Origin of the sequence: Actinoplanes sp. NPDC000266 (assembly GCF_042899005.1) — a bacterium.
Taxonomy (GTDB): domain Bacteria; phylum Actinomycetota; class Actinomycetes; order Mycobacteriales; family Micromonosporaceae; genus Actinoplanes.
Genome location: NZ_JBIAZI010000003.1, coordinates 123979 through 237486, shown reverse-complemented (window position 1 = coordinate 237486; position 113508 = coordinate 123979). Strand labels below are relative to the sequence as shown.

Sequence of the window (113508 nt, the reverse complement as noted above, 5' to 3'; positions counted from 1 at the left end):
CACGCAGTACGGCCAGCCGGTGGAGATCCAGGAGACCGACGATCCGGCGGCGTTCACCACCGCCAACCTCGCCGCCCGGGACACCGTGGTCTTCGCGCAGACCGGCGGCGTGCTGTTCAACGCCTCCCAGCGCTCCGCGCTCGAGTCCTACATCCGCGGCGGCGGCGGCTTCATGGGCCTGCACTACACCGGCTGGTCGGTCGGCGAGAGCGAGCACGACGTCAACCCGTTCTACGCCCGCCTGGTCGGCGCGGTCTCCGAGGGACATCCGGAGAATCCCGGCGTACGCCCGGGCCGGGTCGTCGTGAAGAACGCGAGCCACCCGCTCACCCAGGGCGTGCCGGCCACGATCACCCGCAGCGACGAATGGTACGACTGGGTCGTCAACCCGGCCCCCAACGTCCGCACCCTGATCGAGGCCGACGAGGCGTCGTACGGCGGGGGCCGCCAGGGCACCTCCCATCCGGTCACCTGGTGCCAGCGGATCGACAGCGGCCGGTCCTGGTACACGGCGATGGGGCACGAGGGCACCGCCTACGCCGAGCCCTACATGCGGGCCCAGATGAGGAACGGACTGGCGTACGCCGCCGGGCTGCTGACCGCCGACTGCTCACCGCCCACGAAGGACCGCGAGGGCGCCTGGAGCGGCGTCACACCGTGGCCGCTGATGCCGATCAACATGGCGCTGACGTCGGACGGCAAGGTGCAGTCGTTCGGCAGCGTGGGCGGCTGGGGCACCGACACCACGCCGTACGACTGGACCGGCGACACCTCGATCACCCAGGGCGGCCACATGGAGGTCGACGTCTGGGATCCGGCCGAGGCGCGCACCCTGGCCAACGTGCGGGCGGGCATCCTGCCCAACCTCACCTACACCGACCTGTTCTGCTCCATGCAGGTGCAGAGCCCGCACGACCACTCCACGATGACGGTCGGCGGCGACGACGGCCTGGGCGGCAACAGCCCCAACGACGGCGCCATCGGCGTCACCAGCTACACCACGAACAACGGGCTGCAGAACGAGGCGCCCATGAACTATCCGCGGTGGTACCCGACCGGCACCACCATGCCCAACGGCGACGTCGTCGTGCAGGGCGGCAGCCTGCGCGGCGGGCCGGGCGGTCCCGGCGTGCTGACCCCGGAGATCTACACCCCGACCTCGGGCTCGGGCTGGAAGACGCTCGACGGCGCGCGAAGCCCGGAGGCGTACGGCGACGGCGGATCCGACCACGCCGGCGCGGACGAGAACCGGTGGTGGTACCCCCGCGCGTTCGTGGCCCCGGGCACCGGAACCTTGTTCAATATCAGCGGCACCCAGATGTTCGAGCTCGACCCGCAGGGCAACAACGGCACCGGCCGCCTGGTGCTGCGGGGCACCCTGCCCAGCGGCATCGCCAACCAGGGCGCCAACGGCAACCCGGTCGGCGCCACCTCCACGGCCACCATGTACCGCCCCGGCAAGATCCTCCAGGTCGGCGGCGGCTGGTGGGGCAACGGCGGCGGCCCGGACGGCGCCCGCGCCGGCTTCACGGTCGACATCACCCAGGGCACCGCCACCCCGGTCATCGCGGCCACCGACCCGATGAAGTACCAGCGGCACTGGGCGACCTCGACCGTCCTGCCCGACGGCGACGTGCTCGTGACCGGCGGCGGACGGGAGAACAACGGCAACGGCGGGTACGTCACGAACGCCGAGATCTGGGATCCGGACTCCGGGGACTGGAGCGAGGTCGCCGTGCCCTACCAGCACGCCCGGCTCTACCACTCGGCGGCGCTGCTGCTGCCCGACGGCCGCGTGATGATGGGCGGCGGTGGCGCTCCCGGCCCGCGCAACTACACGGACGTGGAGTACTACTCGCCGTCGTACCTGTTCGACGGCGACCAGCCCGCCACCCGGCCGGTGATCAGCGCCGCGCCCAAGAAGATCGGCTACAACGGCAACTTCGCGATCACCGCGTCCGGCGGCGTCTCCCGCGTCACGCTGGTCCGCAACGGGTCGGTGACGCACGGCTTCAACAACGACCAGAACTTCCAGGACCTGGCGTTCAGCCAGTCCGGCGGCACGGTCACCGTGGCGGCGCCGGCCAACGGCACGTACGCGCCTCCCGGCTCCTACATGCTGTTCGTCTTCGACGCCAACGGCACCCCGTCGATCGCGAAGATCGTCCAGATCGACCCGGCGGTGAAACTGGCGCAGCTGAACCCGCGGGTCGTCGACGAGTTCGAATATCCGCGCGTGCCCGCCGAGTGGCGCGCCGGCAACCCGCCCACCGTGGTCGACGTCGCCGCCGGCAGCAGCCGGATGACACCGTGGACGGTGATCGGCCCGGTCCAGCTCGTGCGCGGCGCCGCCGCCGGGCAGGGCGGCCTCGGCCTCACCGGCTATCAGCTCGGCCTGGGCACCGCCGGCGAGATCCGCCGCACGATCAGCGATCTCACTCCCGGCACCACGTACCGGGTGTCGCTGCGCTACGCCCGCGACACCCGATCGGCCGGGTCCGGCGCGGCCACGGCCGTCCTGACCGCCGGCAACCTGAACGCCACCCTCACCGCCACGACCGCCCTGCCCTCGTCGGCCGCCTTCGGCACGTACGCCGGCACGTTCACGGCGGCGACGGCCTCGCAGACGCTGACCCTGAAAGCCCCGGGCAGCGGAGCCGCGCTGATGATCGACGACCTGGTGGTCGTGGGCGACGACGCCCCGGCGACGTCCGGCGTCCCGATCCGCTACGAGTTCGAGGAGGGACAGGGCACCTCGGCCGCCAACACCGGCGGCACGGGCGGGGTGGGGCCCGCCGTGCTGACCGGGACCACCGGCTGGTCGGGCAACGGCGTCATCGGCAAGGCGGTCAACCTGCCCGGTGGCAGCACCGCCAACGCGGTCGACCTGCCGGACAACCTGCTCCAGGGCGCGGCCAACTTCACCGCCGGATTCTGGGTGCGCCCGGACACGAAGAGCAACTGGACCGGCCTGTTCCACATCGGTGACGGGCTCGGCTCGGCCGGCAGCTACTTCCAGATCCAGATGCAGACCCAGGCCGCCGGCAGCACCGGGCTCGCGGCCACGTTCAAGGCGAAGAACAGCGCCACCGAGGAGCGGGTCTATGCCAGTCCGGCCCGGGACGTGACCGCTGGGCAGTGGAACCACGTGGCCTTCACCCGGCAGGGCACGGCCGGCACGCTCTATCTCAACGGCGAGGCGATCGCGACCCGGACCGACCTGACCATCGACATGAGCGCCATCGGCCCGACCGCCAACAACTGGCTGGGCCGCAACGGGTACGGCGACGCGGCGTTCGACGGCCTGATGGACGACGTCCGGGTGTTCCCGTCCACGCTGAGCGCGTCCGACGTGGCGGCCATGTACAACGAGGGCGCCCCGGTCCGTTACACCTTCGACGAGGGTCAGGGCACCTCCGCCGCCAACTCGGGAACGAAGACCTCGATCGGTGCCGCGACCTTGCAGGGTACGACTTCCTGGGGGACCGGCGGCACGGTGTCGCTGCCGGGCGGTGCCCCCGATTCGGGCAACCAGATCCGGCTGCCGGACAACATCGACGCCGGGCTCGACCAGAGCTTCACCGTGTCCTTCCGGGCCCGTCCGGACACCCTGCCGAACTGGGTGCCGCTGGTGCAGATCGGCAGCAGCACCGACACGTTCTTCCTGCTCCAGTCGTCCACCAACGGCGGGACCACCGGCTTCGGGGCGACGTTCAAGGCGCCCGGGGCGCCGGCGCAGGAGCGGCTCACTCTCGGCGCCGGCCGGGATCTGCCGCTCAACGAGTGGACGCACGTGGCGTTCACCATGAACGGCACGGTCGGGAAGATCTACTTCAACGGCGTCCTTCAGGCCGTACGCACCGACTTCCCCCTCGAGCTGGGCGACGTGGGCGTGGGTGGCAGCACCACGGCCAACCTCATCGGCGGGACGAGCTGGGGCGATCCGCGTTTCGACGGGCTGATCGACGATTTCCGGATGTACGCCTACGAGCTCAGCGCCGAGCAGGTGGCCCAGGTGAGCACGGGCCGCCGCTGACGGCACGGTCCCGTGAGTCAGCCGCTCACGGGGCCTTCCCGCCGGCTCACGGTGATCCAACGGGTGAGGGTCGCGCGGGCCGCCCCGGTGTCGATGGCGCCGGCACACCGGGCGACGGCGGCGCCGAACTGATCGAGCAGAGGCGCGTCCCGTCCGGCGCGAGCGACCAGGGCCGCGGCCGCGTTGAGGATCACGACGTCACGGACCGGGCCGCGCTCGCCGCTCACCACGGCCCGGAGGACGTCCGCGTTGCCGGCCGCGTCACCACCGCGCAGCTCGCCGGTCCGTGCCCGGGGGAGACCGAGGTCCCGGGCATCGAGCCGGGTGGCCGTCACGGTGCCGCCGCACCGTCCAGACCTGCGACGGGGCCGAGGTGGTCAGCTTGTCCAGCCCGTCGTCCCCGCGGACGACCAGGGCGGAACGCCCGCGCGCGGCCAGCACGCCGGCGACGACCGGCGCCATCCGCGCGTCCGCGACACCGACCACCTGAGACGGCGGACGGACGGGTTGATCAACGGTCCGAGCTGTAACTTCGGCGCGAACAGGAAGGTGATTCCCGCCTCCGCCGCTATCCGGGCGGCCTGATGCGGCGTCAGGTCCAGCGGTATCCCGAGATGTTCGGCCAGATCGGCGGCAACCGCGGTCGCGTTGGCGCGCAGAGCGGTGACCAGGTGTCTCGTCCTTGGCCCGCAGAGCGGCCAGGAAACCAGCGGTCCGCGCGGGCGTCGCCGCCCCGGAGATGATCTGTTCCATCACCCACGCCGTCTGGGCGCTGGTCAGATCCCCGTGGGCGAGCAGACGGGAGAGAACGACCGTCCAGGATCGCGGGCCGGTTGGCATGGGACTCCTCGCGGAAAGGGCCCGTCGAGGCTGCGAGTCTCCCCATGAGAACGCTCGCGTCAGAGGCCGAAGACGTGGCCCAGGCCGGTGACCTCGATCGCCTTCTGCACCGGCGGGGAGGGCTTGGCCAGGGTGAACGTGACGCCGTGGGCGGCGGCCGTGTTGCGGGCGCTGACCAGGGCGCCCAGGCCGTACGAGTCGATGAAGTCGAGGCCGGCGACGTCGACGCGCAGGTAGCGGCAGGCGGGATCGGCGGCGATCGTGGCCAGGGCGTCGCGGACGTCGTCGGCGCGGTCGAGGTCGAGCTCACCGGCGAGGGAGGCTACGACCAGGCCGTCGGGATCGGCTGGTTCGTGGAGAATCGTGGCTTCCATCGGCATCCGCCACATGCTACCCGGCCGTCAGGCCAGGTGGGCCAAGGCCTGGTGGACACTACGGACGGCGCTGGCCCCCTCACCGACGGCCGCCGCCACGCGTTTCATGGAGTCGGTGCGGACGTCGCCGGCGGCGAAGACGCCGGGGATGCTCGTCTCGAACGGGAGCGCGGGGCGGCCGCGGCCGGTCCAGCGGCCGCCCAGCTGGACGTCGGTGGGGACGAAGCCGTTCTCGTCCAGGGCCACATCGGTCAGCCAGCCCGTCGCCGGCTCGGCCCCGATGAAGCAGAACAGGCCGAAGCAGCCGCAGGCGTCGCCGGCGCCCGAGGACCGCCCGGTCAGGGTGATCTCCTCGAGGCGGTGGCCGCCGGCCAGGGAGGTGACCTCGGTCGCGGTGCGCACGGTGATGCGCGGGTCGGCCAGGATCCGCTCGACGAGATAGTTCGACATGTCCTTGGTGAGGCTGTCACCGCGTACGGCCAAAGTGACCTGCCCGGCGTGCCGGGCCAGATAGATCGCCGCCTGGCCGGCGCTGTTGGCCCCGCCGACCACCGTGACCGGCAGTCCCGAGACCGCCTTGGCCTCCAGATCGGTGGCGGCGTAGTAGATGCCCGCGCCCACGAAGTCGGCCCAGCGGCCCAGCGGCAGGTTGCGATAGGCGGCGCCGGTGGCGATCAGGACCGTGCGGGTCGGTATCTCGGTGCCGTCGACCAGGGTGATCAGGTGGGAGCCGTCGGGGCGCTGGGCCAGGGAGGTGACACCGCAGGGGCTGCCGAGGTGGGCGCCGAACTTCAGCGCCTGCACCACGGCCCGAGCGGCGAGGGCCTCGCCGCTGAGCCCGAACGGGAAGCCCAGATAGTTCTCGATGCGGGAGCTGGCGGCGGCCTGCCCGCCGGTGGCCACGGCGTCGAGCAGCACCGTCTCCAGGCCCTCGGACGCGCCGTAGACGGCGGCGGCCAGTCCCGCCGGTCCGGCGCCGACGATCGTCAGATCGGCGATTCCTTCGGGTGTACGCCGGTAGGTGAGCCCCAGCGAATGACTCAGCGTCCCGGGGTTCACGTTGCGCAGCGTCAGCTTCGGCATGATCGCCGCCGGGAGGTCGCCGGGGGTGAGGCCGGCGCCGGCGGTCACCTCGCGGGCCTCGGCGGTGCCGGCCTGGAGCCAGCGGTACGGAAGGTCCTGCCGCACCAGGAAGGTCCGCAGCGCCAGCCCTTCGGCGGTGGCGTCGTCGGCGACCACGTCGAGGCCGCGGGCCGAGCGGGAGACGAGCAGCTGGCGCCGGGCCAGGAAGGCGCGCAGCAGGATGTCGCTGAGCTCGGTGTCCTGTGCCATCAGGCGGCGGAACGCGGCCGGGGAGACGCGGTGCACGACCCCGTCGGCGGTGACGTGGGCGGTCAGGATGCGGGTCTGGCCGGTCAGCAGGTTCAGCTCGCCGACGAACTGGCGCGGGCCGGCGTGCAGGATCGCGTCCGCGCTGTCGCTGTGCACGACGTCGGCCCCGCCCGACTCGATCAGGATGAGGTCGCCGTTGTCGTCCCCGGCGTCGAACAGCACGTCACCGGCCCGCACCGGCTGCGACCGGCCGTACGTGACGGCGCGGGCGAACTGCTCCTCGCCGAGCGCCACGAAAGCGGCGGCCGCGAGCTCCTCGAACTGCTCACCGAGCTCCGGGAAAGGCGTCACCATCGGCGAATGTTCGCAGAGTGGGGCCGTCCGCTCAAGGTCACGCCCGACACAGGGGACCCGGTGCCGATGCCCCTGGACGGCATCCGGTACTGTTCTCCTCAGCGCGGACGTAGCGCAGCTGGTAGCGCATCACCTTGCCAAGGTGAGGGTCGCGAGTTCGAATCTCGTCGTCCGCTCGTGTCAAAGGGGCCCTTCGGGGCCCCTTTCGCGCTTTTCCGACACCCTCCACCAGCGCCGATGCGACTAACGTCGGAGTGCATGGATCCAGTGGCGGGTCGTGGTGGTCCGGCGCGTGTGATCGTCTGGGCCGCGCACCTGGCCGCCCCGATGGTGGGCCTCTGGCTGCTGATCGCCCGGCCCGCCCTGGACGGGCGCTGGCACCACGACGCCGCCCACTTCTGGCTGGTGCTGGCCGTGGCCGCGGTCAGCCTCACGCTGGCCGTGCTGGTCAACGAGGCGGCCCGGCGCCGGGCCGACATCCGGCTCTTCCTGGTCGGCCTGTCGTTCCTGGTGGCCGCGGCCTTCCTGGCGCTGCACGCGCTGGCCACCCCGCACATGCTGCTCGACGGGCCCAACGAGTTGTTCGCGTCGGCGTCACCGGTCGGCCTGACCGCGGCCGCGGTGCTCGCGGCGGCGTCGGCCGTCGACCTGCCGTCCGGGCTGATGCGCTGGTCGGTGTGGTTGCGGGTGGGCGCGTTCGCGCTGGCCGGGGCGCTGGCCGTGGTCGCGCCGTCGACCGAGGCCCTGTCGCTGGTCGCGTTCGCGCTGTTCACGGCGGCGGCGGTCCGCTACTACGCGCTCTACCGGGAGCGCCGCGCGGTCATGCTGCTGTCGGTGATGACGGCGTTCGCGCTGCTGGCCGAGTCGGCGGTGGCGATGGCGGCCGGCCGCAACTGGCAGGCCTCCTGGTGGGAGTGGCATCTGCTGATGGCGGCCGGGTTCGGGTACGTCGCGTACAGCGCCTGGGTCCAATACCGCAACGAGGGCGCGGCGGCCGGGCTGTTCACCGCGGTCGGCACCGAGTTCACCGTCCGCAAGCTCAAGGCGGAGTACGGGGCGGCGCTCGAGGCGCTGGTCGAGGCCATGCGGGGCGGCCCGCGGACCTCGGCCATGGCCGTCGTGGCGCGGCGCTTCGAGCTGACCGAGGGGCAGACGGCGGTGCTGAGCCGGGCCGCCGACGCCCTCGCGAGCGAACGTGATCAGATCCATAAGCTGGACGCGCTGGTCGCCGTAGGCCGGGACGCGCGGGTGCTGATGTCCGATCTCGATCTGCTGGAGGGCGCGGTGCGCCGGATCGCGGCCGCCTTCGAGGGCTACGCGGTCCACATCGGGCTGGTCGAGGACAACCGGCTGGTCTTCCGGCCGTCGCTCGCTTGCGGTTCGGCCCGTTTCGATCCCGTACGCCCGGGGCAGGCGGCCCTGCGAAGCCGGGAGCCGCTCGTGGACGCGTACGGAAACCTGGTCCTGCCCTTGATCGTCAAAGGGCACCCGGCCGGCGTGCTGGTCGCGGGGCGCGGCGCCGAGGTGCCGGAACGGGACGCGGCGCTGCTGCGGTCGCTGGCCGCGCAGCTGTCGATCGCTCTCGAGAACGCGCGGCTCTACCGGCAGCTCGACGTGCTGTTCCGGCAGTACATGTCGCCGGACGTGGCGACCGCGCTGGTCGCCGACCCGTCGCAGGCGGCGCTCGGCGGGGCGGTGGTCGAGGTGACGTCGCTGTTCGCCGATCTGCGCGGCTTCACGACGTTCTCGGAGGAGTCGACGCCGGGACAGATCGTGACGATGCTCAACGAATACTTCGACGTGGCAACGAAGGCGGTGCTCGGGCAGTGCGGCACGGTCGTGCAGTTCCAGGGCGACGCGCTGATGGCGCTGTTCAACGCGCCGGCCCGGCAGCCCGACCACGCCCTGCGGGCGGCTCGGGCGGCGCTGAGGATGCAGTGCGCGGTCGACCGGATCGCGGCGGACCGGCCCGGCTGGCCACGATTCCGGGTGGGCGTCAACACCGGCGAGGCGCTGGTCGGCAACATCGGCGGCTCGGAGCTGCGCAACTTCAACGCGATGGGCGACGCGGTGAACGTGGCGGCCCGGCTCGAGACGCAGGCGGCGCCGGGCCAGGTGGTCATCGGCGGGGCGACGCTCGACCGGATCGGATCATCGGCGCTGGTGACCCCGCTCGGCGATCTGATGGTGAAGGGACGGCGCCGGCCGGTGCCGGCGTACGTCCTCAACGGTCTCCGGGAGGAGGACTCGTGGCACTCGTGACCGACCCGGGGGAGTTCCTGGGCGAGCTGGCCGTCAAAGAGGTCGAGCATCTGTTCGGCTGCGGGCGCCGGCGGCTCTGGCCGTGCGGAGCGACGCTGTTCAGCGAGGGCGACCAGTCGACGACGGTCGTGTTCGTGCTGTCCGGGCGGGCCAAGGTGTTCTCCCTGACCGCGCAGGGCGGGGAGGTGCTGCTGGCCATCCGCGGCCCGGGTGCGCTGCTGGGGGAGATGTCGGCCCTGGACGGGGCGCCCCGGTCGGCGTCGGTGGCGGCGCTGGAGCCCCTGGAGACGCTCGTGGTGCCGGTCAGCTCGTTCCTGAAGTTCCTCCAGGACCATCCGCCGGCGGCCATGCGGATCGTCCGGATGATCGTGGCCCGGCTGCGCGACTCCGACCGCAAGCGGGTGGAGTTCGGCACGTACGACACCCTGGGCCGGGTGGCCCTGCGGCTGGTGGAGCTGGCCGAGCGGTTCGGCGCCTCGGGCTCCGACGGCGTCCAGATCACCGTGCCGCTGAGCCAGGACGAGCTGGCCGCGTGGACCGGCTCGTCCCGGGAATCGGTGACGAAGGCCTTACGCACCTTGCGGCGCCACGGGGTCATCACCACGCAGCGCCGCTCGGTCTCGGTTATCGACTTGAATCTGTTGAGAGCTCGCGCTCGTTGATCACAGCTCGCAGCTGATCTTGACGTCCAGCAGGTCGGCCACGCACCGGTCGACGTTCACGCCGCCGTCGTTGCGGTCGTTGCCGCGCACGCCGTCGACGCTGTTGAGGGTGTCGTTGCCGGCCTGGCCGAACATCCGGTCGCCGCCGGCTCCGCCGACGAGGGTGTCGTTGCCCGCGCCGCCGAAGATGAAGTCGGCGCCGCCCAGACCGAACATGCGGTTGGCCGCGGCGCTGCCGACCAGGTTGTCGGAGCCACGCCCGCCGATGACGTTCTCGACGTCGGTCAGGTTGTTGTCGAACTCCGGCGCCGAACCGTCGTTGGCGATGTTGTTGAGAGTGACGTTGACGGGAAGCGCGCGAGCGGCGTAGTTGGTCGTGTCCACGCCCGGACCGCCACTGAAGACGTCCCGGCCGTCGCGCACGCTCAGCGCCACGGCGGTGTCGTTGCCGAGCCCGCCGAGCGAGGTGTCGTTGCCGGCCAGGCCGGTCATCACGTCGTTGCCGGCCAGACCGGAGATCCGGTTGGCGGCGCCGTTGCCGGTCAGCGAGTCGTTGCCCCGGCCGCCGACGATGTTCTCGACGTCGGTCAGGTTGTTGTCGAGCTCGCCGGGAGCGCCGTCGTTGGCGGCCCCGTTGAGGGTGACGACGACCCGCGCGACGCGGTTGCCGTAGTTGGTGGTGTCCACGCCGGCCCCGCCGCTGTACAGGTCACGCCCGTCGTTGACGGTCAGCGCGGCGGCGTTGTCATTGCCGGCCCGGCCGAACAGGTTGTCGGTGCCGAAGCCGCCGACCAGCGCGTCGGGACCCGTGCCGCCGAACAGGTTGTCGTTGCCGAGCCCGCCGTTCTGCAGCGAGGCGGTGCTGGTCAGGTTGTTGACGCGGTCGTTGAAGTTCCCGGTGTTGACGACCAGCCGGGCCACGCCGGCGGCGGAACACCGCACGGTCCGCACGCCCGACACCACACAACCGGCCCCCGCGGCCGGGGTGTCACCGAGATCGGTGATGAAGAAGTTGGCCCCCGCCCGGGTGATCGTGATGTTGTTGGCCCGGTTGTTGGCCGCGTTCACCTGGATGGTGTTGCCGACCTTGGCCGTACCCGTGGCGGCGTAGGCGGGCGCCGAGAGCACCAGGACGGGCACCGTCCCGAGCGCCGCCAACACCCCGGCGCGCAGAAGTACCCGTCGATTTCGGATCGCTCCGAGAGTCATGCTTGTTCCCCCCTGTTTCGTGTCGGCGGATGTTTCCGCCGCTCAGAACTTTCGCAGCTCACAGGGGCCGAATAGGAGGAAGAATTACGCGCCTGAACTGGTAAATATGCTCATTGAATTTGTCCGGAAGGCGATTGAGGGGCGCTTTCGGCGATCGTTTCTTGCCTTCGCTCGCTATCCTGCGCGGGCGAATATCTGAACTCGATCAGATCGTCGTCGATCGTCCACGTCATCAGAGGATCGAGCCGAGCCGCCCGGCCGAAGTCCGCCTCGGCGTCGAGGTGCCGGCCGCGGTCGCGTTTCACCAGACCACGCAGGACAAGGTATTCGGCGTCGTCGGCGTCCAGCCCGATGGCGTGGTCAAGATCGGCGAGCGCCGCGTCGTACTGCTTGAGCTGGCGCCGCAGCTCCCCGCGCTGCGCGAAGGCCCAGTCGCCGGCCGGATCGAGCTCGATCGCACGGTCGAAGTCGGCGAGGGCTTCGCCGTAACGCTTCATGTGGCGGTGTATCTCGCCGCGCTCGGCGAGGACCTGGGCCGGCGGAGGCTCCTGCTCCAAGCGGGACGCGAGACTGGCGAGCGCCTCGTCGAAGCGCTTCATCTCCCGCAAGGTCTGAGCGCGCTGACCGAACGCCCAGTCGTACTCCGGATCGAGTTCGATGGCGCGGGTGAAATCGGCGAGCGCCTCGTCGAAGCGTCTCATCAATCGATACGTCTCCCCGCGTTCGGCCACGGCCCAGGTGTACGAGGGCTCGAGCTCGATGGCGCGGTCGAGGTCGGCGACCGCCTCGTCGTAGTGCCTCGACGCGGCGTAGGCCTGACCGCGACTGCCGATGGCCCACGCGTATCCCGGGTCGAGTTCGATGGCACGAGTGAAGTCGGCGATGGCCTCGTCGTACCGCTTCAGCACGCGAAATTGCTCGCCGCGTTCGGCGAGGGCCCAGGCGTAGGCGGGGTCGAGCTCGATCGTGCGGGTGAAGTCGGCGATCGCGTCATCGTGCCGATCGGCTGCCTTGTACGTCTCGGCCCGCCGGTCGAGCGCCCACTGGAAGGCCGGCTCCATCTCGATCGCGCGGGTGAGGTCGGCGAGCGCCTCGTCGACGAGTTCCATGCTCCGGTACGTCTCGCCGCGTTCGGCGATCACCCAACTCGACGCCGGGTCGCCGGCGACGGCCTGGTCGAGGTCGGCGAGTGCCTCGTCGTATCTCCCGGCCAGGCGATAGGTGGCGCCGCGGTAGCCGAGCGCCCATGTGTAATCCGGACTGATCTCGATGGCGCGGTCGAAATCGGCGAGCGCTGCCTCGTAACGGCCCATCTGGGCGTGAACGAGGCCCCGGCCGGCGATGAGCCATGAGTTGGTGGGATCACTCGCGATGGCCAGGCCGAGATTGCTCAGTGCCTCCTCGTGGCGGCCCATCAACCGGAACACCTCACCGCGCTGGCCCGCTGTCGAGTCGCCGTCCGCACCCCTGGCCACCGCCTCCTCGAGGTCGGCCAGCGCCTCCTCGAACTCGCCGAGATACCCCCGAGCCGAGCCGCGCAACGCATAGGCTTTCGCCAGGCCGGGATCGTACCGGATCGCTTCGGTCGCGTCGTGGACAGCCTCAGCCGGCCGGTCGGCCCAATAACGGATCCGTGCCCTTTCCGCGAAGGCGGACGCCATGCCAGACTGGCCCAGCGCGTCGCAGCTCAGCAAGACCGTCAGGAACTGGGCGCAGTCGTCCGCGTCGGTGTCGGCCGCTTCGAGCAGCGCGGTGCCGGCGGCCCGAAGGGCCGGCCATTCGGCATCCCGGCCCGCATCGGCGAGCGCCTCCGCGTAGCGGCGTGCGACCGATATCCCGGCGACGGCGGCGTTCACCCCGTCGGCCAGCGCGGATTCCAAAGAGGCCGACTGGGCGCACAGCTCGTGGTAGGTGAGCTCAGCGTGGCATTCCTGCCAGGCGCTGCTCAGCCATTCGGGCTCGCTGTCCACCCGCGTGCGCCGGTCGCGGTAGACGTCGGCCAGGCGGACGTGGGCCTCGCGCCAACGCTGCGGGGAGCGCTGGCGCTGCCAGCGGATCATCGGGTGGCGTACGACGTCGTGATAGCGGTAGCGGTCGGTGTGCAGGCGGACGAAGGCCTGGTCGGCCAGCCAGTCGAAGAGGCCCGGCACGCCGGCGTCGTCCATGGCCGCCGCGAGCAGGTCGTCGTCGATCAGGCGGGGCAGCGCGCCGGCCAGGGCGGCGCCGCGCCGGGCCGGGTCGGTCTCCCACTTGAGGAAGCGCTCCACCGCGGTGCCGGTGGGGTCGCCGACGTCGGCCGAGCTCGCCGGGCGCCCCTTGGCGAGCATGTCGGTCAGCAGGGGAAGGCCGCCGGAGAGCGCGAGGATGGTTTCGATCGTGTGCGGATCGGTGATGCCCTGCGCCCCCAGCAACTGGCGGGCCTCGGCGTCGGTGAACGGGTTGAGGGGCACCGCAGCGACCAGGTCGAGCAGCTCCGACCAGGCATTGGCGTCGAGGGGATGCCGTCCGGCTATCACGAGCGTGACGGTGCTGGGTAGGTCGCCGTGCGCTCCCAGCATGACGTCCAGCAACCAGTCCTCGAGGAAGACGCCGGTCTGCTCGAAAGTGTCGAAGAAGAGGACGACCCGCCGCTGGATGGCGATGCGGCCGAGAGCCTCCATGAAGGTGGGGCTCAGCTCCTGCGCGGGGGACAGGAGGAGCTTGGCCTCTCGGAAGTCGCGGATCTTGCCGACGACGTACTGGCGGGCGCGGTCCACGGCGTCGGCGGCGCTCTCGCCGTCGACCAGGTCGACGATGGGTGCGGCACCGGGGAGAGCCTTCGAGGCGTGCAGACCGGCCTTGACACCGGTGCGGACGACCTGGCTCCACAGTTCCCGCGGGGCCTGGGGGTCGCTTTCCAGGCGTTCGCGGCTCTTGAGGAAGTCCGCGTACTTGGCGCGAAAGTCCTTCGTCTCGGTGGGGGACGAGAGCTGGTCCATGATGGCGGACATCGCCTCAGGAGTGTCGAAAACGTGTTCGTCGACCAACGCCACGACGGCGCCCAGATCGCGAGCCATCTGGCGCCAGCGCTCGATCAGAGTGGACTTGCCGACGCCGCCCTCGCCATGGACGTTGAAAACGAAGTATTTGCCGGGGTCGGTCTCCGGGAGCTCCAAGTTCGTGCGGAAGTGGGCGAGCTGAGCGCCGCGGCCCACAAAGGCAGCGCCGCGGCGACGGCGGCGGATCGACTGGATCGACTCCGGCACGACGTCATTCTGTCAAGGGAACCCCACTCAAAGTAAGGGACAGAATGAGCTCGTCGTGGATCTCGATGCCGTAGTCGCCGGTCAGGGAGATGGACGGCTTGAGGCGGCGCGCCTCGTCGGCGGCGCCGGGGGAGACGCCGGTGATGCGCAGGCCCCGGCGCTGGTAGAAGCGCAACGCGTCCAGGTTGTCGTTCGTGGTGATCAGCCAGACGCGTGTGGCGTGATGGTCGCGGGCCAGCTCGACCACGGCGTCCAGCAGGGCGGTGCCCACTCCCTGGTGACGGGTGAGAGCGTCGAAGGTGACGATCTCCAGGCCGTCGGGGCCGAGGCGGTAGGTGAGCAGGCCGGCCGGTTCGCCGTCACGCCACGCGATCAGGGCGGGCAGGGCCGACGCGTCGTAGCGGACGCCGTGCGCCACCACGATCGGTGTGCCCCAGGAACGGGTGAGCAGGCCGGTGACGAGGTCGCGGTCGTCCGGGCCGGCCGGTCGCACGGTGACGGTCATACGCACCATGGTTCCAGCTCGTTTACCTGTCAGGGAATTGGTTCGGCTCGGCCGGGGCGGCAGTCTCGGCGACATGACGACATTTCCGATCCACACAGTCGAGACGGCGCCCGAAGGGTCGCGGGCGGCCCTGGAGACGCTGAAGGGGGCGCTCGGCCTCGTTCCGAACCTGGCGGCCACCATGGCCGGATCGCCCTCGCTGATCTCCGCGTTCGTCGTGGCGTTCGGGCAGTTCGCCGGCACCGGTTTCACCGGGGTGGAACGGCAGGTTCTGCTGCTGACCAACGCTGTCACCAACCGCTGCGCCTGGGCGGTCGCCTTCCACTCCACGGCGGCGCTGGCCGAGGGCGCTTCTCCAACAGCGATTGCGGCCGTACGCCGCGGCGAGCTCCCGGACGATCCACGACTGGCCGCCCTCTCGGCGACGACACGGGCGCTGATCGACAAGCGCGGGCACCTCGACGAGGCCGACGTCAAAACCTTCACGGCCGGCGGCTTCGACCAGGGGCGCCTGCTCGACGTGGTCACCGGCCTGGCCGTGTCCACGATGGCCAACTACACCGGCAACATCGCCGACCCACCGCTGGACTCGCCGTTCCAGGCGCAGGCCTGGAACGGCGGATACTGACCGGATGAGCGGTGACATCGGCGCCCTCGTCCAACGGTGGCGCAAGGCCCGGCGGCTGAGTCAACTGGGGCTCGCCGCCGAGGCCGCCGTCTCCATCCGGCACCTGTGCTTCATCGAGACCGGCCGGTCCCGGCCCAGCCGCACCATGGTGCTGCGGCTGGCCGAGGTCCTCGACGTGCCCCTGCGCGAACGGAACACCCTGCTGCTCGCGGCCGGCTTCGCCCCGGAATATCGGGAGTCCGTCCTCGACGCGCCCACGCTGACCGCCGTGCGAGGCGCGATCGACGCGATACTGGCGCAGCAGGAACCCCATCCGGCCGTGGTTCTGGACCGCGACTGGGCCGTCCGGAACACCAACCGGGCCGCCGAGCGCTTCTTCGGATTGCTCCTGGCCGGGCACGAGCCGATCCCCGGCCCGCCCAACGTGCTGCGCCTGATGTTCCACCCCGACGGGGTGCGGCGCCACGTCACCAACTGGCCCGAGGTGGCCCGGGCGCTGATACGGCGCGTGCGCCGGGAGGCCGTCGGCGGCGCGGCCGACGAGCGCGCCCAGCGGATCCTGACCGAGGTGCTCGCCTATCCCGGCGTCCCCGACTCGCTCACGGACACCGACCCGCTGGTTCCGCTGCTGCCCGTCGTGCCCGTCCGTTTCGCCCGCGACAGCCGCCGGTGGAGCTACTTCTCCACCGTGACCACACTCGGCACGCCGCAGGACGTGACCGCCCAGGAGCTCCGCGTCGAGTGCTTCTTCCCCGCCGGGGACTGACGGGCCGGCGACACGGGCCGCAAGCCCAGGGAGTTCCCCGGCGCGGGCCGCGGGCCCGTCCCCCGACCGTGTGATGAGCGCTCGACTGTCGACGCGCTGTCACGTCCACGGCGGAGGGGTCGGCGGATGTCATCGGATCTCGTCCGGAACGGACCGCCACCGGCGCTCATGCCGGTCGTAGTGCAGCGGGCCCTCCCGGTAATCGGCGAGCCGCAGCTCCACCAGCTCGCGATACGCCTCTGCGGGCAGGTCCGCCGACAGCACGATCCGCAGGCCGGTCTCCTCGTCCTGCAGCACCATCGGGCGCCCGGCCCCGGCCGGATCGCCCGGTGGGCGGCCGAGGACCCGGCCGATCGCCCGCCGCAGGCCGGCGTAGGCGTCCCGGGCGGCTGTCTCCCCGGCCGTGGTCAGGAACGCCTGCAACGGCAGGGCCAGCAGCACCAGCCAGCCGAGCTGCTCGCCGGCGCGCCGGGGCGACAGCACCTTCGCCCGCGCGGCCACGCCGCAGGCGGCCAGCGCGTCCGACAGCAGATCGGCGTCGGCCGCCGGCACGCCCGGATCGACCAGCAGGTCGGCCGGCAGTTCCCGTTCCCCTCGCATCGCGATCACCTCACTGAAGGAGAAATCCGATGACCATGTCCCGTCCATTATCGGCGCTCGCGGCGTCCGCGGTTCTGCTCGCCACGGCCGTGCCCGCGGCCGGCGCGCCCTCCCCGCCCGGCCCGGGCGGCCCGCTGCCGCCGGTGACACCGCAACTGCGGGCTATCGAGCTGGTGCAGCCGGCCACCGTCATGGTCCGCTCCGACTGGGACCTCGACGTGCATCTTTTCGACTGGACGGTCCCGGTGTCGTACACCGGAGCCTGCTCCGGGTTCATCGTCAACAGCACCGGATACGTGGTGACCGCGGGCCACTGCACGAGCCCGGAGGATGCCCGGGACTATGCCATCGAGAGCGCCGTCGACGTGCTGATCGAGCAGGACGAGCTCGCCGCCTCGTTGCGGGACCTGGCGATCGAGAGGGCGGCGAACGGCAGCGCCCGGATCACGGAGCACGACTCCTCGGCCGAGCCGGTGCCCGAGGTGCAGGTTCAGGTGGGCGGCGGCATCGCCACCTGGCCGGCGGAGCGGGACCCGAAGGGCGGCGCCGACGCGCGGGTGCTCGAGTCGCTTCCGTTCGCCAAGGGCGACGTCGCACTGCTCAAGCTGGAGCCGTCCACCCTGCCGGTGGCCCAGCTGGCCGCGGACCAGCAGGTCCAGCCCGGCCAGGAGGTGCTGGTCATCGGCTATCCGTTCTCCATGGCCAGGGGTGAGAAGATTTCGCTCTCCAGCCGTAGCGGCGAGATCAGCAGCATCGACTCCCGGGGCATACAGGGACCGGGCAACCGTTTCTACGAGGTCAGCGCGAAGGTGACCCAGGGGCAGAGCGGCGGCCCGGCGACGAACCTGGACGGACAGGTCGTCGGCACGGCGAGCTTCGAGGTCGTGGGTGAGTCCAACTTCATCGTGGCCGCCGACGTGATCCGCGACCTGCTCGCGAAGCATCAGGTCCGCGGTGAACTCGGTCCGCTCGACGTCACGTACCGGCAGGGGCTGGACGACTTCTACCGCGGCTACTACACCGACGCGATCGCCAAGTTCGACCAGGTGCTCGCGATGATGCCGGCGCACTCGCTGGCGTCGCAGAAGCGCAAGCAGGCGATCGACTACCGGCAGCGCAACGGCGATCAGCCGAAGCCCGCGGCCGCCGCCGCGGAGCCGCCCGGCCGATCCCGCATGTTGATCATCGGAGGCGCCGCCGCGGCGCTGCTGGCCGCCGCCGTGGTCGCGACGCTGCTCCTGCTGCGGCGCCGCCGGGCCGGCCGGCACCGCGGCCCGCAGATCTACCGCGGCGCCCTGCCGGCGGACACGGCGGTCATCGGGCGCGTGGTGATCCCGGACCGGGGACGGTGCCCGCGCTGCGGCAGCCCGCACGGGCCGGAAGCTCTTTTCTGCTCCTCCTGCGGTGCCGGCCTCACCGGCGCCGAGCCCGCCGACCCGGCCACCGGCGGCGTCACGCCGGCGCCCTTCCACTGACGGACGACGGTCATGACTGAACCGAGCATCGAACTGGAAGTGGACGTCGACGCCATCGCCGGCGGCTTCCGGATCCTGGGACGTTCCGGTGTCGGCGGCGAGTGTGCCGTCGACATCGGGTGGGACCCGCAGGACCGCGCCCTGGAACGCCGGCTGGGCCGGCTGCACGTGGCGCTGCTGTCGTCGGCCGCCTCGACCCGCCGGGTCGCGGCCCGGGACGAGAAGGCGGCGCAGGAGCTGGGCACGGCGCTGTTCGACCTGCTGTTCACCGGCGACGTGCGGACACTGTTCGACACCACCCGCCAGCAGGCGGCGCTGCGCGGCAGCCGGGTCCGGCTGGTGCTCCGCCTGCGGCCGCCGGAGCTGGCCGCGCTGCCCTGGGAGTTCCTGTACGACCAGCGCCGCGACGACTACCTCGGGCTGAGCATGCCGCTGGTGCGGTATCCCGAGATCATGGACCCGGTGCGGCCGTTGCGGGTCGAGCCGCCGTTGCGGGTGGTCGCGCTCAGCGCCCGCCCGCGCACCCTCGACGAGATCGACGCCGCGGCGGAACGGGCCAACCTGGAGGCGGCGATCAGCGGGCTGGGCCGCCGCGGCCGGGTCACGCTGGACTGGGCGACCGGGGAGACCTGGCGCGACCTGCTGAACGCGCTCGGACGGCGGCAGTGGCACGTTCTGCACCTGGTCGGGCACGGTGCGTACGACGAGGGACACGGCGAGGGCGTGTTCTTCCTGGCCACCGAGAGCGGCGCCAGCTATCCGCTGCGGGCCAGCCGGCTCGCGCAGATCGCCGCGCTGCACCCGTCGCTGGGCCTGATCGTGCTCAACTCGTGCGAGTCGGCCACGGGCAGCTCGGACGACCCGTTCTCCAGCACCGCCACGACCCTGATCCGGCGCGGTGTGCCCGCGGTGCTGGCGATGCAGTTCGACATCTCCGACCGCGCGGCGGTCGAGTTCACGCGGTCCTTCTACGCCGGGGTCGCGTCCGGTCTGCCGCTCGACGTGGCCGTGCGCAACGCCCGGCTGGAGCTGAGCCTGGCCTTCCCGGACACCCTGGAGTGGGGCACGCCGGTGCTCTTCCTGCGGCAGCGGGACGGGCAGGTGTTCGAGGTCCCGGCCAGTGCCGAGGCGCCGGCCCGGCCCGGACCGTCACCCGCGCCCGCGCGGCCGGCCCCGTCACCCGCGCCGCCGCGGCGGGCACCGGCGCCGGCACCCCCGTCCGCGCCCACGCCCGCCCGCCGTAAGCCCGCTCGCCGCTGGTGGGCGCTCGCCTGCGGCGGTCTCGCGGTGGCGGTGGCCGGCGTCGCGTTCGCCCTTCCCTCCGGGCCCGGCGGCACCGGCCGGTCGGTGGCGGTGCCGGCCAACGTCACCTGGACGGAGACCGGTGTCGTGCTCCAGCCCGGCCAGCGCTTCCGGATCACCGCCTCCGGCCGGATCAGCCCGCGGCCCGGCATCGGCGCGGGGCCGGAGGGGCTGGCCGGCGAGGCGTACCCCGGTCTGCGGTTGTTGTCCTCGTCGAACTACGGCGCGCTGATCGGCCGGATCGGTGCCGCGGCGCCCTTCGAGATCGGCGCCGGCGCCGAGCTGCGTGCCCCCGGCGGGGGCGAGCTCTACCTCGGCGCGAACGACCTCGACGCCCGGGACAGCACGGGCGAGTTCACCACGGAGGTCAGGGCGGACTGATGGGCGGCATGCGTGTCGAGATCCTGGGCGAAGTGCGCGTCCGTGACGACGCGGGATCGGCCTCGGCCGTGCGCGGCAAGCCGGGTGAGCTGCTGCGCCTGCTCGCCGCCGGGCAGGGCCGGCCGGTCGGCGTCGACACGATCATCGACGTGTTGTGGGGCGAGAGGCCGCCGCGGTCCGTGACGGCGAACCTTCAGACGTACGCGTCACGGGTCCGCGCCGTACTGACGCGGGCCACCCGTCATGGCGAGGAGCTTCTGCGGTACGCCGGCGGGACGTACCGCCTCGCCGTCGGCGCGGACGAGTGCGACCTGACCCGCTTCGCGGACCTCGCGGCACACGGCCGGGCGTTGCGGGCCGGGCGGGAACGGCCGGCCGATCCGGAGCGGGCGGTGCGGGTGCTGCGGGCCGCCATGGAACTCTGGCTGGGCCCGCCCCTCACGGCGGCGATGCGGGACCGGTCGGTCGTGGCCGAGGGGATCGCCTGCCGGTTCGAGGAGATCCGGCTCCGCGCCTACGCCGATCTGGTCGGCGCGGCCTGCGCGGCCGGGGAACCGGAGAGCGTCGTGGCCGACCTTCGCCAGCTCGTCGTCGAGCATCCGCGCCGGGAGGGAGTGCACGGGCTGCTGCTGCGGGCACTGTACGAGGCGGGCGAGCCAGCGGACGCCCTGCACGCCTACCACCGGCTGCGGCACACGCTCGGCGCCGAGCTCGGTGTCGAGCCCGGCGCCGAGGTGCGCCGCCTGTACGAGGCCATCCTGCGCGGCGAGCCGGTTCGTTCGGCCTGAGAGATCCCGGGTCAGACGGTGGTCGGGACGAAGACGCCCGGCGCGAACCAGCTCATGCTCACGTAGATGCCGTTGCCGTGGTCCAGGGAGCGGAGCCCGTCGTGCAGGGCCGCGACGAACGGCGCCAGCATCTTGATCCACGGCGCGGCCGGGCTCGGAATGTTGCCTCCGATCACCGCCACCGTCGTGTTCACCATGTCGGCCGAGTCGAGGATCGTGACCAGATCCTCATGGCTGAACTGCACGTGGAACCCCCACCAGTAGGCGCGGACCACGGTGCCGCCGCGGGCCTGCGCCGACAGGCCGCGGTCGCCGGCCGCGACGTCCGGGGCCACGCCGAAGAACGCGGTGGCGGACGCGGTCGAGTTGGCCAGCGCGGCCGTGCTCAGGAAGGCCGGGTCGGCGACGGCGCCGCCGACCCGCGTCTCCAGCTCCTTGGCGACCGACTCCCAGTTGCCCATGAGGTCGATCTCCGCCGCGGCCGCCCGGCGTTCCGGCCGGGCGATGACGCGGCCACCGTCGGTGGCCGGGAACAGCATCCGTTCGGTGCCCCCAGGCTCGTCCGCGGCCAGCCAGGCGTGCACGGGGAACACCCATTGCGTGATCGGCGGCGTCTGCTTGGTCACCACGATCTGGTCGACGAACCAGCCGGGCCGGCTACCACTGTTGTCGTGCTGCAGCCGGGCGGCCCGCAGGTTGCCGATGTCCTCGAGCTCGGGGTAGAACCGGTCGATCGCGCCGGCCTCGAAGTTGTCGTTCTCGTCGCCGAGCTGGACCTGGTGTGCGATACCCCGCTCCCCGTACAGGGTCAGGAAAACATCCGCGTCCGTTCCGGCGCCACTCTCGGTGCCGGTACGCACCACGATCTCGTAGCTGGTCATGTCGTGTCTCCTCGCTCGCCGGAACTTCCGGCGGTCGAGAATCAGCGTTCGGGGAAGCGCCACATCCGGGCCACATGGCCGCCACACGAGACGGCCCGGCGGTGGGTGGCCGCGGCGACGCCGGGCACGAGGCGGACCAGGCCGCCGGCGCCGGCGGGTCGACGTCGCTCCATGGGAGCAGCCGGAATTCCGTCAGAGCGATGAGGCCGAGGCGATCGCTTCCAGGCGGGCCCGGCACTCGGCGACGAAGTCAGGGTAGGTGTCCCAGTAGTACGGGATGCCGCTGGCGCCGATGAAAACGGCCCAGGCCCGCGCTCGCCGCCACGTCGCGTCGTCCAGATCGGCGGCGTTCCAGTAGGCCTCGCGGGCGGACGGCGGCAGGTCCCAGACCGGGGCGTGTTCGGCGTCCGGGAAGCCGATCGTCAGCCCGCCGAAGTCGATGACCGCCGACAGGCGCCCGTTCTGTACGAGAAGGTTCGAGGGTTTGAGGTCGGTGTGCAGCCAGACCTCGGACGAACTGGCCCGGGGAAGGGGCAGCGCGGCCGACCACAACTCTTCCAGCAGGTCGACGTCGACGGTGTCGCCGATCAGCGGGCGGCAGGCGGCGAGGGCCTTGCGGGCGTCCTCGTCGCACGGGGCCAGCTCGCCGCCCCGGTACCACCGCGGGACCGTGGCGCCTCCGGGATCGATGCTCTGCAGAGCCGCCACGAATCCGAACAGGTCACGGCCCAGAGCCGGCCCATCGGTGTCGCCGGACGGCGGGGAGCCGTCGATCCAGCGCAGCACGGACCACGCGGCCGGATAGGCGGCGGAGGGCCGGCCCGCGAACAAGGGCGCCGGGATGGGCAGCGGCAGCAGCGGGGCCAGCCGCGGCAGCCACTGTTGCTCGGTCAGCAGGGGCGCGGCCCGGGAGACGCTGCGCGGCAGGCGCACCAGGAGCTCGTCACCCAGGCGGTACATCGTGTTCTCGGTGCCGCCGCCGGCGGGGGACAGCGGCAGGGAAGCCCACCGCGGACACTGTTCCCGCAGGAGCGTACGGACGATCTCCGCGTCGATCACGATCTCGTCCGCGTGCAGTGGCATCCGAAGATCTTCTCCGCCGGCGGGGGAGGACGGCTACCTAATTTTCCGTCTCGTCGGTGATCGCCCGGTCCAGGATCTCCAGGCCGAGATCGAGCTCGCCCGTCGTCGCGGTCAGCGCGGGCGCGATCCGGAACACGCCGCCCATGCCGGGCAGCTGCACCACGTTCATGTGCAGGCCCAGCTCGAGGCAGCGCCGCGTCACGGCCTGGCCCAGCTCGTCCGCCGGCTTCTTCGTCTCCCGGTCGGCGACCAGTTCGAGGCCGGCGAGCAGGCCGCGCCCGCGCACGTCGCCGATGACCTCGTGGCGTTCCTTCAATTCGTTCAAACCCTTGCTGAGGTACGTCCCCAGCTCCGCCGCCCGGCGATCGAGAGCCTCACTCCTCAGCACGTCCAGGACCGTGGTGCCCACGGCGGCGACGAGCGGATCCGAGACGTGCGTGGTGAAGAACAGGAACCCGCGCTCGTGGGCGGTCCCCTCGATCTCGTCGGTGGTCACGACGGCGGCCAGCGGCAGGCCGGCGCCGAGCGTCTTGGACAGGGTCAGGATGTCCGGGACGACGCCGTCGCGCTCGAACGCGTACCAGTCGCCGGTGCGGCACAGCCCGGTCTGCGCCTCGTCCAGGATGAGCAGGCCGCCCCGCTCGTGGACCTTGTCGCGCAGCGCGGCCAGATAGCCCGGCGGCAGGTCGATGACGCCGCCGGAGCTCAGGATCGGCTCGACGATGCAGGCGGCCAGGCTGCCCACCGACTGCGCGTCGAACATCTCGAAGGAGAACTCCAGCTGCCGGCGCCAGTCCAGCTCGCCGTCCGGTGTCGTGAAGTCGGGGCGGTACGCGTTGGGCGTGGGGATGGCGAAGTTGCCGGGCGCGGCCGGGCCGTACCCCTTGCGGCCCGAACTGTAGGTGGCGGCGGCGGCCGCGTGGGTCATGCCGTGCCAGGACCGGGCGAACGAGATGATCTCGTGGCGGCCGGTGACCAGCTTGGCCATCCGGATCGCGGCCTCGTTCGACTCGGCCCCGGTGGTCAGCAGCAGCACCTTGCGCAGCGGATCGGGCAGCGTGGCGGCCAGCTCGCGGGCCAGGTCGACCACCGGGCGGCTGAGCATGCCGCTGAACAGGTGGTCGAGCGTGGCCGCCTGACGCTGGACGGTGGCGACCACGGCCGGGTGGGAATGGCCGAGGATGGCGCTCATCTGCCCCGAGGTGAAATCGAGCAGCCGCCGGCCCTCGGCGGTGTACACGAAGCTGCCTTCGGCCCGCTCGATGATCTCCGGCACGAACCGTCCCGCGCCGTTGTAGCGGATCAGATGCCGCTCGGCGTCTCCCCAGAAGTCGTCCATGTCCCCGACGCTGCCATCCCGCGGTGGCCGCGTCCATTTCACATTTTCGCCGTCGCTGTTAAGCACAGCCGTACAGTGACCGGTTGTGACGCTCAACCCCTGGAGGCTGCGCCTCCTGACCGAGCTTTCGGTGTACGGCACGGTGCGCGCCGTGGCGCAGCGAGGCAACCTGAGTCCGTCCGCGGTCTCGCAGCAGCTGGCGACCCTGGAACGGGAGACCGGCACCGCCCTCATCGAGCGCACCGGCCGGCGGGTGCGGCTCACCGCGGCCGGGGTGCTGCTGGCCGGCCGGGCCCGGGAGATCCTGGCCCTGATGGACGGGGCCGAGGCCGAGTTGCGCGGCCTGGCCGACGAGCCGGCCGGCACGGTGACGCTGGCCGCGTTCCAGAGCGCGGTCCACGCCCTGGCCTCCCCGGCCGTCGAGCTGCTGGCCGCGCGCCACCCCGACGTGACGGTGGTGCTGCTCGAGCTGGAACCGCACGAGAGCATGCCCGCCCTGCGCCGGGGCGACGCCGACGTCATCATCACGACCACCGACTTCGTCGGCCATTCCCTGGACCCGGCCATCGACCTGGTCCCGATCGGCGCCGACGAGGTGGTGCTGGTGCTGCCCGCGTCGCACCCGCTGGCCGCACACGACGCGGTCCCGCTGACCGCGTGCGCCGACCAGCGCTGGACGTTCGACGTGTCCGGCTCCTACATGTCCGAACTGGCCACCCGCCTGTGCCGCGAGGCCGGCTTCGAGCCCACGGTGATCTGCCGCTTCAACAACTACATGCTGGCGCTGCACCACGTGGAGAACGGCGGCTCGATCGCCCTGCTGCCCCGCCTGGCGATCGACCCCCGCTACCGGGTGGCCACCCGGCCGCTGTCCCCGCCGGTCACCCGCCGGATCACGGCCGCGGTCCGCCGCCCGGCCGCCCCGCGCCCCGAGATCACGGCGGTCCTGACGGCACTGCGCACCACCCGGGCCTGATCTCAGCCGCCGGCCGCGAAGATCCGCGCGAAGATCTCGTCGATGACGTCGCTCTTGGCCATCGTGTAGTCCCGGCGGCCCGCACCGGTCTCGCGGGCCAGACGGCGCTTGGTCGAGGCGTAGAGATCCCGGTCCTCGGGATGGGTGCGCAGCCAGTCGCGGAAGAGCCGGTGCCGGACCGTCTCGGGCGCCCCGGGCGGCCACACGTGCAGGTGCAGATCTTCGCCGGTGTCGACGAACATGCGGTGCCCGTGCCACCACGGCTCGCGGAGGATGAGCCAGTAGCCGGCTGCCTCGAGCGCGGGCACGTACCGGGACTCGTCGGCGGTGTCGGCGATGGTGAGATCGATGTCCACGATCGGCTTGGCCGCGAGGCCCGGAACCGACGTGGACCCGACGTGCTCGACAGCGAGGATCGCGTCACCCAGCACCTCGTGGAGCGCCGACCGGGCCGCGGCGTACCGGCCGGCCCAGGCCGGGTCGTAGTCGGCGATGACAACGGTCCGCCAGCCGTTCGGTGGCTCGCGAACCAGGGCGGTCGCGTTCTGTTCGGGGGTGCCGTCGAAGCGCTGCCTGACGTCCTGCGGATACTCGGCCAACTCAACCTCCCGTGACGATCAAAGTCGGCCAGCATACGACATGCGTCGATGGGGTTTGAGGTTCAGTCCGGGGTCATGTCGTACTCGTCGACGTCCAGGACCGCTCCCGTAGCCTGAGAAAGTTCAGAACCTCACGGTCGAGATGCCAGCCGAACATGTTTGCGGCCTTACCGGCGGCGCTGCTGCGATCGCGCTGCTCGGCCTCCTGCTCGTTGAAGTAGCGCACAACTTCCAGGACGGCGCCAGATTCTTCGTCCTCGGTATGTAAGCCGCTGGCCGGTGCGGCGGCTGCCGCGGACGGTGCCCGGTCATGGAACTGTGCCGATGCCTTCACGCGCTCTTCCGCCCGATCGAGGTGGGATCCGAACTTCGCCGGTTTTACGTTCGGGAACCGCTCTCGCCCCTCTGGGGCCCAGGCCGATGGTCAGTCACGCAGGCGGATGGCGAGTTCGATCTGCCACCTGGTCTTCATGCGCTCGGTGCGGGGATCGGTCAGGTAGGCCTCGTAGCGGCACGCGAACCGGTCGCCGGCCGGATCCTCCTCGCAGTCGAAGGACTCAGGGCCGGCGTGGACCCAGTCGATCAGCGCGCCGTTGGCGCGGCGGCCGTGGCCGACGTACGTCATGGTGGCGTAGCGGCCGGCGGGCAGCACGCCGGCGGTGATCCGCGGGGAGGCCGGGTCGACCGGGGTGGGAGTGACCACGCCGACCTCGACCTGCATGTCGCCGTTCATGTCGATGACGTGCAGGCGGAAGAAGGTGACGCTGTGGCCGGCGTCGTGGGCGTCCAGCCAGGCGTACAACTCCCGCATCAATTCGTCGCGGACCGCGAACATGCCCCGGAACGGGGTGGTGACACGGATGCCGACGGTGTGGCGCTCGGGCCGGTCGGTGATCGCCGGGCCGGACAGGATATCCATGCCGGTGATTAAAGCTTGTCGCACTCGTTCCGGGCGTCCTGCACGCGGATCGACAGCAGGTCGAACTGGAATGTCAGCGAGGCCTGGTGGGCGTTCTGCCCGGCCTGGGCCAGGGCCTGATAGCGGCTGTCGTCCTTGGCGGCCGAGGCGGCCAGGGCGTAGGCGGCGGCCAGGCGGTTGGTGTTGGCCAGGTCGAAGGTGTCCCGGGTCCAGGTGTCCGGCAGGCGGTCGAGGATGGCGCAGGAAGCCTGGACGTCGGCGTCCGCGTTCGACTCGTCCCCGCCGAACGATGAGCTGGCGGCCCAGACGACGCCGACCGCGAGGGCGCCCACGACCAGGCCGGCGATGCCGGTCAGCAGCAGCGGCAGGGAGCCGGTGCGGCGGCGCGGCGCCTCCTGCTCGTACAGCGGGAGCGGATCGATCGTCGCGGTGCCGCCCGCCGGGGAGTCGGTGAACAGGCCGGGGGAATACGAGGCCGGCGCGCTCGCGCCGTCGGGAGCCGCCCATGGGGAGGGAGGCTCCGGCTGCGGGGCGTTCGCCGGTGGCGTGGCCTCCGGTTGCTGCGGCGTCGTCATGGGAGAAAAGTCTTTCATGAGTGGCGGATCAGGTGGTGGCCGGTGCGCCGGCCAGATCGACCACCGCCTGGCGCAGGGCTTCGCCGCGGGCGTAGACCGAAGCGCCGGGCCCGGGCGTGGGGCGGCCGTCGATGCCGCTGTACGTGCCACCGGCCTCCCGGACGATCAGGGAGGTGGCGGCGAAGTCCCAGATCTGGCCGCCGGTCTGCACCGCCACGTCGAGGTCGCCCCGGGCGATCATCAGGGCGGGGTGGACGGGCCAGGGGATGGCCGGTGTCAGCGCCTTGATGGGGGCCACCAGTTCCTTGGCCCAGTCCTCGGGCACGACCGCGAAACGGCTCCCGGTCAGGGTCTCGGCGCCGCCGGGGCTGACGTGGACCCGGGTCTCGGCGACCACGCGGCCGCCGACCACCCGGCCCTCGAAGGCGCCGGCGCCGCGGGCGGCCCACCAGAGGCTGCCCTGGGCGGGATGGGCGGCGACGGCGGTGGTGATCTCGCCGTCCTCCTCGAGGGCGATGAGGATGAGCCAGCGGGTGTCGCCGGCCACGAACAGGGCCGTGCCGTCGATCGGGTCGATGATCCAGCGACGGCCGCCGTCGCCGGTCTGGCCCTCCTCCTCACCCAGGACGGCGTCCCCGGGCCGGGCCTCACCGAGCACCTCCCGGATGGCGGCCTCGACGGCCCGGTCGGCCGCGGTGACCACCGAGCCGTCGGCCTTGAGCTCCCGCGGAAGATCGGCCAGCGCGGCGAAATGTGGCAGGGCCACCGTCGCGCCGGTCAGGGCGGCGCGCTGGGCCAGCTGAAGATCCGTCTCCACGTTCTCATCCTGCACGGGCCGAACGTGGCGTGACCCCGACTCGCCGACATGTCACCCAGGGTTCAGCTGGCGGGGGCGTGCAGGGTCAGGGTGGTCCAGGCGCCCACGTGGACGCGGTCGCCGTCCTTCAGGGCCCGCGAGTCACCGGCGGTCAGGGGCGTCTGCTCGTCGTTGATGTACGTGCCGTTGGTGGAGCCCAGGTCGGAGACGAGCCAGACGCCGTCGACGCTCAGGGTCAGCAGGGCGTGGCTGTGGGAGACGCCGGGGTCGTCGTCGGAGAGGTCCACCTCGGGGTGGGTGCCCTTGGAGGAGCTCTTGCGCCCGATGCGGATCTGCGGCGGTGGCAGGGTGATCAGTCGTGACGTCGGCGTCGCGGGGAACTCGATGCCGTCGATGGCGTTCTCTTCGAAGTACTTGCGGTCGGCCTCGATCGTCGCCGTCCAGCCCTGTGCCGGTGCGGCCTCGGCCGCCGGCTCGGTCAGGGCGGGCACGCGGCCGGTCGAATGGTCGTAACCGCAGTCCTCGCAGAAGCGGCTCGTGCCGGCGCGCGGGGTGCCGCAGTTGGGGCAGGGGGTGCCGCCGGCGGGCGGGACCGGCGCCGAGGCCAGGTCGATGGTGGCGGACGGCGCGGGGGCGGCCTCGAAGGCGATCTTGGCTCCGCAGGTGTCGCAGAAGTCGCCGGTCTCGGAGGCGTGGCCTTTGGGGCAGGCGTACGTCGTCACTGGCCGCGACCCACCCGCACGGTCTTCGTCGAGCGCGTGTCGAGGGCCATCTCGTCGGCCGCCGCCACCTTGCGGCGCAGCCGGACCGTGCCGGTGGCCGCGTCCTCTATCTCGACGACCGTGGCCAGCAGCTCCTCCGTGGCCGTGTTGCCGCTGGCGTGGGCCAGCTGCGCGGCCCGGCCGAACTTCAGGGTGGCCGTACGGTCGTCGCCGGACTTGCGGGCCTCGATGCCGGCCTGGATCGCGTCGGCCAGCTCGGCCTGCCCGGTGTAGTGGGCCACCTGCCGGTTGATCCTCGTCGACAGCGCGGTGTCGTCCGTCCACACCGCCCGCACCAGCGACTGCGCGTGCACCGTGTCGCCCTCGACGACCGAGACCCGCGCGGCCAGCATCTCGTCGCCCGCGTTGCCGGGGGCCACGTCGACGCAGATGTGGTAGTCGCGGCTCTCCTTGCCCCACGAGCCCAGCGGGTAGCGCGCGGCCCGCGGGCCGTCCTGGACCCGCTTTCCGGTCAGGTCGGCCACCTGCGGCTCGACCTGCTTGACGAAGCGGACCGTCGAGTTCACCGGGGTCCAGACCTTCAGCTGTACGTCGGCGCTGGTCTTGCCCATGGCGTTCGTCATCATCTGCTCGAACGACGCGGCCAGATCGGCCGGCTGGGCCACGATGTCGACGGTGCCGAGCATCGCGTCCGCGATCTTGCGGAGCTCGGAGACCTTCCAGTTCGTGCCGACGCCGCGGGAGTCGACCGTGAAGCGGCCGGCGATCGAGTCGAGGACGCTCTCGAGATAGCCCTGGCGCTCGCCGTTGTCGCCGTCGGTCAGCAGGATCGCGTGCGAGATGTCGCCGGGGCGCTGGGCGAACAGCTGCGCCGCCAGCAGCAGCCACGCGCCCATGGCCGTGCCGCCGCTGGCCTGGAGCCGGTCGATCGACCAGGACGCCTCGGACCGGGTCTGCGGCGAGGCCACCGCGAGCTGGCCGGGCGCCGGGAACAGCTGCTGCGCGGTGCCGACGCCCGCGATGATCGCGAAGTGCACGCCGTCGTCGATGCAGGCCACGGCCGCCTTGGCCGCCTGCCGGGCGGCGCCGATGCGGCCCTCGGCCTGCATCGAGCCGGACGCGTCGACGATGATGATCTCGGTGGCGCCGGACGTGCGGCGGCCGCCCTCGGAACCGGACGAGGTGACGGTGACGATCGCGTTGACCTCGGCCGCGCCGAGCGCGAGGTACTCGTTCTGGAAGGCCTCGGCGGTGTACGACATCCCTACTCCTCTTGAACAGGCTGGACGGGGACCAGGGCGACAGTGATGTTGTCGGCGCCGCCGGCGTTGTTGGCGTAGTCGGTCAGGTACCGGGCGGCATTGATCAGAGTGCCGTGCTCGTGCAACCCGGTCCGGACGGCGGCGGCGAACGCGGCCGGGTCGGTCAGGTAGTTCCACAGCCCGTCGCTGCAGAGCACCAGGTGACCGGGCTCGGTGACGGTGAACGACGAGCCGCGCGGCTGCACCGAGCCGGCGTCGGCGCCGAGCCAGCCGGTGATCGCGTGCGCCTTGGGATCGCGCATCGCCACCTCGGGGTCGACACCCAGGGCGATCACGTGCGTCGCCCACGAGTCGTCCTCGGTGAGCTGCTCGGCCGGCCCCTCGGCGGGGATCCAATAGGCCCGGCTGTCGCCGATCCAGCCGTACGTCACCTCGGGCCCCCGCACCACGGCGGCGACGATCGTGCAGGCCGGGTTGGACACGGCCCGCCGCGGGTCGCCGTCGCCGGCCAGGTCGGCCACCGCCTGCTTCGCGGTCAGGATGGCCTCGCCCACGTCGCCCGAGCCGGCGAGCGCCTCACCGGCCGCGCCGGCCGCGGTGGCCGACGCCACGTCGGGGTCGAAGGAGGAGGAGACGCCGTCGCAGACGACCACGTCGACGTCGGCGCCCCGCACGGCCAGCCACATGGCGTCCTCGTTGCGGTGGTGCCGCTGCCCGCGGTCGGTGGCCGCCGCCGCGACCTCGCCGCCGTCGACCTCGAGGTGGTCGCGGGGCCGGACGGCGAGCATGCCGCACTGCCCGCAGTACCCGTCCTCGCCGACGGCGCCGGCGGCCCCGCAGTGGGGGCAGGCCGGGCCGGCGGACAGCGACCGCCCGCAGCTCTCGCAGAAGGCCGCCCCGGCAGCGCGCTCATCGGCGCACGAGGCGCACTCGGTCATCGTCATCGTGCCTCGCCGTCGTAGTGGTGCAAATTTTCAGAGAGTACGCCGTTCATGTGCGGGTCCGGGGGCGGGCCGCGTTGGCCAGGTCGACCAGCGCGATCTTGTCGGGGCCGTGCGCCGCCCGCGCCATCTCCCGATATCCCGCCTCGAGCGCGAATCGCACCTCCCGTTCGCGGACCTCGCCCGTGTGGGCCGCGCCGAGAACCGCGGCCGGCAGCTTGGCGCCACCCTTGATCGTCTCCAGGGCCTGTTCGAGCAGCTCGACCCGCAGGGCCGCCAGCTGGGCCGCCTCGACCTCGAGGCGGTCGATCAGCGCGGCCGCCGCGGCCAGGGAGTCGACGTCGGCGGCCGCGCTCGGGTGCGACTGCACCAGGGCCAGCACCGCGCCGACCTGGGAGCTGCGATAGGCCGCGGAGGTGCCGGGCACCCGGTTGTACGCCTCGACGGCCCCCGCCCGGTCGCCGGTCCTCAGCCGGCACCGGGCCAGGCCCGCGGCGGCCGCGGTGTAGGCCGGGTCGGTGCGGCTGACCACGTCGTAGTAACCGGCCGCGGCCGGGTGGTTCCCGGCCAGCTCCAGGGCCAGCCCGAGCGCCAGCTGCGGGGCCAGTTCGCCCGGCAGCGCCGCGTAGACCGCCTCGAACTGATCCCGCGCGTAGCCGTAGTTCTCCACGGCCAGCGCGAGCAGCCCGTCGTACCAGGCGATGCGCCAGTCGGCGCCCTCGCTGCGGATCAGCGCGTCCCGGGCGGCCCGGGCGTCGTCGAAGAACCCGTGCCGCAGGCCCAGGTCGATCTCGGCCCGCAGCGCCCGCAGACGTACCTCCAGGGTCTGGGCCGGCGCGCCCTTGAGCAGGGCCAGCACCTCGGCCGGGTCGGTGACGGTGACCGAGGCCAGGAACGCGGCCGACGGGTCGGTCAGGTCGATCAGCGGGGTCGGCAGGTCCTGCCAGCGGGGTTTGTCCGCCTTCAGGTCGGTGCGCAGCTCGCCGGTGAACAGCCGCGACGCCGCCGGGCGGGGCGTGCCGTCGGCCGCCAGCACCTGGCGCAGCACGCCGAGCATCTGCTCGGTCATCTCGGCCGCGTCGACGAACCGCTCGGCCGGGTCGGTGCGCGTCGCCCGTTGCAGCAGCCGGTAGTAGGACTCGTGGCGGAGGTAGACCTCGAACTCGCCGCGATCGGGCAGGCTGTCCTTGAACGTGCTCTGGTAGCCCCGGAAATCCGTGGTCAGGACGGCCAGCGTACGGCCGATGGTGTAAAGGTCCGAGGCGATCGACGGGCCCGCGGTCGCCATCTCGGGCGCCTGATAGCCGACCGTGCCGTAGATGGCGGCGTCCATGTCGTCGAAGCGGACGACGCCGCCGAGGTCGATGAGCCTCATCTGGTCGCCCGACTGGATCACGTTGTCCGGCTTGAAGTCGCAGAAGATCAGGCCACGGTCGTGCAGATAGCCGAAGGCCGGCATGATCTCGAGGATGTACGCCAGGGCCCGGTCGACCGGCAGCGGGTCGGGCCGCCGCTCCTTGAGGATGCCCTTGAGCGATTCGCCGCCCACGTACTCCATGACGATGTAGCCGGCGCCGTCGTGCTCGACGAAGTTGTAGATCTTGACGATGTTCGGGTGCTCGACCTCGGCCAGGAACCGCCGCTCGGCCACAGCCGCGGCCAGCGCGTCGTCGTCGCCGGAGTTGAGCAGGCCCTTGAGCACCACCCAGCGGTCCGAGACGTTCTTGTCGACGGCCAGGTAGATCCAGCCCAGGCCGCCGTGCGCGAGCGGTCCCACCACCTCGTACTGCCCGGCGACCAGATCGCCCTTGACCAGCTTGGGGGTGAAGTTGAACTGCTCGCCGCAGTGCGGGCAGAAGCCGGCCGTGCGCCCGTCACGGTCGCCGCGGGCCCGCCCGACCGGCTGGCCGCACTTGGCGCAGTACCGCTTGTCCTCGGGGACCTCGGCCTTAGCCATCACGGCGGTCGACGGATCGGCCTGCACGATCGGCTCGACCTCGACGAGGCCGCCGCCGAAGCGGCGCCGGGAGCCGGTGCGGGAGCTGCCGGCCCGCCCGCTTCCGGAGGTACGGGTGGAGAGCGCCCCCGTCCGGGCGGAGGGCCCGGTCGCCGCCGTCGCCGTGCGCTGCGCCGGCACGGAGGTCGGCACCGGGGTGGGCTTGTAGGAGACGGCGGACGGCGCGGTGGCCGGCGTGGTCTGCGGTGCCATCCCGCAGGTGTCGCAGTAGCCGTCCTCGATGGTTCCGGGGCAGTTCCGCTGGCACTTCATCGGCCGTTCCTCGCGATCGTGGCGGTGAGCGCGTCCTGATAGGCGTTCACGGCGGCCCGGGCCGTGGTGAGGTCGCACGGCGCCGTGTAGAGCACCGTGCGGGCCGCGTCGTGCAGCAGCACCAGCGACGGGTGCTCGCCGAGCCCGCGGCTCAGGGCCTTGGCCTGATAGGCGTCGAGCCGGCCCCGCAGCTCGTTGCGGGTGGCGAGCAGCCCCGCGTTGTGGCCGGCCGCCTCGCGCAGGGCGGCCAGGCGCTCACGGGCCCGCCGGGTCCAGTCGGCCAGCCGGGGGCTGATCAGCGGCCAGTGCCCGGCCGCGGCCAGCGCCTCGATTGCGGCCAGGTCGGGGCGCAGGTCGCCGCCGCCGACCACGAACAGGTCGCGGGGCCGGAACCGGTCGGCCGCCGCCTCGTACGCCTTCTCGGCGGCGGCCGCGGCCGAGGCGACGTCGGCCAGCAGCCGCCGGGCGTCGGCCAGGCGCTGCTCGAGGGCCGACCGCAGCTCGGCGGCCGAGGTGCGTTCGGCGTCGGCGCGGTCGATCAGGGCCCGTACGTCCTGCAGGTCCCGCTCGTCGACGCCCAGCGGATCGCCGGCCAGCGTCGCCGTGAAGGCGCCGAGCCGCCGGTCCGCCTCGGCCAGCGCCACCGCGTCGCCGCCGAGCCGCCGGACGTGGTCGAGGGCGGCCGCGGCGTCGGCGGCCGCGGGCAGCATCTTGTCCCACACCTCGCCCGCCTTGGTGGCCACCGCGACGGCGGTGGTGAACGCCCGCTCCATCGCCGAGAGCAGCTCGGCCGGCGTGCACACCGTGGTGACGTGACCGGGGCCGAGCAGGCCACGCTGGGCGAGCGGCACGACCTCGGTCGACAGCGTGATCGACTCGCCGAGCACCTCGTGGGCGAACTCGGCCCGCTCGGCGTCGCTGATCCGGCGCTGTCCGCTGATCGCCCGGGCCCGGCCGATCAGCTCGGTGAGCAGCCGGTAGCCGTCCCACAGCCGGGTCAGCGCGTCCGAGGCGTCGTTCCAGGCGGTGGCCGTGCGCCCGGTCAGCCGGGTCTTGTCGAGCTCCTTGCGGGCCGGGTTGTCGTCGAGGTCGACCAGGTTGGTGGAGATCGCCGCGACCGCCGTCTCCAGGCGGAGCAGCTCGGCCTCGGCCGCGGCATAGGTCGGCGCGGTCATCGAGACGCGGCCACCGGGAATGTGGCCCCGAGCCATTTGTCGTACGTCTTCTGCCAGGTGCCGTTCGCGCGGTTGCGGGCCAGCACCCCGTTCACGAACTGGGTGAACTCGGGATGCTGCTTCGGCATCGCCATACCGTACGGCTCCTCGGTGAACTTCTGGCCGACGACCTTGGCGTACGGGTCCTGTGCGGCCATCCCGGCCAGGATGGTGTCGTCGGTCGTGACCGCGTCGACCTCGTTGCGCTGGAACGCGACCAGGCAGTCGCCGAACGCCGCGCGGGCCACCGCGATCGGCTTCGTCTTCGCCTTCACCTTGGCGATGTTGTCGAACGACGTGGAACCCTGCACCGAGCAGACCTTCTTGCCGCCGAGGTCCTCGATCCTGGTGGCCCCTGAGCTGGTCGAGACGAGAACCTTCTGCCCGGCCTCGTAGTAGATGCTCGAGAAGTTCACGTCCTGCTTGCGTTCACAGTTCGCCGTCATGGTGTCCGCGACGATATCCACGGCCCCGGAAACCACGGACGAGACGCGCTGGTCATAGCCGATGACTTTGATCTGAATTTTGTTCGGATCGCCGAAGAGGGCGGCGGCCACCTGCCGGCCCATGTCGACGTCGAAGCCCTCGATCTCGCCGGTGAACGGGTTGCGCGAGCTGAACAGCAGCGTGTCCTGGCTGGTGCCGAGGATCAGCCGGCCGCGTTTCTGGATCGTCTCCATGTAGCTGCCGGCGGGCATCTTCCCGGCCTGCGGCATCGGGTTGAGCGGGGCCAGGCTGGCCCGCGGGTTGCAGGCCGGGGCCTTGCTCGCGCCCTGGGCCGGCGCCGGTCCGGGCACCTCGGCCAGCGGCTGCGTGGCCATGTCGCCGGACAGCGACGACGAGTCGGCCGAGCACGCGGCCAGTCCGAGGGCGAGCACGAGGGCGGTGGCGGCGGCGATGGTCCGGCGCATCAGCGGTACTCCTCCAGTCGCGCCCGCAGGCCCACGTAGGCCAGGCCGGCGATCAGCAGCGCCAGCAGCGGCCCGGCGAAGGTGAGCAGGCCGAGCCCGCCCGACGCCTCGCCGATCTCCTTGGTGAAGAACGCCTTGCGGTCCTCGAGGGCGAAGTCGAGATCGCTGCGCAGGCCCTCGAACGTCTGCGTGGTCTTCGCGCCGATGGCCAGGTCGACCGCGCCGTCGTAGTCGCCGTTGTCGTCTTTCGCCCGCACCTGGTCGTGCGCCTTGACGTACGTGCGGAACGAGTCGGCGGCCCGGTCCATGACCGTGCCGAGCTCCGGGTCGAGCCGGGCGTATTCGTTGACCAGCGGGCCGCCCCGCGCGGTGAGCCGCTCGGTGATGGCGTCGAAGTCGCTCTCGTACGCCGCGCCGCTGCCTCGCGCGGCGAGCGTCAGGGCCTCGTCGCCGCGGGCCTGCAGGGCCAGGATGCGGCTCTCGGCGATCGACGCCACCGGGCCGGAACCCTCGTCCTCGGCCAGGTCGAGGTGGGACTGCTGGTTGACGACCAGGGCGAGCGCGCCGACGCCCAGCACCACGGTCAGCGCCGTCGCGGCGACCAGCGGCACGTTGAACGTGCGGTGCGTGTGGCGGCTCAGGTAACGCTGGACCAGCAGCAGGGCGATCAGCAGCCCGGCCAGCAGGAGCAGCAGCAGGGTCATCCAGCCCAGCGCGGCGGCCGCGCCGTACCCGTCGTTGACCTCGGACTGCGCCGTGCGGAACAGGGCCCGCGCCTGCGGTTGCAGGGTCTCCCGGTTGAGTTTCGAGGCCTCGGACAGGTACGACGCCCCGACCGGCAGGCCCTGGCGGTTGTTCGCCCGCGCGGTCGCGACCAGCGCCGCGTATTCGGCGACGCCGGCGCTGAGGGTGCGCACCGCGTCGGCCGCCGTGCCCTCGGCGGGCGTGCGGCGGGCGGCCGACGTGAGCGCGGTCGTGGCCCGCTGCAGATCGTCGTCGTAGCGCACGGTCAGCGCGGCCGGTTCGAGCCCGCCCGCGAGGAACGCCTGCGCCGCGGTGGTGTCGGCGTCGGCCAGCGCCGAGTAGATCGTCTCGGCCTCGACCAGCAGCGGCTGGGCCCGCCCGCCCAGGTCGTGGGTGCCGGCCCGGGCCGACTGCCCGGCCACCGCCGCCACCAGCCCGGCCAGCAGGCCGAGCGTGAGCAGCGTGGCGAGCAGCAGCTTGAGCCGGCCGGGCGACGTGTGCCGCAGCCCTCCGACGCGTGTGAACAGGCCCGCCGGCTCGGGTCGGGTGACCAACGCTGTGCTCAAGCTGCTTTCCCCCGTCCCGGATGCTGTTGTGCGCCCCCACTGTGGTGCATGAGCGCAACCCCGCGTTCTAGTGCAGTTCGCGTTTGAGCAGCTTGCCGGTGGCGGTCATCGGCAGCGCCTCGACGATGCTCACCACGCGCGGGTATTTGTACGCCGCCATCTGCTCCTTGCCCCAGGCGATCAGCTCGTCCCCGGTGACGGTGGCGCCCGGCTTGAGGATCACGAACGCCTTGATCTCCTCGCCGTGGCTGGGGTGGGGCACGCCGATGACCGCGGCCAGCGACACCGCCTCGTGGGTGATCAGGACTTCCTCGATCTCGCGCGGGTACACGTTGAAGCCGCCGCGGATGATCATGTCTTTGGCCCGGTCGACGATGTAGTAGAAGCCGTCCTTGTCGCGCCGGCCGAGGTCGCCGCTGCGGAACCAGCCGTCGCGCACGACCTCGGCCGTCGCCTCGGGACGGTTGTAGTAGCCGCGCATGATGTTGTGGCCGCGGATGGCGATCTCGCCGATCTCGTCGGCGCCCTCGATCGTGTTCCACTCCGGGTCGATGAGCTTCACCTCGACGCCCCAGATCGGGATGCCGATCGAGCCCGGGCGCGGGTCGCTGTGCGGATCGCTGAACGTGGCCACGGGCGAGGTCTCGCTCAGGCCGTACCCCTCGAGAATGGTGACCCCGAGCCGTTCCTTGACCTCTTTGATGATCTCGACGGGCAGGCTGGAGCCGCCGGAGACCGCGACCCGCATGTTGCCGGCGATGCGCGCGACGTCGACGTCGTCGGTGAGAGCGTTGAGCAGGCCCCAGTACATCGTCGGTACGCCGGCGAAGAAGGTGACGTTCTCGGTCTCCAGCAGCTTGACCGCGGCCGCCGCGTCGAAGCGGGGGAGCAGCACGAGCGTGGAGGCGGTGGCGAAGCCGGCGTTCATGTTGACGCTGGAGCCGAACGAGTGGAAAAGCGGCAGCACCAGCAGGTGGGTGTCGGTGCCGACCGGGCTGCCGAACAGCCGGTTGCAGGTCAGCGCGTTGAGCAGCAGGTTGGAGTGTGACAGCTCGGCGCCCTTGGCCTGCCCGGTCGTGCCGCTGGTGTAGAGGATGACGGCCGGGTCGGTCTCGGGCAGCTGCACGGTCTCGAACGCCGGGGCCTGGTCCTTGAGATGCGCGCCCAGCGTCTCGGCGCCCTCGATCGGGGACGGCGCGGCCGGGTCGGCCGTGATCAGGAAGAACGTCTCGCAGCCCTCGGCCTGCCCGAAGCCCTCGAAGCCGGCCGCGCCCATCGGCAGCTCGGGCGTGCCCTCGAAGCACAGGTAGGCCTTGGCCTCGGCGTCCTTGAGGTGGTACGCGATCTCGCGGCCCTTCAGGAGCACGTTGAGCGGCACCACCACCGCGCCCGCCTTGAGGATGCCGTAGTAGACGACCGGGAAGTACGGCAGGTTGGGGCAGGAGAGGGCGACCTTGTCACCGGGCCGGACGCCGCGGCTCACGAGCAGGTTCGCGACCTGGTTGGCGGCCGCGTTGACCTGGGCGTACGTCAGGCGCCGCTCGCCCAGCACGACCGCGGCCCGATCGGGAAAGGTGCGGGCGCTGTCCTCGAGAAGGATCGAGAGGTTGAGCATGGGGATCGGTCCCTTCTGGTGTGGCGGCGGTCTCATCCCACCATCCCGCACGAACCTGAGAAACCCTCCGTTTCGGTGTTGTTACACGCCTTGTCAGGGGCAATGACAAGGTCAATTCGAACATCGTCATTGCATATGCCAATTTTCGGCTGAGACTTGAAGTGATATTCGGCGATTAACACCATGGGCTCTTCCGGCCAATCTTTCGCATACGGGGGAATGCCATGGAACGATCAAGCGAATCGAGAGTGGTCGACTCGGCCACCACCGACCTGCTGACCGCCGCCGCCCAGCAGTCGCTGGAGCGGCGGGTCGCCGGCATCGTCGGCACGTCGAAGCCGTCGGCCCGGCCCGGGCCGCTCGCCGACGGCCAGGTGGGCGTGCACGAGCGCCAGGCCGCGACCGAGGAGCGTCTCGCGGCCGACGTGCTCGCGCACCGCGACTGGCTGCGCGGCGAGGGCGAGGGCTACAGCGGTGGCGAGACCTCGCTGACCGTCGACCGGGTGGTGCGCGAGGGCGACATCATCACACTCGACGCCGACGAGGTGACCTCGCTGGCGTACGAGAAGATCAACGGCGACGAGCCGCCGACCACCGCGTACACGGCCCAGCACTCGTTCGTCTTCCAGCGCTCGCCGCGGGGCCTGTGGGAGCTCGCCGAGGACCGGCAGCTCGAGCCGACCGGCCTGCTTCCGCTGCACCAGGCGTCGTCGCTGGTCTACCTCGACACCGCGATCACGGCCGACATGATCGGCGAGCCGCCGGAGGGCCCGGCGCAGGTCAAGGCCCCTTCGGCGAACGACGAGGCGGCCTCGGTCGAGCGGGGACCGGAGTCGCGGGACGAGAAGGACGAGCTCGGCCTGCGGGCGTACAACTACGGCGCGATGGCGACGTATCTCGAGCGCTACTGGAAGAACTACAACCGGGCATACCGCTCGTACAACAACGTCGGCGGCGACTGCACGAACTTCGCCAGCCAGGCCCTGCGCGCCGGCGGCTGGGCCCACGACCTCGGCTGGTACCGCAGCTCGGAGAACTGGTGGTACAACCGGCTCAACGAGACCTGGTCGTGGATCAACGTCAACTACTGGGCGAGCTTCGCCTACCGGTACAGCCGCCGGGTCCGCAGCCTGTCCAACGTCTGGCAGATGGGCCGCGGCGACGTCCTGCAGGTCGACGGCAACCGCAACAACTCCAAGGACCACACGATGATGTGCTCGTACCGCAGCAGCAGCGGTACGCCGTATCTGACCTACCACACGACCAACCGTTACCGCCGTTCCATGACGCTCGTCCTGCGCGACTGGGGAAACGCGCTCTATTACGCGGGACGCACGTGAGAATTGCCCTGACAGTTTTGTTCGTGCTCTTTCTCGCCGCCTGCGGAGGCGGCGGGAAAGAGCCGGACCCGCAGACCCTTCAGGCGTACGCCGAGAAATATGTGACCCTGCTCGGCGCCTCGGACGAGCCCGGGCTGCGCGACCATCTGGCCAACCCGTCGCAGCCCCGCGACGCGGCAGCCCGGATCGCGGCCGACGGCGGCGCCGGGTGGCGGCTGTCCGCCGCGTCCTGGGAGGGCCTGAGCCCCCGGGTGTGGGCGCTGACGATGGAGGTCGACGGCCCGCGCGGCCACGCGACCTGGCGCGACAACGTCGAGTGGTCCGGCGGCCACTGGGTCATGGCGCCGAGGGATGGTCAACCCGGAGGGGCGTCGACCCGGCGTTCTGGATGATCGCGCTCGCTGGGTGGATGGCGGCCAGCAGCCACATGATCCACATCAACCGGGTGTCGTAGTAGTCGCCGGAGAAGAAGCTGGCACCCAGCACGAAGATGCCCGCGTACGCGGCGGCGCGGCTCTCCAGGGAACGCTGCCGCACCGGGAGGCGGGCGAACTCCGTACGCAGGGACCAGAAAGCGAACAACAGAAGGATGAGCCCGACCGCGCCGCCCTCGGCGGCGACGGCCAGGGGGAGGTTGTGCACGTAGCGCTCGCCCGGCCCGAGGTTGGTGATGGCGTAGAAGCCGTGCACGCCCGAGCCCAGGATGGGCCGCTCGGTGAAGACCTCGACACCCTTCTCGTAGAGCACGTCCCGGTCGGAGGTGTACCGGTTCTGCAGGGTGGTGGCGACGAGCCGGTTGTTGAGCAGGTCGGTCACCATCGCCCCGATGAGGCTCCACAGGATCCCGAGCAGGACGGCCAGGGCGGTGACGGCCTTGACGAACCGGATCGAGCGGATGGTCGGCCACAGCGACGGCAGCGCCACCACGGTCGCGATCCCGAGCGCGGCCAGGCCACCGCGCGACCCGGAGGCGAGCGCCCCCACGAGGAACGGCGGCACCCCGATCAGCCAGTAGAGCTTCCCGTTGTTGCGGAAGTAGAAATAGGCAGCCGCGAAGATGCCCAGCACCATGACCCGGACGAACACGTTGGGCCCGCCACCGAAGGCGGCCCACCGCCCGCTCGCGGTGTGGCCGCGCCCCGACGCGGCGTACAGGAAATAGAGCCATCCCGCGACGTAGAGCAGCGCGAACGTAATCTTGATGACCCGGTCCCGGTCCCACACGGCCAGGTTGGCGTAGACGATGAGCAGCACGCCCATGGAGACCAGATCGCTGAGGACATCGTTGATGATCGCCCCGCGCGGCGCCCACGAGGCCGACAGCATCTGATAGCCGAGCAGGAGCAGGATCGGATAGAGCGCCCGGGACGCCCCACGGTCGTGCCAGCGCCCCTTCTCACCGGCGTGATGCTGCTCCAGGAGAAAGCTGAGCACGACGGCGGTGAACAGCAGCACCCGCACGTCGTTGAGCACCGGGATGCTGAGCCCGATCCGCTCCAGCGTGAAGTGCCCGGCCAGGGTGGCCACGAACGCCGCGCCCACCAGCACCACACTGGGCCGCACCGTGGTCATCACCTTCGAGGCTAGGCCGCCCCGGCCCCCGGGTCAGTCAGATCGCGATACAGAACTCGTTGCTCTCCGGATCGGCCATCACCACGTGATGCCCGTCGAAGACCGCCGACACGCTCCCACCGGCCCGGGCCAGCTCGTCGGCCTTGGCCAGGACACCGGCCCAGTTCCCGGCCCGGACATCGATGTGCAGGCGGTTCTTCGCCACCTTCGGCTCCGGCACGTCGAGCAGCACGAGCCGCGGCCCCACTCCGTCCGGATCGCGCAGCCAGGCCCCACCGCCCTCGCTATCAGCCTCGTCCTCACCGAACGAGGCCACCCACTCGTCGCGGTTCGCGAAGGGCGCCGGCGGCGGCTCGTCCTCGTAGCCGAGCGCGAGTTTCCAGAACTCGGCCAGCCGCACAGCGTCCCGAGTGTCAAAGGTCAAATCGATCCGAGCCGCCATGCCCGCCGACCTTACTAGCCTTACTAGCCTCACTGGCCGAGCAGATCCCACCGATTCCCGGCGACATCCTCGAAGACCACAACCCGCCCGTACGCCTCGTCGCGCGGCTCCCCGATGAAGGTGACCCCGGCCTTCCGCATCCGCTCATAGGCCGCACCGAAGTCGTCGACCCGCAGGAAGAACCCGACCCGCCCCGCCACCTGCTCCCCGACGACGCCGCGTTGCCGCTGCCCGTCCGCCTGCGCGAGCAGCAGCCCGGTCTGAGCCCCGGGAGGCCGGACCACGACCCACCGCTTGGGCCGGCCATCGTTGGTGAGTGACGGCGAGTCCTCGGCCAGCTCGAATCCGAGCACCCCGACGAAGAACTCGATCGCTGTGTCGTAGTCGTCGACGACAAGGGCCACCAACTCGATCCGCATCGCGGCAGCTTAGGCGAGTTTTCGTCATTCGGCGGCTGCCGGCTCAACCGGATCGGGGGCCGGAGACCGCTCTTGCGGCCATCGAGGCTTCGACCACACCCCGAATTGCCGGGTCTTCGCCAGGGCCTCGATGATCGCGGGGCGATCCTCGGGCGCGGCGGCCCGCAGCGCCATACGGGCGATGATGACATTCTGAACGGGCCGGAACACCGCGGCGATCGCGGCCGCGATCGCCGCCCCCTCGATGAGCATTCCCTCACTCGTCAAGGTCGGTGCGCGAAGGGGCGTGGGACCGGACCACTGGAGTTATGCGAAGGACAGTCACTTCGACCTCCGGCAAAAGGTCCATCGGGCTCTCTTTTGACTACGCTGGCTCAGCTTCCCTACGGAAACGAGGCGCGGAGAGGAGAGAAAACGGAGTGTATACGTATGAATGCCTCGCTCACGGACAGCAACCTCTTACAAATGATGCGACCTGCGCGCGGGTCGCACCGTCATCGCCGGCCAGGCCATCGGCAGCGCTCGCCGATGGCAGATCGTCCTCATAGCCAAGCGCGAGTTCCAGAACTCGGCCAGCCGCACAGCGTCCCGAATGTCAAAGGTCAAGTCGATCCGAGCCGCCATGCCCGGACCCTAGCCGAGCAGATTCCACCGCTTGGCTCGCCCGTCATTCGTCGGCGAAGGCGAGTCCTCGACAAGCTCGAACCCGAGCACTTGAGACACAAGATCGATTTGCATTTCACCAGCATGCGAAGGTCGTCGCCCTGTGTTCGGCGCCAACTGACGCCGGGACGTCTGCCACGATTCGAAGATCAAATCAATCAGCAATTCTGCCATTGCTTTCCGCTTGATCCGGCCTCAAACTAGCGGGCGCACCGCCCGGAAAGCGCCGACGAACGCGAAAACGATTCGGACATGACCAGGCTAGGGAGTTCGTGTGTCAACGCTGAAGCCAGTGCCGGCCCAACACCAGGAGTCGGTCGAGCCCACGCTCGATGTCGTGTTCGTGCACGGACTGGACGGTGACCCGAAGACGACGTGGACCAATTCGGAGGGGGAGGAGTTCTACTGGCCGGAGAAGCTGGCCGATGACCTTCTGGCTGCCCGGGTCTGGGCCTTCGGGTACGACGCTCCGATTCGGAAAGAATCAATGAACCCGTTGGACCGGGCGAACAATCTCCTAGCCGAGATGGCGGCCAAGGGGGTAGGTGTGCGGCCCTGGGTGGGCATCGGTCACAGCCTCGGTGGTCTTCTCTTGAAGAAGTCCATCGTCAATGCTCATCTGCGTGCGCCCAGATACGAGCACATAGCGGCCAACCTGGCCGGGTTGGTCTTCCTGGGGACGCCGCACAAGGGCTCCGGGATGGCTTCGCTGGCCGTGCGCTTCGCCGACGGAACTGGTGTCGGCGAGACGATCCGATTCCTGCAGGCGGACGGATATGTGCTCCGCGAGCTCGAGGACGACTACAACGGATGGGCCATCCAGTCCGGCGTGGAGCACAGGGTGTTCTTCGAAACGCAGAAGATCTACCTGCAAGGCAAGAAGAGGAAGTGGAGGAAGATCGCCCTTCCTGTGCTCGTGGTCCCTGAGGCCTCGGCGGATCCCGGGCTACCGGGCGTCCTTCCGATTCCGGTGGACGAGGACCACATGTCGATCGCCAAGCCGGGCACTCGAGACCACCTCGTTTACCAGGAAACTCTTGGTTTCCTCAAGCAGTGGTCCGGAAGCCCGTCTCCAGTCCCGGTGCAACGCCAGGCGGAGTCGCCGTCGGACCGTGAGATCGAGAGGGCGGCGTACCGGCAGAGACAACGCCGCGTGTTCGCGGGATCAGGCTGGGCGAAGACCTTACGTGCGCTTTATCCGCACTATCCGCTTCTTCGGTATGCCAACCTGGAACGCCCCATCTGGGTGCTCCCCTCACACCAGGACCAAATGGGTGACCTCGAGTCCGTTCTCGGAGGTCACGCCCCCGATGCCGGCGAGACCGGCTACGCGCAGACCTTCGATCCCGAGGGTCGGCGCTCCTACGAGAAGCGCAAGACCCAGGCCGAGACCACCGGCAGCTTCGACGGCGCGACTTTCGCCCTCGACCGAATCACTTTCGAGAACGGAAAGGCGACGGTTTATGCCAAGCATGGAACCTACTTCCAGTCGCTGGATACGTCTGAAGTCTGCGAGCGTGAGCTGGTCGATGCTCTGGACATGGATCCGGAGCGCGAGGTAGAGCTGAGCAAACTGCCCCGCCGAAAGTTCCTTCATGAAGTAGCGCGCGGAGACCAGGTGCTACTCGATGGGCGACGTCGTGCGGCGGCGCTTTCGATTTCGGCGACCATCGTCGTACCCAATGACAACGGCTATTACGCGTTCGTGGCCCGCCGTTCGGCCGAGGTGGAAACCCATCCCGATTTCTTCCACGTCGCTCCGGCCGGGATATTTGCGCCGATGAACGGTGAACGGCGAGACGTGCCCTCCGAATATTCGGTACTGACGTCGATTCTCCGGGAGTATGGCGAGGAGCTCTTCGCCTATCAGGACCTGGAACAGGGTGACGGCCGGCTGGCGACGGACCCGGAAGCATTGCCGCCCATCCGGGAACTGCTCGCGGCTAAACGCCGAGGTGACGTTCGCATACTGTACTCCGGAATCTCGATTCCTCTGTTCACACTCCGCCCCGAGATCTGCGTAGCAGTGCTCGTCAAGCGAGGCGATTGGTTCGAGCAGGAGATCGAGCGGTCCAAGTCGACCGACCACAGGTTCCAGCTCAACTGGGAGTACGAGCCCGGCCAGGAGTCTGACTCGATGAAGCTTGCCTTCGACAAGGACTTCCAGCCCGTCGAGCCGGCGAAGGTCGACACCTCGCGGATCGTGCCGCACGCGGCGGCGGCCCTTCATCTGGCCGGCATCGTGGTTCGGCGGGAGCGCGATGAGGAGCGGTCGGGAGCGCCTGCCCACTCGGCCTAGAGGCATCGCCGGATCGAGAAGGAAGCGGGTGGCCACCTACGAGCGGATCAGCCGTGGATTCTCGGGGTCGGGATGGTGTGCAGGAGGGCAATGTAGGACAGCACCCCGAGGGCCATTGCGCCGATGGAGAGGCCGCCCAAGGCCGCGGTCGATGGCGGGAGCAGTGAACCCAGGGCCAGCGTGGCCACGATCTGCAGGGCCAGGCAACCCAGCAGGAGGCGGCTCACGACCGGGGAGTCGGCCAGGGCGTCCAAGGTGGGACGGGCCGCGTAGAAGACCGCGAACGGGATGGCCGCGGGCAGGCCCAGGCGCAGAGCGTGGATGGCCTCGGTGAAGTCCAGGCCCAGGAAGTTGTGGACGATGGTGGGGGCGGCCAGGAACAGCAGGCCGGTCACCGGGATGGTCAAGGCCGCCGCCACCACCGGCAAGGTCTTCAGGCCCCGGCCCAGCTCGGCTCCCACCCCTGTCGTGTGGAAGGCGCCGCTCAAGCGGGGGAGCAGCACCGGGGTCAGCATGCCGAACAGGGCGCAGATCAGCGTGATGGCCGAGGTCACGAAGCCCACGTAACCCGCGTCGGGATCGCCGGGGGCGGCGGCCGCGGCGGCGTAGAACGTCGGGAACGAGAACAGGGCCGGCAAGGCTATGTCGCCGGGGGCCCGGCGCAGGCCGAAAGTGACTACTGTGCGGAACGTCGGCGGGCGGGTCTCGTGAGCCGGTGACGTGCCCGCCACCGCTATGGCGGCCACCGCGATGATGATCATTGCGATGCCCTGGAGGGCCAGGAAGAGTTCCATGCGGTCGGTCAGGGCGAACGCCACCACCGGGAGGATGCCCAGGCCCAGCAGCCAGGACAGGTTGGCCGCGGTGATCTGGCCGCAACCGCGCAGGGCGGCCACCGCGATCACGCACAGGCAGTTGCCGGCCAGCAGGATGATGACCGCGCGGACCGATGTCGCGCCGCCGGGGATGCCCAGCAGGCGGCCCAGGTCGTCGGCCACCACCAGGCCCAGCAGGCCGATCAGGTCCATCAGGATCAGCTGGGTCAGGAACGACTGCCTCGCCAGCATGCGGGCGCCCTCGCCGGCCCGGGGCAGGTAGCGGTGCAGGGCCGGCACCAGACCGAGCAGGGCGAACGGTTGCAGGGTGGCCACCACGCCGCGGGCCACCTGGTAGTAGGCGAAGCCGGCGGGGCCGGCTCTCCGGGCCACCAGGTGGAACAGCAGCAGGCCCGAGGCCAGGGTCAGCCAGTGGATGGCGGTGGACGAGACGTAGTCCCGCCGGACCACGGCGGGGACGCTGCGGAACAGGGAGCGCAGCGCCTCAGGCAACCGGAAGGCCCGGGAGGTCAACCGCGGGGATCATCTCGTCGACCCGGGAGACGCCGGCGACGGCCAGGGCGGTGAGGACCAGGATCTTGAGGTCCGTACGCAACGAGTGGTTCTCGACGTAGGCCAGGCCCAGGGCGATCTTGCGGGGGCGGATCAGTTCGTCGTACGCCGCGTCGGGGTCCGGCTTGCCGGCCAGGATGGCGCCTTCGTCGCGGAAGACGATCGACGCCCAGTCGGTGATGCCGGGCCGGACGCTGAGCAGCAGGCGCTCACGGTCGGTGTAGCGGCGCACGTCCGAGGCGACCTGGGGGCGCGGGCCGACCAGGCTCATCTCGCCCTTGAGCACGTTCAGGAACTGGGGCAGCTCGTCGAGCTTGTAGCGGCGCAGCATCCGGCCGGTCGCGGTCAGGCGGGGGTCGTCGTCGGCCGTCGACGGGCCGCCCAGGCGTTCGGCGTCCAGGACCATGCTGCGGAACTTGAGCATGGCGAACGGCTTGCCGTGCCGGCCGATCCGCTCGCCGCGATAGAGCAGCGGGCCGCCGTCCTCGCGCTTGATGCGCCAGGCGGCGTAGGCGGTCACCGGCGCGGTGGCCAGCAGGATCCCGGCCGCCCCGGCGATGTCGATGACGCGTTTGGCCAGCTCCATGCCTCCCCCTCGACGTCAGAGTATCGGCGAGGCATTCCCCTAAGGTGTGGTTTGCGGGTTTTGTTCCCGGAGGGCGGTGCGGTACAGGTAGACGCGCGAGGCCGTGCCGCTGTGGATCGAGGTGTGGCCGTGCAGCTCGGCGCCGACCTTGCGGTAGAAGCCGTGCGCGCGCTGCTGCTGTTCGCCGGTGACCATCTTGACGGCCGTCTCGCCGCGCTCGGAGAACCAGTCCATGAGGCGGTCGAACAGCTGCGTGGCCGGCCCGGCGCCGCGCGCGGGCGGGCGGACCACGAAGTTGATCACCTCGGCCCGGGGGAGGTCGCCGTCGGCCTGGGCGTAGCGCAGGGTCTCGATGGCGCGGAAGACCCGGCCGGGGCTGAGCAGCCGGGGCAGCAGCGCGGGCGCGGCGACCCACCAGCGCCGGCGCACGAACTCGCGGACCAGGGCCGAGGTGTCGAGGCTGCCGCAGATGTAGCCGACCGGGCGGCCGCCGTCGACGGCGAGGAACAGGGCGCAATGGCGGCTGGCGGCGACGTGACGGTAGAGCACCTCGAGCGCCGGAACGCCCAGTGACGACAGGAAGCCGTGTGCCACCTCCGTGGCGTGCATCTCGGCCACGGCGCGTATCTGCGCGTCGCTGAACGGCCCGGCCAGGATGCGCAGCCCCTCCTCGGAACTGGGTGTGCCGGCGGTCGCGCCGAGCAGGTCGATGCCGCACTCCACGTCGTGCGGGTCGACGCCGGCGCGCACGGGGAAGCTGACCACGTGCTCGGCCGCCCACTCGGCGTTCGGGCAGGAGCCGGGCCGGTATCCGGCCGCCTCCAGGGCCTCGCCGGTCAGCGGGTGGACCGGCGTGGCGAACCAGTCGCCCACCTCCAGGCGTTTGCGGGCCGCCGCGTCGAGCAGGGCGCGCTTGTCGGCCACGGCCACCGGCACCCGCAGCGGCGGCATCAGGGGCGACGGCACGTCGAAGCCGAGCCGGGTGACGCCGGCCCGGTAGCGGGCGGCGACGGTGGTGCGGTGGGTGATCGCCTTGCGCGCTTCGGCCGTACGCCGGGGCAGGCGCCGCCGCACCGAACGGGTCATCCGCCAGCCGTACTCGGGACTGGCCGCCACGTCGGCCGCGTAGGAGCCGACGACCAGGCCGAGTTTCGACAACCGCCGGTACAGGGCGCGCAGCCTCCAGGTCACGCCGAGTCCGGTCGCCATCCGGTGCGCCACGAACTGGGCGGTCATCACCGCCTCGCGGCGTGACGGCGGCGGGGTGTACGCGGCGTACTGCTCGCGCATCGTCGCGGCCAGCCGCTCGTCGTTCACGACCGCCTTGCCGCCGACCCCGGCGACGATCGGCTTGCCCCACTCGTACGAGTAGAAGGCGGCCACCCCGGTCGCGCCGACCGGTCCGCGCTCGGCCGGTTCGGTGATGTGCGCGCAGTCCTCGACGACCGGCAGGTCCCCGGCGATCTCCAGCACCCGGCGCAGGTCGACCGGGGTGCCGAAGGTGTGCTGGACGACGACGGCCCGGGTCTTCCCGGTGATGGCGGCGGCGAGGAGATCGAGGTTCATGGTGTACGTCGTGCGGTCGATGTCGACGTACACCGGAACCGCTTGAAGCCTCTGCAGTGGCTCGATGACGGCGGCGCAGGTGTAGGCCTGCACGATCACCTCGTCGCCGGGTGAGACGCCGAGGCCGCGCAGGATCGCGTGCAGCGCCACCCGCCCGCGGTAGTAGAGGAAATCGCTCATCGGCGGCCGGCCGGGTCGAGGATGCCCCACACGGATCCCGCGCCGTAGACGACGTGGGTGGTGGCGAAGACGATCGGCATGACGACGAGCAGGCGCGGGTCCCGGTGCCGGCGGGCCACGCGAGCCGCCGAGTAGAGGGCGGCTGCTCCGTACGTACTCAATAAACCGAGAGTGAGACGCCGGGCCGTGCGGGAGACGGGGGAGAGGGCGAGGCCGCCGGAGGCGGCGAGCACGAAACCGAGCGGGACCACGTTGCGCCAGGCGCCGATCCAGCGGCCCACGGCGCGGCTGGCGCGGAACGGCCAGTAGCCGCCCTCGAACATCCAGGAGCAGAACTCGCGGTAGTCGCTACGGGCGTAGTAGGTGCAGGTGATGTCGGGCAGCAGCAGGATCTTGCCGCCGGAGGCGCGCAGGCGCTGGTTGAACTCGCGGTCCTGGGCCCGGGTGAGGGCCTCGTCGAAGTAGCCGATGTGGTCGAAGACCTCGCGGCGGTAGCAGCCGCCGAAGACGGTGTCGACCCATTGCGGCCCGGCGGCGCCGATGCGGTATTTCGTGTTGCCGGCGCCGAACGCGTCGGTCGTGGACAGGGCGATGGCCCGGCCGATCAGGCTGTCATCGCGGGCCTCCGAGCGCCGGACGCCGCCCACGTTGTCGGCGTCCGGATTGTCCACCAGCCCCTGGACACACTTGGACAGATAGTCGGGCGGGTAGTCGGCGTGGACGTCGAGGCGGACGATGATGTCGCCGCGCGCCTGTCTGATGCCCAAGTTGAGCGCCACCGGTTTGCTGCGCCCCGGATTGTTGACCAGGGTCACATTGTCGGCATTTTTCAGGACATCGCGGGTTCCGTCATCGCTCATGCCGTCGACGACGAGCACCTCGAGGCGGTCGGAAGGATAGTCGAACTCGGCGACCGAGGAGAGGAACCTCTCGATGAAGTCCCGCTCGTTCCAGCACGGGACGACGACGCTGACCAGGGGCGCGCTCATCGGCCGAAGAACTTTCGCACGCTGGTGGCGACGTATTCGACCTGATCATCGGTGAGCTCGACCTGCATGGGCAGGGAGAGCACCTCGTTGCAGAGTTTCTCGGTGCGGGGGAGTGACCAGTGCTCCAGCCCGAGCCCCTTCTGCTTGTGCAGCGGGATCGGCCACGAGATCAGCGTCTCGATCCCGTCGTCGCGCAGGTGCCCGGCCAGCCGGTCGCGGTCGGCGCAGGTGATCGGGTAGTTCTGGTAGACGTCGTGGCGGCGCGGGTCGTCGTCCGGCCCGACCGGAATCCCTATCTCCGGCACGTCCTTCAAACCCGCTGTGTAGAGCCGCGCGATGTCCCGCCGCCGTTCGATCCAGCTCGGCAGGCGGGCCAGCCGCCAGTCCAGAATGGCCGCCTGAAGGTTGTCGAGGCGGCAGTTGTAACCCCAGCCGTCGAGCGACGCCTTCTCCACCCGCCCGTGATCACGCAGCGCCAGCAGCCGGTCGGCCAGGGCCTCGTCGTCGGTCAGCACCGCGCCCGCGTCGCCCAGCGCCCCCAGCATCTTGGCCGGATAGAACGAATACGTGCTGGCCCAGCCGAAGGTGCCCGACGTGCGCCCGTCGAACCGCGCGCCGAGCGCCTGTGCCGCGTCCTCGATCACCACCGCACCGACCTCGTCGGCCGCCTTCTGCACGGCGGCCATGTCGACCGTGCGGCCGTTGAGGTGCACCGGGATGATCACTTTTGTTCGCGACGTGACCGCGCCGGCCAGCAGAGACGTGTCCATCAGATGGTCCTCGCCGATGTCGACCAGCACCGGTTTCGCCCCGCGCAGCACGAACGGCGACATCGTGGCCACGAACGTGTGCGCCACGGTGACGATCTCGTCGCCCGGCCCGATGTCGAGGGCGTGGGCCAGCAGCCGCAGCCCGTCGGTGCAGTTGCTCACCCCGACCGCGCGGGCCGAACCGTTGAACGACGCCAGATGCCGCTCGAAGTCGGCCAGCTGCTGCCGCAGCATGAGGTCACCGCGTGCGATGGTGTCCTCGATGACCGGCAGCAGGCCGTCGCGCTGACGGCGCCACTGCTCGGGATAGTCAACGAACCTGACTCGCCAGTCCACGGTTGACCTCCATCTGTTCCAGCACCCGGTGGGTGATCGAGGCGGGGTCGAGGCCGTGCGCCCCGCGCAGATATTCCTGGTCGCCGACGAGGGAGGAGAAGCGGGGCGGCAGCGCCACCCGGATCAGCGAGGCCGAGTGCGGCATCTCGGCCAGGATCTCGGCCACGGCGCTGCCCAGCCCGCCGATGACCGAGTGCTCCTCGACGGTGACGATGGTCGGGTAGCGGTGGGCGGCGTCGTGGATCGCCACCAGGTCCAGCGGGTCCAGCCACGGGAACGAGCGCACGTCGGCCCGTACGCCCGCCTGGGCCAGCAGGTCGGCCGCCCGCAACGCCGACTCCAGGATGGCGCCCGTGCTGAACAGGGCGATGTCGCCGCCGGTGCGCAGCGCTATCGACTCGCCGCGGCAGAGCTGGATCGGCGTACGGTGCACCATCGGCTCGCCCGCCTTGCCCAGCCGCAGGTACGCCGGTCCGCCGTTGGCCACCAGGTCGGCCATCACGGCGCTGGTCTCGGCCGCGTCGCCCGGCGCGGCCACGGCCAGCCCCGGTATCGCCCGCATGATGGCGAGATCCTCGGTGGCGTGGTGCGACATGCCGAGCGCCCCATACGACAGCCCGCCGCCGACGGCCACCACGGTCACGTCGGCGTGGTGGTAGGCCACGTCGTTGCGGATCTGCTCCAGGCATCTCAGGGTCGGGAAATTCGCGATGGAGTACGTGAACACGCGCGCCCCGGCCAGCGCGATGCCGGCGGCCAGGCCGGTCATGTTCTGCTCGGCCACGCCGGCGTTGACGAACTGGCCCGGGCAGGTGCGCTGGAACTCGTCGACCACGCCGAACCCGATGTCGCCGGTGACGAAGACGACGTTCGGGTCGGCCTCGGCCGCGGCCAGCAGGTCGTCGAAGAAGCGGCTCCTCACGGCGCCACCTCGCTCATCGCGCCGGCCAGCTCCAGGTCGTCCGGCGGCCGGTAGTGCCAGAGCACCTGGTTCTCCATGAAGGAGACGCCCTTGCCCTTGACCGTGCGGGCCAGCACCACCTTGGGCCGCTCGCCGCCGGGCCGGACGGCCTCGCGGATCTGGTCGTGGTCGTGGCCGTCGATCTCGCCGACCTCCCAGCCGAACGAGCGCCACTTGTCGGCGAACGGCTCCAGGGCCAGGGTTTCCTCGGTGGTGGCCATCGACTGCAGGCCGTTCCAGTCGACGAGGGCGACCAGGTTGGTGAGGCGGTGGTGGGCGGCGAACATGGCCGACTCCCAGACGCTGCCCTCGTCGCACTCGCCGTCGCCCAGCAGGACGTACGTCATCCAGGTCTTGCCGGTCCGCCGGGCCTGCCAGGCGAGGCCGGCGCCGACCGGCAGGCCGTGACCGAGCGAGCCGGTGGAGAACTCGACGCCGGGGATGCCGACGTGGCTGACGTGCCCGGACAGGAACGAGCCGTTGCGGTAGTGCTGGGCCAGCAGCCGCGTGTCGAAGAAGCCGCTCTCGGCCAGCACGGCGTAGAGGGCGGCCCCGGCGTGGCCCTTGCTCATGATGAAGCGGTCGCGGTCGGGCCGGTCCGGATGGGCCGGCTCGATGTCGAGGACCTCGGCGTAGAGCACGGCCAGCAGGTCGGCGCAGGACAGCGCCGAGCCGACGTGCGAGCTGCGGCCCGAGTTGGTCATCCGCAGCACGTGCTGGCGGACGGCGCGGGCGAGGTCGGCGCTCGTCATAGGACCGCGTATCCGATGTACGGGTCGAAGTCGAACCGCCGCAGCTCCAGCCGGTTGAGGCCCACCTCGTCCAGGGCGGCCTTGGTCTCGCCGGGCCAGAGCGGGTTGTCCAGCTCGTCGAAGGCGAGGACGGCGCCCTTGGGCATCCGGGGCAGGAAGTGCTTCAGGGCGGTGCGCGTGGGCTCGTACAGGTCGAGGTCGAGGAAAAGCAGGCTCACGACCAGATGCTGGTTCTCGGCCACGAAGGCCGGAATCGTCTCGGTGACGTCGCCGCGGATCAGCCGTGCCTTGGGCAGGTGCCCGAGGAAGCGGTCGGTGTCGTAGATCTCCAGCAGCCGGGTCAGCTCGTCGTAGCTGTCGGCGGCCAGATCGCCCGCCCGTGCGCCCGTCCGAGAAGGGCTGTCGTCGGCCGTGACCGACGGGAAGCCGCCGAACGAGTCGAAGCCGTACAGCCGCCGGGTCAGGTTGGTCGGCTCCAGGGCGGCGCTGAGCTGGGCGAACGTCATGAAGCTGGCCCCGCGGAAGACGCCGCACTCGACGATCGAGCCCTTGACCGGCAGGGTCAGCTTGAACAGCTCGTACAGCGCCGCGAAGCGTGTCACCTGCGCCCGGCGGGCGTACCGGGCCATGGTGGCGAGCCTGGTCGGCAGGTCGTCCGGGCTGCTCGCGAAGACCTCGGCGATCCTGCCCGGCACCTGCTTCTCGGCGTCGGTCTGGAAGCTGCCGGGCGCGGTTCGGTCAGACATAGCAGGCCTGCCGGGACTTGACCATGGTGAAGACGCAGCCGAGCAGCCGGGCGTCGACCTGCTTGAGCGCGCGCACGGCGCCGGTGACCTGTGCGGTCGTGGTCCTGCGGGAGCGCACGAGAAGGAGCGCGCCGTCGGCCCGGGCCGCGACCACCGCGCCGTCGGCCACCGGCAGCAGCGGCGGCGAGTCGAGGATGACCAGGTCGAAGCGGCCGCGCAGCTCGTCCAGGAGGTCACCCATGCGCTGCGAGCCGAGCAGCTCGCTCGGGTTGGGCGGCGGATGGCCGCTGGACAACAGCCACAGTCCGGCGCCCCACGGCTGGAGCACCTGGTCGAGCGAGGCCGCGCCGACCAGCACGGTGGTCAGCCCGGCCGAGCCCTCACGGCCCAGGAAGGCGGCCAGCCGCGGCCGGCGCAGTTCGGCGTCGACGATCAGCACCTGCTGGCCGGCCTCGGCGAACAGGATGGCCAGCCCGCAGGCGGTGGCCGAGCGGCCCTCGCCGGGCATGGCGCTGGTGACGGCCAGGGTCTTCACCGGCCGGTCCGGGTTCGCGTACTGCACCGAGGTGCGCAGCTGGCGCAGCGCCTCGGCCCGCTTCGAGTCGCGGTCGGACAGGAACGGGCCCCCGCCGCGCCGCCGCGCCGCCTTGCGGTCGACCGGGATGCAGGCCAGCACGGGCGCCCCGGTCAGCTGGCGCAACTTGTCCGGGGCGCGCACGGACGTGTCGGCGATCTCGCGGGCGACCCCGAGCGCGGTCCCGAGCAACAGGCCCATGGCCACGCTCAGCGCGAGGTTGTGCATCGGGCGGGGCACCACCGGGCTGTCGCCGAGCTTCGGCGGCAGCATGATCTCGATCATCGCAGCCGGCGTCTTGGTGACGCCGGTGTCGGGCATCTCGAGCTTCCTCACCAGGGCCGGGAACTGCACCGTCAATTCCTCCGCGATCAGCTGCGCGCGCTCCGGAACGGCGTCCTCCACCGTGACGTCGATCAGCACCGTGGCCGAGTCGGTGACGACCGAGACGCGGTCCTGGATCTCGGCGGCGCTCAGATCGGTGTCGTCGTTGGCCGCGATCAGCTTGGCCAGGCGCTCGCCGGTGAGAACCGCCTCGTACGTCTTCAGCCGGTTCGTCGCGAACATCGACCCCTCGAGCGCGCTCGACCCCTCGACATTTCCCGTCGCGATGAAGAACTGCACGGTCGACGCGTAAAGAGGCCGCGTGCTTCCGGTGTACGCGGTGGCGACCCCCATCGCGGCGAGCACGGTGAGTGCGACCACCCACCACTGCCGTCTCGCTACCCGGAGGTAGTCACGCAGTTCCACTCTTGTGAATCTAAGTCGCCGGTCGTTAACGCGAAGCATTATTCGGAACTTGCGCGGCGTCCCCTCATGCCGCCTTAGGGTGCTTCTGTGACCGGCGGGGAGAATCTGCTCTACATGCTCGCCACCCGGTACGAGCGGTGGCGCTCCCGGCCGTCGGCCGGCCTCAAGACCCGCGCCCTGCTCTTCGGCGGCGGCGCCGCGGCCCGCGATCTGCTGCACAGCATGCATTTCGACCCCCGGAGCCGGTACGTGCCGGTCGGCGTCCTCGACGACGACCCCCGCAAACGGCGCACGCGGGTGGCCGGCGTGCCCGTGCTGGGCGACCGCACCGCTCTGGCCTCGGCGGTCGCGCGCACCGGGGCGACCACGGTGGTCTTCGCCGTCTCGAACGCCGATGCCCAGCTCGTCCGGGAGATCCGCGCGCTGGCCGACGCGGCCGGCGTCCGCTTCCTGGTCGTCCCGGCCATGAGCGAACTGCTCGACCACGAGATCGGCGTGCGCGACCTGCGCGAGGTGCGGGTGACCGACCTGCTCGGCCGGGTGCAGATCGAGACCGACCTGGACGCCATCGCCGGCTATCTGACCGGCAAACGGGTGCTGGTGACCGGGGCCGGCGGGTCGATCGGCTCCGAGCTGTGCCGGCAGATCAACCGGTTCTCCCCGGCCGAGCTGATGATGCTCGACCGCGACGAGAGCGCCCTGCAGGCGGTCCAGCTCTCCCTCGACCCCCGCGCGACGCTCAGCGACCCGGCGGTCATCCTGGCCTCGCTGCGCGACGTCGACCGGATCCGGGCCATCTTCAGAGAACGCAAGCCCGAGGTGGTCTTCCACGCGGCCGCGCTCAAACACCTGCCGCTGCTGGAGCGCTATCCGGGTGAGGCGGTGAAGACCAACATCTGGGGCACCCTGGCGGTGCTGGAGGCGGCCTCGTCGGTCGAACGGTTCGTCAACATCTCCACCGACAAGGCGGCCGACCCGGCCAGCGTCCTCGGCTACTGCAAGCGGATCACCGAACGGCTCACCGCGCACGTGGCGGCCCAGCGCCCGGGAACGTTCCTGAGCGTACGGTTCGGCAACGTGCTCGGCAGCCGCGGCTCGGTCTTCGACCGGTTCACCGCGCAGATCGCCGACGGCGGCCCGATCACCGTCACCCACCCCGACGTGACCCGCTACTTCATGACCATCCAGGAGGCGGTCCACCTGGTGATCCAGGCGGCCGCGATCGGGCACGGCGGCGAGGCGCTCGTGCTGCGGATGGGCGATCCGGTGCGCATCGCCGACGTCGCCCGGCAGATGGTCGAGCTGGCGCCGGCCCCGGTCGACATCGTCTACACCGGGCTGCGGCCGGGGGAGAAGATGGGCGAGGTGCTCTTCGGGGCCGGGGAGGAGGACCGGCGGCCCTACCACCCACTGATCTCCCACGTGTCGGTGCCACCCCTGGACCCCGCGGCCGTACGGACCCTGGCCGCCAACGCCGATCCGGCAGCGCTCGTCTCGTCGCTGGCGGCGCTGTGCACCGTGCCCGCCCTATCCTTTTCGTAGAATCCCGAGGACCAGCGGGTCGATGTTGCCGTCGACCAGGCGCTCCTCCAGGTTCTCGACGCCGGCCCAGCTGTCGAGGTCGTCGTAGCCCTTTTCCTTGAGAAGCGTCCGCACCTCTACCGCGATCTCCCCGGTCAGCGGGATCAGCGTCGCCGGGTCAGGCCGCTCGAAGTAGAGCGTGTGCAGGTCGAGCAGCCGTGCCAGTTCGCCGACCGGGTCCGGGTGGTCGTCGACGCGCAGGTCGACCAGGACGTCGCTGGTACCGCCGTAGCCCATGCCCTTGGCCACGACGTACAGGGCGGCGCTCTGCCGTCCGCGGCGATCCCCACCGGCGTCGTCACCCGCTTGGAGAGCGTGCAGGAGCCGGTACTGGAACTTGGTCTCTCCCGTGATCCACTTCTCTTCCACGGCCGCGACGACCTGCGGCCCGGCGAGCATGTTGCCCTGGATGGCGTAGCCCTCGCCGGCCGCACCGCCCGCCCACGGATGACACTCCTCGCCGGTGAAGGTGGCGCCGGGCCCGTCCGGCCCGACGACGCCGACCTGCCGGTGCGGAACCGGCCCGGCGTCCCCCGCGATCAGCGCCTTGACCGTCTCGGTGGCGGCCACCCCCGTGGCCATCAGGGCGAGGGCCTGAGGCCGATAGGCGAGATTGGCGTACGACTGGGTGGCCACCGCCCCGACATCGGCCAGCGCGGCCGGAACAGCGGCCCCCACCCCGAGGAACTTGCTGGCCACGGCCACACCGAGGGCCGTGCCGTCGGCCGAGCGGGCAACGATCGAGAAGGTCATGGCGCTTTTTGTAACACGGGGCGCGTAGATTTGTTCTGCTCCCGCCGCCGGGCCCTTGAGGCGTGCTGCGGGTGGACGGGCGGGTCGTTGCCGAGGCCACCGCCCTCCCGCAGCACCGAGGGCTACCATGCGCTGCATGAGCGAGCAGCCGACCGCCGAGCTCGACCCCCGCTTCAGCTCACCGGGAGCCACGCCCCGCCCCTGGGCCGACGTGGAGCAGACGCTGACAAAGGCCAAAATCTCCTGGCTGGCCACCGTACGCCCCGACGGCCGTCCACATGTGACACCGTTACCCGCCGTGTGGCACGAGGGAGCCCTCCACTTCTGCACGGGCGCCACCGAACAGAAGGCGAAGAACGTGGCGCAGAACCCGCAGTGCGCCATAACGACCGGCACACCCCAGGCCGACGAGGGCCTCGACGTCATCGTCGAGGGCACAGCCACTCGGGTCACGGACGCCGACCGCTTGACGGCTCTGGCCGCCTTGTGGAAATCCCGCCACGGCTGGGACTTCCACCCTTCAGACGGCGTGTTCGTCGGCGACGAGGGCAATGAGGCGATGGTCTTCGCCCTTGTCCCGGCCAAGGTGCTGGCCTTCGGCAAGGGCGAGCCCTACACGCAGACCCGCTACCGCTTCTCCTGATGCCTCTCCCCGACGGACTCACCGCGGACCTGCGGGCCCGCGTCGACGAGCTGCTGTGCGCGCGCAACCTGTTCGCCGCCACCGACCACCGAGCAGCTGATCGCGAAGGCGGCCGCCATCACCGACCCGATCGCCGCCGTCGAGGCCTACTGGGACGGCGACACCCAGGGCCGGGCCGTCGCCGCCCGGTTCGGCGTGCCGTTCGTCTTCGCCAGCCCCGGCCTGCCCATCATCGATCCGCCGCGCTGGTGGGACGTCCAGGTTGGTAGGTCCTTCCGGCGGTCGTAGGCTCTCCGCTCGTGGCGACTGTGCGCGTGGAGACGGTCATCGATCTGCCGGCCGAGCTGGTGTGGGAGGCCGTCGCTGATGTGGGTGCTGTTCATCGGCGGCTGCTGCCGGGGCGCGTGGCCGATGCGCGGATCGAGGGGGACGCGCGGATCCTGACCATGCCGGACGGCTGGCTGGTGCGGGAGCTGATCGTCGCGGTCGACCACGATCACCAGCGTTTGGCGTACGCCGTGGTCGAGGGGCAGCGGATGCCGTTGACCTATCACCACGCGTCGTTCCAGGTGTTCGGCGAAGGTGAGCGCGCGCGGCTGGTCTGGGTGACCGACGTGCTGCCGCATGCCATGGCCGGTGTCGTGCGCGGGGTCGTCGAGCGGGGCATCGCCGAGATCAAACAGACCCTGGAGTCGGGAACCCGACAGGCCGTCGAGAGGGCCTTCGAGGTGCCCGGAAGTGGGGCGGGGCAGTCTTCCGGGATAGATGCTTGAAGGCAATAGTAACCGGCGGAATTACCCGTCCGGACGGTGTGGTTGCGACCGATCGCGGTCGATGCGGGTGGATCAGTCCGGTCACCTATCCATAACAGACGATATGCAGAACGTGACCGGCGCGATTGAGTGATCTCGCTCGACGGGTGTGGGGGACGCGAAGGGGTCGGTCAGTGGTGAACGCGGTGATTTACGTGCGGCCGGAGAACTACGGCGCGAGCGCGAGCCGTTGTCTCGAGCACTGTGCGGCCCGCCGGTACAACGTGGTCGGCCTGATCCAGGGCGACTGGGACGCCGCCGCCCGCATGCTCGCCGAAGGGCTGGCCGGCGTGGTCGTCGTGTCGTCGGCCGATCAGCTCGACCCGCACCTCGAGCCGCGCATCGAGGTGGTGCCCAAGCCGCGCCGCCAGCGCCGCTCCTCGTCGTCGGCCGCCCAGCCGGGCCGCCGGTGGACTTCGGACAATCCGGGCTCGTCTCTGCACGGGGGCACCCGTGCGCCGGACGCCGCTCCCCGAAGCGGGGTACCGGCCCGCCCGGTACCCCGCAATCTTTTCCGTTCCTAACGGTCCAGGATCGCCCGCAGGGCCGCCTCCAGCGCGGCCGCCGGATCGTCCGGCGCGGCGGTCTGGCGCCAGGCGATGTGCTGGTCAGGGCGTACGAGAAGACAGCCCGTCTCGCCGATCTCGGCGATCTCGGCCCACGTGCCGTACAGGTCGACGGCCTCGCAGCCGGGCGGCCCGATGCGGACGACCGTCAAGGGAATGTCGATCTTCTCCGCCGCCGTTGTCCACAGGCCGCCGCGGGCGCGGGTCAAGATTGTGAACGACTCCGGCCCGCACAGGTCCAGGGTGGAGACTCTGGTGCCATGGCGAGACACCCAGCAGTGCGGCACCCGCGCTCCCGGCCGGCTGGTCGGCTGGAAATACAGCACGGGATCGCGTTCGTATCGCACCGGCTCGGCGCCCTCGTCGAGGACGGCCGTGGAGGCGTACACCTGATTCATCTCCATGCCGTGCGCGTGGTACGAGTGATCCTTGGAGCGCTTGGCCTCGGCGAACGCCGCCCGCCGGGCCTCGCCCGCGTCGGAGTCGGAGAAAAGCACCTCGAACTGCCGCGCCCGTTCGGCCGCGGGCGCCTTCGGGTCGACGCCGAGCGAGCGGATGACGTCCGGGTTCTGGCGCCAGCTCGCGACGGCCCGGTCGACGACGGCGTGACCGATCGGGCGGCGCTCGCTGTCGTACGTCTCCAGCAGGGCCGGGCCCGCGCCCCAGCGCAGCACCGCCGCGATCTTCCAGGCCAGGTTGAAGGCGTCCTGCACGCAGGTGTTGCCGCCGAGCCCGTTCATCGGCGGGTGCCGGTGCACGGCGTCGCCGGCGCAGAAGACCCGGCCCTCGCTGTAGCGCTCGGCCACGACCTGATTGATGCGCCAGGGGTACGCCCCGGTGACGGTGACCTCGACGTCGTCATCCCCGATGATCTCGCGGACCTGGGCCCCGAGCTGCTCCGTGCTCAGGTCGAGCGCGGCTTCGCCCAGGTGCACGAACCCGGCCACCCACTCGTGCCAGGGGCGGACCATCCGCAGCATGGCGTTGCCGAGCGCGCCCTCGCGGCCCGGCTGGAGGATCCAGAAGATCGAGCCGGGCCGGTCCTCGAAGTACTTCGTGAGGTCGGCCTCGAAGCGGACGTTGAGCGCCGGCGCCAGGCCCGGGGTGCCCCGCATCGGCAGGCCGATCGCGGCCGCGACCGGGCTCTGCCCGCCGTCGGCGCCGACGACGTAGCGGGAGCGGACCAGATGTTCGGCGCCGGTCACGGTGTCGCGCAGCGTGGTGGTGACGCCGTCCGCGTCCTGCTCCAGCGACACGAACTCGGTGGCGAAGCGGGTGACGACGCCGCGCTTGCCGGCCTCGTCGACCAGGATCGGCTCGAAGCGGTCCTGCGGCAGGTCGCAGCCCCGGCCGGGGCTGGCCGCGAGATATTCGCCGGCCCGGGCCGGGTCGTTGCCCCAGGTCCACATGCGGCCGAACTCGAGGCCGTTGACCGCCGTCATCATCGTGTGGTTGGCCATCAGCTCGCCCGGCGTCGCGGCGGCCGTGCACGCTTGTTCGAGCCCGATCGCCCGCAGCACCTCCATGGTGCGCTGGTTGACGATGTGCGCCCGCGGCGAGTCGGCCACCCACCGCCCGCGGCTGATCATCATGGTCCGCACGCCGTGGCGGGCGAGCATGACCGCGGCGCTCGCCCCGGTCGGTCCCGCGCCGACGACCAGCACTTCCGTCTCGATAGGCTCCATCGGTTCTCCTCCTGTACGCAGCACGGATCCGCTGCCTGCCGACAGCTGACCGGGCCTGACCGGAGGCGATATGATTATGTGTAGATAACTATTCCGCGAGTCAAGGGGGCGGCGGGGATGGATCCGCGGTTCGCCGAGCTGGCCGACCTGGTCATCGACCTCGCCCGGGAGCTGCGCATCCGGGGCGGCACGCCGCTGAACCAGACGCAGAGCCAGGTCATGCGGTTCGTGCACGGTCATCCCGGCCGCAAGGCCTCGGAGATCGCCGACCGTACGGGCCTCAAGCGCGCCAACGTGAGCGCCGCCATCACCGAGCTCCGCGATCTGGGCTTCCTGACGTCGCGCCGCGACGACAAGGACGGCCGGGCCGTACGCATCGACGCCACTCCGAAGGCCGAGGCCACCCTGCACGAGCTGAGATCGTCGTGGTCCGGGCTGCTCGCCTCCACGTGGGGCCCTGAGACCACCGACCTGGACCCGCTCATCGCCCGGCTGCGGTCGGTGCTGCACGCCCTCCCCGCGAAGGCGGAGGACCAGCGGTGAGAGTCGTGAGAGTCGTCAAACGGAAGCTCAACGGCAACACGGGGAGCTGGCTCACCTACCACCTCGGTGACGACGAGAGCGGCTCCTGGCTGTTCCACCCCGAAGGCACCCTCTACACGGGGCGATGGGCCGACGGCCGGGAGGCCACATGCTTCTCCGGCGTCACCGAGGCACCGGGTTGCGCCGTCCTGTACTTCGCGCCGCATCGAGGTGGCTGGTTCGCCGCCTGGCGGCACGTGCCCGCGACCGTGATAACCATCGATCTGTCCCGGCCGGTGACGCGCAACGGGGACGAGTGGGGCTTCGTCGACCTCGAACTCGACCTCTGGCACGCGCCGGGCGACGACACGCCCGCCGGCGGCGATCCCCGGCCCCGGCTCAGCCGCAACGGCCGGGTCGTGGGTGTCGCCGACGACGACGAGCTCGACGACGCCGTCGGGCACGGCTGGATCACCGCGGCCGAGGCGGAGCGCACGCGCGACGAGGCACGGCATGTCGCCGGGTTGATCCTCGATGCGGCGTACCCCTTCACCGCGGGCGCCTGGGAACGTTTCGAGGCGGCGATCGGCCGGGGGCTGCCGGCTCCTCGGTAGCCTCAGGGGCGGTGCTGCGGGTGGGTGACCAGCAGGACCGGGCGGGTGGAGCGTTTGATCAGGTCGAGGGGGACGCTGCCCATCAGGCGCTCGGCGACCGTGGGGCGGCTGCTCGAACCGGCCACGATCAGGTCGGCCTGCTGCTGGTCGGCGAACTCGATGAGGGCCGGGACCGGGCGGCCCGGCACCACCGTCACGCTGGCCTCGACGCCGGCCTCGGCCAGGCGGGCGGCCAGCGCCGAGGCGGACTGGTAGGCCTTGTCGGCGAAGACGCTGCGGGGCACGGCGGCCAGGCGTTCCAGCTCGACGCCGTCCGCGGCCACGACGGCCACCGTCGCGCCGGTCTGCTTGGCCAGGCCGATCACGGCGTCGGCGACCCACGGGGTGTCGGCTTCGGGTTTCGCGGCTACCACGATGCGCATGAGGGCGACGGTACCCGGCGATCGCGACGCGTCGATAGTCATGACTCGACAGAACGTGCGAGATGTATGACGCTCGGTGGATGGCGGATGCGGTAACGACGGAACAGCCCTCCCTCAAGCGGGTCATGGGGCCCGGCCTTCTCCTGCTCTTCGTGGTCGGCGACATCCTCGGCACGGGGGTCTACGCGCTCACCGGGCGCGTCGCGTCCGAGGTCGGCGGGGCGGTGTGGCTGCCGTTCCTCATCGCGTTCATCGTCGCGGTGCTCACCGCCTTCAGCTATCTGGAGCTGGTGACGAAATATCCGCGGGCGGCCGGCGCCGCGCTCTACACGCACAAGGCGTTCGGCATCCACTTCCTGACCTTCATCGTCACCTTCGCGGTGATGTGCTCGGGGCTCACCAGCGCGTCCAGCGCCTCCAAGGCGTTCGCGTCGAACTTCGTCGAGGCGTTCGACCTGTCGTGGGAGGAGGGCGCGGCGCTCACCGCCGTCGCGCTCGGCTTCATCGTGCTGATCGGGCTGATCAACTTCCGGGGCGTCGGCGAGAGCGTCAAACTCAACGTGCTGCTGACCTGTGTCGAGCTGTCCGGCCTGCTGATCGTCATCGGGATCGGCGCGTGGGCGCTCGGCGGCGGCGACGGCGACCTGTCACGCCTGACCGACTTCACGGCGGCCGAGGGGGAGAACGCCTTCTTCTCGGTGACCGCGGCCACGGCGCTCGCGTTCTTCGCGATGGTGGGTTTCGAGGACTCCGTCAACATGGCCGAGGAGACCAAGGATCCCGTCCGTATCTTCCCCAAGGTCATGCTCACCGGCCTGTGCATCACCGGCGTCATCTACATCCTGGTCTCGATCTCGTCGGTGGCGCTGGTCGCCCCCGAGGAGCTCGGCGAGGGCGACGCCCCGCTCCTCAAGGTCGTGCAGGCCGGCGCGGCCGGGTTCCCCCTGTGGATCTTCGCGTTCATCACGATGTTCGCCGTGGCCAACTCGGCGCTGATCAACATGCTGATGGCGAGCCGGCTGCTGTACGGCATGGCGAACGAGCGTGTGCTCCCGCGCATCCTCGGGCGGGTGCACCGCACGAGGCGTACCCCCTGGGTCGGAATTCTCTTCACCACCGTGATCGCCTTCGGCCTGATCTGGTTCGCCGACCTGGCCGCCCTCGGCGGCACGACGTCGCTGCTGCTGCTCTGCGTCTTCACCGTCGTCAACATCGCGGTGCTGGTGCTGCGGCGCGACCGGGTCGACCACGAGCACTTCAAGGCGCCCACGGTCATCCCGGTCATCGGCGCCGTCACGTGTGCCTATCTGGCCAGCCCGCTGTCCGGTCGGGCCGGCGCCGACTACCGCGTGGCCGGCATCCTGCTCGTCATCGGCGTGGTGCTCTGGCTGATCACGTACCTCTACAACCGCAACGTCCGCCACGAGGAGACGACCCTCGACCCCACGAACCTCAAGGAGTGAGGTGGAAGACCTCGCCCTTCGGCGTGAAGGGCAGGCGGGCGCCGACCGGCATCAGATAGGCGTGCGGGCGGCGCACCCGCAGCACGTCGCACCAGCCGTCGGTGATGACCAGGATGGGCCCCTCGGGCGGGAAGTCGCCGGCGCGTTCCAGCAGGTCGACGGCGGGCTGCAGGACGGTGCCGCCGCGACCGCGCACCCGGACCCGGCCGGCGATGTCGTCGACCGGCAGATAGCCGGCGTCGTAGGCGGCCGCGTCGCAGAAGACCACCCGCGCGGCGGGCACGTCGCGGGCGGTGGCGTACGAGGCGATCGCGCCCAGCGCCTTGCCCATGAGCTCGTGGTTCATCGAGCCCGAGGTGTCGACGACGACGCCGAAGGTGCACTTGCGGACGACCTCGTCGGGCAGGTGGCGGCCAGGCCGGGGAATGTCCGGTGTGGAGGCCTGCCGGCGTGCGGGCCGGCCGTAGCTGCGCCGCCACTCCGGGGCCGGCACGTGCTCGTCGAACCAGCGGGCCAGGCGCACGTCCCACGGAAGCGGCGGCTGCTCCAGCACCCGGATCTCGGCCACCAGGCCGGACGGGAGCACGCCACGGCCGCTGTTCTGGTGGTAGTCGTAGCCGCTGAGCAGGGCCCGCCGGCAGTATTCGTCGAGGTCGACCGCCCGCGGCCGGGAGCCGGGATCGCCCAGGATGTCGCCCCGGCCCGTGCCCCGCAGCGTGGCGAGCTTGCGCGCGCGGCGCAGGTCGCCGGCGATCCGGTCGTAGACGTCCTCGGCCGACAGGCCGGCGAAGCGGGGATCGTAGAGAGTGCCGTCCGGTAGTGTGCCGACCGCCATCTCGACCAGCCAGCCGTTGATCACGTAGTCACAGGCGACGTTCCAGAGGTACGGCTCGCGCCAGCCCGCGCGGTCGCCGTGGCGCAGGGCGGCGTGCAGCATCTCGTGGGCGAGCACGAAGCGCCACTCGTCCTCGCCGAGGCGCCGCAGCGGGTTCACGTAGATCTCGCCGGCGGCGGGCGACACGGCCGCGACCGCGATGTCCCAGTCGCGGGCGAGGGCGGCGTCGGCGACCAGCTCGAAGCGGGCCGCGACCGCGCCGAGCAGCGGGTACGAGCCGATGAACCAGCTCAGCGCGCGCTGCCAGGGTGAGCGGCGGGATCCGGGCTGGGCCCCGCCGGCCACGTCGACCGCGGCCGTGGCGGCGGCGGAGAGCCCGACCGCGAACCGGGCCGGCCACTGCGGATCGGCCTGGTGACGGCCCAGCGGCTCGTACGACAGATCGGGCGACCCGGCGCCGCAGTCGGTGAACTCCGGGGCCGGCCCGTTGCGGCGCAGCTGGTCCTCGTCGGCCGACGGCAGCGTGTCGGGCAGCGCGAACGGCTCCCGGCCCAGCTTCACCGAGCGCTGGAAGCGGGTCACCACAAGACAGGCCACGTCGTCCCACTCACGGCAGTGGTGGCCGAAGCCCAGGTGCAGCAGGCAGTGCGCGAGCACCCACGTCCAGCCCTGCTCGTCGAGCTTGCGGGTGCCGTTGGCGCGGATCAGGCCGCCCGGCCCGACCACCGCGTAGCCGATGCCGGGCTCGTCCACCAGCTTGGCCGAGGCGCTGGCCAGCGGCCACCCGTCGGCCAGGGGCGCGAACATCGGGTGCGCGGCCAGCGTCTTCCACGCCCGGAGGAAGGCGGCCGTGTTCGGGTCGGGCTCGACCGCCTTCCTCCGGCTCACGCGCGCGCCGCGACCAGGCGCGGCAGGTCGCGGCTCACCTCCACCAGGAACCAGGCCGGCAGCACGGGCGCGCCGTCCTGGTCGGCCGCGATGACCAGGCGCCCGCACTCCAGCGACAGCTCGGCCAGCTCGACCAGCATCGCCTTGGCGCGGTGGGCGAACTGGCGTACGGCGGCCGGGGCCCTGTCCTTGTCGGCGGGAAGCTCCTTGACCAGCCGGGCCCGGAAGGTCTCGGCCAGGAAGTAGAGCAGGTCGCGGTCGGAGGGGTGGACCGGCCAGCCGGCGTCGCCGCGCAGGATCGCGTCGAGACCGAACCGGTGCCGCACGATCTTCACGTATCCGCCGAACGCGCTCGCGTGGGCCGGGCTCAGCGTGCCGGCGGCCAGCAGCCGTACGGTCTCCTCGCCGACGTCGTCGCCGTAGGACCGCAGGGCGTCGGAGAGCATGTGCCAGCTGCGCGGCGTCGAGAACGTCTCCTCGGTCTTGGGCGGCGCCGACCACAGGTGGTCGGGGCGCTCGGCCAGATAGCCGGTCACCCACGGGTGGATGCCGGCGCCCTGGGCCCACGCGCTCCAGTCGTCGTGCGAGGCCCGCAGATGGACGTGGACGAGCCGGTTGACCAGGGCCGAGGCCATCGGCCGGGCGAGCGCGTTGTCGCTCGAGCGGTTCCCGGCGCCGATCACGATCGACCCCGCCGGCAGCTCGTAGTCGCCGATGCGCCGGTCGAGGATCAGCGAGTAGAACGCCTTCTGCACGTCGGGGCCGGAGGCGTTGAGCTCGTCGAGGAACAGGCAGTACGGCTCGTCGCGCGCGATCGTCTCGGGCGGCGCGAACCGGCTGCGCCCGTCCCGGAGCTCCGGCACCCCGATGAGGTCCTCGGCGGCGAGCTGGGTGCCGACCAGGGTGACGCAGTCGAGCCCGAGCGAGGCCGCGAAGTCGCGCACCAGCGAGCTCTTGCCGATGCCGGGCGCGCCCCACACGAAGACCGGCCGCACGACCGCCACGTGGAGCAGCAGGCCGGGCAGCTGACCGGGGGTCACGGTGATCGCCGAGTGCACGCCGGAAGTCTGCCTCCCGTCCCGGACCGGGGCATCCGATTTTCCCGGCTGTCCCACCGGGAGCCGTGCCGCTAAGGTGCGCCGCATGCGTCTGGAGGCGATCACCCCGGAGAACTACGAGGCCGCGCTGGCCGTGCGCGTGCGGGCCGATCAGGAGGACCTGGTCGAGCCGGTCGTGACGTCGCTGGCCGAGGCGTACGTGTTCCGCGAGTTCGCGTGGCCGCGGCTGATGTACGACGGTGACCGGGTCGTCGGGTTCGTGATGGCGTTCCTGGACATCCCGTGGGACCCCGAGCGTGATCCGGGCGACCGCCGGTCGGGGCTGTGGCGGCTGAACATCGCGGCCGGGGAACAGGGCAAGGGCTTCGGGACGTACGCCGTCGAGGAGGTCTGCCGGGTGATCCGTGCTCAGGGCGGCACGCGGGCGTACGTCACCTGGGAACCGAGGGCGGGCGGGCCGGAGGACTTCTATCTGAAGCTGGGCTTCCGCCCGACCGGCGAGCGCAGCGGCGACCAGACCGTCGGCGTGCGCGACGTCTAGGCCAGGCCGTTCTCCTTGGCCACGATGGCCGCCTGGACGCGGGAGGCGCAGCCGAGCTTGGCCAGGACGCGGGAGACGTGGGTCTTGGCGGTCGCCTCGGTGATGGACAGCTCGGCCGCCAGGTCGGCGTTGGACAGGCCGCGGCCGAGGGCGGCCAGGATCTCGCGTTCGCGGGCGGTCAGCTGCCCGAGCGCGGCCGGAGCGGGAGGCGGGCCGGGCCGGGCGTCGGCGAACGTGGCCAGCAGGCGGCGGGTCAGCGACGGGGCGATCACGCCGTCGCCGGCGGCCACGTGGCGGACGGCGGCGATCAGGTCGGCCGGCTCGACCGACTTGAGCAGGAAGCCGGCCGCGCCGGCCCGCAGGGCGCCGAAGACGTACTCGTCGAGGTCGAAGGTGGTCAGGATCAGCACGTCGGCCAGGCCGGCCGCGGTGATGGACCGGGTGGCGCTGATGCCGTCGGTGCCGGGCATGCGGATGTCCATCAGCACCACGTCGGGGCGCAGCGCGCTCGCCTGGCGCAGGGCGACGGCGCCGTCGGCGGCCTCGCCGACCACCGCGATGTCGGGCGCCTGTTCCAGCATCAGCCGCAGCCCGGCCCGGATCGCCGCGTGATCGTCGGCGAGCAGGACGCGGATCACGCGCCGGCCGCCGCGGGCAGGGTGGCGCGGACCCGCCAGGCGGCGCCGTGCGGGCCGGCCTCCACCGAACCGCCCAGCAGGGCGGCGCGTTCGCGCATGGAGGGCAGGCCGGTGCCGGCGCTCAGGGCCTCGTGGCCCAGCGGGGGTGGCTGGGTCAGGGTGTTGGTCACCGTCACTGTCACCTCGCCGGCGGTCCGGCGCACGTCCAGGCGTACCTCGGAAGTGGGTGCGTGTTTGCGGGCGTTGGTCAGGGCCTCGTGGACTATGCGGTAGACGGTGTGGGCGACGATCACCGGGACGCCGGTGATCGCGGGCAGGGTGGCCGTCACCCGCAGGCCGTCGGCCTCGGCCGCCTCGACCAGGGCGGGCAGCCGATCGAGACCGCCGGGTACGGTCGCGTCGGTGGTGGGGGCGTCCCGCAGCAGCATGATCATGGAGCGCATCTCCTCCAGGGCGGCCAGGCTGCTCGTGCGGACCGCCCGCAGGGCCGCCCGGTCGCGGGTGGTGTCGGGCGGGGCGGCCAGGGCGGCGCCGGAGTGCAGGGCCGTCGTCGACAGGTGGGCGGCGATCACGTCATGCAGGTCGCGGGCCATCGCGGCCCGCTCGGCCAGCACGGCCTCCTGCGCGGCCATCTCGCCCAGGCGGCGCTGCTGGCGGACGTTCGCCGACCACCACAACGGCACGAACAGCAGGGTGGTCAGCTGCAACGCGATGAAGACGGCGATCCGGAACTCGCCGGCAGCCAGGCCGCCGACGACGCCGGCCGTGCCGATGACGACGAACACCGCGGTCGTGACGGCCCGGCGGGCCCGGCCCGAGGCGAACTGGCCGACCGAGAAGATCAGGTCGAACAGCACCAGGACCATCGCGATGCTGCCGCCCAGGGCCAGGTCGGCCAGCGTGGCGATGACGCCGGCGGCCAGCGCGAGCAGCGGGTGGCGGCGCTTGACGAGCATGGCCGCGCAGCCCACGACCAGCGGGACCGTGTGCCACCAGCCCGGCGCGGCGGCCAGCCGGTCGATGCCCGGGTCGATCCAGACGTCGGTCAGGCCGACCAGGTTGAGCGCCAGCCCGGCGGCGAACGTCGACGCCGCGGTCACCCTGTCCTGGAACGACGGGCTGCTCCGCCACCGCCGCACGATCGCCGCCCTCACCGGCCTATCCCATCACGCCGCGCCGCCGGCGGCGTCCGACCAAAGATGTACGCGGCCGGTCATCCTTCGGCCGACGCGCGGGCGGCCGGGCCGCGCGAGGGTTCCCTCATGGACCTCGCGCTCCTCGGCTCGCTGGCCGTGCTCGCCCTGATCGACTCGACCAGCTTCGGCACCCTGCTGATCCCCATCTGGCTGCTCATGCACCCCGGGCCGGTGCGGGCGGGCCGCATGCTGGTCTTCCTGGGCACGGTGGCGGTCTTCTACTTCGCGGTCGGCCTGGCCGTCGCCCTCGGCGCCGACGCCTTCCTGCCGCAGATCACCCGCCTGCTCGACACCCGGCCGGTGTCCTGGATCCAGCTGGTGCTGGGTGTCGGGCTGTTCTTCTGGAGCTTCCGCCTGGACCGCCGCCGCGGGGCCGGTGGCGGCCGGCTGGCCCGCTGGCGGGAGCGAGCTCTGAGCGACGGCAGCGCCGCCGGGCTGGCCGGGCTGGCCCTGGCCGCGGCCGCCGCCGAGGTCACGACCATGCTGCCCTACCTGGCCGCGATCGGCCTGCTCACCGGGTCCGGGCTGGGGCCCGGCGCCGTCGCGGTGGTGATGGCGGCGTACTGCCTGGTCATGATCCTGCCGGCCCTGGTCCTGCTCGGCGCCCGCCTGGCCGCCGGTGACCGCCTCACCCCGCTGCTGACCCGGGTCGGCGACCGGCTGGCCCGCAGCAACGCCCTGGCCTGGATCGTCGGCATCGTCGGCTTCCTGCTGGCCCGCGACGCCGCCATCCGCCTGTTCGACTGGCTGGGCGCGTGACCCCCGGTGACCCGGGCGATGTGTGCGGCCAGGGAGTTCGACGGGCGCGTGGCGGCGCCCGGGGCGACGAGCATCGGTCACATCACCGGATCACCTGGAGGAACCGTGACCAGCACCGTCACACCCAGCTTCACCGACGAGGCCCGCCGCCGCCGCGAGCTGCCCACGCTGCCCGTTCCCGCCAACGCCAAGGGGCCCGCGGTGCCGGCCGAGGGATACGTGCTCGAGGAGATCGCCGATGGCGTCTTCTGGCTCACCGAGGGCAGCTATCAGTCGATGTTCGTGGTGACCGGGGAGGGTGTCATCGCCGTCGACGCGCCGCCCACCCTTGGGCACAACATCCTGCGGGCCATCGGGCGCGTCACCAGCAAGCCGGTCACCCACGTGGTCTACAGCCATCACCACTCCGACCACACGGGTGCCATGTCGATCTTCCCGGAGAAGGCGCGGTACTACGCGCAGCGGGCCACCGCCGAACGGCTCCGGCTGCTCGGCGACCGGCGGCGCCCGCCGGCCACTCACGTCTTCGACGACACCCTGACCATCGAGGCCGGCGACCACACGGTGCGGCTCGACTATCCGGGCCCGAACCACTCCGAGGGCAACAGCTTCATCCACCTGCCGCGCCAGCGCGTCCTGATGCTGGTCGACGTGATCTTCCCGGGCTGGGTGCCGTTCTCGAACCTGTCGCTGTCGGCCTTCGTGCCCGGCGTCCTCAAGGCCCACGAGCAGGCCCTGGCCTACGACTTCGACCATTTCGTCGGTGGTCACGTGACCCGCCCGGGGACCCCGGCCGACGTACGCCTTCAGCAGGACTACCTGGTCGATCTGCGCACCACGGCCGAGGCGGCACTGTCGAGCGTCGACCTGCCGGCGACGATGGCGCCGGTCGACACCGGGAACGCCTGGGCCGTCTTCCGCGCCTATCTCGACGCGGTCGCGGCCGCCACCGCCGACGAGATCGTCCCGCGCTGGCAGGACCGCCTCGGCGGGGCCGACGTCTTCACCCTGCCCAACGCGTGGGCCATGGCCGAGTCGCTGCGCCTCGACCTGAACTCACTGGGCCCGTTCGCGACCGTGCCGTAGCAGCGCGATCAGGCCGCCAGCTGGAAGTCGCCGCGGCGCCGCTGGGCGAGCTCGAAGCGTCCCTCGACGCGCTGCGGCTGCTGCTGGGCCTCGCGCAGCACGGCCAGGAGCAGATCGAACAGGGTGAGCCCGAGCGCCCGGCAGATCGCGTCGAGCAGCTCCGACGAGGGCTCCTTGCGCCCCCGCTCCACCTCGGACAGGTGCCCGATGGACACCCCGGCCAGCTCGCAGACCTCACGGAGCGTCTTTCCCTGAGCCATGCGCGTACGCCGGAGCACCTGACCGATGAGCGTGCGGAGCATCATCCCTGCAACCTACCGGACGGTGACCACCACCTGGCCGTAGCCGGACAGCGTGTGCCGGCCGTCGTCGGTGGCGGTCAGCGTCAGCACGGCGCGCTGGCCCGCCGTCGCGCCGGCCGGGATCGTGAGGCGGTCGCCCCGCAGGACCGCGGCGGCCGTCGAGGCCTCGGTGTAGACCGACCAGGTGCTTGTCACCCGGTCCCGGTCGGGACCGGCGACGTCGGCGCGCAGGGTCAGCGTCTGCCCGGGCCGTGCGCTCAGGTCCTCCTGCCTGATCTTCACGGTCGGCGCGTGGTTCGCTTTCTTGTACGACGAGGTGACGCCCCAGCCGGCGCGGGCCGCGAAGTCGTCCTCGGCGTCGGGCACCCAGCGGTAGAGCGAGTAGGCCGCCTCGGCCCGGCCGGTGACCGGGTTGACGTCGCCCTGAGGGGCGAACTGGGCGCCGGTGGCGGCGAATCGGCCGCCCCAACTGCCGAGGGTGGGGTCGTGCCCGTCGCCGATCAGGTGGTAGCCGTCGAGCAGCGGGCCGTGGCCGGTCTTGATGTTCGGCTTCCAGAACGAGTTCTTGTAGTACGGCTTGATGGTCTCCGGGATCGCGGCGTTCGTCTTGCCGCCGGTCCAGGAGGTGAAGGTGAAGCCCCAGTTGTAGACGCGGATGTCGGGCCAGGACCGGCCGATGTAGTCGGCGTAGGCGTTGTCCTGGTTGCCGATCGTGGCGATGACCGCCTTGCCGGCCACCTTGGAGCGCAGCTCCCGGGCCGACGGGTAGCGGGCGTCGTGCCGGCGCAGGTTGGTCAGGATGCGGTCGTACTCGGAGATCTGTTTCTCGATCCATCGGTCCGGGTTCCAGCGCCACGTCGTGGCATCGGCCGACTGGGCCGGTGTGCCCGCGGTCTGCCCGGTGAAGCTGGTCAGGATGCCGGCGTCGCGGGCCTGGGTGAGGGTGTGGGCGCCGTCGCCCTTCCAGTGGTGCACCGACGAGGAGTAGACGAGACGAGGAGGGCACGGAACTTCATTGACGCTCTCCCATGATGAATAGATATTCGTGAGCGAATGAGGATTACAAGCATGTGAACACGCTGCTCACGGGCCGTCAAGGGAGCGAATAGGCATGCGTGTGTCACTGTTGGAAGCGAGACTGCCGTCCATCCCCGGGGAGCTGAGCATGTCCGACGCACGAGCGCGTGGAGAGACCTTCGAATACGCGGGCGCCACCGTGGAGCTCGTCGACGCCGCCACCGTGCTGGCCGCGGCCCGGGTCAATCCGGTCGAGCTGCTGCGGCGGGCGACCTGGCCCTCGCCGGTGCAGCGGGTCGACCTGACCGTGTCCAGCGCCGACCGTGACGGCGGGCCGGTGCACACGTTCGCGGCCGCGATCAGCACGGCCGACGAGCCGCTGTCCAAGGAGCGCATCCGCAAGCTGGTGCTGGGCAACGACCCCGTGGGGCTGCTGCTGGCCAAGCGGATCGAGGCCGGCGACCCGATCGCCACCCGCATCGTCGATGGTGTCGGAGCGGCGGCCGCCGCGGCGTACCGCCGATTGGGTCTCGACCGGCCGGAGAAGCCGGCGGCGAGCCGCCAGCCCGGCACCATCGCCGACGCCGTCGTGGGTCTTCAGGCGACGGTGACGTACGACGAGAGCGGCACCGTCGTGCGCCTCAGCGCCGAGGTCACGCGGGACGAGGTCACCCCGGCCCACCTGCAGGCCTTCGTCGGGCTGACCCTGCAGGCGGTGCTCGAGCTGACCGGGCCCGACGCGCTGACCGGACGGCGTTACGTGGTGAGCCGCGAGAGCGTCCCGGCCACGCCCGCGACCACCAAGACGGTCACCCTCGACATGGTCGGCGGCCTCACCAAGGAGGTCAACGAGCTGCGCGAGATCGCCGTGTCGTTCCGGCACCCCGACTCGATGGCGCGATGGGGCGCGCAGCGGCCGCAGGGCATTTTGATGTACGGGCCGCCCGGCACCGGCAAGACGATGCTGTCCCGGGCCCTGGCCAACGAGATCGGCGCCGACTTCCGCGAGATCCGTACGCCCGAGATCCTCGACAAATGGCTCGGCGGCTCCGAGCGCAACATCAAGCAGATCTTCCGCGACGCCCGGCGCTACCGGGTGCCGACGCTGATGCTGTTCGACGAGTTCGACTCGATCATCAGTTACGCCGGGTCCGGCGGCGACGCGGCCAGCCAGGCCATCAACGCCGTGGCCGGCATCTTCAAGCAGGAGATGAACGACCTCATCGAGGCCAACCCGAACGTCATCGTCGTGGCCACCACGAACTTCCCGCACCGGGTGGACGACTCGCTGATCCGCTCGGGCCGCTTCGACGTGAAGCTGAGCATCCCGAAACCGGACGAGACGAGCCGGGCCGAGATCTTCCGCAAGATGATCCGGCAGCTGATCGCCGCCCACGAGGAGCCCGGCTTCCAGATGTTCGCCGACGACCTCGACCTGCCGGCGCTGGCCGCGGCCAGCCACGGCATGACCGGCGCCGACATCAAGGAGGTGCTGCGCCGGGTGCAGCTGGCCAAGGCCATGCAGGACGCCCGGAGCGGCGGCCGCGTCGACCCGATTTCGCAGGAGGAGCTGCTCGCGAGCGTCCGCGACCTCGCGGGTCGTTAGGCGGCCGGCACCTTCTCCTTGTTGCGCACCTGATAGGTGACGGCGCCGGTGCCGGCGATCGCGACGACGGCGGCCAGCACGGCGGTGACCCACTGGCCGTCGGTGATCGTGCCGAAGCCGGTGTTCTCGCCCTGCAACGCGGTGAGCAGGGACGACAGGAAAGCGATGATGCCACTGGTGGCGGCCGAGAAGACCGCCTTAGCGCTGGTGGTGTCCACGGTGACCTCCCGGGTCGTACGTCTCGTCCGATCAGGATGAGCCGCGCGCCCAGCAGGGGAAACACCATGTCGGGAATCAGATCCGCGAGGCCGTGACGGATTCACGCCAGGGGAGTAAGGCCGAGCTGGCCAGTACGCCCAGACCGCAGACGAGCAGGGCGGTCCGCACGCTCGTGACGGCGGCCAGCACGCCGCCGAGGGCGATGAAGACGGGCTGGGCCGTACGGGAGCTGATCTGCCAGCACGCGATCACCCGCGACAGATAACGGTCCTCGGTCTCGGCCATCCGATAGGTGGCGACCGACGGGTTGGACACCCCGGAACCGAAAAGAGCGAAGACCTCGAGCACGATCATGAGTACGAGTCCAGAAGTGCCGGCCGGGATGAAGGCGAGCGGGGCCAGCCACAACGCGCGGAACAGGCCCGACCACACCAGCACCCGGTGGGCGCCGAGACGGTCGGTCAGCGGGCGCATGGCGAGCGCGCCCAGGATGCCGCCGAGGCAGGACGCGCCCCAGCCGATCCCGTACTGCCAGGGCGGGAAGCCGAGCTCGCGCAGCATCAGCACGGCCAGCAGGGGTGAGGCGGCCATCATGGCCCCGGCGAAGATCTGCTGGTTGAGGAAAAGGGCGCGCAGCCCGCGGTGCCCGGCGATGTAGCGCCAGCCCTCGGCGATCTCCCGCCACCGGCCCGTGGCGGCCACGCGCCGCGGTGGGTCGGGCTCGGGGCCGCGCAGAGCCCGTACACCCCAAGCCGAAAGCAGAAAGCTCACCGCGTCCACCGCGATGGTGACGGCGGCGCCCAGCCACGAGGTGAGCGCGCCGCCCAGAGCCGGACCGGCGCTGTAGGCGGTCCAGAAGGTGGCCTCGAAGCGGCCGTTGGCGGTGGCCCGGTCGGCCGGCCCGACCAGGGCCTTCAGGTGGGCGCCGCTGGCCGAGGCGAAGACGATGGCGGCCACCGACTGGACGATCGCCACGGCACAGAGCTGCGCGTACGTCAGCATGCCGGCCGCGATGGCGAGCGGGACGGTGATCAGCGCGGCGAAGCGGGCCAGGTCGGCCCCGATCATCACGGGCCGCTTGCGGCGGAACTCGATCCACGGCCCGGCCGGCAGCGCGAGGGCGGCGGCGGCCACCCCGGCCAGGGCGGCCAGCAGCGACACCTGAAGCTCGCTGACCTCGAGGACGAGGACCGCGACCAGCGGGATCGCGCCGAAGCCGATGCCCGTGCCGAGCTCGCTGATCCCGTACGCCGTCCAGAGCCTGCGAAAGTCCGAGCCGAGCGCCACCGGAGCACCCTACCGGGCGCGGCGCTTTTCAGGCGGGCGTGGCGCTTTTCAGGCGGGCGTGGCGCTTTTCAGGCGGGCGTGGCGCTTTTCAGGCGGGCGCGGCGCGGTCGACGATCGTGGCGGTGTCGGCGCCGCGGGGGAGGGTGCCGAAGGTGTGGCCCCATTCGCCGCCGAGGCGGGTGGCGCAGAAGGCGTCGGCGACCTCCGGCGGGGCGTGCCGCACGAGCAGGGACCCCTGGAGCACGAGGGCCAGCCGTTCGACGACGCGCCGCGCGTCCGCCTCGTCCGGGCGCTCGTTCTTCAGGGCGGTGATCGCGGCGTCGAGCCGGCGGTCGGCGCCCGTCGCGGCCTCGGTCTCGGCCAGGAAGGCGGCCAGCGCGTCGGGCTCCTTGCGCAGCGTGCGCAGGACGTCGAGGGCCTGGACGTTGCCGGAGCCCTCCCAGATCGAGTTGAGCGGGGCGTCGCGGTAGAGCCGGGGCATCCCGGAGTCCTCGACGTAGCCGTTGCCGCCCAGGCATTCGAGGGCCTCGCCGACCAGCACCGGCTGGCGTTTGCAGACCCAGTACTTGCCGGCCGCGACCGCGAGCCGCTGGAACGCCTGCTCGCCGCGGTCGACGGCGCCGGCCAGGCGCATGGCGAGCAGGGTGGCGGCCTCGGACTCGATCGCCATGTCGGCCAGGACGGCGCGCATGACGGGCTTGCCGGCGAGCGGGCCGCCGAACGCGCTGCGGTGCCGGGTGTGGTGGATCGCCTGGCTGAGGGCGGCCCGCATGCCGGCGGCGGAGCCGGTGACGCAGTCGAGGCGGGTCATGGCGACCATCTCGATGATCGTGCGGACGCCCTGGCCCTCGGGGCCGACGAGCCAGGCCGTGGTGCCGTCGAACTCGGGCTCGGAGGAGGCGTTGCTGCGGTTGCCCAGTTTGTCCTTGAGCCGTTGGATCCGGAAGACGTTCCTGGTCCCGTCCGGGAGCACCCTTGGCACCAAGAAGCACGACAGCCCTTGGTCCGCTTGGGCCAGCACGAGGAACAAATCCGACATGGGCGCACTGGTGAACCACTTGTGGCCGGTCAGGCGGTAGGTGCCGTCATTCGATTTTTCGGCCTTTGTCGTGTTAGCGCGGACGTCGGAGCCGCCCTGCTTCTCGGTCATGCCCATGCCGGCGATGAGGCCGCGCTTCGTCGAGGGTGTGCGCAAGCCGGGGTCGTACACCCGTGACGTCAATGCCGGCTCGAACATTTCGGACAAGTCGGGATTGTGGCGGAGGGCGGGGACCACGGCGTACGTCATGGAGACCGGGCAGATGTGTCCGGCCTCGACCTGCGACCAGACGAAGACGCCGGCGGCGCGGGCGACATGGGCGCCGGGGCGCCTGTCGGCCCACGGCGAGCCGGCCAGGCCCTCGCCGACCGCGACCTCCATGAGCCGGTGCCACGACGGGTGGAACTCGACCTCGTCGACCCGGTGCCCGTAGCGGTCGTGGGTGAGCAGCCGCGGCTCGTACCGGTTGGCCTCGCCGGCCCAGCGCTGCGGCTCGGCCGTGCCGGCCAGCTTGCCGAGCCGGTGCAGATCGCCGACCGCCCACGGCGCGCCCTCCCGGGCGACGGCCGCGAGCAGGGCCGCGTCGGCCGACACGTCGTAGTCCACGAGCGGGGGCGCCTGGTTGAAGACCTCGTGCGTCACCACCGCAATGTAACTCGCGGGTAACTTCCGCCGCTATCGCCCGGTGGTCCCGTCGATCAGCTCGCGGAGGATGTCGGCGTGACCGGCGTGCCGGGCGGTCTCGCTCGTCATGTGGGCCAGCACCCACCGCAGGCTGAGGAACTGGCCGTCCACCGGATGGTGCACCGGCGTGCTGAGGTCGGCCGCGGCCCGGACGACGGCGTTGCTGTGCTCGATCGCGGCCCGGTAGGCGGCGATGACGTCGGCCGTGCTCGCCTCGGCGGGCACGGCCATGCCGAAGTCGGGCTCCGCCACCTTCTCGCCGGCCACGGTGTAGGCGAACCAGTACCGTTCGCCGTCGGTGAGATGCGCGATCAAGCCGAGCAGGTTGGTACCGGTGGGCACCAGCACCCGGCGGAGCTGCTCGCCGGTGAGACCCTCGGCCTTCTTGAGGACGGACTCGCGCGCGAACTCCAGGAAGGCGATCGCGGTGTCGATCTCCCCGTCGTCGTTGCGGGGTACGGGTTTGCGCTGGGTCTCGGCCATCAGCGCACCCTAGCGGTTCCACGGCCTTTCCGGATCCGGGTTCCACGGCCGCAGTTTTTCCGGGTTGCGCACGGCCCAGATGTGGATGATCCGATCATCGGCGATCTCGAACGAGTACACGGTGACGACCTCGCCGCCGATCTCGACGATCAGGCCGGGCCGGCCGCTGACCGTGCGCTCCACCATGGTGAAGTCGCCCACCTTGGACGCCAGCTCGACCCAGGCGCGGGCGATGCGCTCCCCGCCGGTGAGGGGTTCGAGCAGCGCGGGCGCGCGGCCACCGCCGTCGGCCACGGCCGTCGCGTCGGGGTCGAGCAGCCCGATCAGCGCACCGATGTCCTTGGCCTCCCAGGCCCGCTTGAAGTCGCGGACGATGCCGGCCTGCCGCGCGGCCGGGGTGGCCGGCGCCCGCGAGACCTCCATCCGCCGCCGGGCCGAGGAGGCGAGCTGCCGGCAGGCGGCCGGTGTGCGCCCGACGATGTCGGCGACTTCCGCGAACGGGTAGCGGAACACGTCGTGCAGGATGAAGGCGACCCGCTCGGCCGGTGTCATCGATTCCAGCACGACCAGGAACGCCATGGTCACGGACTCGTCCAGGGTGATCCGCTCGGCCGGGTCGGCGGCCGTCCCGTCGTCCGGCCCGGGCAGCGGTTCGGGGATCCATTCGCCGACGTAGCGTTCACGCCGCACCCGGGCCGAGCCGAGCTGGTCGAGGCAGATCCGCCCGGCCACCCGGGTGAGCCAGGCCGCCGGCGACTCGATCAGCCCCCGCTGTTTCTCCGACAGGGCAAACCATCGGGCGTACGTCTCCTGCACGGCGTCCTCGGCCTCGGCCAGGGAACCCAGCATCCGGTAGGCGAGGTTGGTCAACCGCCGCCGCTCGTTCTCGATCATCGTTTCCCCCTCACCGGTACGACGAGACGGCCACCCCGGATGTGAGGTCCTGACATTCGGTGGCCCCGTGTCGTCGTACGGCCATGACCGATTTTCAGGAGATCGCCGACCGCGTCGAGATCGAGGCACTGCGCGGCGAGTTCACCGACTGCGCCATGACCCGCGACTACGACCGGCTGGCGTCGCTGTTCACCGAGGACGGCGCGCTGCGCATGCCGAACATCCCGGCCGAACTGACCGGCCGCGAGCAGATGCGCGCGTTCGGCCGCCGCGTCCCGTCCCTCGTCGAGTTCCTGGTGCAGAACAGCCACCCCGGCCACCTGCGCCTGACCGGCGACACAGCAACCGGCCGCACCTACATGCAGGAGATCGGCCGGTCCCGGGACGGCCGCGCGGAACTGAACTGGGCGATCTACCACGACCGTTACCGCCGAACCGAGACCGGCTGGAAGTTCACCGAGCGCGTCTACGAGGTCCGCTACCACGACACCACCCCGCTGACCGGCACAGCGCCCACAATCGACTTCGAGGAGTACACCCGATGACCCGCATCGCCGTCATCCTCGGCAGCACCCGCCCCCAACGCCGAGGCGAGGAGGTAGCCCGCTGGGTCCTGGCCCAGGCCACACCCCGCACGGACGCGTCGTTCGACCTGATAGACCTCCGCGACCACCCCCTGCCGCACTTGAACGAGCCGAACCCAGCCTTGTACTCCACCTCCTACGAACACGAGCACACCAGAACCTGGTCCTCGACGATCGCCGCATACGACGGCTACATCCTGGTGACCGCCGAGTACAACCACGGCGTCCCGTCCCCGTTGAAGAACGCTTTGGACTACCTCTTCCACGAGTGGGCCAACAAGGCGGTGGGCTTGGTCTCCTACGGCGTGGACGGAGGAGCCCGAGCAGCCGAACAGCTACGCCTGACAGCAGGCGCCCTCCAGATGGCCGACGTGGCTTACCAGGTAACACTCAACCTGTTCACTGAATGGGACAACTTAACCACGTTCACCCCCACCAACCGATCAGCCACAACCCTGGACCGCACCCTGGATCAGGTAGTCGCCTGGAGCACAGCATTGGCTTCCCTCCGAGCCGCTGTCTGACCTTCCATGCCCGCCGGGACGGCACCCTCGACGACACCGGTGCCGTCCCTTCTTTCGCTGACGTCCGCCGTGCGCACTCATTCCAGCGACCGTTCAAAGAATCCATCAAGACTCGCGCCGCACTATTCGGACCGCCATCCGCGATTCGTTTCAGGCGGTGTGATAGCCGCGGTGCATATCCGCTGCCACCGACAATTTTCGATGCCTCTGGAGAGCACGCCCCCGGCAATGATGTGCCGGCTGCCTGGATCGCGCAAGAATGGCCGGTTCTGGATGGAGCGAGTACCGTTTGTGGTCGAGCCTCAAATCGCTACGAGGGGATCCACACTGCCCGGCGGACTCAGCTCGAGGTGTGACTTTCGCCCAATTCGCTGATCCGCCCAATGCCCGTGGCGCCGCCCGCTCTGCCGATTGGGCTTGAGCCGTCGGTTCGGCCTGGTGCGCCAGCTGGGCTTGGTATACGGATTCGGCCTTGCCACCTCGGGCCGCGCCGTTGGTTTGGGTTGGTCTGTCGGCTCGGGCTGCGTTGTCGGTGTGGGTTGGTCTGTCGGCTCGGGCTGCGCTGTTGGTTGGAGCTGATCTGTCGGCTCGGGCTGCGTTGTCGATGTGGGCTGGTCTGCGAACTCAGGCCGCGCTGTCGATTCGGGCTGACCTGCCAGTTCGGCCTTCGCTGTCGGGTCGAGCCTCACTCCTGTCCCCACCCGAGATGCCGGATCTATCCGGACTTCGGCCTCGACGGGCTCTTCGGCGGGACAGGCGGGCGCGGTCGACGGCGTGCCTTCCTCGGGACCAGCGGCCACCGGCTGGGCAACGGGCCCACCCGAACCTGGCCGCCGCACCCACTTGACATCGTCATCCCATATCAACGGTGGAATCCGCTCGGTCGGATCGTGCAAACCCAACTCGCCGCACACCCGCGAGCAGCCATGCAACCGGCACAACTTCAACGCGTGACGTCGTTTAAGGCCCCATTTCCGCCGCTCCGCCTGGACCCGCCGGAGCCCCACCATCTCCGGCGAATGACTCGGCACACCCGACCAATCCCGCAGCGCCGCAATTACCGACCTGGAAAAGAACCCTAGCTGTGTCATAAGCCATTCTCCCGCACCCTGAAGATCGACAGCAAAGGAACGATCATGCCAATCCAAGATGGCGGCGGGGCAACATATTCATGGTCGATGAGGTATTGTCATTTCGCACACGGAAGATGGGATGATGTCACGGTCGGCGGATCGTTGGGTATCGCGTCGTTCCACCGCAAAGCGACGATCACTCGCGCCTCGATCCGAGAGCTTGCTCGATGCGGCCCGAACGGAGGCGCGGCCGATCCGGACGGGCGGCTCCGTCCTCGAGAGGGTTGGCCGGCGATGCCGCCTGTCGCCGGTGATCACGTTCGGGCCGGCGTGGGCGTCCGGGGGCCGATCGGTCAGGGCCGGCGAGGGCGTCTTCAGCCCGGGCCGGCGTGGGTGTCCGGGGGCCGGTCGGTCAGGGCCGGCGAGGGTGTCCTCAGTCCGGGCCGGCGTGGGCCTCCGGGCGCCGATCAGTCAGGGCGATTCCTTCACGGCCCGGCCGGGGCGGTGTCCGGCGCGCTGGATCGGCCTGGCCCGCGTGAGGCGCGCTGGATCGGCCTGGCCCGCGTGAGGCGCGCTGGATCGGCTTGGTCCCAGTGAAGTTTGGGCTCCGCACGCGCCGCCGGGGTGCCGTTCCGGCGGCGCGTGCGGAGGGTCTCTGGTGGTATGGCGCACAACATCGCACATCGGGTTGGGTGCTCGCATGTCGGAAATCCGTCCGTGTGGAGGGGTCGACCATGGGCCGCCACTGTGTAAGGTCGTGCGGTCGGTCGCTGTGAGTGAGGCGGAGGAGAGCTCTTGACCGTGCTCGGCGAGCTGGCCGGCGCGCGGGCGCTCGCGGCCGGCGGCGGGGAAGTCGATCTGGTCGAGCGGATCGACCGGGCCACCGCGCAGCTTCGCGCGGCTGATGTCACCGTGGCCGTTGTCGGGGAGTTCAAGCAAGGTAAGAGCACCCTCGTCAATGCCCTTCTTCGCACCGATGTCTGCCCCGTCGACGCCGACATCGTGACCGCGGCGCCCATGACTTTGCGCTACGGGGAGCCGCCCGCCGCGTGGGCCGATGGAGCGCCGATCGAGTTCACCGCCATCCGGGACCATCTGGACGAGCCGATCGAGATCCGGCTCGACCGGCGGCTGCTCGGCGCCGGGCTCGCCATCGTCGACACTCCCGGCGTGGGCGGGCTCGACTCGGCCCAGGGCAACGTCACCCTCGCCCTGCTGCCGTCGGCCGGTGCGGCCCTCTTCGTCACCGACGCCGCCCAGGAGCTCACCGCGCCCGAGGTCGACTTTCTCCGGCGTACGGTCGAACGCTGCCCCCGCACCTTCTGCGTCCTCACCAAGACCGACCTCTACGTCGAGTGGCGCCGCATCGCCCAGATCAACGAAGGTCACCTGAAGCGAGCGGGGCTCGACGTGCCGGTCGTGCCGGTTTCCTCTTTTCTGCGGGCCCGGGCCCAGGCCCGCGACGACACCGCGCTCAACCAGGAGTCCGGCTATCCGCGCCTGGTCGACCTGCTGCGCCGCGACGTCCTCGAAGCGGCCATGCGGGACAAGGTCGCGGCGGCCCGGGCCGAGCTGTCCTTCGTCGTCGAGCGGCTCCGCGAGCGCGTCGACGCCGAAGGGGCGGCCATCCGGGGCGTGCCGCAGGCGGTCCAGCGGTACGAGGAACGGGCGCGCCGCAGCGCGAATCTGGCCAACGGCACGTGGCAGACCGTTCTCGGCGACGGCATCCAGGACCTGGCGGCCGACGTCGACCACGACCTGCGCGAGCGGCTGCGCCGGATCATCCGGGACGGCGAGGAGGTGCTCGAGGGCTCCGATCCCCGCGACACCTGGCAGGACTTCCAGGCGTGGGCGGCCCGGGAGGCCGCGGCCGCCGCCGCCGACAATTTGATGCTGCTCGTCGGCCGCACCGAACAGCTGGCGGCCGAGGTGGCGCAGCGGTTCGGCCTCGAGTGCGACCAGCTGGAGATCGACCTGCCGGCGCCCGAACTGGCCCTGTCCAAAGCGGCCGTGCTCGATGTGAGCTTCCATCAGACCCGCATGCAGCAGTTCCTGGGCGCGTTCACCGCCGCCCGCGTCTCGTACGGCGGGTTCTACCTGCTCGGGGCGGTCGGCGCCCTGTTCAGCGTGGCCTGGGCGGCGCCGCTCGGCCTGATCGCCGGCCTCACGCTGGGCCGGCGGATGATGAAGATGGAGAAGGAGCGCCAGGTGCGCCAGCGCCGCCAGCTGGCGCTGTCGGAGCTGCGCAAATACATCGACGACGTGGGCTTTCACCTGGGCCGGGATTGCCGTGAGGCCGTACGCCGGACCCAGCGCCTTCTCCGCGACGAGTTCACCGGCCGCGCCCGGTCCATCGAACGGTCGGCGACCGCGTCGAAGGCGGCCGCCCACCGCGCCGCCGACCTGTCGGACGTGGAAAAGCAAGCGCGCATGGCGGCGCTGGCCGAGCAGCGCCGCAAACTGGACGGACTGGCCGCGTGAACGTGACTCTGCTCGGCCAGGTGCGCGGGCTGCTCGACCGGGCGGTGGCCGAGACCGGCAACCCACGGCTGACGGCGGCGCGGGCGAGAGTGGACGAGCCGTTGCGGGTGGCCATCGCGGGGCGGGTCAAAGCCGGCAAGTCCACCCTGCTCAACGCGCTCGTGGGTGAGGAACTCGCGCCGACCGACGCGGGGGAGTGCACGAAGGTCGTCACCTGGTACATGGACGGGCTCGGGTACGCCGTGACGGCGTACGGGAGTGAAGGATCTGTTGAATCCCGGCCCTTCACGCGGCGCGACGGGGCCTTGGAGATCTCGCTGGGGCGGCCCGCGGAGGAGATCGAGAAATTGGAGGTACGCCTGCCCAGCGGGCGGCTGCGGCGCCACACGCTCATCGACACGCCCGGGATCGCGTCGCTCTCGGCCGACGTGTCGCTGCGGACGATGGCCTTCCTGGACGCGGAGGGGGAACGGGCGGCGCAGACCGACGCGGTGCTCTACCTGCTGCGCCACATGCACGGCAGCGATGTGCGCTTCCTCGAGTCGTTCCACGCGGACGGGATCAGCGAGGGCACACCGGTCAACGCGGTGGGGGTCCTGTCGCGGGCCGACGAGATCGGCGGCTGCCGGCTGGACGCGATGACGGCGGCGGGCCGGATCGCCGATCGCTACGCGGCCGACGAGCGGCTGCGGCGGCTCTGCCCGGTGATCGTGCCGGTGGCGGGGCTGCTCGGCGCGGCCGGGGCGACCCTGCGCGAGGACGAGTTCCGGCTGCTGGGCCAGGTCGCGGCGCTGCACATGGACGACGTCATCGAGCTGCTGCTCACGGCCGACCGGTTCGCCGATTCCGGCGAGGCCCGGCGTCGGCTTCTGGGGCGGCTGGGGCTTTTCGGGGTACGTCTGTCCGTGCGCCTCATCAAGGACGGCGCGGTCGGCGACGCGCCCGGGCTGGCCGCGGCCCTGACCGAGGAGAGCGGCATCGCCCGCTTGCGGGAGGTGCTGACGGCGCAGTTCGCGGGGCGGGCCGAGGTGCTGAAGGCGCGCTCGGCGCTGGCCGTGCTCGACGAATGCGTGGTGCCGGGGTCGGCGGCGGCGGTCGAGGCGGAACGCATCCGGGCCGGGGCGCACGAACTGACCGAGCTGAGGCTGCTGCGCTCGGTGCGGGCGGGCCGCGTACCGGGCAAGGACGATCAGCTGGCCGAGATGGACCGGCTGATCGGCGGGAGCGGCATCGACCCGTACAGCCGCTTGGGTCTGGCTCCCTCGGCCACCGGCGACGAGGTGGCCGAGCGGGCGCGGGCGGCTTTGTCGAAGTGGCAGCGGATCGCGGAACACCCGATCTCCGCCCGCGACCTGAGAACGGCGGCGCGGGCGGTGACCCGTACATGTGAAGGGCTGTTGGCTCTCAGAACCAGCAGGGATGGGCCTCACGCCGGCCCAGTTCGGTGACCACGGCCTCGCCCGTGCCGTCGGGCTTGAGCAGAACGATCCGGGGCCGCTCGTAGGGCCCGCGGGCGAAGGCGAACCACTCGCCGTCCGGTGACCAGCTCGGATCCTGCTCACGGGCCGGGTCGTCGGTCAACTGCCGGGGATTTCGCCCGTCGCGGCCGACGATCCAGATGTCGGAGTCGCCGTTCTCGCCCTCACGGGTGAACAGCACCTGCGAGCCGTCGGGGGAGAGCGCGGGGTCGTTGGCCTGGCCCATGGCGGCGGTGGTGATCTGCCGGCCGGGCTCCTTGACGTTGTCCATGTCGAGCTCGTAGATCTGCTTGATCCCGCCGCGCTGCACCCAGTAGGCGATGGCCTTGCCGTCGGCCGACCAGAAGGGATCGTCCTTCGGATCCTTGGAGAAGGTGAGCTGCTTGTGGGGGCCGCCGGCGACCGGCATGGTGAAGAGCTGCGTGACGCCGCCGACCTTCTTGACGAAGGCGAGCTTGCTGTCGTCGGCCGACCAGGCGACCCGCCCCGGCGCATCGTCGATGATCTTCCGCCGCTCGCTGCCGTCGGCGTTCATCACGTAGATCTCGCTGGCGGTGCCGGTGTTGTGGGTGAGCGCGATCTGCGTGCGGTCGTGCGACCACTTGGGAAGAACATCACCGGCTTCGGTCCCGGCGAGGGGTGTACGGGGGGTGTCGGCGCCCGGCTGGAACGCGTAGATCTTCGAGATCCGGCCCGGCCCGGAGTCGTCGCCGGTGTCGACACGCACCAGGATCTTCTTGTCGGTGGGGTAGGGGACGGGAGCGACAGAGCTCTGCTGGAGGGCGCCGTCGGTGCTCTTCTCGGGCTCGTCGTCGCGGTTGAACGCGATGTAGGCCGCGGTACCCGCCGCGACCAGCACGGCCACGAAGGCCCCGGTGATCGCGAGCAGCCGGTTGTTCCGCCGCCGGGGCTCGGGCTCACCGGGCATGATCGGCGCACGCGGCCCACCCGGCGGGGGAACGGAGGCCGGCGGATATCCGGTTTGCCGACCCGGCGCGGGCGCGTATGCGGCCTGCGAGCTGGGAGGGGGCGTGCTCAGCGTCGGCGGACTCGACGGCGGGGAGGTGTAGACCTGTGTGCGGGCTGCCGGGGAGACGTCAGGCATCGTCGCGGTCTCCGGCATCGCCCCCATTCCCGACATTTCTGAAATGTCGGTGGGAGGGGAAGTAGGCGAGGAGCCGGGGATGGAGGCTGCGCCTCGTGAGTACTGAATGCCCGAGTTCGGCTGCCGGGGCACGGCGGTCGAGGGCGTGGAAGGCGAGGACGCTGCAGTCGAGGGTGTGAAAGACGGAGCCGTGGCGGCCGAGGGCGGCGCGGAGGGGGAGTACGCGCCGGCTGGTGGCGTTCGGGTGGCGGGCTCGGCAAGCGCGGATGTGGTGTGCCGGCGCGCGGGTGAGACCGGGGCCGTGGCGCTCGACAGGGCCGCGCCCATCGCCACGCTGTGCTCGGGGTGGGGGTCGGCGGCTACCGGGCGGTTCAGCTCCTCGGTCAGGATCTGGGCCACCAACGGGATCCGGGACGAGCCGCCGGCCAGCAGGATCGCGCTCACCTCGGCCGGAGTCACGCCGGCTCCGCGCAGGGCCCGGCGGGTCGCGTCGATCGTGTCGGAAAGGGCCGGGGCGATCATCGACTCCAGTTCGGAGCGGTTGAGGCGCACCTGGCGGTGCAGGCCCGGCAGGGCGACCGGGATCATCGTCTCGGTGTCGAACGACAGCGCCTCCTTCGCCTCCACGCAGTCGCGCCGCAGGCGGGCCAGGGCCGTCACCACCTCGGGGTCGTCGCCGTCGAGGTCGCCCGCCGCCGCCTCGCCCAGCACCTCCAGGACGTGGGCGAACACCGCCTCGTCGAAGTCGGCCCCGCCCAGCTGCTCGATGCCCTCGGCCTCGCCCAGCAGCACGAAGTCGTCGCCCTCGCGCCGCAGCACCGCCACGTCGAACGTGCCGCCGCCCAGGTCGTAGACCGTCACCGTCTCGCCCGGGCCGATCCGGCGGGCCGTCGCGTGGCGCAGGGCCGCGGCCTCCGGCTCCGTGCGGAACACGACCGGGCCCACGTCGGCCAGCCGGACCGCCTGGTCGAACTGCTCCCTCTTGTACGGTCCCCAGTTCGCCGGATGGGTCAGGGTGACCGTGGACGGCTCGGCGCCGCGCATCCGCACCACCGTGCCGAGCACGTGCCGCAGCAGCTTGCCGGTGAGCGCGTGGGCCGAGAACGGCACCCCGCCGGCCAGGATCGGCACCGGGTCGCCGATGCGCCGCTTGAACTCGCGGGCCAGCCGGTCGGGCTCGGCCTGGCCCCGCCGCTCGGCCGCCTCACCGATCAGCAGGCCGCCCTCACCCGTCACGAAGACCAGTGAGGGGATCTCGGCCCGGCGCGTGCCCAGGCGTACGACATCAACCCGCCCGTCGCTCTCGCGCACCGCCGCCGCGGTCTGTGTCGTGCCCAGGTCGATGCCGAGGGAGTACTCCGAAGCCACGCCCCGATGTTTCCAGAATCGCGCCATCAGCACCCCTGCCCGAATGGGTATCGGCACGATTCGAGTAGGCGGATTCACGACAGAATGATCTCGAAGGCCCGCGAAATGGCCTTGATCATCTTCTCGGGCGGAGTTCACCTGACGGAAACCTCCACCGAACCTAGCGATGGGTAGAGTCCCGCCATTCTTGACAACGTCGACCCTTTCATCGGAACCGCGGCGACCGACCTGGCGGCGCCGCACGGACTGGCCGCCACCTGGTGGTGGCCCAAACCGCAGGTGGGCAACACCCATCCGGGCGCCACCTCGCCGCTGGGCATGGTGTCCGCGTGCGCCTACTCCGGCGCGTACCCGACCGGGTACGGCCTCTACAGCAAGAACACCGAGGGGGTGCCGGAGGAGATGTTCGACCGTCTGCAGGCCTCCGGGTTCACCCATTTCCAGCAGTCCGGCACGGGCGCGATCCGCAAGTATTACAACTACGTCCGGGTGACCCCGATGGTGCAGCCGCTCGACGAGCTCGGCCAGTCGTGGGCGCTCTCCGGCGAGCAGGCCTCGCCCGGCTACTACGCGGCCACCCTGGACACCGGCATCCGCTGCGAGATCACCGTCGGGGCCAAGGTCGCCGTGCACCGGTACACGTTCCCGGCCACCAGCAGCGGGCGCGTCGTGATCGACATGTCGATGGGCGGCCTCGCGGTCGAGCTCGGGCGCACCGTCCCGCTGCGGGCCCAGGTCGAGAGCATGGGCCTGGGCCGGGCCCAGGGCACCGTGGTCATGGAGGGCGTGCCGCTCAGCGTGTACGCCGAGGTCGACGCGCCCGGCTGGCGGCAGATGCTGTGGTACGACCGGCGGCTGATCGACGGCGGCACCCGCCTCGACTTCGACAGCATCCGGCAGACCAACCTGCGCCCGTTCGGTATGCTCTTCCGCGGCAACGCCCGGGCCGGCCAGACCGTCGAGGTCCGGCTCGGTTTCTCGCTGCGCGGCTGCGACCAGGCCCGCGACAACCTTCACCGCGAGTGCGGCCAGGACGGCCCGTCGTTCGGCCGGGTCCGCTCGGCGACCAGGTCCCGCTGGCGCGAACATCTGGACAAGGTCAAGGTCGACGGTGGTACGCCGGGGCGCCGCACCGTCTTCTCCACAGCGCTCTACCACTCGCTGATCAAGCCGTGTTTCGCCGACGACGAGAGCCCGTTCTGGCCCAATTCCGGCCCGTACGCCTTCGACGTCTGCACGATGTGGGACATCTACAAGACCCAGCTGCCGCTGCTGGCCGCCATCGCCCCCGAACGGTCGGCCGACCTGCTGGAGTCGCTCATCCGGGTCTGCGAGGAGGAGGGCAACTTCCCGATCGGCTACCGGATGGCCCGCGGTGCCGACCGCTTCTTCCGGCAGGCCAGCGCGCTCGCGCACACCGCCATCGCCGACGCCCAGGCGCTGGGCCGGGCCGAGATCGACTGGGCCTGGGCCCTGGTCCACATGGTCGACGACCTGCGGCGGATGTACGGCGAGGACTTCTACGAGCATGGTGTCGTCCACCCGATCACGCACACTCTCGACCTCGCCTACGCCTATCAGTGCACGGCCCGGCTGGCCCGCGCGCTCGGCGACAAGCGCCTGGCCAAGGATCTCCAGGCGAAGGCCACGGGCTGGGTGAACGCGTTCGACCCGGCCACCGGGCTGCTGCGCGACTCGGAGTTCTACGAGGGCGGCAAGTGGAACTACTCGTTCCGCCTGATGCACGACATGGCCGCCCGCATCGCCCTGGCCGGCGGCGACGAGGCGTTCCTGGCCAAGCTCGACCGGTTCTTCGGCTACGGCGCCGGCCCGGTCACCCAGCCCGGCCGGCGTCCCCGGCCGGCCGAGATGGCCGCCGGGTACGCGCTGAACCGCTTCGAGGGCCTGAACAACGAGCCCGACATGGAGGCGCCCTGGGCGTACCACTGGGCCGGCCGTCCCGGGCGTACGGCCGAGATCGTGCAGTCGGCCTTGACCTGGCAGTTCGGCACCGGGCCGGGTGGCCTGCCCGGAAACGACGACTCGGGCGGCCTGAGCTCCTGGTACGTGTGGGCGTCGCTCGGCCTGTTCCCCGTCGCCGGCCAGCAGCAGTTCCTGGTCAACACGCCGGCCTTCGAGCGCGTGGCGATCCAGATGCCCGGCGGCGAGTTCGTCGTCGAGACCAGCGGCCTGCGGGACAACCCGATCGGCAGCGACGGGCTCGATCGCGAGCTTCCGGCCCAGTACGTCCAGTCGGCCACCCTGAACGGCGAACCGCTGCACGGCACCCACCTGAGCGCCGCCGCCGTGCACCGCGGCGGCCGGCTGCACCTGCGGGTGGGCCCGGAGCCGGCGAGCTGGGGAAGCGGGAACCGCCCGCCCTCCCTGTCCGACCCGCCACCACCGGAGGAACGTTGACCCAGCCCGATCGCCGACTCGTCATCGTGGTCCGTGCCGACCCGGTGATCTGCGGCCACTCCGGCGAGGCCCGCAACCTCGCCGAGGTGGCGCTGACCCGGGGCTTCACCGACGTACGCCTGCTGACCTGGCCCATCGGCGTGCTCCAGAACGCGGGGCTTCCGCTCAAGCCGCTGGACCGCCTCCTGCCGTACAGCGAAGGAATCACGGTCGAACGGCCGGAGGCCGTCGGCGACTACCGGGTGCCCGACGGGCGGCATCTGGCCGGCCTCACCGGGCGCCTGGTCGAGCTGCTGGCCGACCCGGTACCGACCGTGTGCCTGTCGATGTATCTCGTGCCGCACACGCAGATCGTCGTGGACGCCGTGACCTCGGCCCGCGCGGCCGGCTTCGCCCCGGACGTCCACACCGTGGCCAAGGCGGTCGGCTCGGACGTCACGAACGTGATCCGCTCGTGCCTGCGCGAGGGCCGCTTCGGCGCGGCGACCGTCCTGTTCACCACGTTCCTGGCCAACGACGAGGTGGTGGCGGTCTCCGAGTACACCCGCGACGAGATCATCGCCTCGGCCGTCGAGGTGGACGAGGCGTGCGGCACGTCGTTCGCCGCGCAATGCCGGGAGCGGGTGACGGTGAGCTATCCGCCGATCGACTCGTCGGCCTATCTGGACGTCGACGAGGACGCGGTGGACGCGGCCCTGGCCAAGCGGGGTCTTTCGCGCGGCGGCTACGTGCTGTTCCTGTCCCGGGTGGCCCGGGCCAAGGGCATCTACGACCTGATCATCGCGTACGGCCAGATGCGCTCCCGGGAGAAGGTGAAGCTGGTCGTGGCCGGCACCGGGCCGGCGCTCGAGCACGTCCAGGCGATGGCCAAGGAGGACGATCAGATCATCTTCCTGACCGACGTCGACGACGAGGAGAAGCCGCTGCTGATGCGCGGCTGCGCGGCGTACGCGCTGCCGACCAAGCCGGAGCCGGACTTCGTGGAGACGTTCGGCATCGCGCTGGCCGAGAAGGCGCTGGCCGGCGGCGGCCCGATCATCACGACGCTCACCGGCGGCACCGGCGAGGCGGTGGGTGACACGGCGATCATCGTGGAGGCGGGGGACATCACCGCCCTGGCCGAGGCGATCGACACGGCCGTGCTCGACATGACGGACTCCGACAAGGAGGATCTGGCCAAGCGCGCCCGCGACCACGCGATGACGTTCGACCGGGGCGCGGTCTTCGACGACCTGTTCCCCTCATCTCCATGATCGACTTTTCTGAGCCGGGTCTCATCCGCGATCCGTACCCGGCCCTGGCCCGGCTGCGCTCGGCCGGGCCGGTGCTCTGGCACGAGCCGACCGGGCGCTGGCTGGCCGCGAGCCACGCCACCGCCGGGGCGGTGCTGCGCGACCGCCGGCTGGGCCGCTTCTGGACCGACCGGGAGCCGGCCGAGGCGTACGAGCCGTTCAATCTCCTGCACCGCAACCAGATGATGGAGAACGAGCCGCCCGTACACACCCGCCTGAGATCCGCCGTCGCCGCGGCCTTCAACCGAGGTCACGTCGCGCGGCTGCAACCGGCGATCGCCGCCTCGGCCGCTTCCCTGTACGCCGAGGCCGGCTCCTCGTTCGACCTGCTGGCCGACGTGGCCGAGCCGCTGGCCGTCGAGGTGATCGCGGAACTGCTCGGCGTCCCCGCCGAGGACCGGCGGTGGTTGCGGCCGTGGTCCGCCGCCATCGTCCGGATGTACGAGGTCACGCGCACCCCGGCCGACGAGGCGGCCGCCCTCGACGCGTGCCGCGAGTTCGCCGACTACCTGCGCGCGCTGGCCGCCCGCCGCTCGGCCGACCCGCACGACGACATGATCAGCCACCTGGCCGCGGGCGACCTCTCACCCGACGAGCTGGTCGCCTCGGCGATCCTGCTGCTCAACGCCGGCCACGAGGCCTCGGTCAACGCGCTGGGCGGGGGAGTGGTCGCCCTGCTGCGCCACCCGGCCGAGCTGGCCCGCCTGCGAGCCGACCGGTCGCTGATCGACAGCGCGGCCGAGGAGATGATCCGGTACGACTCCCCGCTGCACATGTTCGTCCGCACCGCGGCGTCCGACGTCCGCGTGGGCGAGGTGACGATCCCGGCCGGATCCGAGGTCGCGGCCCTGCTCGGCGCGGCCAACCGCGACCCGCTGGTCTTCACCGACCCGGACCGCTTCGACGTGGGCCGCAGCCCGAATCCGCACCTGGGCTTCGGCGCCGGCCTGCACTTCTGCCTGGGCGCCCCACTGGCCCGGCTGGAGCTGAGGGCGGCGTTGTCCGCCCTGCTGGACCACGCCCCCCAGCTTTCGCTGGCCGGGGAGCCGGTCCAGCGCCCGACTTTCGTGCTGCGAGCCTACGAGGCCGTCCACCTGACCACGCTCAGCTGACCCCAGTTCCCCGCCGAGGCCCGTGGGTCAACCGGCGATGCCGGCGGCCAGCAGGGCCGACGTGGGCAGGGCGAGGCGGCCGTCGTCGTCCCGGTAGGGCTCGGTCAGCCGGTCGTACTGCTTCCGGACGCGGGCCACGGTGGACGAGTCCTGGCGTCGCATCACGGTGCCGGGGGAGCCGATGCCGTTGGCCGGGCCGTTCCACCACGACTCCGGGTCGGTGCGGTGCGTCCAGGCGATCGTCTCGGCGGTCACGCCGGTGAGGCCGGCCCGGTGGAGCAACGCGGACAGCCCCTCGGCGGTGCGGGGGAAGTCGTTGTCCGGGGTGAGCCGGGGCAGGTCGGCCGGGCGCTCGACGCCGGCCGCGTCGAAGACCGTGGACCAGAGCTGCTGCGCCGGCGGCGTCGGACAGGGCCAGATCGTCACCGCGACGCGGCCGCCCGGGCGTGCCACGCGGCGGAGTTCCCGGACGGCGGCCGCCGGATCGCCGACGTGGTTGATGACGAAATTGGCCACCGCGGCGTCGAACGCGCCGTCGCCGAACGGCAGGTCCGGCAGGACGGCCTGGTGGATGCCGGCGGCCGGGACGCGGCGGCCGGTCAGCTCCAGCATGCTCGGCTCGGCGTCGACCGCCACCACGTGGGCGCCCCGGGCCCAGGCCAGCGCCGCCACCGTGCCCGTCCCGGTGCCGGCGTCGAGCACCCGGGTGCCGGCCTCGACGCCCGCGGCGTCCAGCAACGGGCCGGCGGGGTGGGCGCACAGCGCGGCGAAACTGCCCTGATAGGCCGCGGCCTGCCCGGCCCACTGGGTCCGCTCGTGCTGGTCGAAATCATTCGTGGTGGTCGCCATGATGATCGACAACCTATCGGATGCCTCGTGCGGGCGTGCGCCTTCGCCGCCGTACACCCGACCTCGCCTCGACCTCCGCCGTTAGCCGGGTGTTGGGGTGGCCGTCGGTTGAGGTGAGCAGGGTGATCGTCGCTTCATGATCATCGAGGGGGAGTGGGCATGGCGACCGATCAGACGCTGCCGGAGTGGGCCGATCCGGAGGTTCCCGAGTCGAAGCTGGACGCGCAGGCCGTGTCGAGGCGGGGAATCCTCAAGAGCGCGGGGCTCTTCGGGGCCGGCTTCGCCGCGGCCGGTGCTCTCGCTCCGTCACCGGCGGCGGCTCACTCCTCGCACCCGGCGCCGGATGACGGTGACTTCGCGTACCTGGCCGGCGACCACCACGTGCACACGGTGTACAGCCACGACGCGAAGTACACGTTCAGCCAGCAGGCCATGCGGGCGGCCCAGTTCGGTCTCGACTGGATGGTCATGACCGAGCACAGCAACATCGGGCACGCCAACGCCGGTGGCGCGCTGGCCGAGCACGCCGAGGTGGTCACGGCCCGGGCCGAGAACCCCCGCATGCTGCTCTTCCAGGGCCTCGAGTGGTACATCCCGGGCGCCGAGCACGCGACGGTCTTCACGGCGCCCGGCGTGAACGAGGCGACGATTCTGCGGGACTTCGAGTTGGCGTACGACGGGAAGCTCCTCAATCGCACGACGTCCACGGCCGACAACGAGGCGCTGGCCGTCGCGGCGATCAAGTGGCTGGCCGCCCGCAAGCGCGCCGGCGACGTCCCGGACGTGCTGGTGCTGGCCAACCACCCGTCCCGGCTCGGCATCGACTCGCCGTCCGAGCTGCGCGGATGGCGCGACGCCGACCCCAGCGTCATGATCGGCATGGAGGGCGCGCCGGGCGCTCAGGGCGCGGCCCTGCCCGGCTGGCGCGGCGCGAACAGCATCCGCGGCGAATACGAGAACAAGCCGTCCGACCAGTCCTGGCCGGGCTACCCCGCCGAGGCGTACGTGACCTATGGCGGTTTTGACTGGATGACGGCCACGGTGGGTGGCATGTGGGACGCGCTGCTCGCGGAGGGCAAGCTCTTCTCCATCACGTCGAACTCGGACAACCACCGGACCGTGTACGACACGTGGCGCAACGGCGACTGGCCGGCCGGGCAGAACTTCGACAACACCGGCAAACTGCCCGATCCCGTCCCGACGACAACTCCGCAGGCCGGCAGTGACTTCTGGCCGGGTCAGTTCAGCCGTACGCATGTGGGTGTGACCCGCTACGGCTACCGCGAGGTGATGGACGGGCTCCGCGCGGGCCGCGTCTGGGTCGACCACGGCCAGCTGCTGGACGCCGTCGACGTCCGGCTCGTGGGCTCGGGTTCGAAGTCGGCCACGCTGGGCGGCCGCCTGCGCGCGCGCCGCGGCGAGAAGCTGACGCTGCTCGTCACGGTCACCACCGCGTCCAGGCCGAACCTGCACAACGTGGTGCCTTCACTGGCCCACGTCGATGTCATTCAGGGTGCCGTACGCGGACCGGCCGCCGACAGGAGCACGTGGCGCGCTCCCGCCACGCGCGTCACGCGGAGCGTGGGAACGGCCGGCCGCAAGGGAACGTACACGCTGCGGATCCCGATCGACCCGGTCCGCGAGCCCGGCTACCTGCGCCTGCGCGGCAGCGACGGCCGCCGCAACGGCCCCGGCCCGCTCGGCAAGGCGATCGACCCGCGGGGACCGATCGTGCACACGCCGGGCGACGGCGACCCGTGGCTGGACACGTGGTTCTACACGAACCCCATCTTCATCGACCTGTGATGGAGGGCGGCCCGGCCCGCGCGGGGAGACCCCCACGCCCGCGCCCGGCCCGCTGACGAGCCTCGATGACAACCGGTCATCGAGGCTCGTCCCTTTTCGGTACGGTGTCGCGATGCTCGCCATCAAGCCCTTGCATCTGCTGGTCTGCCTGATCGTCGTGATCGGCCTGGTCATCGCCCTGATAGTGGCCGCCCGTCGCCGCTGACCGTCCAAAAGTGTCATACCCCCGGTCTAGGTTCGCCCCATGACGCAGATCGGCAACGCGGCCGGGCCCGTGAGTCCCCCACGGGCCACGGCGCGGCACCGCCCGACTCGTGGGACGTTCCCCTCGCGGGTCCTTCGCGCTTGCCCCGGGTGGCTCCTTGTCTTGTCCGACCTGCCTAGGGGTCGACGGTGGCGGGCGTGATGGCGGGGCGGCTTCGCGAACTGTTTGCCGAGAGTGCCGATCATCGCGGGGTCGAGCGGGTGCTGCTCGCTGAGGGCTGGACGCCGTGCGGTGCTGGGGACTGGGCGATCGCCCTGCGGTCGCCGGACGGGACGGCCGCGGCGCGGATCAGCCCGTTCGATCCCACCGGGCCGTACGCGGTGGCGCTCTACCGGGAGGCCGCACACACCGGGCAGGTGCCCGTGCTGTTCGATCATCGGCGGCTGGCCGGTGGCGGCGATCTTCAGCTCATGGAGTGGCTCCAGGCGGTGCCGGTGGACGAGGCGGCGGCGCTCCATGAGGCGATCGCGGCCGAGGCGCCGGAGGTCGCCGAGCTGGTCCGTGTCGTGCGGCTGGTTCACGAGCGGGCACGGCGCGAACTGCCGTGGTGCGGCCCGCTCGACACCAACCCGTCGAACGTCATGCGCGCCGCCGACGGTCATCTCGTGGTGGCCGACCTGTTCTACGCGGACGGTCCGGCCCTCTACAAGACGGCCGCGAATGAACCCGATCTTCTGGTCGCCCGCATTCCCGAGCCGGAGCGCCGGTTCATGACCGAGATCCCCATGACCAGTTCCGGCCCGTGGCATCCCGGCGAGCGGGAGTCCATGCGCGCCGCCATCGCGGCGGCCGACGCCCGCAGGGAGGTGACCACCACCTGATGCAGTCCGCACGGCACGACGACCTGTCCGCCCGCCAGCACCGCATCCTGTCCTTCCTCCGCGAGTGGAGCGGCCGCCACGGCTACCCGCCCACGATCCGCGAGATCGGCGACGCGGTCGGCTTGACCTCGTCCTCCAGCGTCGCCTACCAACTGACCCAATTGGAGCGCAAAGGCCATCTGCACCGCCGGGCCGGCCGGGCGCTTCTGACCGAGCGCTCCCGCCGGTCCGACGATCCGAGCGAACGGCGCCCATCGGACGCCCCCACGAGCCGCACCGGTCCGGCCGCCGAGGCGACAGGAACGCGTACCGGAAGGACCGGCGGGGGCGGCGCGGGCATCGGCGGGTCCTGCGGTGATGGGATCTGCGGTGGCGCGGCCGGTGGCGGCGAGGCTGGCGGCGGCGCGGGCATCGGCGGGTCCTGCGGTGATGCGATCTGCGGGCGCGCGGCCGGTGGCGGCGAGGCTGGCGGCGGCGCGAGCATCGGCGGGACCTGCGGTGACGGGATCTGTGGGGGCGAGACCGGTGACGGCGAGAGCGGCGGAGTCGGCTCCAGCGCTGGTGGGATCTGCGGCGACGCGAAGGCTGACGGGCCCCATGCTGGCGAGGCCGAGGTGGGCGGCGCCCGATGGGGGGCCTGTGTGGGTGGTGTGGCCAGCGGCGATGGGACCACTGCGGGTGGGGCCGGGGCTCGCGGGTCTTCTTCCCGGCGGACCAGTGCTCGTCAAGGCACCGGGTGGGTGGCGGGGCCGGAAAGTGGCGGGCGGATACCCGGTCTGCTTGATGAGGGTGGGCTGCTCATCGGGCCGGTGACACGGGACGGGCGGCTTGCGCTTCCCCGGGCTGTGGTCGGGGAAGGGGAGCACTTCATGGTGCGGGTCCGCGATGATGTGATGGCCGGTGCGGGTATCCGTGACGGTGATCTGGTGGTCGTCCGGCGGCAGGGCGGTGCTCGGGCCGGGGAGATCGTCGCCGTGATGGTGGAGGGGGAGGCTTCGGTGCGGGTGTTCGAGGGGGCGGCGGGTGCGGTTGTGCTCGGCCGTGTGGTCGCGGTTCTCCGGCAGCTGTGATGGGGCTTCCGGCGGACAGTCATGTCCACAGTGAATGGTCCTGGGATGCCACGGGCGGGGACATGGAGGCCACCTGTGCCCGGGCCCTGGACATCGGGCTGCCGGCGGTCGCCTTCACCGAGCATCTGGACCACACCGTGTGGCGGATCGAGCTCGAGGGGCCGTACGCGCTGGATGTTCTGCTCTCGACCGCCGACTCCGAGGGGATTCTGACGCCGCCGCGGTTCGATGCCGTGGGATATCTGGCGGCGGTCGAGCGGTGCCGGGAACGGTTTCCGGAACTGCGGATTCTCAGCGGGCTCGAAATGGGGGAGCCGCACTGGCACGCCGAGGCGTGTGCGCGGGTGCTCGCGGCCGGGCCGTTCGATCGGCTGCTCGGGTCGCTGCACGCTCTGCCCGACAACGGCGTCTACGCCGAGCCGTGGGGAATCTATCCGCATCGGGAGCCGGCCGGTGTCATGCGGGAATATCTCGAAGCGGTCGCCGTCATGGCGCACAGCGACTCGCCGTTCGCGGTGCTGGCGCACGTCGACTATCCGGTTCGGTCGTGGCCCGGGCATTTCGAGCCGGGGGATTTCGAGGAGGAGTTCCGGTACGCGCTGCGGGCCACCGCCCAGTCCGGCCGGGCGCTGGAGATCAATACCCGGATTCCGCTGCACTCCACGATTCTTCGGTGGTGGCACGAAGAAGGCGGGGACGCGGTCACCTTCGGCAGCGACGCCCATTTTCCCGAGTTCGTGGGGCACGGCTTCGCCGACGCCGCGCAGATGGCCGAGGCGCACGGATTCCGGCCCGGGCCCCGCCCGTACGACCTCTGGGGCCGCGCCTGAAAACCCGTACTAGCCCCTCCACGGCGGCGCCACGCCCCAGCCCCAGCGCGGCACCGGGGCCCGCTCCGGTGGGGTCGCGCCGGGCTGGGAGTTGGCCAGGGCCAGACGGGTGCCCCACTCGATGTAGCCCATGAAGGCGGCCCGGAACTCGGGATCGCCGGGCAGCCCCACCTCGTCGGCGGCGTCGGCGAGCAGGCTCACCCAGCGGCGGCGCTGCGGCTCGGTGATGGCCTTGCCCACGTGGTGGGCGAGCATGTGGGCGTAGCCGCCCCGGGCGGTGGTATAGCGGGCGGGGCCACCGAAGACCTCGGACAGCCACATCGCCACGTAGCGCGGATGCGCCGGGTCCATGTGGGCGAACAGCGGGCCGATCAGGTCGTCGGCCGCCACCAGTTCGTAGAAGCGGCTGGTGAGGCGCTCGAACGCCTCGGCGCCGCCGGCCCAGTCGTACAAGGTCGGAACCGAACCGCCGGAACCGCGGACCGCCGTCAGCTCGTAGACGGCCTCGGAGCCGGGAAGCAGGTCGCCCGGGAAACCCTCGGGACGGTCGGTGGCCGACGTCCACGTGATCCGCAGGACGCAGTCGGCCGGATCGGCGGTGGAACGGCTCAACTCGTAGTCGGCACACTGCGGCGCGCTCGCCAGGAAGCGCGCCGCCCGTTCGAAGTCGCCGGAAGCGCGGTACCGGATGTACTCGACGGTCATGCGTCCACCGTAGACCGGCCGAGGTCAGGCCGGGGTCCAGCCGATCGCTGGGGCGATGTGCTTGGTGATCGTCTCCAGGATGCGGGCGTTGTAGGCGACACCCAGCTGGTTCGGCACGGTGAACAGGATCGTGTCGGCCGCCCGCACGGCGGCGTCGGCCGCGAGCTCGGCCGCGATCCGGTCGGGCTCACCGGCGTACGTGCGGCCGAAGCGTGACCGGACCCCCTCCAGCAGCCCCACCTGGTCGCCCTGGTCCTGACGGCCGAAGTAGACGCGGTCGATGTCCTCGGTGACCGGCAGGACGCTGCGGGAGATCGACACGCGGGGCTCGCGGTGGTGGCCGGCCTCCTTCCACGCCTCGCGGTAGAGGGCGATCTGCTCGGCCTGCAACTCGTCGAACGGCACGCCGGTGTCCTCCGACAGCAGGGTGGAGCTCTGCAGGTTCACGCCGAGCTGGGCCGCCCACTGCGCCGTGGCGCGAGTGCCGGCGCCCCACCAGACGCGGTCGCGCAGGCCGGGGGACTGAGGCTGGATGGCCAGGCCACCGCTGATGCCGCCGGTGCGGCCGGGATCCGTGCGGGCCACGGCCTCGCCGGAGATGGCCGACAGGAAGTACTCCGTCTTCGAGCGGGCCAGGTCGGCCGACGTCGTTCCCTCGGGCGGGATGTAGCCGAACTCGTGGGCGCCGTTCAGCACGGTCTCCGGGGATCCGCGTGAGACGCCGAGCTGCAGGCGCCCGCCGCTGATCAGGTCGGCCGCCGCGGCCTCCTCGGCCATGTAGAGCGGGTTCTCGTAGCGCATGTCGATGACGCCGGTGCCGATCTCGATGCGCGAGGTGCGGGCGCCGATCGCGGCCAGCAGCGGGAACGGCGAGGCGAGCTGGCGCTCGAAGTGGTGCACCCGGACGAACGCGCCGTCCACGCCCAGTTCCTCGGCCGCCTCGGCCAGCTCGATGGTCTGCAGCAGGGCGTCGGCCCCGGTGCGGGTCTGCGAGCCCGCCGCGTCGCGCCAGTGGCCGAAGGACAGGAAACCGATCTTCTTCTTCACGTCGCTGCCAACCTTTCCGGCCGTCCCGCTATTTCCGCCACCACGAACCCCCGCAGAACGGGAAAATTGCTCGTGACGACGATGTCTGAAAGGACCGAAATGCTGAAGATACTGACCGCTGCGGCGACTGCCGTGGCCCTGCTGACCCCGTCCGCGCCGGCCGCCGCCGCGCCGGTTCCCGCGGCGGTGGCCAGCGCTCCCAACATGCAGGACGAGGCGTTCCTCATCGCGGCCCACCAGTCACATCTGTTCGAGATCGCCGGTGGCCAGATCGCCGAGACCAGGGGCCAGACCGCCGAGGTGCGCGAACTGGGCGCCCATTTCGCGCAGAGCCACATCGTCCTGGACCGCGCGGTCACCGCCACCGCCGCGCGAGTGGGCGTCGTGCTGCCGTCCCAGCCCGACCCGGCCCAGCGCCGGCGTCTGGCCCAGTACAGCAACTACGACGCCGAGCGCTTCGACATCCTCTACGTGCTGACCCAGATCCTCGGCCACCAGGCCGCTCTCGCCGACGGCGACCGTGAGACCCGGGAAGGCGCCGATCCGCGGGTGGTCAAGCTCGTCCGGGACTCCCGGCCGATGATCGCCGGCCACCACCAGACGCTGCTCAGCCTGCGCCGGACGCTGCTGCCCTAACGAGCCTTGAGCTGGAACTGGTCGACGATCTCCTGGAGCTCGCGGGACATCAGTTCGAGGTTCTCCGCCGTCTCCTGGGCCTCGGCCACGCCGTCCTTGGTCACCTGGGCCGAGGTCGCGACCCCGGAGACGCCCTCGGCGATCTCGCCCGAGCCGGTCGCGGCCTCGGTGATGTTGCGGCCCATCTCGGCGGTCGTCGCCGTCTGCTGCTCGACGGCCGCCGCGATCGTCGTCGAGTGCTCGTTGACCTGGCCGATGATGCCGGTGATGCGGTCGATGGCGCCGATCGCGGCCGTGGTGTCGTGCTGGATGGCCGTCACCCGGGCCGCGATCGACTCGGTGGCCTTCGCCGTCTCCTGGGCCAGGTCCTTGACCTCCGAGGCCACCACCGCGAAGCCCTTGCCCGACTCGCCCGCGCGGGCCGCCTCGATCGTCGCGTTCAGCGCGAGCAGGTTCGTCTGCTCGGCGATCGAGGTGATCAGCTTGACCACCTCGCCGATCTCGGCGCTGGAGCGGCTGAGCTGCCCGATGGTCTCGCCGGCCTCGCGGGCGCTGTCGACGCCGCTGGCCGCCACCCCGGCCGCCTGACTCGCGCTGCCCGAGATCTCGCGGATGGCCGCGTTCATCTCCTCGGTGCCGGCGGCCACGGTCTGCACGCTGTGCGAGACCTCCTCGGCGGCCGACGCCACCCGGTCCGACTGCTCGGACGCGCCGGCGGCGGCGTCGGCGATGCGGCCCGAGGCCGCGGTGAGCTCGTGCGAGGCCCCGGCCAGGGTACGGCTGTGGTCGCTGATCCGGTGGAAGGCGTTGATCAGCACGTCCAGGGTGCTGTTGACCGCCCGGCCCATGGTGGCCAGCTCGTCGCGGCCGGTCTCGGGCGCCCGTACGGTCAGGTTCTTGTTCGCGACCGTCCGCAGCGTCTCGACGGTGGCGCTCAGCGGACGGGTGATGCTGCGGGTGACCAGCACCGCGAGCAGCGCGGCCAGGGCCAGGGCCAGCACGCCGGCCACGACCATGAACGTCCGGGCCGTGTTCGCGGCGTCGTTCGCCTCCGCCTTGGCGTCGGTGGCGGCGGTGGCGGTCAGCTCCGTCAGGTCGTCGATGGCCGCGATGATCTTGTCCATCCACTCCAGGGCGGAGCCGGCCACCAGCGCGCCGGCCTGCTTCGTCGCGCTCGCCGTGTCCTGCCGGTAGAGCGCGACGATCTGCTCGTCGACGGACATGAACTGGGAGAACGCCTCCTCGGCGGTGGACACGGCCGCCTCCTCGCCGGCGGTCAGGCCGTCCGCGCGCAGCGCTTCGAGATCCTCCTCGAAGGCGGCGGTCGAGGCGAGGAAGTTCTTGCGCTGCCCGACCGTGTCGGAGGTGGCGTTCTCGACCCCGCGCAGCACGTCGAAGGCGTACCCGGTCTGCCAGCCGTTGAAGTCGGCGGTGCGGAACTTCGCGGTGAGCGCGTCGGCCCTCGTGCCGGCGGCCTCGGCCAGCTTCTCGGTGGCGTTCTCGGCCGAGTTCTGCCCCCACAGGCCGATGCCGAGCGCGATGACCATGCACAGGCACACGCCGGTGAACGCGCCACCCAGCCGTACGCCGATCTTGATGTTGCCGAGCATGCCGATCGACCTTTCGGAGGTTCTCAGACGCGGAAGCGGGCCACCACCGAGCGGAGCTCGTCGGACACCCGTGACAGCTCGGTCACCGAGGCGTCGGCCTCGGTGAGAGCGCTGGTCTGTGCCTGCACGGACTCGGCGACCACGTTGATGTTGCCGGCGATGTTCGAGCTGCCGCTGGCGGCGTCGCCGATGCTGCGGCTCATCTCGTTGGTGGTGGCCGTCTGCTCCTCGACCGCCGAGGCGATGGTGACCTGGTAGTCGTTGATCTCCGAGATGATCCGGGAGATCTCGCCGATCGCGTCGACCGCGCTGGAGGTGTCGTCCTGGATGGCCTCGACCCGGCGCGAGATGTCCTCGGTGGCCTTCGCCGTCTCCTGGGCCAGGTCCTTGACCTCGGTCGCCACCACCGCGAAGCCCTTGCCGGCCTCGCCGGCGCGGGCCGCCTCGATCGTCGCGTTGAGAGCGAGCAGGTTGGTCTGCTCGGCGATCTGCGTGATCACCTTGACCACGTTGCCGATCTCCTCGGAGGAGGTGCCGAGCTTGGCCACGGTGTCGTTGGTGTTCTGGGCGACGCCGACCGCGCGGGCGGCGACCTGGGCCGCGTTGTTGGCGTTCTCGGCGATCTCGCGGATCGAGACGCCCATCTCGTCGCTGCCCGCGGCCACCGACTGCACGCTGGTCGACACGTCGCCGGCGCTGTTGGCCACGACGTTGGCCTGCTCGGCGGCCTCGTGGGCGCCCTGGGCGAGCCGGGTGCTGATGCTCGCGAGCCGCTGGGTGCCCTCGCCGAGCGTGGCCGCGCCGTGGTTCAGGTCGTCGACCGTCTGCTTGAGGCCGTCGCGGGCGCGGTTGACGGCGTACGCCATGGCGCCGAGCTCGTCGTGCGAGCGCACCTCGGCCGCGACCGTCAGGTCGCCTTCGGCCACCGCGTCCAGGGCCCTGGAGACCGTGGCCAGCTGCGGCCGGATCAGCCGGATCACCCCGACACAGACCGCGAGCGCGAGCAGCAGGCCGATGGCCAGGCCGATCAGGGTGACCGTGCGGGCGCTCTTGTAGGCGTCCTCGCCGGCGGTCGCCATCGCGTTCGCCTCGGCGTCCTCGGTCTCCTGGAGCTTCTCGATGTCCGAGGTCATGGTGGCCTCGGTCTCGTTGAAGGCGGTGAGCAGGTCGGCGGCGGCCGGGGTCTCGAACTTGGCGGGGATCGCCTCACCGAAGAAGGCGTAGTCGCGCAGCGCCCGGTAGTGCTCGAGCGCGTCGCTGAACTCGGCCAGCACCGCGGTGCGGGTGGCCGACCCGGCGGTGGCGGCGGCGTAGGCCTCGAGCGCGTCGTCGGCCGTCTTGTCCCCGGCCTCGATGGTCTTGCGGCCGTTCGCCTTCGCGGTGTCGGTCTTGCCGCTGGAGACCTGCACCATGCCGCGGAACATCACCGCGATCCCGCCGCGCATGTTGGCGACCTGCTGGAGGCTGTCGACGTGCTGCGCCTTCATGACCTTGAGATCGTCACCGAGGGTGGCCATCCGGTTGATCGAGATGACGGCGACGGCGACGGCGACCACCGCCATGCAGACGGCGGCCGCGATCGTCTTGGCCAGCAGACTCCGGTCGGCGAAATAGGCCGTGAGCGGCTTGCGGTCAATGGTGGTCGCGAATCCACCGCGATCGGGCATCGCACTTCCCCCTCGAACCAGGACCGACGGAACAACGGTAAGTCCAGACTCACTAAGTGGGGCGAAATTCGCCAAATCGCCTGCAACGGGCACGGGGCTGCGATACGCACCGTTATTTCCGCGCTGTTAACGCGGACGGTGTTGATCCTCTCACCGTCGGGAGACGCTCCAGGTGATCATCGCTCGGTAGCATCGCCCGTCGTTCCCCCTTATGTCCCAAGGAGCGATTGAATGCCGTTCAAGGCTGAGTACATCTGGATCGACGGCACCGAGCCGACCGCCAAGCTCCGGTCGAAGACGAAGATCGTCGAGGACGGCGCCGACCTGCCGATCTGGGGCTTCGACGGCTCCAGCACGAACCAGGCGCCCGGCGACAAGTCGGACTGCGTGCTCAAGCCGGTCTTCGTCTGCCCCGACCCCATCCGCGGCGGCGACAACAAGCTGGTGCTGTGCGAGGTGCTGCTGATCGACGGCCGGCCGCACCCGACGAACACCCGCGCCGAGTGCGCCGAGGTCGCGGCCAAGTTCGCCGACCAGGAGCCGATCTTCGGCATCGAGCAGGAGTACACCTTCTTCCAGGACGGCCGCCCGCTCGGCTTCCCGCTCGGCGGCGGCTTCCCCGCCCCGCAGGGTGGCTACTACTGCGGTGTCGGCGCCGACGAGGTCTTCGGCCGCGACATCGTCGAGAAGCACATGGACCTGTGCCTCGAGGCCGGCCTGCACCTGTCCGGCATCAACGCCGAGGTCATGCCCGGCCAGTGGGAGTTCCAGATCGGCCCGGTGGCCGCGCCGCAGGTCGCCGACGAGCTGTGGGTGGCCCGCTGGCTGCTCTACCGCATTGCCGAGGACTTCAACGTCAGCGCGACCCTCGACCCGAAGCCGGTCAAGGGCGACTGGAACGGCGCCGGGGCGCACACCAACTTCTCGACCAAGGCCATGCGCGAGAACTACGACGCGATCATCACGGCGGCCGAGTCGCTCGGCAAGGACGGCAAGGTCGCCGAGCACATCGCCGGCTACGGCGCCGACATCCAGCACCGGCTCACCGGCATGCACGAGACCGCGCCGTGGAGCGAGTACAGTTACGGCGTCTCGGACCGGGCCGCCTCGGTGCGCATCCCGTGGCAGGTCGAGAAGGACGGCAAGGGCTACATCGAGGACCGCCGCCCGAACGCCAACTGCGACCCGTACGTCGTCACCCGCCTGCTGGTCAACACGATCTGCTCGGCCCTGGCCTGAGCGTAGCGTTGCGCCCGGGAGGCCGGTCACGGCCTTCCGGGCGTACGGCGGGAGCAGTCCTTGATCTTCGACATCCGGCCCGGTGATCCGGCGTCGCCGGTGATCCTGCACGTGCCGCACGCCTCGCGCGAGCTGACGCCGGAGGCGCGGGCGTCGATCCTGCTGGACGACGCGGAGCTGGCCGACGAGCTGGACAACCTCACGGACGCGCACACGGCGGAGATCGCGGCGGCCGTGCCCGGGGTGTGGGAGTTCCGGAACCGCTGGTCACGGCTGGTGGTCGATCCGGAGCGGTTCCCCGATGAGCGCGAGGAGATGCTCGCGGCCGGCATGGGCGCCGTCTATACGCACGGCTATGCGGGGCGGCGGCTCCGGAGCGATGATCCGGTTCGGGACCGGCGGCTCATCGAGGAGCATTTCCGGCCGTACGCCCGAGGGGTGTCCGATCTCGTGGGGCAGCGCCTCGCGGCGACCGGCCGGGTGATCATCGTGGACGTCCATTCGTACCCGGTGCAAGCGCTGCCGTACGAGCTGCACGGCGACGGCCCGCGCCCGCCGATCTGCCTCGGCACCGACGACTTCCACACACCGGCGACGATCATCGACGCGGCCAGAGCAACATTTCCGGAAATGTCGCTCAATTCGCCGTTCGGGGGCTGTTATGTGCCGCTGGAGTACTACGGCCGGGAACCCGCCGTGCAAGCGGTCATGATCGAGATCCGCCGGGACTGCGACCCTCAGGTGGTGGCGGAGCGACTCGCCGCGTTCGTTCAGGCCGTCAGCTGACCTTCACCGGGCCGGCCCGCAGGATCCCGTCGTCGAGGGGCTCGCAGCGGATGCCGCCCTTCCCGCGCAGGGCCTTCCACGCGCCGGGCCCGACGGTCACGTCCATCCACGCGCAGGGGTGCGCCTTGCGGTTGACCTTCAGCCGCACCGGCCCGTCACCCGAGTCGAGGGTCAGCACCTGACCGATCAGGTCGTCCACGATCAGACCGGCGATGAGCACGTTCCGGCGTACCTCCAACAGGCCTTTGCCTTCCGGCAGCCACTCCTGGCTGATCACCGTCACGCTCGCGTCCCGGTGGGCCGGCTTGCCGTAGTAGCGGTCGCCCACGACACCCAGGCCCCGGCGGATCTCGATGACCGGGACCAGCTCACCGGGCGGGGCCGGCGCCGGGCCGTCACCGGGCCGCCCCTCGAAGCGGTGAACGGGCGAGGCGAGCAGCTCGACGATCTCCGGCACCCCGGAATCTTAGGCACGGCAGGCGGACAGGCCCTCCAGCACTCCCGAGCGGTAGGACGCGATCCGGTCGAACGCCGTCGGCCCGCTGCCGTCGGAGGCCCGGCCGAACGCCAGCAGCGCCGACACCGCCTCGTCGAGATCGCCCGGTGACAGGCGCAGCGACTTCTGGTCCTCGCGGGTGAGCACGTCGTTCGTCCACGACCCGGCCAGGCAGTCGACCGCCAGCTGCCCGGCCCGGTCCCGGGTCTCGGCGCCGCGCCGGTCCTGCGCCGCCCGCGCGAACAGGTCGCCCAGCAGCATCCCGACCGCGTAGTCGCCGATCTTCGCGTGCAGCTGCGGGCCCAGGTCGGTCGTGTCGAACGCCGCGAAGTCGCCGTCCGGGCAGTAGAACGCCGCCCCGCCCGCCGACGCGTCCGGGCGCTCGCACGCCGGCGGCGAGCCCGCCTCGAACGCCTGCACCGGCAGCTGCGGCCACTGCTCGCCGGTGAGCTGCGGATACGTACGCTGCCAGTAGCCCTGGGCGTCGGCCGCGAGCAACTGGATCGCCTCGTCGTAGGGCAGGTCGCCCCCGGTCGCCGCCTCCTCCCGGGTGCTGAACGGCACCTCGGTCACCGGCAGGTTGCTCGCCCGGTACTTCGCGCATTGACCGGCGCCGTCCTCCACGCCCTCCTGAAGGGCCCGGATCCGGTCGAAGGCGTTGCCGTGCGCCCCCTCGGCCTCGGCCGGCGTGCCCGGCTGGTCGCGCAGCAGGAGAAGCCCGGCGACCGTCGTGTCCAACTGCTCGGCGGTCAGTTTCTTGAACGCCTTCGACCGTCCCGCGAGCACATCGGCCAGCCACGCGCCGGCGTAGCAGTCGGCCTGTTGCTCCAGGACGACGGTCTGCTGGTTGTCCGGCCCGATCCGGGCCTGGATGGCGTGCCCGTACTCGTGCGCCATCACCACGCCGACGAGCGCCGGCCCGTAGTCCGCCTCCAGCGACGGGATGAGGGTCTGCGCGTCCCAGGCGATGAAGTCCTGCTCGGGGCAGTAGAACGCGTTCGGCGAGTAGCCGGCCTGCTGCCCACCGCACGCCGGCGGCGGATCGCTCTCCGTGTAGGGGTGATAGCCGCCCTTGATCGGCTGGAACTTCTGCCCGCCGGTGATCTCCGGGAACTGCTCACCCCAGAACCGCTCGACATCCTTCAACGCGTTCGTCACCGTGCCCGACGCCCGCTGGGGCGCCGGATCGTCCTCCAGGGACGGAAACGCGCACGCCGCCAGCATCACCACGACCGCGACCGCGAAAAGTCGCCACGCCTTCACCGACATCGATCCTCCCGGGACACCTATACCCCGTTCAAGCCAACTTCAGATGTACGGGGTTGGGGCAAGCCCCCGCCGTAGCGCCGGCCTCGCCGCAACTCAAGGCCGTACGCGGGCATCCGGCCATGTGGGTGGTCACCCGGCGAGCCGTTCCAGCAGCGGCCGCAGCGCCCGGGCCCGGGCCGCCTGCCAGCTCCGCAGGGTCGGCAGCCCCGCCGGCGGAGGCAGTGTGGACCGGAATCGCCACATCCCGGCCAGCGCGGCAACGAACCGTGACGCCCCCTCGGGCAGCGCGCGCAGCGTCTCCTCGGCCATCCGCAGCGCAGCCCCGGGCCCGCCGGAATGCCCGCCGGCGACCACGTCCGCCGCCAGCCGGGCACCGTCCAGCCACGACGCCCCCGCACAGCCGAAGCTCCAGTCCACGAGCGTCGCCGTATGGGCGCCGATCAGGGCGTTGTCCGCCCGCACGTCCTGATGGACCAGGGACGCCCCGGCCGTCCACTCCGGCCACCTTCGGGCCATCCGCGCCAGCCGCGGCGCGTGCTCACGCTCCCAGTCGTCGAGCGGCTCGGCCCGGTCCCAGCCGTCCAGATCCGTCACCAGCTCAGCGATCCGTGGCACCCCGGCGGGCGCGGGCAGGCGCCCGATCGCGGCGCACGCGCCGGCGACCAGCCGGGCGCCCCGGTCGTCCCACGGCGGCCCGGCCGGCACGCCCACGACCCGCGACATGATCAGCGCGAACCAGCCGTCGACCTCGGCCGATCCGATCAGCGCCGGCGCGGGCGCGGCCGCCGGCATCGCGGCCAGGGCGACCGCCTCGCGCCGGTAGGCCCGGCAGGAACCGGTCGCGGACGTGGGCACGGCCTTCACGAAGATCTCCCGGCCGTCGGCCAGGCCGAGGATGGCGGCCGGGCCCGGTGTCATCCCGCCGTGCACATCCCGGCTGCTCACCGCCGGTGCGCCGGAGATCGAAGTCACCTTTTGCCGTAGCGACACGGGCGCTTCCGCCCAAGCCGGACGCTGCGTGAACACCGTCGTACTGTGCCACTAGATTGGTCGCCATGGTGGTGAGCGAAACCCTCGGCGTCGTCGCCCACCCCGGCGGCCTGCTGGTCGACCGTCCCGAGTTGAGCGTCGGCGTGTCCCTGATCGTCTCCCGGCCCACGGGCCTCGAGATCAGGCTGGCCGCCCGCCACCCGGCCGAGCCCGGCGACGTGCCGCCCGGGCTGGACGAGTGGGGCGAGCTGCGCCCCGGCCCGGCCGGGGTGACGGCGGCGCGGGTGCTGCTGCCCGAGTACGACGAGGGCATGCACCTGCGCGTCGGCTGCCTCGACCGGTCGGGCCGGGCCCAGTGGGTGTACGGGTCGACGTCGGTCTACTCGGGGCGCTACGTGGAGGTCCGCACCACGGTCGTGCTGCCGCCCGTCTTCGACCACGTCGACCTGGTGCTGGCCTGGCCCGAGATCGGCTTCCCGGAAGCGGTGATCGGCCTGGCCCTGCCGGGCCGGGCCACCGTGCAGCGGGGCACGTTCTCGGTGTGGGAGGCGACCCCGGTGGCCAAGCTGGCCGCCGGGACGGCTCCGCCGGGCGACGCGTCGGTGCTGCCCGAGCCGCCGCTGCTGGGCGACCCCGGCTCCCCGCGGATCGAAGCCGGCCGGCTGGCGGCCGACCCGTGCGTGCTGGTCCGCGACCGCGACGCCGTGATCGTGCTGTCCCGGGTGACCCGCTCCGGCCCGATCCTGGCCCTCGAGGTGGAGAGCCTGGCCCGCGGCGAGGCGGCGACCCGGCTCGAACAGGTCGAGCTGCCTCACCGCGACGACTTCGTGCGGGTGCGGCCCACGGTGGCCCTGCTGCACGGCGCCTCGGCGTTCCCGTTGCGCGCCTACGAGGGCGGCTACAGCGGTGGCGCCGGCACGTTCCACGCCACCGAGGAGTTCGCGGTGGCCAGCGCCGAGGCCCTCGACCTGCTGGTGGCCTGGCCGGCCGCGGGCATACCGGCCCACCGGGCGGTGGTTCCGCTGAACCGGCTCGGCGCTTGATCCGCCTCGCGGCCGGGCGGGTGGTGCTGGCCGACCGCCGTACCCGGCGCCAGTGGCAGGTCGACCTGGCGCCCTTCGAGATCGCGGCGCTGCCGGTCACCGAGGACGAGTACGGGCAGGCCGCCGGGTCGAGGCGGCCGGCGTCGGAGGTGTCGTGGCTCGACGCGGTCCGGTTCTGCAACGCGCGTTCCGAGCACGAGGGGCTGACCCCGGCGTACGCCATCGAGGGTGAGGAAGTGGAATGGGACCCCTCGGCCGGCGGCTACCGGCTGCCGACCGAGGCGGAGTGGGAGTTCGCCTGCCGGGCCGGCACCGAGGGCCCCCGCTACGGCGATCTCGGCGACATCGCGTGGTACCGCGACAATTCGGGCGGCCGGGCCCACGACGTCGGCACCCGGGCGCCGAACGCCTGGGGCCTGCACGACATGATCGGCAACGTCTGGAACTGGTGCTGGGACCTGTACGACCCCACGGTCTACGGCACCTACCGCGTACTCCGGGGCGGCGGCTGGTTCGACGAGCACTGGAGCTGCCGGGCCTCGGTACGCCGCCGCAGCCACCCCGCCTTCCGCGTCGACGACGTCGGCTTCCGCCTGGCCCGCACGCTCGCACCCTGACTGCCCCTCCGGCTTCTCAAGTGGCCGGGTCCCGCTGCCGACATTGAGTGTCCGACAGGGGGACGGCCGGGGGAGGACACGTGGCAGCGGAGCGGGATCAGGTACGTACGCCGGGCACGCTCACGCGGGGCCCACGCCCGGCGTGGCAGAGGGCGGGGCTGGCGGTGGCCGCCGTGACGCTGGGCGTGACCGGCGCGGGAGCGTTCCTGGCCGACACGTACGCCACCCAGGCGACCTGCGACGAGATCAGCGGCATCGGCGTGGCCGGCGAGGGCTACGACAGCGTGAAGGCCGGCTTCGCCCGGCACGCGGGCCTGCTCCTGCTGCACAGCGACCTCCGGCACGCCGTGAAGGGCCTCGCCGCCGACGAGCGGAAGCGCCAGGCCCTCGCGGCCGGTGACGCCACCGCCGAGACGGTCCAGGCCGCGCTCGCCCTCGACGACGACATCGAGAGCCGGGCCCGGGCCGCCCAGGCCGCGTGCAACCTGCCCGTGGTCGGCGTGCTCTTCCCGGGCGAGGAGGCCTCGCTCGCCGCCTCTCCGGCCGTTTTCAAGTCGCCGGCCGCCAAGTCCTCGTCCCCTTCGCCTTCCTCCTCGCCCTCCACGGCCGCTCCCTCGTCTTCCTCTTCCCCTTCCCCTTCTTCCTCGTCCCCTTCTTCCTCGTCCGGCTCGGCTTCCTCGGCCGCGCCGGCTGTCGAGCCGGACGAGATCGCCGAGCCCGCTCCGGCGTACGTGGCCGCCCCGGCCGAGATCGCCCAGGCTCAGGCCCGCGTGGCCGAGGCCGACGCCGAATACCGCCGCCTCCTCGTCTCGCCCGAGGCCACCCTCGCCCAGCGGGACGTCGCCCTCTACGAGCTGGCGGCCGCGAAGACCCACCTGGCCGACCTCCGGGCCGGCAACCCGAACGCCCGCCACCCGAAGCTCGAGCTGTGGGGCGCGAGCGCCTATCTGTCGGCCGCCATCGCCGACTACCGGGCCCTGCTGACCGACCCGTCCGCGACCGAGGCCGACAGGACCCGGGCCGTCGCGATCGTCGACCACTGGCAGGCGCGCCTGGACGCCCTCGCCGACCAGATCGACTCTCTAACACCGTAAGAGACTTAGTCTAACGGTGTTAGAGAGAGGGTTGAGGGTTGGCGCTGGACAGGGAAAAGGTCATCGCGGCGGCGGTGGAGCTGCTCGACGAGGGCGGACTCGACAATCTGACGCTGCGGAAGTTAGGAGACCGGCTGGGCGTACGCGCCCCCACGCTCTACTGGTACGTGAAGGACAAGGCCGCACTCGTCGCCGCGCTGGCCGAGGCGATCCTGAGCGATCTTCACGACCTGCGCCGCCCGGTCGCGGGACAGACGTGGGACGACTGGCTCGCCGGGGTGGCCGAGCGGCTGCGGGCCGCGATGATCGCCCACCCGGACGGCGCGCGGATCGTCTCCACGGCGCCCTTGTCGGAGACGCTGGCCGGGGTGTCCGAGCTCGCCATGCGCACGCTCTTCACCCACGGCATGCCGCTGCGTCAGGCCCGCTTGACGGTGCTGGTCGTCGTCCGGTTCACGATCGGCCACGTGCTGGACGAGCAGTCGCCGAGGCCGGCCGGCCCGTTCGACGTGGACGGCTTCACCGAACGCCATCCGACGCTGGTGGCGGCGATCGGCGACTACCTGCTCGACGGGCGCACGGCCGACGACCTGTTCGCCGACGCCGTGCGGGTGATCGTCAGCCGATGACCTTGCCCGCGGCGACCTCGAGGTGCCGGGTGGTGCTGACCGCCTCCAGCATCCGCCGGTCGTGAGTGACGAGAAGAAGCGTTCCCGTGTACGAGCTGAGGGCCGACTCCAGCTGCTCGATGGCGGCCAGGTCGAGGTGGTTGGTCGGCTCGTCCAGCACGAGCAGGTTGACCCCGCGCGCCTGGAGCAGAGCCAGCGCCGCCCGCGTGCGCTCCCCGGGCGACAGCGTGGCCGCGGGCCGCAGAACGTGCGCGGCCTTGAGCCCGAACTTCGCCAGCAGCGTCCGCACGTCGGCGTCCGAGAGCTCCGGCACGGCCGCGCCGAACGCCCGGGCCAGCGCCTCGTCACCCAGGAACAGCCCCCGCGCCTGATCGACCTCGCCGACCACGACGCCCGGCCCGAGCGCCGCGCTGCCCTCGTCGAGCGGCAGCCGCCCCAGCAGGGCCGCGAGCAGCGTCGACTTGCCCGACCCGTTGGCTCCCGTGATGGCCACCCGGTCGGCCCAGTCGATCTGCAACGTCACCGGCCCCAGCGTGAACCCGCCCCGCCGCACCACACCGTCGCGCATGGTCGCCACCACCGCACCGGCCCGGGGCGCCACGGCGATCTCCATCCGCAGCTCCCACTCCTTGCGGGGCTCCTCGACCACGTCGAGCCGCTCGATGAGCTTCTCGGTCTGCCGGGCCTTGGCCGCCTGCTTCTCACTGGCCTCGGCCCGGTACTTCTTCCCGATCTTGTCGTTGTCGGGCGCCTTGCGGTGCGCGTTCCGAACGCCCTTCTCCATCCAGGCCCGCTGCATGCGAGCCCGCTCGAGCAGGTCGTCCTTCTTGTCGGCGTACTCCTCGTACTGCTCCCGAGCATGCAGCCGGGCCCGCTCCCGCTCCTCGAGATAGGCGGTGTAGCCACCACCGAAGAGGTTCACTTGCTGCTGCGCGAGGTCGAGCTCCAGCACCTTGGTCACGGTCCGGGCCAGAAACTCCCGGTCGTGGCTGACGACGACGGTCCCCGCCCGCAGCCCGCTGACGAACTCCTCGAGCCGCCGAAGCCCATCAAGGTCAAGGTCGTTCGTAGGCTCGTCGAGCAGAAAGATGTCGTACCGGCTGAGCAGCAGAGACGCCATCCCGGCCCGGGCCGCCTGCCCACCGGACAGCGCGGTCATCGGATGGTCGAGCGCAACGTCAAGCCCGAGCTCACCCGCAACCTGAGCCGCCCGCTCGTCCAGATCGGCCCCGCCGAGATCGAGCCACCGCTCAAGCGCGACCGAGTAGGCGTCGTCGGCCCCGGCCCGCCCTTCGGTGAGCGCCTCGGTGGCGTCATCGAGCGCGACCTGCGCCGGCCCGACCCCCGTACGTCGCCCCAGAAAGTCCCGCACGCTCTCCCCGGAGCGCCGCTCCCTTTCCTGCGGCAGATATCCGACGTTGGCGCTGGGCGGACTGAGGGACACCGCTCCACTTTCCAGAGGAAGAATCCCCGCCAGCGTCCGCAGCAGCGTGGTCTTGCCGGCCCCGTTGACCCCCACCAGCCCGATAACGTCCCCAGGCGCAACTACAAGGTCAAGCCCACTGAACAGCGTCCGGTCACCGTGCCCCGCAGCAAGCTCGCGGGCAATCATCGTCGCGCTCATATACCCCCAGATCCTAGGGTCCCCGCCAACCGGTTATCCGCACCACCTTCCGCCAGCCCCACGGCAGCCGCCCGACTCGCGCTCTGCCCGACTCGCCCGCCCAGGCCGAGCGCCCAGCCCGACTCGCGCCCGGCACGGCCGCGCCCAGCCCGGGGACGGCCACGCGCTCGCGCCATCGCCTGGTCGCGTCCTCCTGGGCGCTGACGCTCGGCTGTGCTGTTCTGGACGCCGCAGACCGGTTGCGCCGTCCTGGGCGGTGCCGCTGGGCTGTGCGGTTGTGGACGCCGCCGGCCGGCTGCGCGTGGGTGGTGCCGCCGGCCCGCGCGGCCGTGGGTGCTGCCGCCCAGGCGTGCTGCCCACCCTGCCTCGCTGTCGAGCTGTCGTGGGCGTGGTCGGCCGCCGCCGCCGTCCGCGCGGTCACGAATGCGACCCGCGGCCGTGGTGCCGCCGCATGGCCGCGCGAGGGGTGGCGCCGCCGTGCGCGGCCGTGGGTCCGCCGCTCAGACGTGCTGCCCGGGGCCCTGCCGCCGTGCCGCACGGTCGTGAGTGCCGCCGCCATGCCGTGCTGCCCGGCGCGCGGTCATGGGGGTGGCCGTTCGTCCGCCCGTCCGCCCGACCGCTGGGCCGCCCGTCCGCCCGACCGCCCGTCCGCCCGTCCGCCCGGCCGCTGGGCCGCCCGTCCGCCCGACCGCTGGGCCGCCCGTCCGCCCGACCGCCCGACCGCCCGACCGCTGGGCCGCCCGACCGTCCGTCCGCCCGGCCGCTGGGCCGCTGGGCCGCTGGGCCGCTGGGCCGCTGGGCCGCTGGGCCGCTGGGCCGCTGGGCCGCTGGGCCGCTGGGCCGCTGGGCCGCTGGGCCGCTG

General features: G+C 71.4%; 102 protein-coding genes, 1 tRNA gene and 3 pseudogenes (1 of these 106 only partly in view). 44 read left to right on the top strand and 62 right to left on the bottom strand.

Features of this window, described 5'->3' with window-relative positions; translation table 11 throughout:
- Nucleotides 1–4036, top strand: partial view of a LamG-like jellyroll fold domain-containing protein gene (locus tag ACFY36_RS12665; protein WP_499746074.1) — the 3' portion only. 203 nt of this gene lie to the left of the window's left edge; the window shows 4036 of its 4239 coding nt (coding positions 204–4239); its start codon lies off the left edge, out of view; the stop codon is at nt 4034–4036.
- Between the two features lie 17 nt (nt 4037–4053).
- Here ACFY36_RS12665 and ACFY36_RS12660 read toward each other — a convergent pair whose 3' ends face one another.
- The 4 genes from ACFY36_RS12660 to ACFY36_RS12645 form a co-directional block, all read right to left on the bottom strand.
- Complete coding sequence (locus ACFY36_RS12660) at nt 4054–4371, bottom strand: hypothetical protein (protein WP_499746073.1); 318 nt, start codon at nt 4369–4371, stop codon at nt 4054–4056.
- Entirely contained in the window at nt 4298–4789 is a 492-nt protein-coding gene (locus ACFY36_RS12655) for a hypothetical protein (protein ID WP_499746801.1), read from the bottom strand. The genes ACFY36_RS12660 and ACFY36_RS12655 overlap by 74 nt, the downstream gene beginning before the upstream one ends.
- Before the next feature lie 146 nt (nt 4790–4935).
- Nucleotides 4936–5256, bottom strand: coding sequence for an STAS domain-containing protein (locus ACFY36_RS12650; RefSeq protein ID WP_498686054.1), 321 nt, complete (start codon nt 5254–5256; stop codon nt 4936–4938).
- Between the two features lie 21 nt (nt 5257–5277).
- Nucleotides 5278–6936 carry an FAD-dependent oxidoreductase gene (locus ACFY36_RS12645; RefSeq protein ID WP_499746072.1) on the bottom strand — a complete coding sequence of 553 codons (1659 nt, stop codon included), beginning with the start codon at nt 6934–6936 and terminating at the stop codon, nt 5278–5280.
- Between the two features lie 103 nt (nt 6937–7039).
- Here ACFY36_RS12645 and ACFY36_RS12640 point away from each other — a divergent pair.
- From ACFY36_RS12640 to ACFY36_RS12630, 3 genes are all read left to right on the top strand, one after another.
- Nucleotides 7040–7112 (top strand) — tRNA-Gly (locus tag ACFY36_RS12640).
- A gap of 82 nt (nt 7113–7194) precedes the next feature.
- A complete protein-coding gene (locus tag ACFY36_RS12635) occupies nt 7195–9198 on the top strand; it encodes an adenylate/guanylate cyclase domain-containing protein (RefSeq protein WP_499746071.1) in 2004 nt (667 codons plus the stop codon).
- Entirely contained in the window at nt 9186–9860 is a 675-nt protein-coding gene (locus ACFY36_RS12630; RefSeq protein WP_499746070.1) for a Crp/Fnr family transcriptional regulator, read from the top strand. The genes ACFY36_RS12635 and ACFY36_RS12630 overlap by 13 nt, the downstream gene beginning before the upstream one ends.
- Here ACFY36_RS12630 and ACFY36_RS12625 read toward each other — a convergent pair whose 3' ends face one another.
- From ACFY36_RS12625 to ACFY36_RS12615, 3 genes are all read right to left on the bottom strand, one after another.
- A complete protein-coding gene (locus ACFY36_RS12625; RefSeq protein WP_499746069.1) occupies nt 9861–11069 on the bottom strand; it encodes a calcium-binding protein in 1209 nt (402 codons plus the stop codon).
- A 110-nt stretch (nt 11070–11179) separates the two neighbouring features.
- Nucleotides 11180–14314, bottom strand: coding sequence for a tetratricopeptide repeat protein (locus tag ACFY36_RS12620; protein ID WP_499746068.1), 3135 nt, complete (start codon nt 14312–14314; stop codon nt 11180–11182).
- A gap of 4 nt (nt 14315–14318) precedes the next feature.
- Nucleotides 14319–14819, bottom strand: coding sequence for a GNAT family N-acetyltransferase (locus tag ACFY36_RS12615; RefSeq protein WP_499746067.1), 501 nt, complete (start codon nt 14817–14819; stop codon nt 14319–14321).
- 73 nt (nt 14820–14892) lie between these two features.
- Here ACFY36_RS12615 and ACFY36_RS12610 point away from each other — a divergent pair, with 73 nt between their 5' ends.
- Both ACFY36_RS12610 and ACFY36_RS12605 read left to right on the top strand, forming a co-directional pair.
- Entirely contained in the window at nt 14893–15447 is a 555-nt protein-coding gene (locus ACFY36_RS12610; RefSeq protein ID WP_499746066.1) for a carboxymuconolactone decarboxylase family protein, read from the top strand.
- A gap of 4 nt (nt 15448–15451) precedes the next feature.
- Complete coding sequence (locus ACFY36_RS12605) at nt 15452–16213, top strand: helix-turn-helix domain-containing protein (RefSeq protein WP_499746065.1); 762 nt, start codon at nt 15452–15454, stop codon at nt 16211–16213.
- Nucleotides 16214–16342: 129 nt separating this feature from the next.
- Here the strand turns inward: ACFY36_RS12605 and ACFY36_RS12600 are convergent, their stop codons facing one another.
- A complete protein-coding gene (locus tag ACFY36_RS12600; RefSeq protein WP_499746064.1) occupies nt 16343–16813 on the bottom strand; it encodes a hypothetical protein in 471 nt (156 codons plus the stop codon).
- A gap of 29 nt (nt 16814–16842) precedes the next feature.
- On the opposite strand from ACFY36_RS12600, the gene ACFY36_RS12595 reads away from it, so the two are divergent.
- From ACFY36_RS12595 to ACFY36_RS12585, 3 genes are read left to right on the top strand one after another with little or no spacing between them, the layout of a single operon-like run.
- Nucleotides 16843–18288 carry a trypsin-like peptidase domain-containing protein gene (locus ACFY36_RS12595; RefSeq protein ID WP_499746063.1) on the top strand — a complete coding sequence of 482 codons (1446 nt, stop codon included), beginning with the start codon at nt 16843–16845 and terminating at the stop codon, nt 18286–18288.
- 12 nt (nt 18289–18300) lie between these two features.
- Nucleotides 18301–19971, top strand: a complete 1671-nt coding sequence (locus ACFY36_RS12590) for a CHAT domain-containing protein (RefSeq protein ID WP_499746062.1) — start codon at nt 18301–18303, stop codon at nt 19969–19971.
- Nucleotides 19972–19979: 8 nt separating this feature from the next.
- A complete protein-coding gene (locus ACFY36_RS12585; protein WP_499746061.1) occupies nt 19980–20759 on the top strand; it encodes an AfsR/SARP family transcriptional regulator in 780 nt (259 codons plus the stop codon).
- A gap of 11 nt (nt 20760–20770) precedes the next feature.
- Here the strand turns inward: ACFY36_RS12585 and ACFY36_RS12580 are convergent, their stop codons facing one another.
- Genes ACFY36_RS12580 through ACFY36_RS12565 form a run of 4 tightly spaced genes read right to left on the bottom strand, consistent with a single transcriptional unit; the run spans nt 20771 to nt 24062 of the window.
- Complete coding sequence (locus tag ACFY36_RS12580; RefSeq protein WP_499746060.1) at nt 20771–21640, bottom strand: PLAT/LH2 domain-containing protein; 870 nt, start codon at nt 21638–21640, stop codon at nt 20771–20773.
- Nucleotides 21641–21681: 41 nt separating this feature from the next.
- A complete protein-coding gene (locus tag ACFY36_RS12575; RefSeq protein ID WP_499746059.1) occupies nt 21682–21813 on the bottom strand; it encodes a hypothetical protein in 132 nt (43 codons plus the stop codon).
- A 19-nt stretch (nt 21814–21832) separates the two neighbouring features.
- Nucleotides 21833–22723 carry an aminoglycoside phosphotransferase family protein gene (locus ACFY36_RS12570; RefSeq protein ID WP_499746058.1) on the bottom strand — a complete coding sequence of 297 codons (891 nt, stop codon included), beginning with the start codon at nt 22721–22723 and terminating at the stop codon, nt 21833–21835.
- Between the two features lie 37 nt (nt 22724–22760).
- Nucleotides 22761–24062 carry an aspartate aminotransferase family protein gene (locus ACFY36_RS12565; protein WP_499746057.1) on the bottom strand — a complete coding sequence of 434 codons (1302 nt, stop codon included), beginning with the start codon at nt 24060–24062 and terminating at the stop codon, nt 22761–22763.
- 85 nt (nt 24063–24147) lie between these two features.
- Here ACFY36_RS12565 and ACFY36_RS12560 point away from each other — a divergent pair, with 85 nt between their 5' ends.
- Complete coding sequence (locus ACFY36_RS12560) at nt 24148–25038, top strand: LysR family transcriptional regulator (RefSeq protein WP_499746056.1); 891 nt, start codon at nt 24148–24150, stop codon at nt 25036–25038.
- Between the two features lie 2 nt (nt 25039–25040).
- Here the strand turns inward: ACFY36_RS12560 and ACFY36_RS12555 are convergent, their stop codons facing one another.
- The 13 genes from ACFY36_RS12555 to ACFY36_RS12495 form a co-directional block, all read right to left on the bottom strand.
- Nucleotides 25041–25637: a GrpB family protein gene (locus ACFY36_RS12555; protein ID WP_499746055.1), complete on the bottom strand. Its 597-nt coding sequence runs from the start codon at nt 25635–25637 to the stop codon at nt 25041–25043.
- A 73-nt stretch (nt 25638–25710) separates the two neighbouring features.
- Nucleotides 25711–25971 (bottom strand): hypothetical protein, encoded by a 261-nt coding sequence (locus ACFY36_RS12550; protein ID WP_499746054.1) that lies wholly within the window; start codon nt 25969–25971, stop codon nt 25711–25713.
- A 90-nt stretch (nt 25972–26061) separates the two neighbouring features.
- Nucleotides 26062–26556, bottom strand: a complete 495-nt coding sequence (locus ACFY36_RS12545) for a GyrI-like domain-containing protein (RefSeq protein ID WP_499746053.1) — start codon at nt 26554–26556, stop codon at nt 26062–26064.
- Nucleotides 26557–26564: 8 nt separating this feature from the next.
- Entirely contained in the window at nt 26565–27131 is a 567-nt protein-coding gene (locus ACFY36_RS12540; protein WP_499746052.1) for a hypothetical protein, read from the bottom strand.
- A 28-nt stretch (nt 27132–27159) separates the two neighbouring features.
- Nucleotides 27160–27948, bottom strand: a complete 789-nt coding sequence (locus tag ACFY36_RS12535) for an inositol monophosphatase family protein (RefSeq protein ID WP_499746051.1) — start codon at nt 27946–27948, stop codon at nt 27160–27162.
- Between the two features lie 62 nt (nt 27949–28010).
- Entirely contained in the window at nt 28011–28670 is a 660-nt protein-coding gene (locus ACFY36_RS12530) for an FHA domain-containing protein (protein ID WP_499746050.1), read from the bottom strand.
- Nucleotides 28667–29932, bottom strand: a complete 1266-nt coding sequence (locus ACFY36_RS12525; RefSeq protein WP_499746049.1) for a vWA domain-containing protein — start codon at nt 29930–29932, stop codon at nt 28667–28669. Before ACFY36_RS12525 ends, ACFY36_RS12530 begins: the two co-directional genes overlap by 4 nt.
- Before the next feature lie 2 nt (nt 29933–29934).
- Nucleotides 29935–30876, bottom strand: a complete 942-nt coding sequence (locus ACFY36_RS12520; RefSeq protein ID WP_499746048.1) for a protein phosphatase 2C domain-containing protein — start codon at nt 30874–30876, stop codon at nt 29935–29937.
- A gap of 46 nt (nt 30877–30922) precedes the next feature.
- Nucleotides 30923–33142, bottom strand: a complete 2220-nt coding sequence (locus tag ACFY36_RS12515) for a serine/threonine-protein kinase (RefSeq protein ID WP_499746047.1) — start codon at nt 33140–33142, stop codon at nt 30923–30925.
- Nucleotides 33139–34317 carry a hypothetical protein gene (locus ACFY36_RS12510; RefSeq protein ID WP_499746046.1) on the bottom strand — a complete coding sequence of 393 codons (1179 nt, stop codon included), beginning with the start codon at nt 34315–34317 and terminating at the stop codon, nt 33139–33141. Before ACFY36_RS12510 ends, ACFY36_RS12515 begins: the two co-directional genes overlap by 4 nt.
- Nucleotides 34314–35267 (bottom strand): glutamate ABC transporter substrate-binding protein, encoded by a 954-nt coding sequence (locus ACFY36_RS12505; RefSeq protein WP_499746045.1) that lies wholly within the window; start codon nt 35265–35267, stop codon nt 34314–34316. The genes ACFY36_RS12510 and ACFY36_RS12505 overlap by 4 nt, the downstream gene beginning before the upstream one ends.
- Nucleotides 35267–36577 carry a GlnX family signal transduction membrane protein gene (locus ACFY36_RS12500; protein WP_499746044.1) on the bottom strand — a complete coding sequence of 437 codons (1311 nt, stop codon included), beginning with the start codon at nt 36575–36577 and terminating at the stop codon, nt 35267–35269. Before ACFY36_RS12500 ends, ACFY36_RS12505 begins: the two co-directional genes overlap by 1 nt.
- Before the next feature lie 67 nt (nt 36578–36644).
- Nucleotides 36645–38192: a long-chain-fatty-acid--CoA ligase gene (locus ACFY36_RS12495; protein ID WP_499746043.1), complete on the bottom strand. Its 1548-nt coding sequence runs from the start codon at nt 38190–38192 to the stop codon at nt 36645–36647.
- A gap of 224 nt (nt 38193–38416) precedes the next feature.
- Between ACFY36_RS12495 and ACFY36_RS12490 the strand changes: the two genes are divergently transcribed.
- Nucleotides 38417–39532 carry an amidase domain-containing protein gene (locus ACFY36_RS12490; protein WP_499746042.1) on the top strand — a complete coding sequence of 372 codons (1116 nt, stop codon included), beginning with the start codon at nt 38417–38419 and terminating at the stop codon, nt 39530–39532.
- Nucleotides 39533–39555: 23 nt separating this feature from the next.
- A complete protein-coding gene (locus tag ACFY36_RS12485; protein WP_499746041.1) occupies nt 39556–39924 on the top strand; it encodes a hypothetical protein in 369 nt (122 codons plus the stop codon).
- On the opposite strand, the gene ACFY36_RS12480 is transcribed toward ACFY36_RS12485, so the two are convergent.
- Genes ACFY36_RS12480 through ACFY36_RS12465 form a run of 4 tightly spaced genes read right to left on the bottom strand, consistent with a single transcriptional unit; the run spans nt 39869 to nt 42217 of the window.
- Nucleotides 39869–41104: an O-antigen ligase family protein gene (locus tag ACFY36_RS12480; protein WP_499746040.1), complete on the bottom strand. Its 1236-nt coding sequence runs from the start codon at nt 41102–41104 to the stop codon at nt 39869–39871. The genes ACFY36_RS12485 and ACFY36_RS12480 overlap by 56 nt on opposite strands.
- Nucleotides 41105–41141: 37 nt before the next feature.
- Nucleotides 41142–41546 carry a VOC family protein gene (locus ACFY36_RS12475; protein ID WP_499746039.1) on the bottom strand — a complete coding sequence of 135 codons (405 nt, stop codon included), beginning with the start codon at nt 41544–41546 and terminating at the stop codon, nt 41142–41144.
- A 29-nt stretch (nt 41547–41575) separates the two neighbouring features.
- Nucleotides 41576–41965: a VOC family protein gene (locus ACFY36_RS12470; protein ID WP_499746038.1), complete on the bottom strand. Its 390-nt coding sequence runs from the start codon at nt 41963–41965 to the stop codon at nt 41576–41578.
- A 24-nt stretch (nt 41966–41989) separates the two neighbouring features.
- A complete protein-coding gene (locus ACFY36_RS12465; protein WP_499746037.1) occupies nt 41990–42217 on the bottom strand; it encodes a hypothetical protein in 228 nt (75 codons plus the stop codon).
- Between the two features lie 685 nt (nt 42218–42902).
- Here ACFY36_RS12465 and ACFY36_RS12460 point away from each other — a divergent pair.
- A complete protein-coding gene (locus tag ACFY36_RS12460) occupies nt 42903–44927 on the top strand; it encodes an esterase/lipase family protein (RefSeq protein WP_499746036.1) in 2025 nt (674 codons plus the stop codon).
- 47 nt (nt 44928–44974) lie between these two features.
- On the opposite strand, the gene ACFY36_RS12455 is transcribed toward ACFY36_RS12460, so the two are convergent.
- Genes ACFY36_RS12455 through ACFY36_RS12415 form a run of 9 tightly spaced genes read right to left on the bottom strand, consistent with a single transcriptional unit; the run spans nt 44975 to nt 54525 of the window.
- On the bottom strand, nt 44975–46276 hold the full coding sequence (locus ACFY36_RS12455; RefSeq protein WP_499746035.1) for a lipopolysaccharide biosynthesis protein: 1302 nt from the start codon (nt 46274–46276) through the stop codon (nt 44975–44977).
- Nucleotides 46248–46901, bottom strand: a complete 654-nt coding sequence (locus ACFY36_RS12450; RefSeq protein WP_499746034.1) for a sugar transferase — start codon at nt 46899–46901, stop codon at nt 46248–46250. Before ACFY36_RS12450 ends, ACFY36_RS12455 begins: the two co-directional genes overlap by 29 nt.
- A gap of 39 nt (nt 46902–46940) precedes the next feature.
- Complete coding sequence (locus tag ACFY36_RS12445) at nt 46941–48647, bottom strand: GNAT family N-acetyltransferase (protein WP_499746033.1); 1707 nt, start codon at nt 48645–48647, stop codon at nt 46941–46943.
- Nucleotides 48644–49636, bottom strand: a complete 993-nt coding sequence (locus ACFY36_RS12440; RefSeq protein WP_499746032.1) for a glycosyltransferase family 2 protein — start codon at nt 49634–49636, stop codon at nt 48644–48646. Before ACFY36_RS12440 ends, ACFY36_RS12445 begins: the two co-directional genes overlap by 4 nt.
- Nucleotides 49633–50742 (bottom strand): DegT/DnrJ/EryC1/StrS family aminotransferase, encoded by a 1110-nt coding sequence (locus tag ACFY36_RS12435; RefSeq protein WP_499746031.1) that lies wholly within the window; start codon nt 50740–50742, stop codon nt 49633–49635. Before ACFY36_RS12435 ends, ACFY36_RS12440 begins: the two co-directional genes overlap by 4 nt.
- Nucleotides 50717–51664 (bottom strand): transketolase family protein, encoded by a 948-nt coding sequence (locus ACFY36_RS12430; RefSeq protein ID WP_499746030.1) that lies wholly within the window; start codon nt 51662–51664, stop codon nt 50717–50719. The genes ACFY36_RS12435 and ACFY36_RS12430 overlap by 26 nt, the downstream gene beginning before the upstream one ends.
- Nucleotides 51661–52455 (bottom strand): transketolase, encoded by a 795-nt coding sequence (locus ACFY36_RS12425; RefSeq protein ID WP_499746029.1) that lies wholly within the window; start codon nt 52453–52455, stop codon nt 51661–51663. The genes ACFY36_RS12430 and ACFY36_RS12425 overlap by 4 nt, the downstream gene beginning before the upstream one ends.
- The gene (locus tag ACFY36_RS12420) at nt 52452–53201 is read right to left on the bottom strand and encodes a TylF/MycF/NovP-related O-methyltransferase (RefSeq protein ID WP_499746028.1); all 750 of its coding nucleotides are present in this window, start codon (nt 53199–53201) and stop codon (nt 52452–52454) included. The genes ACFY36_RS12425 and ACFY36_RS12420 overlap by 4 nt, the downstream gene beginning before the upstream one ends.
- Nucleotides 53194–54525, bottom strand: coding sequence for a tyrosine-protein kinase domain-containing protein (locus ACFY36_RS12415; RefSeq protein WP_499746027.1), 1332 nt, complete (start codon nt 54523–54525; stop codon nt 53194–53196). Before ACFY36_RS12415 ends, ACFY36_RS12420 begins: the two co-directional genes overlap by 8 nt.
- Nucleotides 54526–54612: 87 nt before the next feature.
- On the opposite strand from ACFY36_RS12415, the gene ACFY36_RS12410 reads away from it, so the two are divergent.
- Nucleotides 54613–56067 (top strand): polysaccharide biosynthesis protein, encoded by a 1455-nt coding sequence (locus ACFY36_RS12410; RefSeq protein ID WP_499746026.1) that lies wholly within the window; start codon nt 54613–54615, stop codon nt 56065–56067.
- Here ACFY36_RS12410 and ACFY36_RS12405 read toward each other — a convergent pair.
- Nucleotides 56053–56859: a DUF1028 domain-containing protein gene (locus tag ACFY36_RS12405; RefSeq protein WP_499746025.1), complete on the bottom strand. Its 807-nt coding sequence runs from the start codon at nt 56857–56859 to the stop codon at nt 56053–56055. The genes ACFY36_RS12410 and ACFY36_RS12405 overlap by 15 nt on opposite strands.
- Before the next feature lie 136 nt (nt 56860–56995).
- On the opposite strand from ACFY36_RS12405, the gene ACFY36_RS12400 reads away from it, so the two are divergent.
- From ACFY36_RS12400 to ACFY36_RS12390, 3 genes are all read left to right on the top strand, one after another.
- Nucleotides 56996–57502 (top strand): pyridoxamine 5'-phosphate oxidase family protein, encoded by a 507-nt coding sequence (locus ACFY36_RS12400; RefSeq protein ID WP_499746024.1) that lies wholly within the window; start codon nt 56996–56998, stop codon nt 57500–57502.
- A 299-nt stretch (nt 57503–57801) separates the two neighbouring features.
- Nucleotides 57802–58275, top strand: a complete 474-nt coding sequence (locus ACFY36_RS12395) for an SRPBCC family protein (protein ID WP_499746023.1) — start codon at nt 57802–57804, stop codon at nt 58273–58275.
- A gap of 185 nt (nt 58276–58460) precedes the next feature.
- Nucleotides 58461–58838 carry a hypothetical protein gene (locus ACFY36_RS12390; protein WP_499746022.1) on the top strand — a complete coding sequence of 126 codons (378 nt, stop codon included), beginning with the start codon at nt 58461–58463 and terminating at the stop codon, nt 58836–58838.
- Here ACFY36_RS12390 and ACFY36_RS12385 read toward each other — a convergent pair.
- Entirely contained in the window at nt 58835–60565 is a 1731-nt protein-coding gene (locus tag ACFY36_RS12385; RefSeq protein WP_499746021.1) for an FAD-dependent oxidoreductase, read from the bottom strand. The genes ACFY36_RS12390 and ACFY36_RS12385 overlap by 4 nt on opposite strands.
- A 117-nt stretch (nt 60566–60682) precedes the next feature.
- Between ACFY36_RS12385 and ACFY36_RS12380 the strand changes: the two genes are divergently transcribed.
- On the top strand, nt 60683–61108 hold the full coding sequence (locus ACFY36_RS12380) for a MarR family winged helix-turn-helix transcriptional regulator (RefSeq protein WP_499746020.1): 426 nt from the start codon (nt 60683–60685) through the stop codon (nt 61106–61108).
- Nucleotides 61105–61701, top strand: coding sequence for a hypothetical protein (locus tag ACFY36_RS12375; protein WP_499746019.1), 597 nt, complete (start codon nt 61105–61107; stop codon nt 61699–61701). Before ACFY36_RS12380 ends, ACFY36_RS12375 begins: the two co-directional genes overlap by 4 nt.
- Before the next feature lie 2 nt (nt 61702–61703).
- Here ACFY36_RS12375 and ACFY36_RS12370 read toward each other — a convergent pair whose 3' ends face one another.
- Nucleotides 61704–62123, bottom strand: a complete 420-nt coding sequence (locus ACFY36_RS12370) for a universal stress protein (protein WP_499746018.1) — start codon at nt 62121–62123, stop codon at nt 61704–61706.
- 80 nt (nt 62124–62203) lie between these two features.
- Here ACFY36_RS12370 and ACFY36_RS12365 point away from each other — a divergent pair, with 80 nt between their 5' ends.
- Nucleotides 62204–63586: an APC family permease gene (locus ACFY36_RS12365; RefSeq protein WP_499746017.1), complete on the top strand. Its 1383-nt coding sequence runs from the start codon at nt 62204–62206 to the stop codon at nt 63584–63586.
- On the opposite strand, the gene ACFY36_RS12360 is transcribed toward ACFY36_RS12365, so the two are convergent.
- Together ACFY36_RS12360 and ACFY36_RS12355 are read right to left on the bottom strand one after the other, a co-directional pair.
- Nucleotides 63576–65309: a vWA domain-containing protein gene (locus ACFY36_RS12360; protein ID WP_499746016.1), complete on the bottom strand. Its 1734-nt coding sequence runs from the start codon at nt 65307–65309 to the stop codon at nt 63576–63578. The two genes, ACFY36_RS12365 and ACFY36_RS12360, sit on opposite strands and share 11 nt — an antisense overlap.
- Nucleotides 65306–66349, bottom strand: coding sequence for an ATP-binding protein (locus tag ACFY36_RS12355; protein WP_499746800.1), 1044 nt, complete (start codon nt 66347–66349; stop codon nt 65306–65308). The genes ACFY36_RS12360 and ACFY36_RS12355 overlap by 4 nt, the downstream gene beginning before the upstream one ends.
- A 103-nt stretch (nt 66350–66452) precedes the next feature.
- Between ACFY36_RS12355 and ACFY36_RS12350 the strand changes: the two genes are divergently transcribed.
- Nucleotides 66453–66908, top strand: a complete 456-nt coding sequence (locus ACFY36_RS12350) for a GNAT family N-acetyltransferase (protein WP_499746015.1) — start codon at nt 66453–66455, stop codon at nt 66906–66908.
- On the opposite strand, the gene ACFY36_RS12345 is transcribed toward ACFY36_RS12350, so the two are convergent.
- Nucleotides 66905–67546: a response regulator gene (locus ACFY36_RS12345; RefSeq protein ID WP_499746014.1), complete on the bottom strand. Its 642-nt coding sequence runs from the start codon at nt 67544–67546 to the stop codon at nt 66905–66907. The two genes, ACFY36_RS12350 and ACFY36_RS12345, sit on opposite strands and share 4 nt — an antisense overlap.
- Nucleotides 67543–68700, bottom strand: a complete 1158-nt coding sequence (locus ACFY36_RS12340) for a sensor histidine kinase (protein WP_499746013.1) — start codon at nt 68698–68700, stop codon at nt 67543–67545. The genes ACFY36_RS12345 and ACFY36_RS12340 overlap by 4 nt, the downstream gene beginning before the upstream one ends.
- A 108-nt stretch (nt 68701–68808) precedes the next feature.
- On the opposite strand from ACFY36_RS12340, the gene ACFY36_RS12335 reads away from it, so the two are divergent.
- Both ACFY36_RS12335 and ACFY36_RS12330 read left to right on the top strand, forming a co-directional pair.
- Nucleotides 68809–69501: a GAP family protein gene (locus tag ACFY36_RS12335; protein ID WP_499746012.1), complete on the top strand. Its 693-nt coding sequence runs from the start codon at nt 68809–68811 to the stop codon at nt 69499–69501.
- A 105-nt stretch (nt 69502–69606) separates the two neighbouring features.
- Entirely contained in the window at nt 69607–70587 is a 981-nt protein-coding gene (locus tag ACFY36_RS12330; protein ID WP_499746011.1) for an MBL fold metallo-hydrolase, read from the top strand.
- A 62-nt stretch (nt 70588–70649) separates the two neighbouring features.
- Here the strand turns inward: ACFY36_RS12330 and ACFY36_RS12325 are convergent.
- Nucleotides 70650–70892, bottom strand: a pseudogene (locus ACFY36_RS12325) (helix-turn-helix domain-containing protein); the annotation flags it as partial.
- Nucleotides 70893–70901: 9 nt separating this feature from the next.
- Nucleotides 70902–71864, bottom strand: a complete 963-nt coding sequence (locus ACFY36_RS12320; RefSeq protein WP_499746010.1) for a hypothetical protein — start codon at nt 71862–71864, stop codon at nt 70902–70904.
- A 190-nt stretch (nt 71865–72054) separates the two neighbouring features.
- Here ACFY36_RS12320 and ACFY36_RS12315 point away from each other — a divergent pair, with 190 nt between their 5' ends.
- A complete protein-coding gene (locus ACFY36_RS12315; protein WP_499746009.1) occupies nt 72055–73512 on the top strand; it encodes an ATP-binding protein in 1458 nt (485 codons plus the stop codon).
- Here ACFY36_RS12315 and ACFY36_RS12310 read toward each other — a convergent pair.
- The 5 genes from ACFY36_RS12310 to sigJ all read right to left on the bottom strand — a co-directional run bounded on the left by ACFY36_RS12310 (nt 73509) and on the right by sigJ (nt 78118).
- Complete coding sequence (locus ACFY36_RS12310; RefSeq protein ID WP_499746008.1) at nt 73509–73730, bottom strand: hypothetical protein; 222 nt, start codon at nt 73728–73730, stop codon at nt 73509–73511. The genes ACFY36_RS12315 and ACFY36_RS12310 overlap by 4 nt on opposite strands.
- 76 nt (nt 73731–73806) lie before the next feature.
- Nucleotides 73807–75018 (bottom strand): MFS transporter, encoded by a 1212-nt coding sequence (locus tag ACFY36_RS12305; RefSeq protein WP_499746007.1) that lies wholly within the window; start codon nt 75016–75018, stop codon nt 73807–73809.
- 88 nt (nt 75019–75106) lie between these two features.
- Complete coding sequence (locus tag ACFY36_RS12300) at nt 75107–76702, bottom strand: isovaleryl-CoA dehydrogenase (RefSeq protein WP_499746006.1); 1596 nt, start codon at nt 76700–76702, stop codon at nt 75107–75109.
- 30 nt (nt 76703–76732) lie between these two features.
- The gene (locus ACFY36_RS12295; protein ID WP_499746005.1) at nt 76733–77224 is read right to left on the bottom strand and encodes a DinB family protein; all 492 of its coding nucleotides are present in this window, start codon (nt 77222–77224) and stop codon (nt 76733–76735) included.
- 9 nt (nt 77225–77233) lie between these two features.
- Nucleotides 77234–78118: an RNA polymerase sigma factor SigJ gene (gene sigJ / locus ACFY36_RS12290; protein WP_499746004.1), complete on the bottom strand. Its 885-nt coding sequence runs from the start codon at nt 78116–78118 to the stop codon at nt 77234–77236.
- 83 nt (nt 78119–78201) lie between these two features.
- On the opposite strand from sigJ, the gene ACFY36_RS12285 reads away from it, so the two are divergent.
- From ACFY36_RS12285 to ACFY36_RS12270, 4 genes are all read left to right on the top strand, one after another.
- Nucleotides 78202–78663, top strand: coding sequence for a nuclear transport factor 2 family protein (locus tag ACFY36_RS12285; protein WP_499746003.1), 462 nt, complete (start codon nt 78202–78204; stop codon nt 78661–78663).
- On the top strand, nt 78660–79226 hold the full coding sequence (locus ACFY36_RS12280; protein ID WP_499746002.1) for an NADPH-dependent FMN reductase: 567 nt from the start codon (nt 78660–78662) through the stop codon (nt 79224–79226). The genes ACFY36_RS12285 and ACFY36_RS12280 overlap by 4 nt, the downstream gene beginning before the upstream one ends.
- A 1874-nt stretch (nt 79227–81100) precedes the next feature.
- Entirely contained in the window at nt 81101–82780 is a 1680-nt protein-coding gene (locus tag ACFY36_RS12275; protein ID WP_499746799.1) for a dynamin family protein, read from the top strand.
- A complete protein-coding gene (locus ACFY36_RS12270) occupies nt 82777–84228 on the top strand; it encodes a dynamin family protein (RefSeq protein WP_499746001.1) in 1452 nt (483 codons plus the stop codon). The genes ACFY36_RS12275 and ACFY36_RS12270 overlap by 4 nt, the downstream gene beginning before the upstream one ends.
- On the opposite strand, the gene ACFY36_RS12265 is transcribed toward ACFY36_RS12270, so the two are convergent.
- Nucleotides 84185–86731, bottom strand: a complete 2547-nt coding sequence (locus tag ACFY36_RS12265; RefSeq protein ID WP_499746000.1) for an Hsp70 family protein — start codon at nt 86729–86731, stop codon at nt 84185–84187. The two genes, ACFY36_RS12270 and ACFY36_RS12265, sit on opposite strands and share 44 nt — an antisense overlap.
- Nucleotides 86732–86914: 183 nt before the next feature.
- Here ACFY36_RS12265 and ACFY36_RS12260 point away from each other — a divergent pair, with 183 nt between their 5' ends.
- Genes ACFY36_RS12260 through ACFY36_RS12250 form a run of 3 tightly spaced genes read left to right on the top strand, consistent with a single transcriptional unit; the run spans nt 86915 to nt 91553 of the window.
- Nucleotides 86915–89149 carry a glycoside hydrolase domain-containing protein gene (locus tag ACFY36_RS12260; RefSeq protein WP_499746798.1) on the top strand — a complete coding sequence of 745 codons (2235 nt, stop codon included), beginning with the start codon at nt 86915–86917 and terminating at the stop codon, nt 89147–89149.
- Entirely contained in the window at nt 89146–90402 is a 1257-nt protein-coding gene (locus ACFY36_RS12255) for a glycosyltransferase (protein ID WP_499745999.1), read from the top strand. The genes ACFY36_RS12260 and ACFY36_RS12255 overlap by 4 nt, the downstream gene beginning before the upstream one ends.
- On the top strand, nt 90399–91553 hold the full coding sequence (locus tag ACFY36_RS12250) for a cytochrome P450 (protein WP_499745998.1): 1155 nt from the start codon (nt 90399–90401) through the stop codon (nt 91551–91553). Before ACFY36_RS12255 ends, ACFY36_RS12250 begins: the two co-directional genes overlap by 4 nt.
- 27 nt (nt 91554–91580) lie before the next feature.
- Here ACFY36_RS12250 and ACFY36_RS12245 read toward each other — a convergent pair whose 3' ends face one another.
- Entirely contained in the window at nt 91581–92402 is an 822-nt protein-coding gene (locus tag ACFY36_RS12245; RefSeq protein ID WP_499745997.1) for a class I SAM-dependent methyltransferase, read from the bottom strand.
- A 159-nt stretch (nt 92403–92561) separates the two neighbouring features.
- On the opposite strand from ACFY36_RS12245, the gene ACFY36_RS12240 reads away from it, so the two are divergent.
- The 5 genes and pseudogenes from ACFY36_RS12240 (at nt 92562) to ACFY36_RS12220 (ending at nt 97194) form a co-directional block, all read left to right on the top strand.
- Complete coding sequence (locus tag ACFY36_RS12240) at nt 92562–94208, top strand: histidinol-phosphatase (RefSeq protein WP_499745996.1); 1647 nt, start codon at nt 92562–92564, stop codon at nt 94206–94208.
- 465 nt (nt 94209–94673) lie between these two features.
- On the top strand, nt 94674–95294 hold the full coding sequence (locus tag ACFY36_RS12235; protein ID WP_499745995.1) for a hypothetical protein: 621 nt from the start codon (nt 94674–94676) through the stop codon (nt 95292–95294).
- Nucleotides 95294–95483, top strand: a pseudogene (locus tag ACFY36_RS12230) (LexA family protein); the annotation flags it as partial. The gene ACFY36_RS12235 and the pseudogene ACFY36_RS12230, both read left to right, overlap by 1 nt.
- 425 nt (nt 95484–95908) lie before the next feature.
- Nucleotides 95909–96364 carry a LexA family protein gene (locus ACFY36_RS12225; RefSeq protein ID WP_499746797.1) on the top strand — a complete coding sequence of 152 codons (456 nt, stop codon included), beginning with the start codon at nt 95909–95911 and terminating at the stop codon, nt 96362–96364.
- Entirely contained in the window at nt 96364–97194 is an 831-nt protein-coding gene (locus ACFY36_RS12220; protein ID WP_499745994.1) for a PHP domain-containing protein, read from the top strand. Before ACFY36_RS12225 ends, ACFY36_RS12220 begins: the two co-directional genes overlap by 1 nt.
- A gap of 9 nt (nt 97195–97203) precedes the next feature.
- On the opposite strand, the gene ACFY36_RS12215 is transcribed toward ACFY36_RS12220, so the two are convergent.
- Nucleotides 97204–97899 (bottom strand): group II truncated hemoglobin, encoded by a 696-nt coding sequence (locus ACFY36_RS12215; protein WP_499745993.1) that lies wholly within the window; start codon nt 97897–97899, stop codon nt 97204–97206.
- Between the two features lie 24 nt (nt 97900–97923).
- Nucleotides 97924–98946, bottom strand: coding sequence for an LLM class flavin-dependent oxidoreductase (locus tag ACFY36_RS12210; RefSeq protein WP_499745992.1), 1023 nt, complete (start codon nt 98944–98946; stop codon nt 97924–97926).
- Nucleotides 98947–99045: 99 nt separating this feature from the next.
- On the opposite strand from ACFY36_RS12210, the gene ACFY36_RS12205 reads away from it, so the two are divergent.
- Nucleotides 99046–99582: a DUF4142 domain-containing protein gene (locus ACFY36_RS12205; protein WP_499745991.1), complete on the top strand. Its 537-nt coding sequence runs from the start codon at nt 99046–99048 to the stop codon at nt 99580–99582.
- On the opposite strand, the gene ACFY36_RS12200 is transcribed toward ACFY36_RS12205, so the two are convergent.
- Together ACFY36_RS12200 and ACFY36_RS12195 are read right to left on the bottom strand one after the other, a co-directional pair.
- The gene (locus ACFY36_RS12200) at nt 99579–101192 is read right to left on the bottom strand and encodes a methyl-accepting chemotaxis protein (RefSeq protein WP_499745990.1); all 1614 of its coding nucleotides are present in this window, start codon (nt 101190–101192) and stop codon (nt 99579–99581) included. The genes ACFY36_RS12205 and ACFY36_RS12200 overlap by 4 nt on opposite strands.
- Before the next feature lie 23 nt (nt 101193–101215).
- Nucleotides 101216–102859, bottom strand: coding sequence for a methyl-accepting chemotaxis protein (locus tag ACFY36_RS12195; protein ID WP_499745989.1), 1644 nt, complete (start codon nt 102857–102859; stop codon nt 101216–101218).
- Between the two features lie 231 nt (nt 102860–103090).
- On the opposite strand from ACFY36_RS12195, the gene glnII reads away from it, so the two are divergent.
- Together glnII and ACFY36_RS12185 are read left to right on the top strand one after the other, a co-directional pair.
- Nucleotides 103091–104098, top strand: coding sequence for a glutamine synthetase (gene glnII / locus ACFY36_RS12190; protein WP_097321266.1), 1008 nt, complete (start codon nt 103091–103093; stop codon nt 104096–104098).
- Between the two features lie 60 nt (nt 104099–104158).
- Entirely contained in the window at nt 104159–104884 is a 726-nt protein-coding gene (locus ACFY36_RS12185; protein ID WP_499745988.1) for an N-formylglutamate amidohydrolase, read from the top strand.
- Here the strand turns inward: ACFY36_RS12185 and ACFY36_RS12180 are convergent.
- From ACFY36_RS12180 to ACFY36_RS12170, 3 genes are all read right to left on the bottom strand, one after another.
- A complete protein-coding gene (locus tag ACFY36_RS12180) occupies nt 104877–105341 on the bottom strand; it encodes a molybdenum cofactor biosysynthesis protein (protein WP_499745987.1) in 465 nt (154 codons plus the stop codon). The genes ACFY36_RS12185 and ACFY36_RS12180 overlap by 8 nt on opposite strands.
- 9 nt (nt 105342–105350) lie before the next feature.
- Nucleotides 105351–106649, bottom strand: a complete 1299-nt coding sequence (locus ACFY36_RS12175; RefSeq protein WP_499745986.1) for a neutral zinc metallopeptidase — start codon at nt 106647–106649, stop codon at nt 105351–105353.
- 129 nt (nt 106650–106778) lie between these two features.
- Nucleotides 106779–107594, bottom strand: a complete 816-nt coding sequence (locus tag ACFY36_RS12170) for a phosphotransferase family protein (RefSeq protein WP_499745985.1) — start codon at nt 107592–107594, stop codon at nt 106779–106781.
- A 110-nt stretch (nt 107595–107704) separates the two neighbouring features.
- On the opposite strand from ACFY36_RS12170, the gene ACFY36_RS12165 reads away from it, so the two are divergent.
- The 4 genes from ACFY36_RS12165 to ACFY36_RS12150 all read left to right on the top strand — a co-directional run bounded on the left by ACFY36_RS12165 (nt 107705) and on the right by ACFY36_RS12150 (nt 111022).
- Nucleotides 107705–108682, top strand: a complete 978-nt coding sequence (locus tag ACFY36_RS12165; protein ID WP_499745984.1) for a hypothetical protein — start codon at nt 107705–107707, stop codon at nt 108680–108682.
- A complete protein-coding gene (locus tag ACFY36_RS12160) occupies nt 108679–109299 on the top strand; it encodes a formylglycine-generating enzyme family protein (protein WP_499745983.1) in 621 nt (206 codons plus the stop codon). The genes ACFY36_RS12165 and ACFY36_RS12160 overlap by 4 nt, the downstream gene beginning before the upstream one ends.
- 80 nt (nt 109300–109379) lie before the next feature.
- Nucleotides 109380–110393: a hypothetical protein gene (locus ACFY36_RS12155; protein ID WP_499745982.1), complete on the top strand. Its 1014-nt coding sequence runs from the start codon at nt 109380–109382 to the stop codon at nt 110391–110393.
- A 38-nt stretch (nt 110394–110431) separates the two neighbouring features.
- Entirely contained in the window at nt 110432–111022 is a 591-nt protein-coding gene (locus ACFY36_RS12150) for a TetR/AcrR family transcriptional regulator C-terminal domain-containing protein (protein ID WP_499745981.1), read from the top strand.
- On the opposite strand, the gene ACFY36_RS12145 is transcribed toward ACFY36_RS12150, so the two are convergent.
- On the bottom strand, nt 111012–112646 hold the full coding sequence (locus tag ACFY36_RS12145) for an ABC-F family ATP-binding cassette domain-containing protein (protein ID WP_499745980.1): 1635 nt from the start codon (nt 112644–112646) through the stop codon (nt 111012–111014). The two genes, ACFY36_RS12150 and ACFY36_RS12145, sit on opposite strands and share 11 nt — an antisense overlap.
- Before the next feature lie 269 nt (nt 112647–112915).
- Between ACFY36_RS12145 and ACFY36_RS12140 the strand changes: the two are divergent.
- A pseudogene (locus ACFY36_RS12140) lies at nt 112916–113508 on the top strand (hypothetical protein); the annotation flags it as partial.

Bases quoted from the DNA above. Each gene is read 5' to 3' on its own strand.
- ACFY36_RS12655 (WP_499746801.1), bottom strand. From the start codon at position 4,789: ATGGAACAGATCATCTCCGGGGCGGCGACGCCCGCGCGGACCGCTGGT.
- ACFY36_RS12650 (WP_498686054.1), bottom strand. From the start codon at position 5,256: ATGCCGATGGAAGCCACGATTCTCCACGAACCAGCCGATCCCGACGGC.
- ACFY36_RS12645 (WP_499746072.1), bottom strand. From the start codon at position 6,936: ATGGTGACGCCTTTCCCGGAGCTCGGTGAGCAGTTCGAGGAGCTCGCG.
- ACFY36_RS12635 (WP_499746071.1), top strand. From the start codon at position 7,195: ATGGATCCAGTGGCGGGTCGTGGTGGTCCGGCGCGTGTGATCGTCTGG.
- ACFY36_RS12625 (WP_499746069.1), bottom strand. From the start codon at position 11,069: ATGACTCTCGGAGCGATCCGAAATCGACGGGTACTTCTGCGCGCCGGG.
- ACFY36_RS12615 (WP_499746067.1), bottom strand. From the start codon at position 14,819: ATGACCGTCACCGTGCGACCGGCCGGCCCGGACGACCGCGACCTCGTC.
- ACFY36_RS12610 (WP_499746066.1), top strand. From the start codon at position 14,893: ATGACGACATTTCCGATCCACACAGTCGAGACGGCGCCCGAAGGGTCG.
- ACFY36_RS12605 (WP_499746065.1), top strand. From the start codon at position 15,452: ATGAGCGGTGACATCGGCGCCCTCGTCCAACGGTGGCGCAAGGCCCGG.
- ACFY36_RS12600 (WP_499746064.1), bottom strand. From the start codon at position 16,813: ATGCGAGGGGAACGGGAACTGCCGGCCGACCTGCTGGTCGATCCGGGC.
- ACFY36_RS12595 (WP_499746063.1), top strand. From the start codon at position 16,843: ATGACCATGTCCCGTCCATTATCGGCGCTCGCGGCGTCCGCGGTTCTG.
- ACFY36_RS12590 (WP_499746062.1), top strand. From the start codon at position 18,301: ATGACTGAACCGAGCATCGAACTGGAAGTGGACGTCGACGCCATCGCC.
- ACFY36_RS12585 (WP_499746061.1), top strand. From the start codon at position 19,980: ATGCGTGTCGAGATCCTGGGCGAAGTGCGCGTCCGTGACGACGCGGGA.
- ACFY36_RS12580 (WP_499746060.1), bottom strand. From the start codon at position 21,640: ATGACCAGCTACGAGATCGTGGTGCGTACCGGCACCGAGAGTGGCGCC.
- ACFY36_RS12575 (WP_499746059.1), bottom strand. From the start codon at position 21,813: ATGGAGCGACGTCGACCCGCCGGCGCCGGCGGCCTGGTCCGCCTCGTG.
- ACFY36_RS12570 (WP_499746058.1), bottom strand. From the start codon at position 22,723: ATGCCACTGCACGCGGACGAGATCGTGATCGACGCGGAGATCGTCCGT.
- ACFY36_RS12565 (WP_499746057.1), bottom strand. From the start codon at position 24,062: ATGGACGACTTCTGGGGAGACGCCGAGCGGCATCTGATCCGCTACAAC.
- ACFY36_RS12545 (WP_499746053.1), bottom strand. From the start codon at position 26,556: ATGGATATCCTGTCCGGCCCGGCGATCACCGACCGGCCCGAGCGCCAC.
- ACFY36_RS12540 (WP_499746052.1), bottom strand. From the start codon at position 27,131: ATGACGACGCCGCAGCAACCGGAGGCCACGCCACCGGCGAACGCCCCG.
- ACFY36_RS12525 (WP_499746049.1), bottom strand. From the start codon at position 29,932: ATGTCGTACACCGCCGAGGCCTTCCAGAACGAGTACCTCGCGCTCGGC.
- ACFY36_RS12520 (WP_499746048.1), bottom strand. From the start codon at position 30,876: ATGACGATGACCGAGTGCGCCTCGTGCGCCGATGAGCGCGCTGCCGGG.
- ACFY36_RS12515 (WP_499746047.1), bottom strand. From the start codon at position 33,142: ATGAAGTGCCAGCGGAACTGCCCCGGAACCATCGAGGACGGCTACTGC.
- ACFY36_RS12510 (WP_499746046.1), bottom strand. From the start codon at position 34,317: ATGACCGCGCCGACCTATGCCGCGGCCGAGGCCGAGCTGCTCCGCCTG.
- ACFY36_RS12505 (WP_499746045.1), bottom strand. From the start codon at position 35,267: ATGCGCCGGACCATCGCCGCCGCCACCGCCCTCGTGCTCGCCCTCGGA.
- ACFY36_RS12495 (WP_499746043.1), bottom strand. From the start codon at position 38,192: ATGCTCAACCTCTCGATCCTTCTCGAGGACAGCGCCCGCACCTTTCCC.
- ACFY36_RS12490 (WP_499746042.1), top strand. From the start codon at position 38,417: ATGGAACGATCAAGCGAATCGAGAGTGGTCGACTCGGCCACCACCGAC.
- ACFY36_RS12480 (WP_499746040.1), bottom strand. From the start codon at position 41,104: ATGACCACGGTGCGGCCCAGTGTGGTGCTGGTGGGCGCGGCGTTCGTG.
- ACFY36_RS12475 (WP_499746039.1), bottom strand. From the start codon at position 41,546: ATGGCGGCTCGGATCGATTTGACCTTTGACACTCGGGACGCTGTGCGG.
- ACFY36_RS12470 (WP_499746038.1), bottom strand. From the start codon at position 41,965: ATGCGGATCGAGTTGGTGGCCCTTGTCGTCGACGACTACGACACAGCG.
- ACFY36_RS12465 (WP_499746037.1), bottom strand. From the start codon at position 42,217: ATGCTCATCGAGGGGGCGGCGATCGCGGCCGCGATCGCCGCGGTGTTC.
- ACFY36_RS12450 (WP_499746034.1), bottom strand. From the start codon at position 46,901: ATGGAGCTGGCCAAACGCGTCATCGACATCGCCGGGGCGGCCGGGATC.
- ACFY36_RS12445 (WP_499746033.1), bottom strand. From the start codon at position 48,647: ATGAGCGATTTCCTCTACTACCGCGGGCGGGTGGCGCTGCACGCGATC.
- ACFY36_RS12440 (WP_499746032.1), bottom strand. From the start codon at position 49,636: ATGAGCGCGCCCCTGGTCAGCGTCGTCGTCCCGTGCTGGAACGAGCGG.
- ACFY36_RS12425 (WP_499746029.1), bottom strand. From the start codon at position 52,455: ATGACGAGCGCCGACCTCGCCCGCGCCGTCCGCCAGCACGTGCTGCGG.
- ACFY36_RS12420 (WP_499746028.1), bottom strand. From the start codon at position 53,201: ATGTCTGACCGAACCGCGCCCGGCAGCTTCCAGACCGACGCCGAGAAG.
- ACFY36_RS12405 (WP_499746025.1), bottom strand. From the start codon at position 56,859: ATGACCTTCTCGATCGTTGCCCGCTCGGCCGACGGCACGGCCCTCGGT.
- ACFY36_RS12400 (WP_499746024.1), top strand. From the start codon at position 56,996: ATGAGCGAGCAGCCGACCGCCGAGCTCGACCCCCGCTTCAGCTCACCG.
- ACFY36_RS12385 (WP_499746021.1), bottom strand. From the start codon at position 60,565: ATGGAGCCTATCGAGACGGAAGTGCTGGTCGTCGGCGCGGGACCGACC.
- ACFY36_RS12380 (WP_499746020.1), top strand. From the start codon at position 60,683: ATGGATCCGCGGTTCGCCGAGCTGGCCGACCTGGTCATCGACCTCGCC.
- ACFY36_RS12370 (WP_499746018.1), bottom strand. From the start codon at position 62,123: ATGCGCATCGTGGTAGCCGCGAAACCCGAAGCCGACACCCCGTGGGTC.
- ACFY36_RS12365 (WP_499746017.1), top strand. From the start codon at position 62,204: ATGGCGGATGCGGTAACGACGGAACAGCCCTCCCTCAAGCGGGTCATG.
- ACFY36_RS12350 (WP_499746015.1), top strand. From the start codon at position 66,453: ATGCGTCTGGAGGCGATCACCCCGGAGAACTACGAGGCCGCGCTGGCC.
- ACFY36_RS12335 (WP_499746012.1), top strand. From the start codon at position 68,809: ATGGACCTCGCGCTCCTCGGCTCGCTGGCCGTGCTCGCCCTGATCGAC.
- ACFY36_RS12315 (WP_499746009.1), top strand. From the start codon at position 72,055: ATGTCCGACGCACGAGCGCGTGGAGAGACCTTCGAATACGCGGGCGCC.
- ACFY36_RS12295 (WP_499746005.1), bottom strand. From the start codon at position 77,224: ATGGCCGAGACCCAGCGCAAACCCGTACCCCGCAACGACGACGGGGAG.
- sigJ (WP_499746004.1), bottom strand. From the start codon at position 78,118: ATGATCGAGAACGAGCGGCGGCGGTTGACCAACCTCGCCTACCGGATG.
- ACFY36_RS12285 (WP_499746003.1), top strand. From the start codon at position 78,202: ATGACCGATTTTCAGGAGATCGCCGACCGCGTCGAGATCGAGGCACTG.
- ACFY36_RS12280 (WP_499746002.1), top strand. From the start codon at position 78,660: ATGACCCGCATCGCCGTCATCCTCGGCAGCACCCGCCCCCAACGCCGA.
- ACFY36_RS12250 (WP_499745998.1), top strand. From the start codon at position 90,399: ATGATCGACTTTTCTGAGCCGGGTCTCATCCGCGATCCGTACCCGGCC.
- ACFY36_RS12245 (WP_499745997.1), bottom strand. From the start codon at position 92,402: ATGGCGACCACCACGAATGATTTCGACCAGCACGAGCGGACCCAGTGG.
- ACFY36_RS12240 (WP_499745996.1), top strand. From the start codon at position 92,562: ATGGCGACCGATCAGACGCTGCCGGAGTGGGCCGATCCGGAGGTTCCC.
- ACFY36_RS12220 (WP_499745994.1), top strand. From the start codon at position 96,364: ATGGGGCTTCCGGCGGACAGTCATGTCCACAGTGAATGGTCCTGGGAT.
- ACFY36_RS12215 (WP_499745993.1), bottom strand. From the start codon at position 97,899: ATGACCGTCGAGTACATCCGGTACCGCGCTTCCGGCGACTTCGAACGG.
- ACFY36_RS12205 (WP_499745991.1), top strand. From the start codon at position 99,046: ATGCTGAAGATACTGACCGCTGCGGCGACTGCCGTGGCCCTGCTGACC.
- ACFY36_RS12200 (WP_499745990.1), bottom strand. From the start codon at position 101,192: ATGCTCGGCAACATCAAGATCGGCGTACGGCTGGGTGGCGCGTTCACC.
- ACFY36_RS12195 (WP_499745989.1), bottom strand. From the start codon at position 102,859: ATGCCCGATCGCGGTGGATTCGCGACCACCATTGACCGCAAGCCGCTC.
- glnII (WP_097321266.1), top strand. From the start codon at position 103,091: ATGCCGTTCAAGGCTGAGTACATCTGGATCGACGGCACCGAGCCGACC.
- ACFY36_RS12175 (WP_499745986.1), bottom strand. From the start codon at position 106,649: ATGTCGGTGAAGGCGTGGCGACTTTTCGCGGTCGCGGTCGTGGTGATG.
- ACFY36_RS12165 (WP_499745984.1), top strand. From the start codon at position 107,705: ATGGTGGTGAGCGAAACCCTCGGCGTCGTCGCCCACCCCGGCGGCCTG.
- ACFY36_RS12145 (WP_499745980.1), bottom strand. From the start codon at position 112,646: ATGAGCGCGACGATGATTGCCCGCGAGCTTGCTGCGGGGCACGGTGAC.